General features: G+C 74.1%; 94 protein-coding genes, 5 pseudogenes and 1 riboswitch (1 of these 100 running past the window's edge). Of the genes and pseudogenes, 51 read left to right on the top strand and 48 right to left on the bottom strand.

The window, feature by feature from the left end; translation table 11 throughout:
* Positions 1–57, top strand: partial view of a hypothetical protein gene (locus AC067J_RS23170; RefSeq protein ID WP_478302049.1) — the end only. The gene continues 609 nt to the left of window position 1, outside the view; only the last 57 of its 666 coding nucleotides appear in the window; its start codon lies off the left edge, out of view; it ends in the stop codon at positions 55–57.
* Positions 58–685: 628 nt separating this feature from the next.
* Here AC067J_RS23170 and AC067J_RS23165 read toward each other — a convergent pair.
* Both AC067J_RS23165 and AC067J_RS23160 read right to left on the bottom strand, forming a co-directional pair.
* Entirely contained in the window at positions 686–1,960 is a 1,275-nt protein-coding gene (locus AC067J_RS23165) for an RICIN domain-containing protein (protein WP_478302047.1), read from the bottom strand.
* Positions 1,961–2,472: 512 nt separating this feature from the next.
* Complete coding sequence (locus AC067J_RS23160) at positions 2,473–2,844, bottom strand: hypothetical protein (protein ID WP_478302045.1); 372 nt, start codon at positions 2,842–2,844, stop codon at positions 2,473–2,475.
* 759 nt (positions 2,845–3,603) lie between these two features.
* On the opposite strand from AC067J_RS23160, the gene AC067J_RS23155 reads away from it, so the two are divergent.
* The 5 genes and pseudogenes from AC067J_RS23155 (at position 3,604) to AC067J_RS23135 (ending at position 16,525) form a co-directional block, all read left to right on the top strand.
* On the top strand, positions 3,604–6,843 hold the full coding sequence (locus AC067J_RS23155) for a fibronectin type III domain-containing protein (RefSeq protein ID WP_478302043.1): 3,240 nt from the start codon (positions 3,604–3,606) through the stop codon (positions 6,841–6,843).
* A 196-nt stretch (positions 6,844–7,039) separates the two neighbouring features.
* A pseudogene (locus AC067J_RS23150) lies at positions 7,040–8,311 on the top strand (methyltransferase family protein); the annotation flags it as partial.
* A 149-nt stretch (positions 8,312–8,460) separates the two neighbouring features.
* Positions 8,461–9,159 carry a methyltransferase gene (locus tag AC067J_RS23145; protein WP_478302041.1) on the top strand — a complete coding sequence of 233 codons (699 nt, stop codon included), beginning with the start codon at positions 8,461–8,463 and terminating at the stop codon, positions 9,157–9,159.
* The gene (locus AC067J_RS23140) at positions 9,156–14,840 is read left to right on the top strand and encodes a type I polyketide synthase (RefSeq protein WP_478302039.1); all 5,685 of its coding nucleotides are present in this window, start codon (positions 9,156–9,158) and stop codon (positions 14,838–14,840) included. The genes AC067J_RS23145 and AC067J_RS23140 overlap by 4 nt, the downstream gene beginning before the upstream one ends.
* Positions 14,837–16,525: an acyl-CoA dehydrogenase family protein gene (locus tag AC067J_RS23135; RefSeq protein WP_478302037.1), complete on the top strand. Its 1,689-nt coding sequence runs from the start codon at positions 14,837–14,839 to the stop codon at positions 16,523–16,525. The genes AC067J_RS23140 and AC067J_RS23135 overlap by 4 nt, the downstream gene beginning before the upstream one ends.
* Before the next feature lie 191 nt (positions 16,526–16,716).
* Here the strand turns inward: AC067J_RS23135 and AC067J_RS23130 are convergent, their stop codons facing one another.
* Together AC067J_RS23130 and AC067J_RS23125 are read right to left on the bottom strand one after the other, a co-directional pair.
* Positions 16,717–17,685 (bottom strand): alpha/beta hydrolase, encoded by a 969-nt coding sequence (locus tag AC067J_RS23130; protein WP_478302035.1) that lies wholly within the window; start codon positions 17,683–17,685, stop codon positions 16,717–16,719.
* Positions 17,686–17,791: 106 nt separating this feature from the next.
* On the bottom strand, positions 17,792–18,109 hold the full coding sequence (locus AC067J_RS23125) for a putative quinol monooxygenase (protein WP_478302033.1): 318 nt from the start codon (positions 18,107–18,109) through the stop codon (positions 17,792–17,794).
* 144 nt (positions 18,110–18,253) lie between these two features.
* On the opposite strand from AC067J_RS23125, the gene AC067J_RS23120 reads away from it, so the two are divergent.
* Positions 18,254–19,147 (top strand): AraC family transcriptional regulator, encoded by an 894-nt coding sequence (locus tag AC067J_RS23120; RefSeq protein WP_478302031.1) that lies wholly within the window; start codon positions 18,254–18,256, stop codon positions 19,145–19,147.
* Positions 19,148–19,302: 155 nt separating this feature from the next.
* Positions 19,303–20,052: an SDR family oxidoreductase gene (locus tag AC067J_RS23115; protein WP_478302029.1), complete on the top strand. Its 750-nt coding sequence runs from the start codon at positions 19,303–19,305 to the stop codon at positions 20,050–20,052.
* A 344-nt stretch (positions 20,053–20,396) separates the two neighbouring features.
* Here AC067J_RS23115 and AC067J_RS23110 read toward each other — a convergent pair whose 3' ends face one another.
* The 7 genes from AC067J_RS23110 to AC067J_RS23080 form a co-directional block, all read right to left on the bottom strand.
* The gene (locus AC067J_RS23110; RefSeq protein WP_478302191.1) at positions 20,397–21,296 is read right to left on the bottom strand and encodes a ribosome-inactivating family protein; all 900 of its coding nucleotides are present in this window, start codon (positions 21,294–21,296) and stop codon (positions 20,397–20,399) included.
* A gap of 110 nt (positions 21,297–21,406) precedes the next feature.
* Positions 21,407–21,631, bottom strand: a complete 225-nt coding sequence (locus tag AC067J_RS23105) for a hypothetical protein (protein WP_478302027.1) — start codon at positions 21,629–21,631, stop codon at positions 21,407–21,409.
* A gap of 20 nt (positions 21,632–21,651) precedes the next feature.
* Entirely contained in the window at positions 21,652–22,443 is a 792-nt protein-coding gene (locus AC067J_RS23100; RefSeq protein WP_478302025.1) for an MBL fold metallo-hydrolase, read from the bottom strand.
* A gap of 48 nt (positions 22,444–22,491) precedes the next feature.
* Entirely contained in the window at positions 22,492–23,301 is an 810-nt protein-coding gene (locus AC067J_RS23095; RefSeq protein WP_478302024.1) for an alpha/beta hydrolase, read from the bottom strand.
* Entirely contained in the window at positions 23,298–24,131 is an 834-nt protein-coding gene (locus tag AC067J_RS23090; RefSeq protein WP_478302022.1) for an alpha/beta fold hydrolase, read from the bottom strand. Before AC067J_RS23090 ends, AC067J_RS23095 begins: the two co-directional genes overlap by 4 nt.
* Before the next feature lie 52 nt (positions 24,132–24,183).
* On the bottom strand, positions 24,184–25,008 hold the full coding sequence (locus AC067J_RS23085; protein WP_478302020.1) for an alpha/beta fold hydrolase: 825 nt from the start codon (positions 25,006–25,008) through the stop codon (positions 24,184–24,186).
* 93 nt (positions 25,009–25,101) lie between these two features.
* Complete coding sequence (locus AC067J_RS23080) at positions 25,102–27,846, bottom strand: ATP-binding protein (RefSeq protein ID WP_478302018.1); 2,745 nt, start codon at positions 27,844–27,846, stop codon at positions 25,102–25,104.
* Between the two features lie 293 nt (positions 27,847–28,139).
* Here AC067J_RS23080 and AC067J_RS23075 point away from each other — a divergent pair, with 293 nt between their 5' ends.
* Positions 28,140–29,174 (top strand): helix-turn-helix domain-containing protein, encoded by a 1,035-nt coding sequence (locus AC067J_RS23075; protein ID WP_478302016.1) that lies wholly within the window; start codon positions 28,140–28,142, stop codon positions 29,172–29,174.
* A gap of 486 nt (positions 29,175–29,660) precedes the next feature.
* Positions 29,661–29,773: pseudogene (locus AC067J_RS23070) on the top strand (IS5/IS1182 family transposase); the annotation flags it as partial.
* 38 nt (positions 29,774–29,811) lie between these two features.
* On the opposite strand, the pseudogene AC067J_RS23065 reads toward AC067J_RS23070, so the two are convergent.
* Together AC067J_RS23065 and AC067J_RS23060 are read right to left on the bottom strand one after the other, a co-directional pair.
* A pseudogene (locus AC067J_RS23065) lies at positions 29,812–29,925 on the bottom strand (transposase); the annotation flags it as partial.
* Positions 29,926–30,027: 102 nt separating this feature from the next.
* Entirely contained in the window at positions 30,028–30,408 is a 381-nt protein-coding gene (locus tag AC067J_RS23060; RefSeq protein ID WP_478302014.1) for an AraC family transcriptional regulator, read from the bottom strand.
* Here AC067J_RS23060 and AC067J_RS23055 point away from each other — a divergent pair.
* Positions 30,400–30,564, top strand: a complete 165-nt coding sequence (locus AC067J_RS23055; protein WP_478302013.1) for a hypothetical protein — start codon at positions 30,400–30,402, stop codon at positions 30,562–30,564. The two genes, AC067J_RS23060 and AC067J_RS23055, sit on opposite strands and share 9 nt — an antisense overlap.
* Positions 30,565–30,576: 12 nt before the next feature.
* Here AC067J_RS23055 and AC067J_RS23050 read toward each other — a convergent pair whose 3' ends face one another.
* Positions 30,577–31,104, bottom strand: a complete 528-nt coding sequence (locus tag AC067J_RS23050; RefSeq protein WP_478302011.1) for a hypothetical protein — start codon at positions 31,102–31,104, stop codon at positions 30,577–30,579.
* A 209-nt stretch (positions 31,105–31,313) separates the two neighbouring features.
* Between AC067J_RS23050 and AC067J_RS23045 the strand changes: the two genes are divergently transcribed.
* Positions 31,314–31,454: a hypothetical protein gene (locus AC067J_RS23045; RefSeq protein WP_478302009.1), complete on the top strand. Its 141-nt coding sequence runs from the start codon at positions 31,314–31,316 to the stop codon at positions 31,452–31,454.
* Between the two features lie 485 nt (positions 31,455–31,939).
* Here the strand turns inward: AC067J_RS23045 and AC067J_RS23040 are convergent, their stop codons facing one another.
* The 4 genes and pseudogenes from AC067J_RS23040 to AC067J_RS23025 form a co-directional block, all read right to left on the bottom strand.
* Positions 31,940–32,455 carry a terpene synthase family protein gene (locus AC067J_RS23040; protein WP_478302007.1) on the bottom strand — a complete coding sequence of 172 codons (516 nt, stop codon included), beginning with the start codon at positions 32,453–32,455 and terminating at the stop codon, positions 31,940–31,942.
* A complete protein-coding gene (locus AC067J_RS23035) occupies positions 32,439–32,942 on the bottom strand; it encodes a hypothetical protein (RefSeq protein WP_478302005.1) in 504 nt (167 codons plus the stop codon). Before AC067J_RS23035 ends, AC067J_RS23040 begins: the two co-directional genes overlap by 17 nt.
* 672 nt (positions 32,943–33,614) lie before the next feature.
* Positions 33,615–33,947, bottom strand: a pseudogene (locus AC067J_RS23030) (transposase); the annotation flags it as partial.
* Between the two features lie 3 nt (positions 33,948–33,950).
* The gene (locus tag AC067J_RS23025; RefSeq protein ID WP_478302003.1) at positions 33,951–35,627 is read right to left on the bottom strand and encodes a hypothetical protein; all 1,677 of its coding nucleotides are present in this window, start codon (positions 35,625–35,627) and stop codon (positions 33,951–33,953) included.
* A gap of 706 nt (positions 35,628–36,333) precedes the next feature.
* Here AC067J_RS23025 and AC067J_RS23020 point away from each other — a divergent pair.
* Both AC067J_RS23020 and AC067J_RS23015 read left to right on the top strand, forming a co-directional pair.
* Entirely contained in the window at positions 36,334–37,566 is a 1,233-nt protein-coding gene (locus tag AC067J_RS23020) for a PucR family transcriptional regulator (RefSeq protein ID WP_478302001.1), read from the top strand.
* A gap of 50 nt (positions 37,567–37,616) precedes the next feature.
* Positions 37,617–38,126 (top strand): annotated as a pseudogene (locus AC067J_RS23015) (SDR family NAD(P)-dependent oxidoreductase); the annotation flags it as partial.
* A gap of 291 nt (positions 38,127–38,417) precedes the next feature.
* Here the strand turns inward: AC067J_RS23015 and AC067J_RS23010 are convergent.
* Both AC067J_RS23010 and AC067J_RS23005 read right to left on the bottom strand, forming a co-directional pair.
* Positions 38,418–41,216 (bottom strand): FtsX-like permease family protein, encoded by a 2,799-nt coding sequence (locus AC067J_RS23010; RefSeq protein WP_478301999.1) that lies wholly within the window; start codon positions 41,214–41,216, stop codon positions 38,418–38,420.
* On the bottom strand, positions 41,213–41,335 hold the full coding sequence (locus AC067J_RS23005; protein ID WP_478301997.1) for a hypothetical protein: 123 nt from the start codon (positions 41,333–41,335) through the stop codon (positions 41,213–41,215). The genes AC067J_RS23010 and AC067J_RS23005 overlap by 4 nt, the downstream gene beginning before the upstream one ends.
* Positions 41,336–41,984: 649 nt before the next feature.
* On the opposite strand from AC067J_RS23005, the gene AC067J_RS23000 reads away from it, so the two are divergent.
* The 3 genes from AC067J_RS23000 to AC067J_RS22990 all read left to right on the top strand — a co-directional run bounded on the left by AC067J_RS23000 (position 41,985) and on the right by AC067J_RS22990 (position 43,700).
* Positions 41,985–42,899: an AMP-binding protein gene (locus AC067J_RS23000; protein ID WP_478301995.1), complete on the top strand. Its 915-nt coding sequence runs from the start codon at positions 41,985–41,987 to the stop codon at positions 42,897–42,899.
* A 56-nt stretch (positions 42,900–42,955) separates the two neighbouring features.
* On the top strand, positions 42,956–43,357 hold the full coding sequence (locus tag AC067J_RS22995; protein ID WP_478301993.1) for an SsgA family sporulation/cell division regulator: 402 nt from the start codon (positions 42,956–42,958) through the stop codon (positions 43,355–43,357).
* A gap of 91 nt (positions 43,358–43,448) precedes the next feature.
* Entirely contained in the window at positions 43,449–43,700 is a 252-nt protein-coding gene (locus tag AC067J_RS22990; RefSeq protein ID WP_478301991.1) for a hypothetical protein, read from the top strand.
* A gap of 221 nt (positions 43,701–43,921) precedes the next feature.
* Here the strand turns inward: AC067J_RS22990 and AC067J_RS22985 are convergent, their stop codons facing one another.
* Positions 43,922–44,437, bottom strand: coding sequence for a GNAT family N-acetyltransferase (locus AC067J_RS22985; protein WP_478302189.1), 516 nt, complete (start codon positions 44,435–44,437; stop codon positions 43,922–43,924).
* Between the two features lie 683 nt (positions 44,438–45,120).
* Positions 45,121–45,828, bottom strand: a complete 708-nt coding sequence (locus AC067J_RS22980; protein ID WP_478301989.1) for a recombinase family protein — start codon at positions 45,826–45,828, stop codon at positions 45,121–45,123.
* Positions 45,829–46,141: 313 nt separating this feature from the next.
* Here AC067J_RS22980 and AC067J_RS22975 point away from each other — a divergent pair, with 313 nt between their 5' ends.
* Positions 46,142–46,798 carry an SIMPL domain-containing protein gene (locus tag AC067J_RS22975; protein ID WP_478301987.1) on the top strand — a complete coding sequence of 219 codons (657 nt, stop codon included), beginning with the start codon at positions 46,142–46,144 and terminating at the stop codon, positions 46,796–46,798.
* 108 nt (positions 46,799–46,906) lie between these two features.
* On the opposite strand, the gene AC067J_RS22970 is transcribed toward AC067J_RS22975, so the two are convergent.
* Together AC067J_RS22970 and AC067J_RS22965 are read right to left on the bottom strand one after the other, a co-directional pair.
* Entirely contained in the window at positions 46,907–47,512 is a 606-nt protein-coding gene (locus AC067J_RS22970; RefSeq protein WP_478301985.1) for a hypothetical protein, read from the bottom strand.
* A gap of 226 nt (positions 47,513–47,738) precedes the next feature.
* Entirely contained in the window at positions 47,739–48,809 is a 1,071-nt protein-coding gene (locus AC067J_RS22965; RefSeq protein ID WP_478301983.1) for a right-handed parallel beta-helix repeat-containing protein, read from the bottom strand.
* A 242-nt stretch (positions 48,810–49,051) separates the two neighbouring features.
* Between AC067J_RS22965 and AC067J_RS22960 the strand changes: the two genes are divergently transcribed.
* Positions 49,052–49,426, top strand: a complete 375-nt coding sequence (locus AC067J_RS22960; protein ID WP_478301981.1) for a hypothetical protein — start codon at positions 49,052–49,054, stop codon at positions 49,424–49,426.
* Positions 49,427–49,726: 300 nt separating this feature from the next.
* Here the strand turns inward: AC067J_RS22960 and AC067J_RS22955 are convergent, their stop codons facing one another.
* Together AC067J_RS22955 and AC067J_RS22950 are read right to left on the bottom strand one after the other, a co-directional pair.
* Positions 49,727–50,956 (bottom strand): ROK family protein, encoded by a 1,230-nt coding sequence (locus AC067J_RS22955; RefSeq protein WP_478301980.1) that lies wholly within the window; start codon positions 50,954–50,956, stop codon positions 49,727–49,729.
* 482 nt (positions 50,957–51,438) lie between these two features.
* On the bottom strand, positions 51,439–52,284 hold the full coding sequence (locus AC067J_RS22950; protein WP_478301978.1) for an SDR family NAD(P)-dependent oxidoreductase: 846 nt from the start codon (positions 52,282–52,284) through the stop codon (positions 51,439–51,441).
* 84 nt (positions 52,285–52,368) lie between these two features.
* Here AC067J_RS22950 and AC067J_RS22945 point away from each other — a divergent pair, with 84 nt between their 5' ends.
* Positions 52,369–52,830, top strand: a complete 462-nt coding sequence (locus tag AC067J_RS22945; RefSeq protein ID WP_478301976.1) for a MarR family winged helix-turn-helix transcriptional regulator — start codon at positions 52,369–52,371, stop codon at positions 52,828–52,830.
* A gap of 229 nt (positions 52,831–53,059) precedes the next feature.
* On the top strand, positions 53,060–54,985 hold the full coding sequence (locus AC067J_RS22940; protein WP_478301974.1) for a PP2C family protein-serine/threonine phosphatase: 1,926 nt from the start codon (positions 53,060–53,062) through the stop codon (positions 54,983–54,985).
* Between the two features lie 51 nt (positions 54,986–55,036).
* Here AC067J_RS22940 and AC067J_RS22935 read toward each other — a convergent pair whose 3' ends face one another.
* Both AC067J_RS22935 and AC067J_RS22930 read right to left on the bottom strand, forming a co-directional pair.
* Positions 55,037–56,245, bottom strand: coding sequence for a trans-sulfuration enzyme family protein (locus AC067J_RS22935; RefSeq protein ID WP_478301972.1), 1,209 nt, complete (start codon positions 56,243–56,245; stop codon positions 55,037–55,039).
* A 153-nt stretch (positions 56,246–56,398) separates the two neighbouring features.
* The gene (locus tag AC067J_RS22930) at positions 56,399–56,767 is read right to left on the bottom strand and encodes a hypothetical protein (protein WP_478301970.1); all 369 of its coding nucleotides are present in this window, start codon (positions 56,765–56,767) and stop codon (positions 56,399–56,401) included.
* A gap of 196 nt (positions 56,768–56,963) precedes the next feature.
* Between AC067J_RS22930 and AC067J_RS22925 the strand changes: the two genes are divergently transcribed.
* Positions 56,964–57,632 carry a hypothetical protein gene (locus tag AC067J_RS22925; RefSeq protein WP_478301968.1) on the top strand — a complete coding sequence of 223 codons (669 nt, stop codon included), beginning with the start codon at positions 56,964–56,966 and terminating at the stop codon, positions 57,630–57,632.
* A gap of 322 nt (positions 57,633–57,954) precedes the next feature.
* Positions 57,955–60,816, top strand: a complete 2,862-nt coding sequence (locus AC067J_RS22920; RefSeq protein ID WP_478301966.1) for a tetratricopeptide repeat protein — start codon at positions 57,955–57,957, stop codon at positions 60,814–60,816.
* Between the two features lie 149 nt (positions 60,817–60,965).
* Here AC067J_RS22920 and AC067J_RS22915 read toward each other — a convergent pair whose 3' ends face one another.
* A complete protein-coding gene (locus tag AC067J_RS22915) occupies positions 60,966–61,799 on the bottom strand; it encodes an MBL fold metallo-hydrolase (protein ID WP_478301964.1) in 834 nt (277 codons plus the stop codon).
* Between the two features lie 38 nt (positions 61,800–61,837).
* Positions 61,838–62,422, bottom strand: coding sequence for an NADPH-dependent FMN reductase (locus tag AC067J_RS22910; protein ID WP_478301962.1), 585 nt, complete (start codon positions 62,420–62,422; stop codon positions 61,838–61,840).
* A 137-nt stretch (positions 62,423–62,559) separates the two neighbouring features.
* Between AC067J_RS22910 and AC067J_RS22905 the strand changes: the two genes are divergently transcribed.
* The 3 genes from AC067J_RS22905 (at position 62,560) to AC067J_RS22895 (ending at position 65,915) form a co-directional block, all read left to right on the top strand.
* Positions 62,560–63,501 carry a pirin family protein gene (locus AC067J_RS22905; protein ID WP_478301960.1) on the top strand — a complete coding sequence of 314 codons (942 nt, stop codon included), beginning with the start codon at positions 62,560–62,562 and terminating at the stop codon, positions 63,499–63,501.
* Positions 63,498–65,057, top strand: coding sequence for an MFS transporter (locus AC067J_RS22900; protein WP_478301958.1), 1,560 nt, complete (start codon positions 63,498–63,500; stop codon positions 65,055–65,057). The genes AC067J_RS22905 and AC067J_RS22900 overlap by 4 nt, the downstream gene beginning before the upstream one ends.
* Before the next feature lie 180 nt (positions 65,058–65,237).
* A complete protein-coding gene (locus AC067J_RS22895; protein WP_478301956.1) occupies positions 65,238–65,915 on the top strand; it encodes a TetR/AcrR family transcriptional regulator in 678 nt (225 codons plus the stop codon).
* Positions 65,916–66,187: 272 nt separating this feature from the next.
* Here AC067J_RS22895 and lepB read toward each other — a convergent pair whose 3' ends face one another.
* Together lepB and AC067J_RS22885 are read right to left on the bottom strand one after the other, a co-directional pair.
* The gene (gene lepB, locus AC067J_RS22890) at positions 66,188–67,291 is read right to left on the bottom strand and encodes a signal peptidase I (RefSeq protein ID WP_478301954.1); all 1,104 of its coding nucleotides are present in this window, start codon (positions 67,289–67,291) and stop codon (positions 66,188–66,190) included.
* Positions 67,292–67,430: 139 nt separating this feature from the next.
* Complete coding sequence (locus tag AC067J_RS22885) at positions 67,431–68,528, bottom strand: helix-turn-helix transcriptional regulator (protein ID WP_478301952.1); 1,098 nt, start codon at positions 68,526–68,528, stop codon at positions 67,431–67,433.
* Between the two features lie 104 nt (positions 68,529–68,632).
* Here AC067J_RS22885 and AC067J_RS22880 point away from each other — a divergent pair, with 104 nt between their 5' ends.
* Positions 68,633–69,001, top strand: coding sequence for a hypothetical protein (locus AC067J_RS22880; RefSeq protein WP_478301950.1), 369 nt, complete (start codon positions 68,633–68,635; stop codon positions 68,999–69,001).
* A gap of 150 nt (positions 69,002–69,151) precedes the next feature.
* On the opposite strand, the gene AC067J_RS22875 is transcribed toward AC067J_RS22880, so the two are convergent.
* Positions 69,152–69,301: a hypothetical protein gene (locus AC067J_RS22875; RefSeq protein WP_478301948.1), complete on the bottom strand. Its 150-nt coding sequence runs from the start codon at positions 69,299–69,301 to the stop codon at positions 69,152–69,154.
* Between the two features lie 170 nt (positions 69,302–69,471).
* On the opposite strand from AC067J_RS22875, the gene AC067J_RS22870 reads away from it, so the two are divergent.
* Positions 69,472–70,227: a helix-turn-helix domain-containing protein gene (locus tag AC067J_RS22870; protein ID WP_478301946.1), complete on the top strand. Its 756-nt coding sequence runs from the start codon at positions 69,472–69,474 to the stop codon at positions 70,225–70,227.
* Positions 70,224–71,699, top strand: coding sequence for an MFS transporter (locus AC067J_RS22865; RefSeq protein ID WP_478301945.1), 1,476 nt, complete (start codon positions 70,224–70,226; stop codon positions 71,697–71,699). The genes AC067J_RS22870 and AC067J_RS22865 overlap by 4 nt, the downstream gene beginning before the upstream one ends.
* Here the strand turns inward: AC067J_RS22865 and AC067J_RS22860 are convergent.
* On the bottom strand, positions 71,666–72,835 hold the full coding sequence (locus AC067J_RS22860; RefSeq protein WP_478301944.1) for a magnesium and cobalt transport protein CorA: 1,170 nt from the start codon (positions 72,833–72,835) through the stop codon (positions 71,666–71,668). The genes AC067J_RS22865 and AC067J_RS22860 overlap by 34 nt on opposite strands.
* A gap of 358 nt (positions 72,836–73,193) precedes the next feature.
* Positions 73,194–73,367: riboswitch (M-box (ykoK) riboswitch) on the bottom strand.
* Positions 73,368–73,599: 232 nt separating this feature from the next.
* Here AC067J_RS22860 and AC067J_RS22855 point away from each other — a divergent pair.
* On the top strand, positions 73,600–74,940 hold the full coding sequence (locus AC067J_RS22855) for an NAD(P)/FAD-dependent oxidoreductase (protein WP_478301943.1): 1,341 nt from the start codon (positions 73,600–73,602) through the stop codon (positions 74,938–74,940).
* Between the two features lie 103 nt (positions 74,941–75,043).
* Here AC067J_RS22855 and AC067J_RS22850 read toward each other — a convergent pair whose 3' ends face one another.
* Positions 75,044–75,952 (bottom strand): ATP-grasp domain-containing protein, encoded by a 909-nt coding sequence (locus tag AC067J_RS22850; RefSeq protein WP_478301942.1) that lies wholly within the window; start codon positions 75,950–75,952, stop codon positions 75,044–75,046.
* Between the two features lie 232 nt (positions 75,953–76,184).
* On the opposite strand from AC067J_RS22850, the gene AC067J_RS22845 reads away from it, so the two are divergent.
* Positions 76,185–78,062 (top strand): ABC-F family ATP-binding cassette domain-containing protein, encoded by a 1,878-nt coding sequence (locus AC067J_RS22845; protein ID WP_478301941.1) that lies wholly within the window; start codon positions 76,185–76,187, stop codon positions 78,060–78,062.
* On the opposite strand, the gene AC067J_RS22840 is transcribed toward AC067J_RS22845, so the two are convergent.
* Together AC067J_RS22840 and AC067J_RS22835 are read right to left on the bottom strand one after the other, a co-directional pair.
* Entirely contained in the window at positions 78,035–78,871 is an 837-nt protein-coding gene (locus AC067J_RS22840; RefSeq protein WP_478301940.1) for a class I SAM-dependent methyltransferase, read from the bottom strand. The genes AC067J_RS22845 and AC067J_RS22840 overlap by 28 nt on opposite strands.
* Before the next feature lie 221 nt (positions 78,872–79,092).
* On the bottom strand, positions 79,093–79,503 hold the full coding sequence (locus AC067J_RS22835) for a VOC family protein (protein WP_478301939.1): 411 nt from the start codon (positions 79,501–79,503) through the stop codon (positions 79,093–79,095).
* 116 nt (positions 79,504–79,619) lie between these two features.
* On the opposite strand from AC067J_RS22835, the gene AC067J_RS22830 reads away from it, so the two are divergent.
* Positions 79,620–79,808 carry a hypothetical protein gene (locus AC067J_RS22830; RefSeq protein WP_478301938.1) on the top strand — a complete coding sequence of 63 codons (189 nt, stop codon included), beginning with the start codon at positions 79,620–79,622 and terminating at the stop codon, positions 79,806–79,808.
* Positions 79,809–80,114: 306 nt separating this feature from the next.
* Here AC067J_RS22830 and AC067J_RS22825 read toward each other — a convergent pair whose 3' ends face one another.
* Complete coding sequence (locus AC067J_RS22825; protein WP_478301937.1) at positions 80,115–80,855, bottom strand: hypothetical protein; 741 nt, start codon at positions 80,853–80,855, stop codon at positions 80,115–80,117.
* A 145-nt stretch (positions 80,856–81,000) separates the two neighbouring features.
* Between AC067J_RS22825 and AC067J_RS22820 the strand changes: the two genes are divergently transcribed.
* The gene (locus AC067J_RS22820; RefSeq protein WP_478301936.1) at positions 81,001–81,150 is read left to right on the top strand and encodes a hypothetical protein; all 150 of its coding nucleotides are present in this window, start codon (positions 81,001–81,003) and stop codon (positions 81,148–81,150) included.
* A gap of 22 nt (positions 81,151–81,172) precedes the next feature.
* Here the strand turns inward: AC067J_RS22820 and AC067J_RS22815 are convergent, their stop codons facing one another.
* On the bottom strand, positions 81,173–81,328 hold the full coding sequence (locus tag AC067J_RS22815; protein WP_478301935.1) for a hypothetical protein: 156 nt from the start codon (positions 81,326–81,328) through the stop codon (positions 81,173–81,175).
* Positions 81,329–81,474: 146 nt separating this feature from the next.
* Positions 81,475–82,122 carry a lysophospholipid acyltransferase family protein gene (locus AC067J_RS22810; protein WP_478301933.1) on the bottom strand — a complete coding sequence of 216 codons (648 nt, stop codon included), beginning with the start codon at positions 82,120–82,122 and terminating at the stop codon, positions 81,475–81,477.
* 177 nt (positions 82,123–82,299) lie between these two features.
* Here AC067J_RS22810 and AC067J_RS22805 point away from each other — a divergent pair, with 177 nt between their 5' ends.
* Both AC067J_RS22805 and AC067J_RS22800 read left to right on the top strand, forming a co-directional pair.
* Positions 82,300–83,793, top strand: a complete 1,494-nt coding sequence (locus tag AC067J_RS22805; protein ID WP_478301932.1) for a phosphatase PAP2 family protein — start codon at positions 82,300–82,302, stop codon at positions 83,791–83,793.
* A gap of 115 nt (positions 83,794–83,908) precedes the next feature.
* Complete coding sequence (locus AC067J_RS22800; RefSeq protein ID WP_329881113.1) at positions 83,909–84,118, top strand: hypothetical protein; 210 nt, start codon at positions 83,909–83,911, stop codon at positions 84,116–84,118.
* Between the two features lie 134 nt (positions 84,119–84,252).
* Here the strand turns inward: AC067J_RS22800 and AC067J_RS22795 are convergent, their stop codons facing one another.
* A complete protein-coding gene (locus tag AC067J_RS22795; RefSeq protein WP_478301930.1) occupies positions 84,253–84,549 on the bottom strand; it encodes a hypothetical protein in 297 nt (98 codons plus the stop codon).
* A gap of 692 nt (positions 84,550–85,241) precedes the next feature.
* Here AC067J_RS22795 and fabV point away from each other — a divergent pair.
* On the top strand, positions 85,242–86,453 hold the full coding sequence (gene fabV, locus AC067J_RS22790) for an enoyl-[acyl-carrier-protein] reductase FabV (protein WP_478301928.1): 1,212 nt from the start codon (positions 85,242–85,244) through the stop codon (positions 86,451–86,453).
* A gap of 193 nt (positions 86,454–86,646) precedes the next feature.
* Here the strand turns inward: fabV and AC067J_RS22785 are convergent, their stop codons facing one another.
* Both AC067J_RS22785 and AC067J_RS22780 read right to left on the bottom strand, forming a co-directional pair.
* Entirely contained in the window at positions 86,647–87,915 is a 1,269-nt protein-coding gene (locus AC067J_RS22785) for a DUF6745 domain-containing protein (RefSeq protein ID WP_478301926.1), read from the bottom strand.
* A 150-nt stretch (positions 87,916–88,065) separates the two neighbouring features.
* Entirely contained in the window at positions 88,066–88,392 is a 327-nt protein-coding gene (locus AC067J_RS22780; protein WP_478301924.1) for a hypothetical protein, read from the bottom strand.
* A 215-nt stretch (positions 88,393–88,607) separates the two neighbouring features.
* Here AC067J_RS22780 and AC067J_RS22775 point away from each other — a divergent pair, with 215 nt between their 5' ends.
* The 8 genes from AC067J_RS22775 to AC067J_RS22740 all read left to right on the top strand — a co-directional run bounded on the left by AC067J_RS22775 (position 88,608) and on the right by AC067J_RS22740 (position 99,609).
* The gene (locus AC067J_RS22775) at positions 88,608–89,561 is read left to right on the top strand and encodes an STM4015 family protein (RefSeq protein ID WP_478301923.1); all 954 of its coding nucleotides are present in this window, start codon (positions 88,608–88,610) and stop codon (positions 89,559–89,561) included.
* 106 nt (positions 89,562–89,667) lie between these two features.
* Positions 89,668–90,618, top strand: coding sequence for an STM4015 family protein (locus tag AC067J_RS22770; RefSeq protein WP_478301922.1), 951 nt, complete (start codon positions 89,668–89,670; stop codon positions 90,616–90,618).
* A gap of 139 nt (positions 90,619–90,757) precedes the next feature.
* Positions 90,758–91,912 carry an STM4014 family protein gene (locus AC067J_RS22765; RefSeq protein ID WP_478301921.1) on the top strand — a complete coding sequence of 385 codons (1,155 nt, stop codon included), beginning with the start codon at positions 90,758–90,760 and terminating at the stop codon, positions 91,910–91,912.
* A gap of 113 nt (positions 91,913–92,025) precedes the next feature.
* Positions 92,026–92,958, top strand: coding sequence for an STM4013/SEN3800 family hydrolase (locus AC067J_RS22760; protein ID WP_478302187.1), 933 nt, complete (start codon positions 92,026–92,028; stop codon positions 92,956–92,958).
* On the top strand, positions 92,955–94,349 hold the full coding sequence (locus AC067J_RS22755; protein WP_478301920.1) for an STM4012 family radical SAM protein: 1,395 nt from the start codon (positions 92,955–92,957) through the stop codon (positions 94,347–94,349). The genes AC067J_RS22760 and AC067J_RS22755 overlap by 4 nt, the downstream gene beginning before the upstream one ends.
* Before the next feature lie 164 nt (positions 94,350–94,513).
* The gene (locus tag AC067J_RS22750; RefSeq protein ID WP_478301918.1) at positions 94,514–95,419 is read left to right on the top strand and encodes an STM4011 family radical SAM protein; all 906 of its coding nucleotides are present in this window, start codon (positions 94,514–94,516) and stop codon (positions 95,417–95,419) included.
* Positions 95,420–96,439: 1,020 nt separating this feature from the next.
* Positions 96,440–97,735 carry a peptidoglycan-binding protein gene (locus AC067J_RS22745; RefSeq protein ID WP_478301917.1) on the top strand — a complete coding sequence of 432 codons (1,296 nt, stop codon included), beginning with the start codon at positions 96,440–96,442 and terminating at the stop codon, positions 97,733–97,735.
* A 164-nt stretch (positions 97,736–97,899) separates the two neighbouring features.
* On the top strand, positions 97,900–99,609 hold the full coding sequence (locus AC067J_RS22740; protein ID WP_478301915.1) for a serine protease: 1,710 nt from the start codon (positions 97,900–97,902) through the stop codon (positions 99,607–99,609).
* 58 nt (positions 99,610–99,667) lie between these two features.
* Here the strand turns inward: AC067J_RS22740 and pip are convergent, their stop codons facing one another.
* Positions 99,668–100,633 (bottom strand): prolyl aminopeptidase, encoded by a 966-nt coding sequence (gene pip / locus AC067J_RS22735; RefSeq protein ID WP_478301914.1) that lies wholly within the window; start codon positions 100,631–100,633, stop codon positions 99,668–99,670.
* A 163-nt stretch (positions 100,634–100,796) separates the two neighbouring features.
* A complete protein-coding gene (locus tag AC067J_RS22730; protein ID WP_478301912.1) occupies positions 100,797–101,816 on the bottom strand; it encodes an alpha/beta hydrolase in 1,020 nt (339 codons plus the stop codon).
* Between the two features lie 433 nt (positions 101,817–102,249).
* Here AC067J_RS22730 and AC067J_RS22725 point away from each other — a divergent pair, with 433 nt between their 5' ends.
* The 4 genes from AC067J_RS22725 (at position 102,250) to AC067J_RS22710 (ending at position 107,938) form a co-directional block, all read left to right on the top strand.
* Entirely contained in the window at positions 102,250–103,095 is an 846-nt protein-coding gene (locus tag AC067J_RS22725; RefSeq protein ID WP_478301910.1) for a hypothetical protein, read from the top strand.
* A 239-nt stretch (positions 103,096–103,334) separates the two neighbouring features.
* The gene (gene ligA, locus AC067J_RS22720; RefSeq protein WP_478301908.1) at positions 103,335–105,428 is read left to right on the top strand and encodes an NAD-dependent DNA ligase LigA; all 2,094 of its coding nucleotides are present in this window, start codon (positions 103,335–103,337) and stop codon (positions 105,426–105,428) included.
* A gap of 392 nt (positions 105,429–105,820) precedes the next feature.
* A complete protein-coding gene (locus AC067J_RS22715; RefSeq protein WP_478302185.1) occupies positions 105,821–107,128 on the top strand; it encodes a methyltransferase in 1,308 nt (435 codons plus the stop codon).
* 426 nt (positions 107,129–107,554) lie between these two features.
* The gene (locus tag AC067J_RS22710; protein WP_478301907.1) at positions 107,555–107,938 is read left to right on the top strand and encodes a VOC family protein; all 384 of its coding nucleotides are present in this window, start codon (positions 107,555–107,557) and stop codon (positions 107,936–107,938) included.
* 233 nt (positions 107,939–108,171) lie between these two features.
* Here the strand turns inward: AC067J_RS22710 and AC067J_RS22705 are convergent, their stop codons facing one another.
* Positions 108,172–109,155 (bottom strand): SDR family oxidoreductase, encoded by a 984-nt coding sequence (locus AC067J_RS22705; RefSeq protein ID WP_478301905.1) that lies wholly within the window; start codon positions 109,153–109,155, stop codon positions 108,172–108,174.
* Positions 109,152–109,769 (bottom strand): TetR/AcrR family transcriptional regulator, encoded by a 618-nt coding sequence (locus tag AC067J_RS22700; protein ID WP_478301903.1) that lies wholly within the window; start codon positions 109,767–109,769, stop codon positions 109,152–109,154. The genes AC067J_RS22705 and AC067J_RS22700 overlap by 4 nt, the downstream gene beginning before the upstream one ends.
* Before the next feature lie 191 nt (positions 109,770–109,960).
* On the opposite strand from AC067J_RS22700, the gene AC067J_RS22695 reads away from it, so the two are divergent.
* Complete coding sequence (locus tag AC067J_RS22695) at positions 109,961–111,928, top strand: molybdopterin-dependent oxidoreductase (RefSeq protein ID WP_478301901.1); 1,968 nt, start codon at positions 109,961–109,963, stop codon at positions 111,926–111,928.
* 114 nt (positions 111,929–112,042) lie between these two features.
* Positions 112,043–112,732, top strand: coding sequence for a fasciclin domain-containing protein (locus tag AC067J_RS22690; RefSeq protein WP_478301899.1), 690 nt, complete (start codon positions 112,043–112,045; stop codon positions 112,730–112,732).
* Between the two features lie 155 nt (positions 112,733–112,887).
* Here the strand turns inward: AC067J_RS22690 and AC067J_RS22685 are convergent, their stop codons facing one another.
* Positions 112,888–113,364, bottom strand: coding sequence for a MarR family winged helix-turn-helix transcriptional regulator (locus tag AC067J_RS22685; protein ID WP_478301897.1), 477 nt, complete (start codon positions 113,362–113,364; stop codon positions 112,888–112,890).
* 143 nt (positions 113,365–113,507) lie between these two features.
* Here AC067J_RS22685 and AC067J_RS22680 point away from each other — a divergent pair, with 143 nt between their 5' ends.
* The gene (locus AC067J_RS22680) at positions 113,508–113,918 is read left to right on the top strand and encodes an organic hydroperoxide resistance protein (RefSeq protein ID WP_478301895.1); all 411 of its coding nucleotides are present in this window, start codon (positions 113,508–113,510) and stop codon (positions 113,916–113,918) included.
* Positions 113,919–114,109 lie beyond the last annotated feature (191 nt).

Below are 114,109 nucleotides of genomic sequence, written 5' to 3'. Positions count from 1 at the left end.
GAGGAGATCTTCATCGTCAACGAGGAGTTCGTCAGGTTCAAGCTCGTCCACCCCTGACCTCTGGACCCGGATGGCGTCGGAGCCGATCGACAGCACCTCCGCCATCCGGTCGCCTCACCGCCGGGCCACTCGCAGGTGACGCGGTCGAGGGTGTCCAGCAGGACCAGGAGGTGGAAGCCTTCGGCGTGGGGGTCGGACTCCGGGGTCAGGGTGTGGAAGCCGATGCTGCGGGCGGCGGCGTTATGTGGTCTTTCAGTTCTGTCCGTTGTCCGCCCTGCAGGTACTCGGCCCTGTTCTCCCGAAGCTACGGCGACGGCCGAGCGGGTCGCGCTCCACGGGCTGCGCGGGCACTGCAACAGGCCCCATCACCGGGTACTGCACCACGGAGCCGGACGGGCGACTCGGCCTGCACGCCATGGTGCTCTCCCACGACGGCTCGAAATGCGTCCTACGCCCGACTGTGGAGCGAGAGGCGGAACGACCCGGGTGCTCTCGGGTCCCGGGTCGCCGCCGAGCTGCTGCGTCGGGGTGCCCGCGACATCATCGACGGCATCCCGCCCTGCCCCTCCCCGGCACACCACGGCGCCCCCGCCCTCATCAGGGCAGGGGCGCCGCCTATGCGTACGCGCACGGTTCAGGCGTCCACGACGCCGTCAGGCTTCGGCCACTCCGGGATCATCCGGGATCAGGGGTTGGCCTGCCGGACCCACTTCTGGCTGTTGCCGCCGTTGCAGGTCTGCTGGACGAGCAGGCTGCCGCTGCCGGTCGCGCCGCCCGCGACGTCGATGCACAGGCCCGAGTCCGCAGCGCGAAGGGTGCCGTCGGGGTAGAGCCGCCACTGCTGGTTGGTGTTGTGGGAGCCGCATCCCCAGACGGTCACCTTGCCGCCCGGAGTGCTCTCGCCGTTGTTGTCCAGGCACACGTCGTAGCCGAGGGGGTCCGTCGCTTCCAAGCGCAGGAAGCCCTGGATCACGCCCTGGGGGCTGAGGGGGGTGGTGGGCACCGGGGAGGTGGACACGCTCGGGGAATTGGGCAGGAACCTCCAGATCTGCTTTCCGGTTCCGTCACAGGCCACGATGTTCGTCTGCGTGCCCCAGGGGTCCTGGCCGGGCGAGTTCAGGCAGAGACCGGAGGCCGAGCCCTTGATGGGGCTGGCACTGGTGAAGCCGCGCACGACGTGCTGGCCCGACCCCGAGGGCGTGCTGGCGAAATTGGACTGTCCCGCGCAGCTGCCGTACTCGTGGACGTTGTTGACCACGCCGGACAGGCCGCCCGCGTCCGTGCTGCTGGGGCCGCCGAAGTAGGCGTCGGACACCGTGTTCTGAGCACAGGTGCCGGCGGCGTTGTAGTAGACGTACTCGACGAACCCGTCGCCCGAGGAGGTGAGCAGACCGCTCGGCACCGTCCAGCTGCCGATGTGGACCACGGGCTGCTGGGGGTTGGCGGAGTCGTACACGTCGCCGGTCCAGGTGTTGCTGGTGGACGTGTTCGCGGTCCGCTTCACCGTGAGGTTGTAGGTGTGGCCGTATACGGCGTCGAAGAGGACGGAGCACGACTGGCCGGCGTCGCCGTCGGCGCCCGGTCGGCAGTTGGGGTCGTTGCTGGAGGTGTCGCCGGGGGTGCCGGCGCCGCCGGAGGCGAACACCGAGAAGATGGCACGGAACTGCTGGGTGTTGCCGCTGGTCGGCTGGGGCTGCAGGCCCGTATAGCCGATCTTGCCGTTGGCGACGCCGAACTGCTGGGCGTAGTAGAGGCCGGTCTGCTCGCTCGCCGGGTTGATCGCCATCGGGAAGGTGATGTTGGTCAGACGCCCTGCGGGAGCGTTCGGGACCGACCAGCCGAGGGATACGTTGCCACCGAGGCCGAAGTCGACAGCCGACGCCGGCGTCGGGGCGAGCAGCAAGAGCGCCGCGGCCGCCACTGCGGCGCCGCAGCGCCGCAGTGTCGAGGGGAGGGACATGCGAGTTCCTTCCTGCCGCCCGTGCGCGAGAGGCCGTCAGCGGCATGACTGGAGGTGCTGGTGCGAACTGGCGGGAGAAGCGCTTCGCGCAGAGCGATGACGCGAACCGGAGCTTCCAAGGCCCGTACACACCACGATGCGATGCACACAGTACCCAAACAGTCACCACCAGTAATGGTTCGCTTCTTCAAATCAGCCACCTCCCAGCCTTAAATGACGGAAATGCCCACTATGACCGCCATCAAGGAGAGAGATGCGATAAGGCGGGCAACCGCGACACCCGTACAGCCTGACGGCCGGGTCCGGTTCGGGGCGGCCGGTGGTCGGCCGGTCGGGACTCGCCGCTTCCCTGAGATCGGTCGGCCGGGGCGAGCGTGCCGACGCTATGGTCTGACCGCGTCGAAAGATGAGTGGTCGGCAACGGGCGAGGAGACTGCGGTGCGGCGCCGCCCGGGTGGATGGCCGCACCGGGCCGGAGCACCAGGTGGCTACTTCGAGGTCGTGCGAGGTCTTCAGTTCTGTCCGGTGTCCGCGCTGTGGAGGCGGCGTTCGGTGAGGCTGGTCACCCCGCTCAGTGCCTGCAGCTCGTCCTCCGAGGCGGCCTTGTCCACGGTCAGCCGGCGGATCGCTTCGGCGTAAATACGGACCAGCTTGCGCAGGTCGCTGTTCTCCCGGCGAAGGCGGTCGACCTCATCGTCGGACCGGGCTCCGGTCTTCGGGGCCGTGGCCGGGCGGTGCCGCCCGGCGAGCTGGGATTTGAACCGCGCGATCGGTTGCGGGTAGTTCCGGTAGAAGGTCGTGTGAGGGACGCCAAGCCGCTTCTCGACGCCGGTGACAGTGGCGCGCCAGCCGCAAGCCTCGCTCTCGGCGAGTTCGGACTCCATCGCGGCCCGGACCTGCTCGTCGGTGGGCAGGTGGTGGCTCGCGGTGTCTCCGTCATGGTGTCCGGGCCGATGACGGCGGTCTCGGTGAGGCACTCGGCCAGCTCCTGCCGGCGGGTCTGGAGGCGGTGCCGGACGAACGGCGCCAGTTGGTCCGCGCGGGCGAGTTCCCGGTCGTGGGCTTCCAGGGCCGCTCGCAGGTGGTTGGTGTTCTCGGCGGACAAGGCGACGTAGCGGCACCGTAGGGGCCGGCAGTCCGGCAGTGACGGGCCGGCCCCGCCGTCGTCCCGGCGGCACAAGGCCCGGTCGGGATTGTGGACCCAGGTGACGTACCGGCCCGGGTGGATGTGGGGGTCGTGGCGGGTCATGTGACGCTGGAGCCGCTTGGCGTCGTTGATGACCTTGCCCTGGAACCGGACATGCCGCTCGACCTTCCACGAGAGCCTGACGAGTTGCCGTCCGGGCGGTGCCGATCGCAAGGGGCGCACCCGGGCGGCGCTTCTCATCCGCCCGCCTCCTCGGCACCGTCGTCCATTTCCGTACGGCTCCGACGGCCTTTCGTACGCAGATCGAGGGATGCTCACTGGACGCCAACTCGGTTGCGGTACGCACCTTGAGGACGGTTCGGCCGGTACCGGCAGGGAACATTCCGCCGGGGTCCCGCCGGGGCCCCGGCCCCGGACCCACGTGTACCGCGGGCAGAAAGGCATGAGCATGTGGCATCCCAGGAAGACCCGGACCGGGCGCTTACGCAGTCGCTCGGTGCTGGTCGTCGCGATCGTGCTGGCGCTGGGCGCCGGACCGGTGGGCGCGTCGGCGGCTCCGTCGCCGCAACGGCCCGGCGCGGCGGGCGGGACGGCCGGCCGGGCGGCGCAGGGGGTGCAGGCGCCCTTGATCGACTCCGTGCAGCCGTACGCCAGTGGCACGGTGAGGGTGACCGTCACTCCCGGGGACACCGCCCAGGAGGCCGTGGCCGCCGTCGAGGTGTCCGCCTACGCGCTGGACGGCGACGGCAACGCGACCGGCGCACCGGTGGCCACCGGCAGGGTGCAGAACCCGGACCGGGCCAACCCGCCGGTGGTCGAGGTCAGCGGTCTGACGAACGACGTCAGCTACGCGTTCAAGGCCGTCGAGACCACCGCCGGCGGTGTTCTCTCCCCCGCCTCCCCCGCCTTCATCGGCGGCCCGGATACCCCTCGGGCACCGCTGGCCCCCACCCTGGCCGCCATGCTGGGGCGGGACAGCGGGCTGCTCGTCGCCTGGAACCCCGCCCACCCCAACGGCTCGCCGGTGACCTCCTACACCCTCACCGCGACCCCGAACGGCCCGGGCGCCGCCGTGACCGCGACCGTGGCGGGCGACGTGCTGAGCACCACCGTCACCGGGCTGGTCAACGGCAAGTACTACTCGGTCGCCATCACCGCGACCAACGCCGCCGGGACCGGGGCAGCCGGTCTCTCGGACAGTCAGACCGTCGGCGCCGAGCCCAACGGCACCGTCAGCGCCAAGCCCGCCTACGCCTCCAGCGCCCCGCAGGACGTGTCCGCCGGACCGCCGCCGGCCGGCGCGGACGGCAGCCAGCCCGATCCGGCCTCGCTGAAGGTGAGCTGGGACGCGCCGCTGGACGACGGCGGCAGCGCGATCGCGAGCTACACCGTCAACGCGACCGCGCCCGGCCGGCCGGCTGTCGCCGTGACCGTGCCGGCCACGGCGACGCAGGCGACGCTGACCTCGCTGGCGCCGGGTGTCGACTACGCGGTCACCGTCACCGGCACCCAGCAGAACGGGAACGCCGGCGCCACCAGCAGCGCGGTCAAGGCCGCGTCCGCCCCGGCCCTGCGGGACGGCACGGTGTTCCTGTCCGCCGCCTCGGTCTCGGCCGTCACCAAGGTCACCGGCTCCACCGTGGTGTTCACCGACCCGCCCGCGCAGGTGACCGGCCTGAAGGTCAAGGACATCATCGTCGTCGGGGAGAGCGCCAACCCGCTGATCCACAGCGGCCTGCTGCGCGTCGTGGACAGGATCAGCACCGACGGCGGCACGGTGACCCTCACCACCAGCCAGGCCGCGCTGCAACAGGCCTTCCGCTCGCTGGACTTCACCGCCAACGGCAGCGGGCTGACCTCCGGGGGCGCCGAGGGCCTGCGGATCCAGATGCACAACCCCGCCTTCCAGGCTTCGGTGGCGCCCCAGGCCTCGTCCAAGTCCGCGTCCCAGTCGGCGATCCCGCTGGTGAACAAGACCTTCACCCTCGACCTGGCCGAGAAGCTCAACAACGATCCCAAGATGAAGGAGCGGCTGGGCGACAACACCTCGGTCACCGCGAAGCTGACCGCGGCGCTGAGCCTGACCACCAACTGGGAGGCCAGCGCCGACTTCAAGGACGACCCCAACGCCGCCTGGTACGACCCCATCGGCAAGACCTTCACCTACGACTTCTCCGCGACGGCCACCGCGAAGGTCTCGATCGAGGGCGAGCTGGGCATCGCCTACAAGCACGAGACGCAGCGCGAGCCGCTGCTGACCCTCGCGCCGGCGAGCTGCCTGATCGTGTACGCGATCGCGTTCTGCCCCTCGCTGACGGTGTACACCCAGACCTCGATCGACGGGTCGATCAAGTTCTCGTTCTCGGCCTCCTACGAGCGGACCATGGGCGGCAAGGTCAGCCGTGACGCCACCGGGAAGACCCACAAGACGGACCTGACCAAGGACCCCGTCACCAAGTTCGACTACTCGCTGAACGCGGCGGCCAAGGTCTCCTTCGCGTTCCCCGTGTCGCTCAAGATCCTCATCTACGGGGTGGCCGGCCCGGAGCTGGACATCGCGCCCTCCATCGAGATCAACGCCGACACCTCCGCCAACCCATGGCTGACGGTGACGGCGCCGTTGAAGGTGTCGGTGTTCTTCCTCCTCAACTTCAAACTGACCACGTTCTCGTTCGGCGGGGTCGTCTACAACACGACCTTCGACCTGTTCAAGGCCGCCGGGCCGTTCCCGGGGCCGTCGCTGTCCAGCGGGCAGGCGCTCGCCGCGGGTGCGCGGAGCGCGCCTGCGGGCACGGACGCCGTTGCCGCGGCGACGGCCGCGCGGCAGTACTCCGTGACCTGGCCGGCGGGATGCGACCCCGCCCAGGCGGTCACCTGGTCCATGGCGCCCGGGTCGCTGGGCACCGTCGACCAGAGCGGCCTCTACCACCCGCCGCACCCGCGCCCCAGCGGGAACTACGTCGACCTGGTCACCGCCACCACCGCCGGTTCGGCCGGCTGCCCGGCCGCCACCGTCCGGGCGGCGGTCCACCACGGGGCGAGCATCCCGGGCGCCCCCAAGCACCCCGCGATCAGCCCGGACGGCTCGACCGTCAGCTGGACCGCCCCCGGGGACGGCGGCAGCGCCATCCAGGAGTACGTGGTCACCGTGGTGAACGACCCCGGCGACCCGGCCGGCGCCGAGACGGTGCTGGGAACCGTACCCGGCACGGCGACGTCATTGGCCGTCCCCGCCGACCGCATCCCGCAGATCGAGGCGGACGGCGCCCGGGTGCAGGTCACCGCGGTGAACAGCCGCGGGCAGGGATCCGCCTCCGCCCTGTCACCGGCCGCGCCGGCCACCAACCCCCTGCCCGTCCTGAAGCCCTCGTCGGGAACCGCGGGCGGCGGCACGCTCAACGTGACGCCCGACGTCGTGAACCTGGGCACGAGCGACGCCACCGACGTCCGGTACCAGCTCAGCTACCCCGACACCTTCTCCAACCCGACCGCCCCGGCCGCGTGCACCGTCGACACGGCTCAGCGGCTGCTCACCTGCGACACGGGTGCCATCCCCGCCGGCAGCCACAAGGTCACGCCGCTGATCTCGTTCACCCTCGGCCAACTGACCCCGGGCACCGGCTACCCGCTGACCCTGACCCGCCTGTCCGCCAGCCCCTACCCGAGCGATCCCCACAACGGCACGGCGACCCTCGTCTGCACCGCCGACACCTCGGGCCAGGTCGCCTGCGTCTGACAGTCCCGAGCAGCCGGGTCCCCGGCGCCGGACCGGACCTCCCCCAGGACGGTCCGGTCCGCCGTCGGCCCCGGCTGCTTCTGTCCGTCTGCGGGCACCACGGCCGCGGCCGCTCGCAGGGGTGTCGGGCCGACCGGCGGGCTCCGGCGAAAGGGGCGACCGACACCATCCGTTGACCTGCAACAAGCGGTGAGTCATGCTGCACCGGTTCCCCCCTTGCTCGAAGGTCACTTCCCTCGCCGCTGGTCAGAGCGCTGCCCTTGGCGACTTCGATGCGCTCCTGCATCCGGGAGAGACAACCGGAAGGCTCGTGGGGCTGCCGCCTCAAGGGCGGTGGTGCCCTGTGGCCCACCGCGGGCGTCGCCCGCATTCGCACGTGCGTCCTCAGCGAAGGTTGATCACCTCGCCACGGGGTACCCCTTGCCCGGCCGAGATCGACTGCGCGTTCACGGCCCGCCTCGGGAAGCCCGTGCGGATCTCTTCTGATCTCGATGTGTTCGGGAACCGCGGTCGGGGAAGTTCCTGGCGGGGCTGCGTCACGCGGAGCAGGAGCGGTGCTGCTTGCCGAGAAGGGGAGACAACGATGACGGATCGTCCGGGGTCGGAGCCCGCGACCAGGCCGGTGAATCTCGCACCGCTCGACGAGGCGCTCGCGCTGATCCGCGAGGCCGGGATCAAGGAGGCGCTGGGCGCAGTGGCCCCCGCCCTCGCTCCCGGGGAGCGCGTCGATGTCGCCCGGCACTGCGAACTCGCCCATGCGGCCGTACTGCTGAGTGCTCCGTCGGAACCGGTGCTGCGCGCGGCAGTGCGCTCGCGTGGGCTGGAGGTGGGCTCCTCCCGTCCGAGTACGGTGGTGCGGCGGCGCCTGGCCGACCGCTACGGACTGGCTCCGCAGGAGCTGGAGGTCAGCATACTGAGCGCCCCGGTGCCGGGGCCCGGTGGCCGGGCGCGGGAGGTCGAGATCTTCGCCCTGGTCGCGCCGGACGGGTCGCCCGCCCGGCGGGTGGCCGAGCGGGAGGCGGTCGAGCGCGGCGAGGAGCATCTGGCGCTGCGGGTGGTCCGGCCGGACCGCGTTGTCCTGAACGGTCTACGAGTGCTGCTGACCGGCGCGGGAGGGATGCGGCCGGACGGGGGTGGCTACAACGCACACGAGGACGGCACGGTGCTCTACTTCCGGGCCGGATCCGGAGGCGGACCGGCGCTGCGCCGCCGCCTGGAGCTGTATGCACGCGGCGCGCACCCGCAGGTGCTGGCGGCCCACCTGGAGGAGCCCGCCGTCGAACCGGAGCGTCGGCTCCTGGAGCTGATGACGGGCGCCTGGACCACCCAGTCGATCGCCGTGGCCGCCCGGCTCGGTCTGGCCGACCTGTTGCCCGCGCCTGCCGAACCGCCATCGTCGGTCGGGGAGTTGGCGGACCGGGCGGGTGCCGATCCGGACGGGCTCGGACGACTGCTGCGCCACCTGTCGGCCCTCGGGATCACCGCCCGCGACGATGGCGGCTATCGCCTGGGGCCGTTGGGCGCGTCGCTGCGCAGCGACGTCCCGCACAGCCTGCGGCCGCTGGCGCTGCTGTACGGCGCCCGTTCTACGACTCCTTCGCCGACCTGGATTACGCCGTGCGGACGGGCCGCGAGGCCTTCGCGCACCATTTCGGGCGCGGGCACTTCGAGCACTTCTCCGCCGATCCCGAGCTGTCCGTCCTGTTCGACCGGGCGATGGCGGCCAGCGCCGCGATGTTCGCACCGGTGGCCGAGGCGGTGGCGGCCTCGCGGGCCCGGGTGGTGGTGGACGTGGCGGGCGGCGACGGTGAGCTGCTGCGCGGTGTGCTGACCCGTGCCCCGGCGACGCGGGGGGTGCTGCTGGAACGGGAGGCGGTCGCCCGGGCCGCCCGCGCCCGGATGGCTGCCGCCGGCCTCGCCGACCGCTGCGAGGTGGTGTCCGGCGACTTCACCCGGACCGTGCCGGGCGGTGGGGACGTGTACGTGCTCTCGCGGGTCCTGCACGACTGGGACGACGATTTCTGCGCCGACCTGCTGGAGCGTTGCGCGCGGGCCATGCCCGCACACGCCGAACTCCTCGTGGTGGAAAGGCTCCTGCCGGAGGACGAGCGGCCTTCGCTCGCCGTTCCCTGGGACCTGCACATGCTGTGCAACGTCGGGGGCCGCGAGCGGACCCTCGGCCACTACGAGCAACTGCTGGCCACGGCGGGCCTGCGGGTGACGGAGGTCCGTCCCCTGCCGCTGGACGGCTACCTGCTGCGGGCCCGTCGGCCCGAACCGGTCGGTGCCCCGGCCGAACGTGAGGTGCGGGCATGAGCGTCACCACGGCCGACTACCTGGTCACCCCCGGGCCGGACGCGGCCTACCGGCACACCCTGCCCGGGCTGCTGGACCGCCGGGCCGCCGCCCTCGGTGCGGCGGTCGCCGCCATTGACGGGCGGCGCAGCCACAGCTGGGCCGACTGGCGGGCCGAGGCCGGCGCCCTGGCAGCCGGCCTCCAGGACCTCGGCATCGGCCCCGGCGACGTCGTGGCCGTCCAACTGCCCAACTGCTGGGAGTACCTGGTCACCCACGCGGCCGTCGCCGAACTCGGTGCCGTCCTGCTACCGCTGCACCTCGCGCTCGGTGCGCGGGAGTCGGCCGCCCTGCTCGACCGGGCGCGGGCCGCACTCCTCGTGGCTCCGACCGGCCAGGAGAGCGCCGGGGTCCGCCGGCTCGCCGTTGGACCGGGCGCCGGTTCCGCGCCGCACTTCGCGCAGCTGGTGGAACGGTTCAGCGGGCGCGGTCCCGAGCCGGTGGAGGTCACCCCGGACCTTCCGCTCGTCCTCATGCCGTCCTCCGGCACCACCTCGCGGCGGCCCAAGATCTGCCTGCACAGCCACGCCGGACTGCTTTCCAACGCCGAGGCGGTCGCCCGGGACGGTCAGGCGCAGGCCGCCGACGTGCTGGTCAGCGCCAGCGCGTTCACGCACCTGTTCGGCCTGCTCTCCGTCCACCTGGCCCTGGTCACCGGCGCCCGGCAGGTGCTGCTGGAGCGTTGGGACGCGGACGCGTTCGCCGCACTGGCGCGGGAGAGCGGGGCGAGCGTGCTGTTCGCCGTGCCCGCGCAACTGCGTGACCTGGTCCGGCAGGTCGAGCCCGGCGACCTGACCCTGCGGGAGGTGCGCACCGGCGGCGCAGCCGTGCCCGGCGAACTGGTCGCGCAGGTGGGCGAGGTGCTGAGCGCGCGGACGGTCGTCCAGTGGGGGATGTCCGAACTGGGCGCCGGCGCCTTCACCAGGCCGGACGATCCGCCCGAGGCGGTGGCCGCCATCGGCCGTCCCGTCTCCGGGTCGCACGCCAGGGTCGTCGCCGAGGACGGCACACCGTGCCCCGACGACGTGACCGGCGAACTCCAGTTCCGCGGACCGCATCTGTTCCGCGGCTACCTGGACGATCCACAGGCGACTGCGGCGGCGTTCACCCCGGACGGCTGGCTCCGCACCGGGGACCGCGCCCTGCGCCGGGCCGACGGCAGCCTCGTCCACCGAGGCCGGAACGCCGAACTCGTCAATGTCGGCGGCCTGAAGTTCACCGCCTCCGAGGTCGAGACCGAACTCGCCGCCCTGCCGCAACCACGGACGCTGGCCGTCGCCGCGCGCACGGACGCCCGGCTCGGCGAGTACCCGGTGCTGCTGGTGGCCCTCCGGGACGGGACGGCACTGGACCTGGCCCAGGTGCACGACCTGCTGGCCGAGCGCGGCGTGGCCCGCTACAAGTGGCCCCTGGACCTGTTCACAGTCGACGCGATCCCGCTGACCCCGACCGGAAAGGTGGCCCGCGCGAGGCTCGCTGACCTGCTGGCCGACCTGGCGGCCCCCGGGTCGGCCGCCCCACGCGGCCCGGCGTCGTTCGAGGCCGTGCTGGCGCTGATCGAGGCGGAGCTGGCCGGCCTCACCGGCGCCCCGCCCACTCCCGGGGCTCGGTTCCGTGAGCTGGGGCTTGACTCGGCCGGGGCCGTACGCCTGGCTGTCCGCCTGTCCGGACGGCTCGGGCGGCCGGTGGCGAGCACCGCGGCCTACGACCACCCCTCGCCGCGTGAACTGGCCCGCTTCCTCACGGCCCCACCCTCGCCCGCCCCGGCAGCCGGCCGGCTCCGGGAGCACGATGACGATCCCGTGGTGATCACCGGCATCGGCTGCCGCTTCCCCGGCGCGGTGGACTCCCCGGAGACACTGTGGCGGCTGCTCACCGAGGGCCGCGACACGGTGACCGGCCTTCCCCGTGACCGGGGCTGGGACGTCGACCGGCTGTACCATCCCGAGCCGGGGCGCCCCGGGCGCACGTACGCCCGCGGCGGGAGCTTCCTGTCCGACGCCGCCGGCTTCGACGCGGCCTTCTTCGGCATCTCGCCCCGGGAGGCCCTGCGGATGGATCCGCAGCAGCGCCTGCTGCTGGAGACCGGCTGGGAGGCGCTGGAGCGCTCGGGCATCGACCCCACCACCCTGCGAGGCACTGCCGGAGGCGTCTACCTCGGGGTGATGCCCGGTGACTACGCGCCGCGCGTGGGCGAGGCCCCCGAACTGTACGACGGGCAACTGCTCATCGGGACCGCGCCGAGCGTCGCCTCCGGCCGGCTGGCCTACCAGCTCGGCCTGACCGGGCCCGCCCTGACCCTCGACACCGCCTGCTCGTCCTCCCTGGTGGCGATCCACCTGGCCGTACGGGCCCTGCGCGAGGGCGAGGTCGACCTGGCCCTGGCGGGTGGTGCCACCGTGATGGGCACGCCCGCCGCGTTCGTGGACTTCGCGCGGCAGCGGGCGCTGGCCCCCGACGGCCGCTGCAAGCCGTTCACCGCGCAGGCGGACGGCACGGGCTGGGGCGAGGGCGCCGCGGTGATCGTCCTGGAGCGGCTGTCCGACGCCCGCGCCAAGGGCCACCCGGTGCTCGCCGTGGTGGCGGGCAGCGCCGTCAACCAGGACGGGGCCGGCAACGGCCTGACCGCACCCAGCGGTCCCGCCCAGGAACGGGTGATCCGCCAGGCCCTCGCGGACGCCGACCTGACACCCGAACAGATCGACGCCATCGAGGCACACGGCAGCGGAACCCCGCTGGGCGACCGGATCGAAGCCGGGGCGCTGACCGCCGTCTTCACGCGCGCCGATCGCCCGGTGTGGCTCGGCTCGGTCAAGTCCCACCTCGGCCACACCCAGGCCGCGGCCGGCGTGGCCGGGGTGGTCACGACGGTACTGGCGCTGCGGCACGGCACGCTGCCTGCCACCCGCCACGTCACCGGGCCGGACCTGCCCCCAGGCCTCGCGGACGGCGCGCTCAAACTGCTGCACCGGGCGCGGCCCTGGCCCGCGACCGACCGGCCGCGTCGCGCCGGCGTCTCGGCGTTCGGCATCAGCGGCACCAACGCCCACGTGATCCTCGCCGAACCGCCGCCGGAGCCGCCCGCACCGGCGCGGCCACGGCCGGAGCTCCGTGCGGACACCCCGGTGCCCTGGCTGCTCTCCGCGCACGACCCCCAGGCGCTTCGCGAGGTGGCCGGGCGGCTGGCGGCGACCGTACGGGCGGCGCCGCAGCAGGTACCGGCAGCGGTCGGGCGGGCCCTGCTCGGGACCCGCCCGGCGCTGCGGCAGCGGGCGGTCGTCGTCGGTACCCGCCAGGAGACGCTGCTGACCGGGCTGGACGCCGTGGCGGCGGGCGCGTGGTCGCCGGACACCGTCCTCGGACGGGCCGACGGGCCGGGCCGCACGGTGTTCGTCTTCCCCGGGCAGGGATCCCAGTGGCCGGGTACGGCCGGCGACCTGGCCGAGGCCTTCCCGGCGTTCGCCCGATCGCTGGCCGCCTGCGAGAGCGCGCTCAGCCCGCACGTCGACTGGTCCCTGACGGCACTGCTGCGCGACGAGGCCGACTCGCCCCCGCTGGAACGCGCCGATGTCGCCCAACCCGCGCTGTTCGCGGTCATGGTGTCCCTGGCGGCGCTGTGGCGGTCGTTCGGTGTCCAGCCGGACGCCGTGGCCGGCCACAGCCAGGGCGAGATCGCTGCCGCGCACGTGTGCGGAGCCCTCTCCCTGGAGGACGCGGCCCGCCTGGTCGCCGTCCGCGCCCGCGAGGTCCGGCGGCTGGCGCCCGGCGCGATGGCGGCCGTTGCGCTGCCGGAGGACGGGCTGGCCGCCGAGTTGGCCGGGCGCCCCGCGATCACGGTGGCGGCCCGTAACTCGCCTCGCTCCGCAGTCGTCGCCGGGGAGACCGCGGCCGTCGAACGGCTGGTCGCCGATCTCACCGCCCAGGGCGTACCGGCCCGACTGCTGCCCGTCGGCTACGCCTCGCACTCCGCCCATGTGGCACCGCTCGCCGCCGGGTTGACCACCGCACTGGCCGGGGTCCGCGCCGCCCCCGCCACCGTGCCGTTCTACTCGACCGTCGAACCCGGCCACCTGGACACCGTCCGCCTGGACCCCGGGTACTGGTACCGCAACCTGCGCGAACCGGTGCGCTTCGCCGACACCGTCCGCACCCTCCTGGACGGCGGCCACCGGCGCTTCATCGAGATCAGCCCTCACCCCGTGCTCACCCAGGCCGTGGCGGAGACCGCCGACGCGGCCGACCTGCCCGCCACCGTCATCCCCACCCTGGTCCGCGGGGAGCCCGGCCCGCACCGCTTCCTGCTCTCGGCGGCCGAGGTCCACACGGCCGGCGGTCCGGTCGACTGGCGGCCCGTTCTGCATGACGTGCCGCCGGAGCGGGTGGAGCTGCCTACCTACCCGTTCCAGCGCCGGCACTTCTGGCTCACCAGCGCCCGCCCGGCCGAGCCAGGTGCGCCCGTCGAAGATGACGAGCCCCGTACCGGCGGCCCCGACCTGCTGACCCGTGTGGTGGCGCACACCACGGCCGTCCTCGGCCAGCCCTCGGACGCCGAAGTGCCGACCGACGCGACCTTCAGCGAGCTCGGCGCCGGCTCCCTGGCGGCCTTGGAGCTGCGGACCCGCCTTGCCCGGGAGCTCGGCCTCGCCCTGCGGGCAACAGTCGTCCTCGACCACCCGACCCCGCGACGGCTCGCCGACCACCTGTCACAACAGTTCCGACAGCAGCCCGCCACCCCTGGTGTCGCCAGGCCCCCGGAGCGGTCCGTTCTCGACGACGGCCCCGAACTCCCGGACGGCCTGGACGCGCTGTACCGCGAAGCCTGCCGCACGGGCAACGGCGCGGCAGCGCGCGACCTCCTCCAGGCCGCCGCGGCGCTCCGCCGGACCTTCGCCCGCGAGGCTGCGGGCGCGCAGGCGCCCCGGACGATCCCGCTGCCCGGCGGGGCCTCACACCCCGCCGCGGGCCTTCCCGTCCTGCTCTGCGTCCCCTCCGTGCTCCCCACCGGCGGCCCCCACGAGTACACCGAACTCGCCCGGCACTACCGCGGCCGAACCACCGTCCTGCCGCTGCCCGGCTTCGCCGCAACCGAGGCCCTGCCCGCCGACCTGACGGCACTCACCACCAGCCACGTCGAAAGCCTGCGCCGGCATGCACCGCGGTCGCCGGTACTGCTCTGCGGACATTCCTCCGGCGGTCTGCTGGCCCACGCCCTGGCCCAGCAACTGGAACGGCTGGGCCACCCGGCGCACGGCCTGGTCCTGCTCGACACCCCGTGGCCCGACGCCGCCTTCCACGCCACCACCCTCCCCGCCGTCCTCGCCCGCCTGGCCCGACGCCCCAGCCCGCTGGCCACCGAGCCGATCGGCACCCGCCGACTCAGCGCCGCCGGCGGCTACCTCCGCCTGCTGGAGCACCTCGTTCCCGGCCCCCTGCGCACCCCGACGCTGCTGGTTCGGGCAGCCGAACCACTGTCCAGCGTCGGTCCGTTGGCCCGCTGGGACCTGCCGCACACCACCGCGGACGTCCCGGGCGACCACCTCACCGTCATGACCGAGCACGCGCCCGCCCTGGCCCGGGTCATCGAATCCTGGATCGCCGACCGGTGCGGCGGACCACCCCACCCCGAGGAGCCACACCCGTGACCGGACGCCCCCACCACCAGGTGACCGAGGCGCTGCTGCGCGTGCGCGACGCGGACCGGACGGCCTCGCCCTACCCCGCGCTGCGCCGGCTCACCGCCGAGCTCGGCGCCGGCCAGCCCATGATCACCGACCAGCCGCGGCTGCGGAACCTGATCGAACTCACCGCCGCCGCCGACCCCCGGCTCTTCCACGTCATGTTCCTCCACCACTGCATGACGCTGGGCCCCGCACTCGACTACGGTGCCCACCCGGCCGACCTCGACGCGCTCGCCACCGGCAGCTTCGTCGGCGCCGCCCTGATGACCGAACTCGGACGGGGGAACAGCAGTGCCGCCATCCGCACCGAAGCGGTCCTCGACCGCGCCGGCGGCGAGTTCGTCCTGCACTCACCGGAGCCCGGCGCGGCCAAGTACCCGCCCAACGTGGGTGAACCCGGCGTGCCACGGCTCGCCGTCGTGAGCGCCCGGCTGCGGGTCGACGGCACTGACCGTGGTGTCTTCCTCTTCCTGGTCGAGCTCCGCGACGCGCACGCCACCGCGCCGGGTGTCACCATCCGCCGGCATCCCCCGACCGCCCTGCTGCCGCTGGACTACGCCACCGTCCGCTTCGACCGGGTCCGGATCCCCGGCCACCGCTGGCTCGCCGACGGCGCCACCCTCACCCCCGACGGCGGCTTCCACGACCCGGCCGGCGGTGCCGAGGAGCGCACCCGGCGCAGCCTGGGCATGAGCCGCTTCGCGTGGGGCGCCGTCACCGTCGGCCTGGCCGCCACCGCCCGTGCCGCCGTCTCCATCGCACTGCCGCACGCGCTGCGCCGCATCACCGCCGACCGTAACGGCGGCGAGCGAACCGCCCTGGACCACAGGGATCAGCAGCGCCTGCTGTTCGGTGCGGCGGCCGACGCCTACACCGCCACCGTCCTCGCCCGCCAGGTGACCGCCGCCTGCTGGGACATCCCCGCAGGCGGCGGCCGCGGCCGCGGACCATCTCCTGAGGTGATGCGCACCCTGGCGCTCACCAAGGCGGCCGTCGACCTGCTCGCCGACCGGGCGGTGGCACGGTGCCGCTCGGCGACCGGAGCACTCGGTTTCTTCTCCGAGAACCGACTCGTCGACTACCAGGCACTCACCGCGGCCTTCCACTCCGCCGGCGGGGACAACCGGCTGATCATGCTGGACGCCGCCCGCTCCCTCGCGGCACAACCCACGCCACCCGCGGGCCTCGCGCACCCCCGGGACGAGGACGGCCTCGGCACCCTCTTCCGCACGCACGAGCGCACGTTGCACGAAGATCTGACGGAACGACTCGCCAGAGCCGCCGCCGACGGAGCCGACCCGGCCGACGCCTGGGACGACCAGTCAGCCCTGGCGACAGCCCTGGCCCGCGCCCACGTCACCCGCACCGCCGCCGAGACCGCGCTGCCCCGGCAGGCCGACGACCCCGTGGCAGCCGACCTCCTGCGCGCCGCACGCCTGGACCGGGTGGCTTCGGACCCCGCCGGATACCTCATCTCCGGACTGGCGACTGCGGATCAGGTCACCAGCTGGTCCCTGGCCCTGGACGGAATCCACGACAGGCTTCGCCCGCTGGCCGCGCACGTGGTGGACCTGATGGCCGTCCCGCCCGCACTCCTCGACAGCCCCCTCACTCGCCCGGACTACATCGCGGCACTCAGCGGGGAGTGAGCCGGCACCCCACCGCCGGGGCACCCATTCGGCGGTCGTCCCGTCCCGGGCGGCAGTCCCCTCCCCGCGCTCGACGGCACCACACCTGGTGGCCGTGGCAGGCTCCGGCGCGGGCCGTGCCCCTCCCGAGACGGCAGACGCCGAGGTCTTGGCCAAGGCTGAAGCGTACGACCGAAACTCGGCGACTTCACCTATGCGGCGGGGTTCGTGGGCAGGAGTCGGGCGAGCCAGTCGGTGCGGGTTCGGCGGGCTGTGGCCGAGATGTGTGCCTGCGGGTACAGGGCGTCGAATCCGTGGAAGCCGCCTGCCCAGACGTGGAGTTCGGCCTGGCCTCCGGCCGCCCAGATGCGGGTGGCGTAGTCGGTGTCCTCGTCTCGGAAGACCTCGGCGGAGCCGGTATCGATGTAGGTGGCCGGCAGGCCCGCGAGGTCGTCGGCCAAGGCGGGTGAGACGTATGCGGGAACCTCGTCGTCGGTGAGGTCGCCGAGGAGGCAGCGCCATCCGAATCCGTTCATCTCGCGGGTCCAGACGCCGGGCCCGTTCGAGTACTGGAGGCTGGAGGTCGTGGTGTTGCGGTGGTCGAGCATGGGGCCGATCAGGACTTGGGCGGCGATCGTCGGGGTGCCGAGGTCGCGGGCCAGGAGGGTGACGCCAGCGGCGAGGCCGCCGCCCGCGCTCGCGCCTGCGACGATGATCCGGGCGGGGTCGATGCCCAGTTCTTCGGAGTGTTCGGCGATCCAGAGCAGTCCCTGGTAGCAGTCGTCGACCGGGATGATGCCGGTGGCCTCGGGAGCGAGCCGGTAGTCGACGGAGACCACGACGGCGCCGAACGCGTCGAGCCACTCCAGCGGGATGTCGATCTGTGAGAAGCGGTCGCCCATGACCATCCCGCCGCCGTGCATCCAGTAGACGCAGGGTGCGGCGGTGGCGCGATCGGTGTTCGCGGGGCTGAAGACGGACAAGGGGATCGTGGTGCCGTCCGGACTCGCAGCTGTGACCTCGCGCCGGTCGATCGCGCGACCTTCGAGGAGTGGTTCGACGGGCATCGAGGAGAAGGGGCGTACCTGCGCCAGCACTTCCGGACTGAGCTGGGACATCAGGGGCGTGTCGGCCAAGAGCTCCTGCAGTTCGGGGTCGAGGGCGGGTCGTGCCGTGGTCATGGTCGTCGCCTTTCGTGGGTGGTGACGGGACGGTTGGGCGAGGAGGGGGTCGCCAAGGCGGGCACCGCGGCGACATGGGGGGGTTGGGGTGTGGGTGTGCGGCGGGTCAGAAGGCGGCCTTGCCGCGGACCGGCACGTAGTCGGTGTACTCGGACTCCTTGGCCAGCAGTCCGCCGATCTGCGCCACGATGGCCTGGGCGGCCTCACCGGCGAAGATCCGGTGGTAGTCCTCCTCGCTGGTCCAGCCCTCGGTGACGTGAACGACGTCGGGGGCGGACGCGGAACGGGAGACGAGGTAGACCACGCAGTACTCGCTCGCGCCGGGGCTGCCCTCGCGCAGGCCGGTCAGCAGCAGGTCGACGAGCCGGTCGCCCATTCCGGGCCTGGCGGTCAGCGTGGCGTTGAAGCCGTACCTGGCAATCATGGAGGCCTTCTTCTGCGTTGACGGAGTGCGGTGATTCCATTCAATCGCCGTGACCTGCGTGAACGTTAGAACGATGCTCGCTGGTACTTGCACGATCCTCGCGAGCACAGGAACCGCAGCACAGAACAGTGCTGCAATGGACGCATGCACCTCGAAGAGCTCCGCACCCTGCTGGCCCGGCATGCCCGGCCCGACTGGACCACCGCCATCGACGGCGTCCTCATCTCCAAGGTCGACCGGCCGGATCCGCCGGCACCCTCGATGTCCGGCATGGTGCTCGCAGTCATCGCCCAGGGCGCCAAACGCCTCGCGCTGGGCGACCGGGTCTACGCGTACGGTGCCGGGCAGTATCTGGTCGCATCCGTCGACCTGCCCGTCACCGGACAGTTCACCCAGGCCGCCCCCGAGCAGCCGGCCCTCGGCTTCGGCCTCACACTGGAACCGTCCGCCGTCGCCGAACTGCTACTGCAAGCCGGTCCCGGCGACACCCCCCGCCCCGCCGCAGGCACTCCGTCGGGGATCGCCGTCAGCGACGCCCCACCCGCGTTGCTCGACGCGGTGGTTCGGCTGCTACGCCTGCTCGACGAGCCCAGCGACCGCGCCGTACTGGCCCCACTGGTCAAACGCGAGATCCTGTGGCGCCTGATCACCGGCGAGCAGGGCGCGACGGTGCGCCAGCTCGGCCTCGCCGACAGCGGCCTCAGCCACGTCGCCCGGGCCGTGCGCTGGATCCGCGAGCACTACGCCGAGCCCTTCCGGGTCGAGGACGTGGCACGGTTGTCCGGGATGAGCGTCTCAGCGTTCTACCGCAACTTCCAGGCGGTGACCGCGATGAGCCCCATCCAGTTCCAGAAACAGATCCGGCTCCAGGAGGCCCGGCTGCTGCTCGCCACCCACCCGGGCGACGTCACCGGAGTCGGCCACCGCGTCGGCTACGACAACCCGTCGCAGTTCAGCCGCGAGTACCGCCGCCAGTTCGGCGCACCCCCGAGCCGGGACGCGGCCCGCCTGCGAAGCACGGCCGGCGCCCTTCCATGAGAGGCCGGACCATGAGGGAGGATCGTGCAAGACGAAGCGACGATAGTTCTACTGTTCCGGCAGTTCAGAGCGATTCAATGGGATCACCCGTTCTTCCGCGGGGCAGGAAAATGCCTGTCAGTCCGCGGATCCCACTACATCGCAAGGATCACCCCATGAAGACCGTTCTGATCACTGGTGCCTCATCCGGCTACGGACGGGAGACCGCCCTGTACTTCCACTCGCAGGGGTGGAACGTCATCGCCACGATGCGGACGCCGCGTGCGGGCGTCCTGCCCGAGTCGGACCGGCTCCGCGTCGTCGAGCTCGACGTGACCGAGCCCCGGAGCATCACCGCCGCGTTCGAGGCGGCCGGGCCCATCGACGTCCTGGTCAACAACGCGGGCGTCCCGTTGATCAGCGTGTTCGAGGGCACCCCCATGGCCCGAGTGCGGGAAGTCTTCGAAACCAACACGTTCGGCGTGATGGCGACGACGCAGGCGGTGCTGCCCCAGTTCCGCGAGCGCGGCTCCGGCGTGGTGGTCAACGTGACTTCCAGCGTGGTGCTGGGCCACATGCCGCTCACGGCCGTCTACAAGGCAAGCAAGACGGCCATCGAGGGGTTCACCGCATCCCTCGCGCTCGAACTCGCGCCCTTCGGCGTGCAGGCCAAGACGGTCCAGCCGGGCGCCTGCCTGACGACGAACTTCGCGGCCAACGCCGCGAAGGGCGCCTCGCCGGACGAGCTGGTCCCGGCGCCCTACGGACCATGGGCGGAGAAGGCCATGGCCGACTTCACGGGCCAGGACCTGTTCACCAAGGAGAGCGACGTCGCCGAGACAGTGTGGCGAGCCGTGCACGACACGACCGGCCAGCTGCGATTCCCCGCCGGCCCCGACGCGGTCTCGCTCTCCCAGGCGAAGTGATCAGGCAGCAGGCAGGATTACGCCGCACTGACATCAGGAACCGGCCACCCCGAGCGGCTTCGCACAAGCACGACCAGGCTCGGCGAGCTCGCCGGCGACTGCACCGCGCCGCCTTCGGCGGCCCGGTGCAGTCGCTCGCGCCGTGACCCGGCTGTGCACCGTTCGCCGGCCGCAGCCGGCCCCGACCCGCGGTGTCGCGTGAGCCCCTGCTTGCCCGATGAGCGCTCCTGACCGAGAGGGCCCGGTTGTGACCAGCACCGACATCAACGCGAGGGCGGACTCACTCCAGGTGGCTCACGAGCCCTCCCGGGTCCGACGTGTGCCCGGACCCCGGCCGGCCGCTGTCAGCCGTTGCGCTTGTGGCCGTTGAGCTCGATGTACCCGAGGTTGGCGATCAGCGCCGCGACGGTGGGGTAGTACCGGCTGTATCCGGGTCCGCCGATGGTGAAGCCGGCTCCCGACGGGTCACGCAACCGGGCGTAGACCCAGGCCGAGAGCTGGCCCCAGCTGGTCTCCAGGTCGGCGCCGAAGGCCCCGATCGGGGTGGACGTCTGGCTCCTGATGTTCTGCCGCACCGTGTCGAAGACGTAGCCGAAGCGCGCGGCTTCGGCGGTTGCTCCGATGATGTCCACGAGGGTGGACCCGACGGTGGTGGTGCCGGCCGCTGATCCGAGCAGTTCCTGCGTCCTGCGCAGGGCCAGCAGTCCGTTCTGGAGGTTCTGCGGGGTCATCTGCCGGGTCGCGCGGTTGCCGCCGCCCGGAAGGTTGGCGTAGCTGCCGTTCCAGGGCAGCAGGTGGGCCTGAACGCCCAACACCTGGTTGAACGCGCCCGGGTAGCCGTCGGGGAAGACGTAGTGCCGGTTGCCGGTGCCGTCGGGCTGGCCGGGCTGGTAGATCCCGGCGAGGTAGAGGGTGTTGGCCCAGTAGTACAGCGAGACGACGTGTTGTCCGCCGTAGCTCACCCGGATCTGGATCAGCTGGTTGTAGGTCGTCGTGGACTCGTCCAGGATCTGGTAGAAGTCGTGACCGCTGATCCGGTGGACCTGGTCGATCAGGTTCCAGTACCGGTCGTGGTGGCCCTGGCCGCCGTGTTCGAGACCGCTGATGTCCCAGTCGACGACCGTGAGCGGCCTGTCGGGGTCGGCGTGTGCGGTCGGTGCGGTGGTGCCGATGACGGTGAGCGACAGGACGAGCGCCGCGAGGAGGCCGGCCAGACGCCGGGCGGCTCGCTGCCAATTGCTCATGGTGAACACACAGGTCTCCTTCTCCTTGCACTGGTGGGACTCACCGGGGAAGTGCGGTGGGCCGGGTACCGGGCCGGGACGTGCGCCGCCCGGCCCGACGTGGTGCGGGGTCAGGCCGGGGTGTGCGCGGCCCGTTCGATGCTCGCCGCGAACAGCGGGGTCTCGTGGCGGTTGTGCGCTTCACCTGCGGGCCGGCTGAGCTTCACCGCTTCGTCTAACGTCACGCCGTGCTCGGCGAGTGCGGCGAGGTAGCCGGTCGTCCGGTGGACGGTGACGGAGTTGGTGAACGCGCAGCGGTCGGCGTCGGAGCGGCGGACGCCGAGGTCCCGGATCACCTGGGCGTCGTAGCCGCGGCTCAGGCGCTGATCGGTGTCGGGACTCCGGGGGGCAGGAGCCGGAACCGGTCGCGGAGGTCCGCGGGTGCCGCGGCGAGCTGCTTCTCGATGGCCTCGCGGTCCTCCTGGAAGTGCTGCCAGCCCTCGTAGTGGACGGGGATGACGGTGTGCGGGCGCAGTCGCCGGCACAGCTCCAGCCCCTGGGCGGTGGTCATGGTGTAGCGGACGGGCCCGGTGACGGGGAAGCGCACGCCTCCCAGGTGGAGCACGGCGGTGCCCACGCGCAGGCTGTCGGTCACCTCCCGCAGGCCCCGGTACAGGACGGTGTCACCGCTGATCCACAGGGCGCCGTGACGCTGGCCCTCCCAGATGACGGCGAAGCCGGTGACCTGCCCGGTGAACGGCCGGGACAGCGGTGGGCCGTGCCGGGCGGGAGTGGCGGTGATCTGGACGGCGGGCCGTCCCGGTGCCCGGAGCACGGTGCTCTGCCAGGGGCGCAGCCCGTGGGCGGGAGGGCCCAGGCGGCGGGCGGCGGCCGGGGTGGTCAGGACGGTCGTCGCGGCTCGCAGGACCGTGAGCCCGGCCCGGTCGAGGTTGTCCGCGTGGTGGTCGTGGCTGAGCAGGACCGCGTCGATCGGGGGCAGTTCCTCGGCGGTGAGCGCGGGCCCGGTCCGCTTGGTGGAGGAGGTGCCCCAGCCGAAGGCGTAGTGCCGGCCCGGCGGGTCGAAGGTCGGGTCGGTCAGCAGCCGCCATCCGCCGATCCGGATCAGTGTGGTCGGGCCGCCGAGGTGGGTGATGTGCAGGGCACTCATGTGGCCGCTTCCGTGCGGGGGCCGGATGCGCGGCCCCCGCGGTGAGGGTCAGGCGTGGGCGAGGGCCCAGTCCAGGGCGCGGTCGGCGATCTCCTGCCAGCCGTCCTGGGCGGGCATCAGGTGGGAGCGGCCGGGGAAGACCTCGACCTCCGTGACGGTGCCGGGGGCCTTGTAGTGCCGTGCGTTGGACTGCTGCACCTTGGGCGGCATCAGGTGGTCGTGCTCGCCGGAGCAGAACAGAAGCGGGGCGCGACGCGGATTGTGGTAGTCGACGTGGGTGTCGCCGTGGCCGGGGTGGAGGTTGGCCAGGGCGCTTCCCCAGACGATGCTGCCGGGAGCCGGGACGTGGTACCGCTCGTAGGCGGCGCGGGCCCGGTCCTCGGGGAAGGTGTTGGTGAAGGCGTAGCGCCACTGGTCGAAGTCGAGGCCGACGGCCCGGTGGCGGTTGGCGGGGTTCTTCAGGACCGGGAACGTGGACCGGATCTGGGACAGCGGCAGCACCGCGACGCCTTCGGTGGGGGCGGAGTTGATCGCCACCCCGGCCGCGCCGTGGCCGCGGTCGAGCAGGATCTGGGTGAAGGCGCCGCCGGCCGAGTGCCCCATGATGACCGGCGGGCGGTCGAGGCCGGCGATGGCCTTCTCCAGGGCGGAGATGATGGCGGGTACGGTGAGCGCCTCGATCGGGGCGGGGTCGGCGTTCAGCGCTTCGACCTCCGGCTCGAAGCCGGGGTAGGCGGGGGCGATGACGCGCAGGCCCCGGTCCTGGTAGTGGGTGATCCAGTGCTCCCATGCCCGCGGGGTCACCCAGAAGCCGTGGACCAGCAGGACGGTGTCCGGCCGTGCCGGCGCGCCGGTCACCGGGTGGCCCTGTCGGCGGCGGTGATCTGGCGGACGACGGCGTCGGGGCGCGACATCATCACCACGTGGGAGGCGCCCTTGATCTCGACGGTGCTGCTGTGGGCGCGTTCGGCCATGAAGCGCTGGGCCGCGGCCGGGATGACGTTGTCGTTGGCGGGGATGACGTACCAGGACGGCAGGCTCTTCCAGGCCGGTGCGCCGCTCGCACCGGCCAGCCCGCCGACACTGCCGGGGCGTTGGGCGGCGGCCATCAGCCGGGTCTGGGAGGCGGGCAGGTCGGCTGCGAACACCTCGTGGAACTTGGCGGGGTCGATGTAGCCGTCCTGTCCGGTGGAGCCGTCGGGCAGCGGGTAGGCCCGGGGGACCAGGGCGGTGCCGAGCTTGCTGCCGGGGAACCGCTGCGCCAGCTGGAGGGCGCTCTCGCCCTGGTCGGGGGCGAAGGCGGCGACGTAGACGAGGGCCTTGACATTGGCGTGGCCGCGGGCGGCGTTGGTGATGACCTCGCCGCCGTAGGAGTGGCCGGCCAGGATGACCGGGCCCTCGATGGTGTCCAGGATGCTGGAGACGTAGGCGGAGTCCCCCGCCAGGTCGCGCAGCGGGTTGGCCGGGGCGATGACCGGATAGCCGGCCCGCTGCAGCCGCTCGATGGTGGGGTACCAGCCGGAGGCGTCGGCGAAGACGCCGTGCACCAGGACCACGGTCGGCTTCGGGCCGGTGCCGTGGGAGGGCGCGGCGGAGACCGGTGCGCCGGCCGTACCGACGGTGAGGGCGCCGGCGAGCAGGGCCGCGCCGAGCACGAGACGGCGGGGAAGGTCGCGGACGGAGTTCATGAAGGCTCCTGGAGGTGGGACTGCCGGGGACGTGAGGGGGAGGTGGTACCCGTCAGGAGTCGAGGAATTCCAGCAGATCGGTGCTGAGCTGGTCCTTGTGCGTGTCGGTGATTCCGTGCGGGGCGCCGGGGTAGACCTTGAGGGTCGCGCCCTTGATCCGGGCGGCCGAGGCGCGGCCCCCGACCTCGAACGGCACGACCTGGTCGTCGTCGCCGTGGATGACCAGGGCGGGGACGTCGACGGCATCCAGGTCCGCGCGGAAGTCCGTGGCGGAGAACGCGGCCACGCACTCGTAGGCGCCGCGGTGGCCGGCCTGCACGCCCTGCCGCCAGAACGCGTCCCGAATGCCCTGCGAGACATCGGCACCCGGGCGGTTGTGGCCGAAGAACGGACCGTCGGCCAGGGTCCGGTAGAGCTGGGCCCGGTCGGCGATCGAGCCGGCCCGCAGCGCGTCGAACACCTCCGCCGGGACGCCGCCCGGGTTGTCGTCGGTCCTCAGCATGAACGGCGGCACGGCGGAGACCAGGACGACCTGGGCCAGCCGGGCGGTGCCGTGGCGGCCGACGTAGCGGGCGACCTCGCCGCCGCCGGTGGAGAAGCCGACCAGGGTGACGTCACGGAGGTCGAGCGTCTCGATCAGCGTGGCGAGGTCGTCGGCGTAGGTGTTCATCTCGTTGCCGTTCCACGTCTGGTCGGAACGGCCGTGCCCACGCCGGTCGTGGGCGATGGCACGGTAGCCGTGGGTGGCCAGGTACAGCTGCTGGGCCTCCCAGCTGTCGGAGTTCAGCGGCCACCCGTGGCTCAGCACCACGGGACGGCCCGTCCCCCAGTCCTTGTAGTAGAGCTGCGCTCCGTCGGACGCGGTGACGAACGGCATGGCTGCCTCCTGCTCGGTGCGGACTGCGCGGTCGTTCGAGCATGCGTCGCAGTCCTGGCCGGCCGCACCACGTGAACCTCGTAGTGCCGACCGCTACCGATCCCTCATCGCCTGGGCGAGCTGCCGGCGCGAGGTCACGTTCAGCTTCCGGAAAACCTTGCGGAGGTGGTAGTCGACGGTGTTCGAGCTGATGAACAGCTGAGCGGCGATCTCGGCGTTGGTCGCCCCGGACGCTGCGAGCCGGGTGATGATCAGCTCCTGCGCGGTCAGGTCACTGCGGGGGCCGGCGGCCCGGCGGCGGACCTGCTCACCGGTGGCGGCCAGTTCCTGAACGGTCCGGACGGCGTATCCGGCCGCGCCCATCCCCTCGAACAGTGACAGCGCTTCCCGCAACGGCTCCCGGGCGTCCCTGCGGCGCTTGCACCGACGGAGCCACTCCCCGTACTGCAGGTGGGCGATCGCCAGATCGGAGCCGGCCCGGGTGCGGGAGAGTACGTCGATCGCCGAGCGGTGGAGCGCCTCCGCCCCGTCGACGGGGGCGAGCAGGGCCCGGGAGCGGTCCAGCAGCCCCAGGGCCCACGGCGTTCCCGCGGCGGTGGCCCGCTGTTCGAGGGTCCGTAAGCTCGCCGTGGCCAGTTCGAGGTCGCCGCAGCGCGACGCCGCCTCCACCAGCTGGGGCAGGAACCGGGAGCCCAGGTGGATCGCGTCCCGGTCGACGACGGTCCGGAGCACGGCGTACGCCGTCCGGTGGTCGCCCCGCCCGGCCGCCAGGACGGCCTCCGCCGCCCGCGCGAGGGTGTCGACGGCACCCGCGCCCATCGACGCGGACGCCGCCAGGCAGCCTTGCAGCACATCCCCGAGATCCTCGCCGCGCCAGGCCAGCAGTTCGGGGTAGCGGTAGATCGCCCTGACGTCCTCGGTGGCACCTATCGCGGCCCGGATCTGGTTGCCCTCCGCCCGCAAGTCGTCGGCGGCCGCCAGCCGGCCGAGGTTGGTCTCGCAGAGGGTGGCGCAGTACAGGGCGGTGTCCAGCTGCCACAGGGCACCCGTGCGACGGGCGGCCTCGACGGCCCGGTCCAGGACGGCGCGCCGCATCGGCTCGTCCCACAGCACCGTGCTCAACGAGACGCACGGCAGGTAGCTGCCGAGGACCGCCTCGTCGGGGGTCAGCGGGTCCAGCAGGAGGGCGCACGCCCGGCGGATCAGCGGAACGGCCTGCCGGTAGCCGTCCGCGACGAGGCCCGCGAACGCCTGCAGGACCGTCGTGGTCACCGTGTCGCCACCTCGCGTGTCGAGGAGGCGGGTGACCGTCCGGGCGATCTCGCCCATCGTCGTGCCCCGGATGCAGTGCTCCGCCCCGATAGCCCGCTCGACCGCCCGCATCAACGCCCCGGGAACGAGTTCCGGGGCGTGCCCGCTGAAGTCGGTGGCGGCGTCCAGGCACATCGCGGGAGCCTGGGCGAACGAGCCGGTTTCCCCCATGGCCAGCATCACGTGGGCCCGCACCAGCCGGGCCCTGCCCCGGGTGACGTCGTCGAGCGGGTCCTCGTCGAGAGCGCCGAGCAGGGTCCCCGCCTGGACGGGAGCTCCCGAGGTCAGCGCGGCCTCGGACGCCGCGAGCAGGCGCTCGGTGCGGCGTCCCTGCTCGGGCGTCAGCTCGGCGGCCCGGGTCAGGAACGCGGCCCGGGCCGCGTGGCCGCCACGCGCGCCCGCCCGGTCGGCCGCGTGCTCGACCAGGGCGGCCACCGCGTCGTCCGGTGCGTCGGCGGCGGACGCCAGGTGCCACACTCGGCGGTCGAGGTCCGCCGGCCGCGAGCTCGCCTCGGCCAGCGCCCGGTGGACCCGCCGCCGCTGGGCACTGCCGGCCCCGCTGTAGACGGCCGACCGCACCAGTGGGTGACGGAAGCGCGCCGTCGCGCCCATCACCACCAGCCGCGCGGTCTCCGCCGGGCCGCAGGCGTCGGGGCCCAGGCCGAGCGCGGCGGCGGCGTCCCGGATATAGGCGAGGTCACCATCGGGTTCGGAGGCCGCGACCAGGAGCCACGTCTGCGTCGCCTGCGGCAGCGCCCGCACCCGCCGCAGGTAGTGCTCCTCCAGCCGGCTCCCCACCGGCAGCGGCTCGGGAAGCACGGCCCCGCCGGCCAACTGCTCGGCGGACAGCTCCACGCCGAGGTCGGTGAGCGCCAACGGGTTCCCGCCGGTCGAGGCGACGATCCGTGCGGCCACCCGGGAGTCCAACGGCCCCGGCACCACCGACCCCAGCAGCTCCAGCGCCTCCGCTTCCCGCAGACCGGCCACCTCGACGACCGGCAGACCCGCGGGTACGTCGAATCCCGTCCGGGCGGCGAACAACAGGCCGATGCCCTCCGCGTACACCCGGCGGGCCACGAACGCCAGCACCTCGACGGACTCCCGGTCCAACCACTGGAGGTCGTCCACACAGCACAGCACGGGCCGCTCCTTGGCCGCCTCGGCCAGGAACGTGAGCGTCGCCAGCCCGACCAGGAACCGGTCCGCAGGGGGGCCGTCGGACAGTCCGCACGCCACCCGCAGAGCCCGGTGCTGCGCGTCGGGCAGGCCGTGCGGACCCTTGAGGTCACCCAGCAGGCGCACCAGCAGCCGGTGCAGCCCGGCGAACGCGAAGCCCGCCTCCGCCTCCACACCCGACACCCGCAACACCCGCAGGTCCGCACCCTCGGACACGGCGTGGTCGATGAGCACCGACTTGCCGATCCCGGCGTCACCGCGCAGGACCACCACTCCGCTCATGCCGTCGCGCAACAGCCCCACCAGGCGGGCGAGTTCCGCACGCTCCTCGGAGCGGCCCCTGAGACCCATCACCAGAATTCCCTCCGCCGCGCCCGCGGCATGGACCGAGGTCCACGGCGCACCGCGCACGGGCGGCCGGCCGGCGGACCGAGCGAGCAGAAGCATGGCAGCGGACCGGCCGCGCGCATTCTCCGTGGCGGCCACGGTGTTGTCCCTGCGTGCCGGTGGTGCGGCCGGGTCCGCGAGCGCCCTTCGTCAGCCGGGCGCCGCGTGACGGTACCGCCACCCGGGCTGTCCTGCTGACGAGTGGTCACCGGGCGGTGGATGATGGCGCGGGAAGAAGGCTCTACGGGGGAGGCAGTGTGCTGGTCCTGGACACGAGCGAGCTGCCACGCGGTGACCGGATCGCCGCGTACCGGGCGGCGTTCGTGGAGGAAGGCGGTGTCGACATCGCCGACGACGAGGAACCCGAGGACCGGGTCTGGCGGCGCATCGAGGTCTGGGACATCGGCGGCCTCGCCCTCTTCGACAACCAGGGCACGGGAATCAGCCTCGGCCGCTCCCTGCGGCAGGCGCGCCGGGACGCACTCGAAGCCGTCGCAGTGGTCCTCCACGTCTGCGGTGACGGCCGGTTCTCCGTCGACGACCACCAACGGCGGCTCGCTCCGGACAGCCTGTCACTCCTCCACCTGCCCGACGGGTACTCCTACTCGTGGTCCGGTACCGGGGGCACCCTTGCTTTCATGCTCGACGCCGAAGGACTGACCGTCCCGACGGACACCGTCCGCGCGGCGGTCCCCCTTCTCCAGCACAGCCCCGTCGGCCTGCTCCTGGCGAACCACCTGCGGGGTCTGCGCGCGGTCGCCGACCAGCTCACCGTCGGCCCCGGAACCGAAGCCCTGGTCAACGCCACCACCGAACTCACCCGTGCCTGGATCGCCTCCGTCGCCGGGAACGACCGCGTCCGCCGGCAGACCGCGCAGGAAACCCTCCTCACCCGCGTGCTGGCCTACGTCCGCCTCCACCTGCGTGAGCCCGACCTCACCGCGCAGCGGGTCGCCACGGCCCACAACATCTCGCTCCGCACTCTGTACCGGCTCTGCGGGGAGCAGGGGTTCAGCCTCGAACAGTGGATCATCGATCTCCGTCTGGAGGCCGCCCGCAACGAGCTGGCCTCACCGGCCTGCCGCCACCGGACCATCGACTCTGTCGCCCGCTCCTGGGGCTTCGCCAGCGCGGCGCACTTCTCCCGCCGCTTCACCCACGCCTTCGGCATGACGCCGAGCCGATGGCGTCGCATGTCGCCGGGCGGGCAGCCGAATCGCCCTCTCCGCACTTTCGCCCCCACGGGAAGAGGCCCGAGTCCGCACCGACCGACCGCACCCGGTGCCGAGTGACTACAGGCCCGTGCCCCTTATAGGGATCGTTGAACCTGACTCTGACCGGGATCCGTGAAGCCAGGTCATCGGCGTGAATGCAGGATCGTCTCCCTGCGGGATGACCTTCGCGTGGCTCTCCAGTCGATCGAGAATGTGATGTTCCCCGGAGTCGACGTTGAACTGGAGCGGGTAGCCGCCGACCCGGACCTGCTGTTGGTCGAGGTCGCCGCGTGCGGCCCAGCCGTTCGCTGCCCCGACTGCGGGATCCGGGCCGGCGAGTCCACTCCAGGTACTGGCGCACGGTGGCCGAACGTCCCCTGACTGGGCGGAAGTTTCTGATGCGGCTGCGAGTGCGCCGGTACTTCCGCGACCGCGTCCGCTGCGCGCGGCGGACATTCGTCGAGCAGGTGCGGGGGTTTAGCGAGCGTCACCTGCGCGCCGGCCCCGGGCTGAAGGACTGGCTGCAGCACCGCGCCGGCGAGCTGAACTGGTCGCGGGGCGGTGATCGACGGCTCCCACCGCCAGGCCCGTCGCGGCGACCCAAAACGGGACCGAGCCCGGTCGACCGCGCCCGACCGGGCTCGAAGCACCACGTGATCACGGACGGCCGGGGCCTGCGGCGGGGGCGTCCGCGCAGGCCCCGTATCGACGGGATGGTGTCGAGCAAGGGCACGAGCTGGGTGACGTCGTGGCGGTTGCCGCCGGTGAGCGTGACGGCGAGCGGGGTTCCATGCCGGTCGACGATCAGGTGGTGCAGCAGCGGGGCCACCCGCTCCCACAGGCCGTCAGGAACAAGACCAGCACGCACCGGAGACCTTGTCTACCAAGATCGGAAAGCACCGGGCACGCAGCCGAAGCCGCTCCGAAACGGTCATCGGTCGGTGGGGCGGGTTCGGTGGCGGCGCCACTCGCTCGGGGTGGTGCCGTAGGCGGCGCGGAAGCGCCGGGTGAAGTGGCTGGGGCTGGTGAAGCGGCACCGGGCCGCGACGGCAGAGACCGGCAGTGCGGCGTGGCGAGGTGAGGCGAGCCTGGTGAGGCCGGGTCTGCTGGCGGGCCCGGCCTGGTGGTCCGGTGGGCGCGCAGGATGGCGTCCAACGCCAGGTCCGCAGTGGGGTGGATCTTGGGGCGGGAGAGTGTCGACGAGCAGGCTGGCGCCGCCCGGCCGGTAGAGGAGGGCGATCCAGCCGGCCTGGCCCCATGGCCCGTCGGGCAGGGGCGCGGTCCATCCAACCGGGGTGCTGTCGTGGCGCATACGCTGCACCGCCGGCCGGCCCGCTTCCTGGAGGAGAGCGCCGCCGGCGATCCGGCTGCGGCGTTCGCGGAGCTGGCCCGGGTGCTGCCCGTCTACGGCCCCGCGCCTATATGGCCGCGCAGGACATCCGGGACAAGGCCCGCTGGCCGCACCTGAACGAGTGGGGGCTCACAGCAGGATATGCAGGCTGACCGCGGCGGTCAGGGAGGAGTAGCCGGTCGTCAAGCAGACTAGGGGGTTGGGCGAGGGGCCGGTGGCGACCTGGAGCACCGTGGATCCCATGAACCGGCCTGCGGTGACGGTTCCGGAGTTGGTGACCACCAGTGTGCCGGCGATGTTGGACACCGCCCTGGTGTAGGCGTACGTGGTGGTCGAGCCGTCCGCCCAGGTGATGGTCTGCGTGCCGGGGGCGGTCGACAGGAGGTCGATGCAGGAGTAGTCGGGCACGATGACCTGCAGATGGGCGCTGCCGGGCAGGATGTCCTCGTGGCCGGGTGCCACACAGCCGATGTTGTAGGAGGAGTCGACGGTGACCTCGGTGTCCCGCGGCGTGGCGGTCAGCGGCGGGTTGTAGGCGTTGTGCACCGTGCCTTCGCAGGACACCTGGACGACGTGGGCCTGTGCCGGCGCGGGCGCGGCAAGGCCGATCAGGGCGAGCAGGAGTGCGACGACGATCAGTTGCCGTTTTCTGGACACGTTCCCTCCGGAACCATGGATGATTCACATGCTATGCAAATCATGGTCCGCCCCGGCATTCTGCCGGGGCTGGGGAAAAGTATGAGTCGTGACCGTTTCACATTCCAGCGCTGACGTTTTCGGCTTGGCGTGGAGAGGTGCGCACGGAGCGTATTGTCGGTCCGCGCGCCTTCCGTACGGGCCGGGCGCTCCGCCCGCGAAGGCGGGGCATGTGCTGTTTGCGCCAGTCCTGGCGGATGGAACGGGTCTGGATCCCGGACGAGGAGAGCAGCGAGACGTACGAGGCCGCGCACGAGAAGGCGTCGGTGGCGATCGGCGGCCGCCAGCTGAGCAGCGGCTCGCAGTGCTGATCGCCGGGTACGGTGCCCTCGTGCCGGAGAACACTCTGCTGACCGTCACCGGTACCCGCGCTCTGCCCGCGGCGGAGCGACAGGAGGCCACCAGGTCGAACTCGCCGCCGGCTTCCTGCGCGACTGGGCCCGCAGCATTGGGTCTGATGCCCGGGCGGTCGGAGACCTCGCCCGTGCCGCCTTCGGGGCGCTGCTCTCCTTCACTGAGGAGGGCGACAGCGAGGCCGAGGTGCGGGCCGTGTTCGACTTCCTGCGGACCGGCGGCGAGCGGATGCGGCGACGGCGCGGGCGAGGCTGCGGCCGCGCCGTCGCCGTTCATCCGGCCGGCGCGGGCTGGCTACCACCGTCGGGGCAGCTCCTGGAGGGGTCGGTGTGGGCCCGCCGCTTCAGCGGACCGGCGGACCAGGCGCCCCGCGTCAACTTCGCTCCCGGGCTCGCCCAGGCCAGTCGCACGCGACACTCAACCGGAAATATCAGTAGCGCCCTTACCGGATCTGTCGTTTGGCGATCTCGGCGGCGGCGACTTGGTCGGTAGACGGCAGCGGTCGAATGACCACCTCACCCGAGATGAACCGGCCGCCCTTGTGCTCCCGGCCGTGATAGCGCCTGCTGATCGCGTGAAACTCCGCGTTGCCGGACGCCAGGTGCTCCAGTTCCGTCACGTACCGGCGGACGTCCTCGCGCTGCCCGAGCGGGCCGTCCATCACCCGCGCCCCGGCGGCAATCAGCTTGCGCTCGTTGTCGCGCACCATCTGCGCCAGCCGGTTGAGGGCCTGTTGGAGCGTGAGCCCTTCGAGATGCATCAGCAGCCACACGGAATTGACCGTCTCCGAGATGTAGATCTCCTTGCGGAAGGAGTAGGGGTCGTTGACCAGTGTGATCGAGTCGATCGCGGCTGTGCGCATCTCCCGCAGGGACTCGTCCGCGGCCAATTCGCCAGTCATGTCCACGTCGATGGCGTATTCGGTCATCATCGCCGCCCACTCACCGTAGTTGTCCACCCGGGAACCGCAGGTCGGGACCGATGTCGGCCCAGTCGGCGATCAGACCGGTCAGCATCATGTCGTCGCGGCCGGCCGCGCCGGTCAGGAACGACAGGTAGTAGGTGAAGTAGCCGCTGTCGGCCGCCTTCATGTCCCGCCAGCTGTCGCGGTCCCGGTAGACCCACGCGGTCAGGCCGTTGGAGTGCGCGGCGTGGGCGTCGGCCTCGTCGCGCCGCTTGACGTCGAAGAACGCGAGGTCCGCCGCCACGTGCGCCCGGCGCGCTTCGAGGTCCGCAGGGAGCTGCGGCATGTCCCACAACGAGAGGATCTCGTGTTTCAGGCCGTTGCCGCTGGTCTCCTCGTACGCTGTGTGGCGAAGCCGACACCCCCTGCCGCGGACTTCACGGACCCCGTCGAGCAGGGCCCGCCCGTTGTCGACCATGTCGGCGCACTCCGTCATCCAGGGCGCGAACTGCTGTCCCCAGGCAGCCGGGTCGCTCCTCATCGCAGCCAGGGTCGCGTCCGGGTCATACACCCAGCCGCCGGGACGGTGCGAACCGGGGCTGTCGGCCAGGCGGCGGCGCACCGCGGAGACATGGGCCTCCAGAGCGGAGCCGGCCGCCCGCTTGCGGGTTCACAGCACCTCCAGGCGGGGCGCCGCAGGCTCGGCGGCCACAGGCCGGAACATTCGCGCGGCGGACGTGCCCATCCCGGTCGGCCCCGTGCAAAGGCGTCCCGGAGCCGCCTGGTCCGCGGGCCGGGACGGGCCCCGGGTGTGGACCCGCTGCGCCAACGGGGCGAGGAGGCCCAACCCGCACGCCGTCCGGTCCAGCTGCCCACTCCCCGGCGCTCGAAGATCGGGCAGTCCGTCTGAACCGTTCCTTCGAGGAGGAGGAGCCGTCGCTGTTCGGACTGCAGTCCATGGCGCCCGGCGCCGTCCTGGATGTTCTGCGCCGCCACGACCGCCTGGTGCGCACCGCCGTGTGGTCGACCGGGCAGGCCGTGGAACGCCGGGGGGACGCCCAGCTCGCCGGGCCGGACGACTACCAGCGCGCCAGCGAGACCGCCCAGCAGCTTGAGGACGTGGCCCGGCGCGACCGCGAAGACGTGCTGAGCGAGGCGCGAGCTGGGCGCCTTCCCCCGCCGTTGCCCTCCGAAATCGCCGATTCCGGGTTCAGTAGGCCCGCAACTCGGGTTGAGACAGGGATGCGAACGCTCCGAGGTAGAAGGCCCGTTTGAGCCCTTTGCTGCCCCGACGGGAGGGGTGTTCGCCTCGGATCGAGGGGTGACAGGCGTCAGACCCGGGTATGCCGCGAGGTGGCCGGCGTTCGGGAAGGCGCTCGCGTCGCCGACATCGACAAGGATCCGGGGCGGTCCTGTTCCCGATGCCGGGCATCGGGAACAGGACCGGGGAAGTCGGGTGGGCCTCCAGCAGTTCCTCGATCCTCGCGGCGAGGAGTTTGCGCTGGTCGAGGACTGCTGTGAGGGAGGTGGCGAGGCTGGGGACAACGTGTCAATACACCTGATTGGAGACCGTGCGGGACACCGGCATTCGGCCGGGCCCTCCGATCACTGCCGCGGGTCGGTCGGTGTCGAGGGTGAGGGTGGTGTCGCCGCACAGGATCGAACCGAGCATGCACGCGAGAAGTTTGCGGCTGACCATGAACTCCCAGGTGAGCCGGATGTAGATCTCCCGCCGGATCTCGACCGGGCTGTCGCACAGGGTCAGATGGCAGACCTCGTCGGACAGCCATGCCTGCTGCTCCGCGCAACCTGCGGCGTCGGGGGCTATCGCCGTGATGCGTCTGGCCTCCACCTGCAGGCGCGCGCAGCGTGAGCACGGCGAGTCGACCCAACGGACCACATCGGTGGTCCCGAGCGGGAAATCGGTCTTCAGGAAAGTTCGTAGGCCCTCGCGCAGCGGCTCGTGCGCAAGGCTCAGCTCGCCGAGGGCGGCGATCTCCTCTCCGCAGGCGCGCCAGCCGTGCATGGCCCATTCCTCGAGCGGGTGCCGGTAGGTGGTCAACGCCCACAACAGGGAGCTGCAGGCGGCTCCGGCGCTGGCCTTGTGGGAGCGGTGGTGCAGCAACTCCCATCGAAGCCAGCCCGCGATGCTGCGTTGGACGTGGTGGCACGCACCGACCAGATCGCCGCCGTTGTGCCGGAACACCTCCATCATCAGCACCATCGCGCTTTGCATAAACTCGCCGGTGCGGATCTCCGCGCCGGCGTCCTCGATGCGGTGGACGTAGCACTGCACAAGGAACGCGTCGGTGGGATCGAACCCGGCGGCGCGCCCGTCGTGGTGGTACTGCGGGAAACCGTGTTCGGCGAGTTCGAAGATGATGGGCCGCAGTGGGTGGTGACGCGCCATGCGCAGGTACCGGCGGTCGCGGGCGAGGTCGTAGCGCCTCTCCTGTTCGAGGTGCCGGACGATGTAGCCGAGGTTCAGCAGGGAAACGACTGTGCGGCTCCGCCCGGAGCTCGTGATCCGGTCGAAGACGCGCTCGATGTACGAGTCGTCTATCCCGAGGCCCTCCATCAGGTGGAGCCCGGATTCCCAGTAGAAGGTGAAGTCGTCCTCACATTCGGACAGATCGTCATTTCCGCTGGGGAAGAGGAGATTCGACACTGCGGTGTACGGGTAGACAAGGTTGGCCCAGACCCAGCCTTTCCCCATGGCGTGCTCGCCGAGCCTCCCGGTTGCGTGGCGGCGGTGGTAGTCGGAGGTCTTGGACGGGTCCGGAAGCCTCCCGACGCGGGAGAGGTAGCCCGCCCGTGCGGCCTCGAACGCACGGATCGTCTCTTCGTCGTGATACACGACCAGTTCGGAGTGCTCATAGAGGGTCAATCCGCAGAACAGGTACACCACGTACTCGCGCCACCGTGGATGCCGGAGGCAGGTGAGCACGACCCGGTTGCTGATGCGGGCACGGGTGTTGCGGGCGATGACCCAGTCATACCGCTGCCAGACCTCAAGCATCCGGAACGCGCATGTCAGGCGGTCCCGCCCCAAGAGGCCGATGAACCAGTCAACCGGCTCCTGGGTGCCGTAACCGTCCATATCGGCGAGCACCGCAGCCAGCTCGGCGGCCACGAACGCGTCCGTCGCGTCGGCGTCGGACGCTAGCTCCACCCCGTGCGCCGCGATCGCCCTGCGCAGCAGCCCGTCAAGATCCAGTACAGCCACTGCGTCCCCTTGTCGTCTGGGTCTGCGAGCGATTGCCCCCGCTGCGAGTGTTTGTTGTTCTGCGGCCGGGCGGGGGAACGGAACCCTGCGATCGTCGCTCAGCGTATCTATTCAGTGGCACCCTGTCGACATCTGGTGTGCGATCCGCCGCGGAAGGGAACTCCTCCGGGCCGACGGCGATCGGCACCGTCCCCGGCGCCGTCGGCTCCCAGGGCCGGTGGAGAAGACCATCGCCGCCCCTCGGCAGCTGGGCGCTTCCTGCCGGGCCGGCAGCAGGACCGGCACCGCGCCGGTCCGCAGTACCCCGTACAGCAGGACGGCCAGCGCGGTGCCGGGCGCGAGGGCCAGCGCCACCCGGGCGCCCGCCCGGACGCCGTGGGCGCAGCCCACCGACCGTCCGGCCGGAGAGGTCGTCCAGATCGGCGTAGGACAGCAGTTCGCCGTCCGATCGGAACAGCGGGAGCAACGGGTGCTGCCCAGCGGTGTCGTGGAGGTTGGTGGCCAGGCTTCCCATGCGTTCCCCGAGTCCTGTCGCAGCAGCGGTCTCCGCAGGTGACGATCTTCGCCCGGCCCGGGGCGGCGGGGCCATGGCGGTGCGGACAGCGTTCCCTGTCGCCGGGGACAACGGTGCCCGCCGCCCGGGGCCGGGTGCCCGTTCCAAGGCGTTCCCGCCTGCCGTCCGACACCGGTGGCCTAGGCTCGGGCCGTGCAAGGTGCAACGGCAGCAGACACCCCACTCACGGCGGTCGTGAAGGCCCTCGAAGCACGGCTGGAGGACATCGTGTCGGCCATGGCCGACCTGACCGTCCGCGAGATCCCCTTCTACCGGGGGCCGGCGGTCGGCCGGGAGGCGCTCTGCGCCGGGCTGCGCGGCAGCGTCGTTTTCCTCCTCACCCACCTCGCGCCCCATGGCGCCGCGCCCGCCGACGTGTCGGCCCCCGCCGCGACCGGGCGCGTCCGCGCTCAGCAGGGCGCGCCACTCGCCGACGTCCTGCGCGTCTACCGGCTCGGCTTCGCCTTCTTCTGGGAGCAGCTCCTCGCCGAGGCCCGGCACCGGGGTGAGGGAACCACGCAGGCCCTGCTGGCCGCCGCCTCGCGGATCTGGGCCCTGGCCGACACCTACTCCACCGCGCTCACCGACGCCTACCGGGAAGCGGCCGCCGAACGGATGGTGGAGGCCGACCGCCGACGCTCCGCCTTGGTCGCCGCCCTGCTCGACGGTCCCGGTACGGACGGCGAGGAGGTGTGGGAGACCGCCCGTCTTCTGGGGTTCCCCCCGCAGGGACGCTTCCTCGTCGCGGTTGCCGAGGCCCCGAGCCCCGGCGAGGCGCCGCTCCCCGGCCTCCAGCACCGCCTGCGCGCCCTGGATGTGGGAGCCGCCTGGCGCGCCCAACCGGGCTGTGAGGTCGGCATCCTGTCGCTGCCCGCCCGCGGCGAGCAGCACGCCGTCCTCGACGCCCTGCGCGCCGCGGCGGCCGGCCGCGTCGGGATCAGCCCCCTCTACGTCCCCCTCGAGCACACACGGCGCTCCCTGCGCCACGCCCAGGTCGCGCTCGACTCCCTGCCGCCCGGGCGGGCGGGCCTGCGCCAGCTCGACGACACCCCGCTCACCGACCTGGTGCTGGCCAATCTGGACAGCACCAGGCGCGCCGTCAACCGCGTCCTCGGGGGTCTGCTGTGCCTGCCCGACAACGAGCGCACCACTCTGCTCGCCACCGCACGGGCGTGGCTGCATGCCCGCGGCTCCGCGGCCGACGCCGCCCGCTCCCTGTACTGCCACCCCAACACGGTCCGCTACCGCATGCGGCGCCTGGAGGAGCATCTGCGCGGCTCGCTCGACGACCCCCTGGTCGTCGGTGAACTCGCCGTGGCCATTGACGCCCTCGGCGCTTTCCCCGCCCTCCTTCACGACCACCACGGCGTCCCCCGCACCACCTGACCCCGCCCGCCCGCGACGGCGGCCCCGCCCGCGACGGCGGCCCCGCCCGCGTGATGCGCCTGGAAGACCTGCGCGACCCCGCACACGTCGACTCCGCGGTGACGACCATCGACACCAACCTGCTCGGAACCATCCGGGTCATCGACGCCTTCACCCCCCACCTGCTCCGACGCGGCGCCGGCACCTTCATCACCGTCACCTCGGGCATCGCCTTCCTCCCCTTCCCGCCGATGCCCAGCTACGCCGCCTCGAAGGCCGGCGTGCACGCCTACTCCGAGGCGCTGCGCGCACAGCTGGAAGGCACCGGCGTCGGCGTCGTCGAACTCGTCCCCCCGACCGTCGCCACGGCGGGCCAGGAAAAGGTGAACCCGCGCGCGCTGGCGCTCGACGCCTTCGCCACCGAGGCCGTGCAGCTGCTTTCCCAGGACCCCACGCCCCGCGAGATCCTCGTCGAGGGCGTCCTCATGCACCGCTGAGCCGAGCGCGACGGCACCTACGACCGCCTCGTCGCCGAGCTCTCCCGGGCCCTGTCCGTGCTGCTCCCGAGCCACCGCGGCTGACACCACCGCGCACGGACCGACCGGCGGGCAGGGCGTCGGCGGCACGCGCACCCCACACAGGCCGTCAGGCCGAACCACTCGCGGGCAGCGGCCGCGACCCGCCCGGAGCAGGGCCCGGAGCGCCGGCTCCGAGGCCTGCGACAAACGCCTCTGTTCCCGCGGGCGCCGCGCACGCCGCCCTCGACGGTTTCCTCGCACCGGCCCCGCAGGCACTTGACGTCGCGTGGCTGCCGACCGTCTGGGCGGGGGCGCGAGGACGCCCGGTACTGGCCCCGTAGGGGCGGCGGCCGGTCAGTCGTTCCGGCGGGCGAGCGGCACGCGGGAGCGGGTGAAGGCGGCGGCGATCAGCCCGGCGAACAGGGGCAGGCCGATGACCAAGGCGGCCAGTGCGGGCCATGGGACGACCAGAGGGCCGCTGCCGATCGTGAGCGATCCGGCGCCGCCGAAGCCGGCTTCGAGGCCGAGGGCGGGAAGCCGTTGGAGGGCTGCTGCGGGTACCAGCCCGGACAGGCCCCCGACAACGGCGCCCATCGCCGCGATCAGGGCGCACTGGAAGGCGGACAGCCGACGCCGGATCCGGGGGGCGGCGCCGACGGCGGCCAGGGTGGCCAGGTCCCCCTTGCCGTCGGTGACCGCCAGGCCGGTGGCTATGGCGGCGGCGGCGATCGCCACCGCCGAGGCAGCGGCGGCGAGCCCCAGTGCGAGCGTGTCCCCGGAGCCGGGCCGGTAGCCGCGTTCCACCGCGAGGCTGCCGGGACCTGTTTGGGCCACCGCTGCGGTGGCCTGCTGCTCCTGGGCCGGCGTCAGGGCGCGGGCGGGGCGCCAGAGCGACTCGTGGCCGACCGGGAACAGCTCGAGCGCCTCGGCGGCCGCCGGCGGCAGGACCACGCGGGCGGCCCGGACGGGGCCCGCAGCGGCGACGGCGGGCAGGCTGATGGTGCTGAGCTGGTTGCCCTCCGGGCCGCTGACACCGTACCGGGTGAGCTCCAGGACCACTTTGCCGTCCTGGAGGTAGCCGGGGTCCGACACGACGGCCTGCCCGCTCGCCAGGGCGCGGACTGCGGCGGGCGAGTCGACTCCGAGCATGTTGTGCAGAACGGCCGCATCGCCGCTGATCACATCCCGCATGCCCTGAGGCTCGGGGGTGGTACCGGCGCAGCGGCGGGGCTGCCCGTACAGTCCGGCCGGTCGAAGGCATTCATGGCCGGGGGCGGGGAGCGCCCTCACCCGGCCGCAGAACGAGCCGGGCGTGCCGTCGCACGCCCCGTAGGTGAGCGTGCTGAGGTCGGCGCGCGGTCCCAGCCCGGGCACCGCCCCTTCGACAGCCGCCCGCAGCTCGGCGGCGCTGTGCTCGGAGGCGGCCGTGGCGGCGTTGCCCCTGACAGCGACGGCCCGCAGGTGCACGGCGCCGGTGGGGGCCGAGGCCACGTACGCCGCGCGGGCGGCGGCGTCGCCGCTGGCCTGGACGGTCAGCACAGCGGCCGCTCCGGCGACGGCGGCCATCACGGCGGCGACCGCCGGAGCGGTGCGCCCGCGGTGGCGGGCGGCGTCGCGCAGCGCGAGGCGGGGGACGAGCGGAAGGAAGCGGCTGAACCGGCCGAACAGGCTGATCAGCAGCGGGGTGCAGGCGATCAGGCCGAGTTCGGCGAGCACCGAGCCGACCAGCACCGAGTACGCGCCGACCCCGACGAGTTCACCGGCCAGGGCGACGGCCGCGCCGGTCAGTGCGATCAGCGCGCCGACCGCGGCGAGCCACTTCGCGGGGGGTTGGGCGGTGATCCGGCCGGTGAGGGCGGCCGACACGGGCTGCCGGGAGGCCTGGACTGCCGGGACGACGGCGGCCAGCACGGCGGCACCCACCCCGATCGCCATGATGCTCAGCAGGTCGGCGCAGTTCAGCGCGAAGTGGCCGAACCGGGTCCCCGACCGGTCCTCCAACCAGGGACGGCCGGCCAGCGCGGCCGCCGTGCCCAGCACCACGCCGGCCCCCGCACCGGCGCCCCCGAGTACGACGGCGCCGCCGAGCACCACCCGGCGGATGTGGGCCCGATCGCCGCCCGCGGCGGCGACCAGGGCGAGCTGGCGTCGGGAGCGGCGGGCCCCGACCGCGAACGCCGGACCGGCGAGCAGCACGATCTCCAGCAGTGCCAGGCCGACCGCGGTGGCCGCGACGGTCCTGGTCCGGAACGCGGCCGCGGTGTCGGCCGGTCCGGCGGCGCCGCGGTCCGTGGTGGAAGGAGGCGGGTCGGCGAGGACGGTCCGCGAGGCCACGGTGAAGCCGAACGCGTTCGCGTGCTGTACCGCCTCCCAGGTGAAGGCGGCTCGCCCCGGCAGGGCGACCAGGAAGTCACGGGCGCCGGGCGTGTCCGCCGGATCTTGCGCATCGGGCAGGGCGCGGAGCAGCCCGCTCAGCTCGCCGGGCCGGCCGATCAGCCGCTTCGCCGCCAAGTCCCCCGGGTACTCGACGGCGGCGGTGATCCGCAGCGCCACGGTGGTGCCCTTGAGGGTGGTCTCCTGGCCGACCGCCAGGCCTGAGTCGGCCAGGAAGCCGGTGGTCGCCGCGACCTCGAAGGGCTCGGCCGGCCAGGCGCCCCGGCGCAGCGCGGCGATGCCGGCCGCCAGCGGGTCGCGTAGATCCGCCCCCCAGACCTGTACCCGGTCCTGACCGTAGGCGGTGCTGGCCAGGTGGTACCCGGTCGGCGCCTCGATGGGCAGCACCCTCGCCCCGGTGGGCAGCGCCTGGGCGAGCAGCCGCTCCAGCGGCTGGACGCTACGGGCCTGCTCCTCGGTGGTCGGCGTGGGCTTCGGTCCGTTCTGGGACAGGATCGAGACGGTGCCGGCCGACGGGTCCGGCCCCTGCTCCAGCTGCCATCCCGGCCGCGCGCTGGTGCTGACGTACGCGTCGGCGGCGCCCATCAGGCGCGAGCTGCGCTCCTGCGCAGTGAGCTGGGTGCTGCGGGCCACGATGTCCGCGCCGGTGACCGCCATCACGGGCAACGCGATCATGGCGATGATCAGGGCGCTACGGCCCTTCGCACGCAGCGCGTCACGGCGTGCGATGCGCAGGGCAGCCCGCCATGCCGCGCTCATCGGCGCTCCCCGGTGGCCTCGGCGACGGGTGCGCAGCAGTCCTGCCCGGCGCCCTGCGGCCGGGCCGCCCCGTCCACAGGCAGGACGGCCTTCTCCCGGGCCGAGTGTGCGGCTGTCACGGTCTGCTCCCTCTCCCCGGCTGCCACCCGGGGAACCGGGCACAACGAAGCTGTCGTCCCAGGTGCGAACCGGGTACCAGGACCCGGGGCGACACCTTTCTGCTCCGCCCGGTCGGATCCGACCGGGCGGACCGCCCCTGGCGGAATGCATACCAGGTATGTATATCCGGGTGTGCGCGAGGCTTCAAGCGGCGGCCGGGCTTCCGGCCGGCCGTACCCGGAAGACAGCCCCTCCGGGCAGCAGCCCGACCCCAGGGTGCCCCTGCGACGGCTCCTCGGCCCCTGCTCGCCCTGGCACCCGAGGGGCTGCGGACGCCCTCCGGCACTGGCGCCTGCCCTGAAACCGCGACAGCAGCGCTCCCGGCGCCGAACCGGTGGCCACCATCGCGGGCGCGGACCGCGCGGCCGCGTCGGCCGGCCCCAGCAGATGATGCCGATTTCCGCAGGGCGGCGGCCTCGTCCCCACGGCTGAACCACCCTCTCCCGTCCGGGGTGTTGTTGCGGCCCACAGGAAACGTTGTCGGTGTCCACAGGGGGCCGGTCGGTGCCTCGCCATCAGGATGGACCCGTCGGTCCGGCGTCCCTTGCAGCGGCCCGGGCCGCTGCAAGGGACGCCGGACCCTGCGGGATCCGTATCAGGGAAGAAGAGATGAGCAACCTCGCCACCAACTTGAAGGACTCGGCCGGGCAGTACCTCGGGCGGCCGGCGGTCCGCGCCGGCGACATGGTCCTCACCTATGCCGATCTGGACGAACTCAGCGCCCGTGTGGCCGGCGGGCTGCTCGCGCACGGCGTGCGGCCCGGCGACCGGGTGGGCATCGTGCTGCCGGACGTCGCCGCGTTCCCGGTGCTCTACTACGGGGCCCTGAGGATCGGTGCGGCCGTCGCCGTCGCGGATCCCGGCCCCTGCCCGCGCCCGGTACGGCGCCGGACCTGGTACCGCCGTGCGCGGATCGTGTTCGCCGCCGGCAGGGCATGCGGTGCCGCGCAGACAGGCCGGGACCGGGACGGGTGGCAGGTGAACGTCGGCTCCGACTTCCTGGACCAGGTCGCCCAATGGCCCCAGCACGCGTCCCTGGTGTACCGGGACGACGACGACACGGCCGTCGTCCTGGAACACTCCGACGGCACGCGGGCGGAGGAGGAGCAGGATCACGAGGTCGAGCTGACGCACGGCCTGATGCGGGAGGCGGCGTTCGTCGCCGCCACCGTGCTGCTCGACCTGGTGCCCGGCGACACCGTCCAGGGCTGCCTGCCACTGTTCCACCCGCTCGGTCAGTCGTGCGGCCTCAACGCGGCGGTCCTCGCCGGCGCCTGCCTGTCCCTGCGCCCACCCGGCCCGCCGGGCCGACGAGTCGTCTGCGGCCGGGCCGCACGGCGGACGTTCTCCACCGCCGCCGCGCCCCTGTGCCCGGACACCCCCGACGTGGCCGGCGTCCGCCCGCGGGCCCGCGGCAGGACCGCGACGGCACCCGGTGCGCCCTGCACGAGTACCCGACCCCTTGCCGGGACCGGCAGGGACGGACGCCGCCGCTCCGGTGCCCCCGCGGAGTGCAGGCCGTGACCCACCACGAGCCCGCCCAGGTGCCCTCCCAGGGGTCCGGCAGGACCTCATGCTCCATGGACGCCGTCATGGAGCTGATCGGCGATTCGGCCTTCTGCGTTCCCGTGCCGGTCTCCCTGCGCTACGAGGTCGGTGAGCCGTACGCCGTCTTCCTCGACATCCACACCGGTGCGCAGGGACCGGTCACCTGGTTCTTCGCCCGCGACCTCCTGTTCACCGGACTCCACCGGCAGAGCGGCCACGGGGACGTCGCCGTCGGCCCGGACACGGGAGGCGACGCCGGGAACCTCCTCATCTCGCTCACGGGCGAGGACGCGGCGGCCGTCCTCCGGGTGCCGACGGCCGACATCCGCCGCTTCCTGCAGCAGACCGAGCTGATCGTCCCGGCCGGGACCGAGGACGAGCACGTCGACATCGACGCACTCGTCCACCGACTCCTCGGCCACCCGGCCTCGTGATCCCCCAACCGGGCCCCGCCGCCGGCCCGGCCCCCGGTGGTGACGGAACCGCATACTCCATACCAGTCACCCGATCCCCGAAGGCCTGACGATGAGCCCCGACAGCAAGCGACGCCACGAACCCCACCCGCTGGTCGGCACCTTGGTCACCGACACGCTATCCGGCCGCCGCGGCATCGTGACCGCGGCGGTCAAGGAGTACTCCCGCTGGACGGAGCACCTCCTGCGCTGCGAGCTCTACCTCCGACCGGAACGCGGCGGACTCGAATGGTCCGTCCCCGATCACTACGTGGAGAAGGCGGTACCGCCGGCCGACCCGCACCTCCCGTCCGCCGACCGCTGACCCCACCGGATGCACGACCACTCAACCGCAGGGCTCAGCAACCGGGCGAGGAGGCCGTGGCCAGGGTGGTTGCGGACGCGACAGCCAGGATTCTCCGCGAGTTCAACCACAAGTGCGTCACCAAGAGTGCCATCACGTCACCCGCCGTGATGGCGGGATTTGGGCGCCACGGCACATCGCTCCCTGGGCTGGACCGACGGGCTGCTTCCGCTGGCACGGACCTAGCCATCGCGGGGGAAGGAGGGCGGTGCCGCGGGCAGGAGGGTGTCGAAGTCGTAGCGGCTCTTCTGTGCAACCCGGCACGATGCCAGGTTGTCCACCTGGTGCAGGAGTTCGAGACGCTCCAGCCCGTCGGCTTCGAAGGTGTCGAAGGCCCAGTTGGTGAGTGCCTCCAGAGCGCGGGAGGCCACTCCCCGCCCGCGGGCGTGCGCCGCGGTCCAGTAGCCCACTTCGGCTGCCGGTTTGCCGGAGGTGACTTTCTTGAGGACCACGTTGCCCGCCAACTGTTCGCGATCTGAACCGGGTTGTACCTCAAGGACAGTGAAGCCGAACCGGTCCTCCGCTGCCCAGCCCTGCTGCTGAGCCTGCACCCAGCGTGTCCCGTCGGAATCGTTGTCCACGACAGAGCTCGCCCACCGGCGCAGTGCCCGGTCCCGGCTCACCTCGACCAATGCGGCAACGTCCTCCATGCGCCAGGGACGAAGAACGAGAGCGGGAGAGACCGGCGACGCGGCCACCTGAAGTACGACCGGGGAACTCGTCAACCGATGATGTGCGGCGGCGTTTTCACTTTGCGCAATCTTCTCCCACGCTTCCTGAGCCGTGGTCACATCAGACACAGCCGCCTTTCGGAGCTTCAGAAATGTCTCTTCCCCCGCGTGTCCGGGATAAGCACCCCCTGCGTTCAAACGGTCAAGCCGAGCCACCGCCTGCTCGGCGATTTTGATTTGTGCTCTCGCGGCAGCTTCCGCCTCGCTCTCCGAGGGTTGCTGCAAGACGACCCAGCGCTCGGCAACAGCGAGCATCGTCGGGTCGGTCGGGTCGTTCTGGGTCAACCGCTTCTTCCACTGGTCCAGGACGACTCGCAGTACCCCTAGACGGTGGATGGCGACAGGTTCCGGGCATTCGATGCCTGAAAGTTTGTGGGCGCAGCGGAAGGAATGGGAGGTCGAGTTGGCCCGGTGTCCCCTCTCCATGTCGATACCGCCGCCCGCCCACCAGGTCATGCCGGCAACGGGAGACGGCTCAGGCGGAACGTAGTCGGCGTGTCTCGCGCCGAAGTTCTCCACCAACCCGTGACCTGCGGCGACGCGGCGCTGCTTGTCCCACGTCGCCTGCGGAATCCCATCAAACCCCTTGGCGAAGACGCGCACCGGCTTCCCCTTGCTGTTGAGGTAGATCTGCGGCCTTCCCCTCACGCTCACGATCTGCCATCCGAGATAGACCGGGTTCCTGAGGATCTTGCCGACGGTGCTGACTCGCACGGGGCCCCACGTGCGCCCGTCCATCCGTCAGCCGTCAGTCCCAGTGTGATCCGCCGCTGCGATTTCCCCTGCGCCGCCTCGTCGTGGATACGCTCGATCATGGGCCAGCGGTTGCTGCCCTTCAGCTTGCCCTTCTTCGTGACCTTCAGTCCATCGGGCGGCGTGCCGAGCCACTTTCCGGCGTCCCGATCAACCGCTTTGGCGTCTCTGACCTTCTCCGACAGCAGTCGGCTGTACTCACGAGCCTGCTCCGCCTCGGCGACAATGCGCATGCGGTCAGCGGGGACCTCGGTATCCAGCCGGTCGAGGTAGAAGTACAGCCTCTTCCCCGGCCTGTCGAGGACCTTCAACACGTCCCCCGCACCCTTACGGCTGTACCGCGAGGAGTCGTAGACCCACAAGCAGTCCGACTCGCCGTCGAGAAGCGCCTGTACCGCCTCGTCGAAATCCGGACGCTTGACCCCGGCCTTGTAAGCAGACAGGTTCTCGCGGAAGACGCGGCGGATCGTGTAACCGTTCCGCTTGCCCCAGGCCCGCCCCTGGCTCTCCTCCGACTTCAACGACAGGATGTCTCGCGTGGTGGTCCCCCGGACCACCTGAGACTTCCGAAGGAGAAGATCCAGGTACTTCACCTCGCCCGCCACGGCCCCACACTCCGATCAGCAGAGCGCGTCGGCACCCAGAGGTGGACACCTGACTACGCGCTCTGGGGCGGCTACTGCGCCGCCCTGGCCGGGGCGCTCCGCCGCCACCACGGGTTCGGGGACGAGGCCTGCGCGTTCTTCGACTTCTTCGCCCGGCCGACCACCGAACTGGAGCTGGCCGCCGCCGAGGCGATCGGCCCGGCGGGTCTGTCGGGACCGGAGACCGAGGCGGCGCGCGAGTACGGCCGACTCCTGCAGGCATACGAACAGCTCTTCTGGAATACGCTCGCGGAGCTACCCGGGGGTTGGTTGGATGAGCGGCGTGTTTAGCAACCAGTCCATAGAAACCCCTTGGGGCGTATCGGTGTTCGGCACCGCCGACGTGTCGGCGGCACCGGACCTGGCCCGGCTCAGGCCAAGGGTCCGGGAGACCAGGCCGAAGCCGGCCGAGGCGTTCGCGGAGACGCGCGCCGCCGTCAACCGCGTGCGCGAGGTGCTGCGCGGCCACGGCGTGCCGAACGCGGCGGTCGCGGCCTCGCGCCTGGCCCTGGAGACCGACCAGTTCCACGCCAACGGCGAGCGCAAGTTCCTCGGCTACCTGTGCACCGCCTCCTTCTCCGTCGAGCTGCGCGAACTCGACCTCCTGGAACAGCTGCTGGTCGACGTCGTCGACGCGGGGGCGAACCAGGTCGACGGGGTCGAGTTCGACACCACCGCCAAACGCGAGCTGCACACCGACGCCCGCCGGGCCGCCGTCGCATCAGCCCGGAAGAAGGCGGAGCTGTACGCGGAGGCCGCCGGGGCGCGGCTCGGACCGGTCATCCACATCGAGGACGCCGACGCGGACGAGCCGAGCTCCTACCGGGGCCACGCCGGCGGCGGATCCGGGGGCGGCGAGGCCGATCTCGCGCCGGGCCTGATCCGTGTCTCGGCGGGGGTGCGGCTCGGGTTCTCGCTGATCCACGGCTGACCCGGGCCTTCCCGCCCCGCACCGCGGGGACACCGACCGACTCGGCCGCACGAACCCGTGCGGCCCGCACCCACTGCTCGGGTGCGGGCCGTGCGAGCAGCTCTCTTGTCAGGCCTGCCAGTGCGGCTTGCCGCTGACCATCCGGCAGGTGATCACGCGGCCGCCGGCCTCGTGGGTGCTCTTGCCGAGGTCGTCGTTGCGGCAGAACTGCCCGGCCTTGTAGCAGTTCCCGGCGTTGGAGCGGATCTCGCACTCCCCGGCCGCGGCCGGCTTGGTCTCGGGGGCCTTCGGCTCGACGACCGGCGGCTCCGGCTCGGCCGGCGGCTGGGCCGTGGTCACCTTGGGCTGCGGCGCCGCCTTGGTGGGCGCCGGCTGCGACTTGGGCGCCACGGGGGTCGCCGGAGCCGCGGGCTTGGTCGGCTGGACCGGCGGCACGACCGGCGGCACGACCGCGGCCGGCGGCACCGGGGCGTCCGTGGACGGCGCGGCGGCCGGGGCCGGTGGGGTGGTCGGCTGGACGGGCACGGCCGCGGGCGTGGTCGGCGGGACCACCGGGTCCGGCGCGGCTGCGGGGGTGGAGGCTGCCGGGGCGGCGGGCGCGGAGACCGCCGAGGTGGCGGCGCCCTCCGTCGTGGGGTCACAACCGGTCAGCGCGAGGCCGACGGTGAGGACGAGTCCGGCGACGGCGGCCAGGCCGCGACGACTGCCGCGCATCCGTGAAGGCATGGATGTGAACACTCCGTTCCGCTTGAAAGAGGATCGTGAGTCAATCAGATCTGTGACACGACATGTCCATCGTTCAAGCACTTGTGAGCAGATCGAGATCTGCCGATCACAGAGTGTCGATCATCCGACAAATGCGATCACACACCGCCTATTTCCGGCCATGCCCCGCCTTCCGCCCCTCACCCTGCTTGCCCCTCACCCTGCTTGCCCCGGATCACGGAGTGACCGGGACGTTGGTCACGCCGGCGGTCGCCCGCGTGACGGTGTTGGAGGCGTGGACCACGTTGGGGCGCCCCGCGCAGGCGGACACGGAGGTGATCCGGATCGCGTAGGCGCCGACACCGCCGAGGTCGGAGGTGTTGGAGCGCCAGACGTTGCCGCAGCCGTTCGGAAAGGACGGCGTGGTGGCCGGATTGTGCGTCTCGTAGCCGTTGGCGAAGGTCCCGGGTGCGGTGAACGTCCCCCGGTTCCCCTCGATCAGGTAGCCGCTGCCCTTGACGTCCACCCAGGAGTCGGCGGAGTTCTCGCCGCTGATGCCGCGCCCGTCGAAGGTGTTTCCCCGGATCGTGCCGCCGGTCGTACCCTCCTTCACGTCGATGCCCTCGGCCGTGACGTACGGCCCGATCCGGTTGCCCTCCACCAGCACCCGGTCCGAGCGGTCGGCGCCGCCACTGTTGCCGTGGCAGCCCCAGTTCGAGTTCGCCGAGCCGAGGTAGACGCCCTCGCCGTACGCGGGCTGGACCCGGCCGGTGTACTCGACGACCGAGTTGCGCAGCACGCCGTCCGCGGAGGAGCGGCGGAAGTGCACGCCCTCGTCCTCGACGTGGTGCACGTACAGCCCGTCGATCACCACGTGCGGCGAGGCGTCCAGCACCACACCCTTCTTGGAGTCCTTCACGGTGAAGCCGGTGAGGTTCCAGTAGGGCGCGCCGTACAGCCAGAGGCCGTACCCGGAGTCCCACCCGGAGGCGGGCGCCGGGCAGGAGGGGGCGGAGCCCGACGGGCCGTCGTTGACCAGCACGGCGGTCCGCGGGCCGGTCAGCGTGACGGGCTTCGCGGCGGTCCCCGGGCGCTGGGCGACGAAGGCGCCCCGGTACTCGCCGGGCGCGAGCCTGATGGTCTGCCCGGGCGCGGCGCCGGCGAGCGCGGTCCTCAACTCGGCGGCGGTGGAGACGTCCACGGTCGACGCGGCGGGGCCGGCGGGCACGGCGAGGGCCGCCACCGGCACGGCGGGCACGAGCAGCAGCGCCGCAGCAGTGGCGAGGAGAGCGGAGCGGGGGAACACGCTACCTCCGGCGGGGTCATCGGCGATGGATCAAGTAAAGTTCCCTAACTTTCTTCCCCGCCCCGCCCGCACCCACGCATGCCGCCCCACCGGGAGTCACTTCCGGCGCGAAGCCACCTCCTTGCGCACAGCCCGGACGGCGGCGGCGGCGTCCAGGACGACGGCGGCGACGGCCCGCCCCGCCCCCGGCACGCGGGGGCACCGGTGGAACCGCGCACCGCGCCACCGCGTCCGTCGCGGGCATGAGCGACGACAGCCCCGCAGAACCGACCGCGCAGGTGGACCCGAGGACCGGGGTCGGCGCCGGATGCCTCCTCGCCGCCCTCGGCGCCACGACCGGGGCGCTCGTGTGGGCGCCACGGGCCGCCTCCGGAATAGACGGCGGATTCGAGGGCCATGCCCGCGATCCGAGCGTGCTCTACATCGACCTGCCGCTCATCGTGCTCGGCGGCGCCCTGGTTCCGCTCCTCGCCTGGACGCTCACCACGAGGTGGGTACGCCGCCCCTGGCTCGCGGCACTCATGGCCGTGGCCGCGCTGGCACTCGCGATGTGGGGACTCGGCGAGTGGTGGACCCCCCGCCGACAGCCGGACCCCGGCTACGGCCCCGGAATCTGACCACGGCACCACGACGTCCGGACACGCCGCCCGACCGGCAGCGCTCGGCCCTGATCAGCCGGGATGCGCGCCACGGGGGGATCTGCCGCCGCCCCGACGCCGGCCGGAGTCGTTCCGGCCGGCGGTCGTACCCGGCTGCGGGTGGAGGTACCGCACCTGCCGCCACCGCCACACGCCGGCCGCCGTGTCTCGGCCGGCCGAACCCGCTCGACGCCGCTACCGGCACGGACACCTACGCGGACACCGGCGCGGACACCGGCGCGGACACCGGCGCCGGTGCCGTACCCGGCCGCCCACCGGTCAGTAGACCGGGGCCGTTCGGCGTTCGAAGACCTCGGGGCGGGCGATGTCGAGCGCCGTGGCGACGGCGCCCAGCAGGACGGCCTCCTCGCCGAGCAGGCTCGGGGCGAGCGCGGGGCGCATCACCGTGAGCCCGTGGAGGGTGCGCTCCAGCGGTTCGAGCAGGAGGTCCGCGCTGGCGCCGACGCCGCCGCCGAGGACGACCAGGTCGGGGTCGAGGACCGCCGACAGTACGGCCGTCGCGTAGGCGAGCTGCCCCGCGGCGCGCCGGACGGCGGCGGCCGCCGCCGGGTCGCCGGCCCGGGCGGCGTCGAACACCTGCCGGGCCGTCAGCGGCCCGGACATGCCCAGCTCCCGTGCCGTGCGCACGATCGCCTCGGCCGCCGCCGCCTGCTCGATCGTGCCGCCCGGCTCGCCGTCCGGCCCCGGCGGCAGGGGGACGAGGCCGACCTCCCCGAGGGCGCCGTGCGCGCCCGTGAGCAGTTCCCCGTCCCTGACCACGCCCACCCCGAGCCCGGTGCCGACCAGCAGGTAGGCGAACATCCGGCTGCCGCTCCCCCGGCCGGCCCCCAGGGTGTACTCGCCGAGGGCGGCGAGGTTGGCGTCGTTCCCGACGGTGATCGCGGTCCCCAGGCCGGCGGCTATCCGGTCGAAGAGCCCGGGTCTGCCCCAGTCGGGCAGGCTGGTGGCGTACCGCACGCCGCGCCGCTCCTCGTCCCAGACACCGGGCGTGCCGATCACCGCGTGGACGATCTCCCCGGCCGTCAGGCCCGCCTCGGCCGTGGTCTCCCGGGCGGCCGCCACGACGGCGTCGGCCACCGCGTCGGCGGTGCGGCCCTTGTTGGGCACGTCGCGGCGGGCCGTGATCCCCCCGGCGAGGTCGGCCACGGCCACCCGCAGCCGGGCCCGGCCGATGTCGACCCCGAGCACGTGCCCGGCCGTCGGGTCGGGTTCGTACAGCACGGCGGTGCGGCCGCGCTCGGGGATGTAGCGGCCGGCCTCCCGGGCCAGCCCGGCCGATGCCAGCGCCGCGAGCGCGGTCGAGACGGTGGGCTTGGAGAGGCCGGTGTCGCGGGCGAGCTGTGCCCGCGAGGACGGGCCGCCGGTGCGCAGCAGTTCCAGCAGCAGCCACTCGTTGTTGCTGCGCAGCCGCTGCCGGTTCCACGGCTGCGGCGGCGTCCCGGCCGCCGGAACGGCGGTCGGGACGGCGGTCGGCAGGTGGCTGCTCATCGGATCATCCTCCGGTCCGGACGCTGCACGGAGCGCCCGCTCGGCGCCCCGGCCTGGGCACCGCCCAGTATGACCGGTCGTCAAACCCCTCACCGGCGGGTATTCGCCCCGCCCCGTCGACGGACGGTCACCGGCCGGCTCGTCGCGCCCGCCGACCCCGCGGGTGCGACGGTCTCCTGTCGAACCGGTCCCTCCCACCGGCGCGGGCCCGGACCCGCCTGCGCGCCATTCCCGCCGGTTGACGGGCGGGAATCGGCTCTTGGTCCCGCCGGGAGGGCACGTGATCATTCCTGGCTGTGCGATTCCTTGCCCGCCGGTGCCGACGCCGTCCCGCCTTCGCATCGCCGGGCCCGCGTCGACGGCCCCGCATCGCCGGGCCCCACATGGACGGCCCCCGCGTCGACGACGTCCCGTCGGCGGTCCGGCGCCGGAACGGCGTAGGCCGCGCAGCCGCGCACGGCAGCGCACGGCAGTATCCGGGTTCAGCCGACCCAGCTGCCGGTGAGGCGCTGGACGGCCGAGCCGTCGAGGTCGGCGAGCTTGGTGCCGACGAAGGCGCGGGCCTGCTCGGAGGTCTGCACGCGGAACGGGGGCCGCTCGGCGGTGAGCGCCTCGACGACGGTCGCGGCGGCGTCCTCCGAGGTCTGCGCCTGGCCGAAGGCGGCGAGGGTGCGCGCCGCGTAGACCTCCAGGGCCGGGGCGTAGGGGCCGGCGGCGGTCAGCAGGGCGGGCAGGTCGAGGGCCTGGCTGGCGATGAACTCGCTGGCCACCGCACCCGGCTCGACCACGGTGACGTGGACGCCGACGGTCGCGGCGGCCGGGGCGAGCGACTCCATGAAGCCCTCGACGGCGAACTTCGCCGCGCAGTAGGCCTCGTTGAAGGGCTGGCCGATCACGCCGCCGACACTGGTGACGGTGACCACCCGGCCGCCGCTCGCCCGCAGGTGCGGCAGGGCGGCGCGGGTGACCTCGACGACGCCGAAGAAGTTGACCTCCATCGCCTCCCGGACGGGGTCGAGGCCGTCCTGCTCGATGGTGCCCACCCGGCCGGCCCCCGCGTTGTTGACCACGGCGTCGAGCCTGCCGTGCCGGGCGAGCAGTGCGTCCAGGCACTCGGCGACGGAGGCCGGCTCGGTGACGTCCAGCCGGGCGACCTCGACCCGGTCGGCGACGCCGGCCTCTGCTGCGGCGGCCACCAGCGCGGCGGAGCGGCCGGTGTCGCGCATGGTCGCGACGACTCGGTAGCCGGCGCGGGCGGCGGCCACCGCGGCGGCGAGGCCGATACCGGAGGACGTGCCGGTGATCAGGACGATGCGGTCGGTGGCCATGGGAGCTCCCTGAGGGTTTGTGTGCGTGCACACACACCCTAGCAGGATGTGTGCACGCACACGCAAACCGGTAGAGTGGCCGGCATGGCGCGCACCGACCTCACCCTGGGAGACCTCACCGCCCGCGACCACGCCTTCTACGGCCTGGTCTGGGCCGGCACCACCCTGACCACCCTGGTCGACCAGGCCCTCACCAGGGCCCACGACCTGCCGCTCTCCTGGTTCGAGGTGATGCTCTGGCTGCACGGGCAGGAGTCCCCGGTCGCCGCCTCCGACCTCGGCGCCAAGACCCTGCTCAGTCGCAGCCAGGTCTCCCGGGTCGCCGACTCCCTCCAGGCCCGGGGGCTGGTCGAGCGCGCACCCTCCCCCACCGACGCCCGTTCGGTGCGGATCGCCCTCACGCCGGAGGGCCGCGCGCTCTTCGCCGCCGCCGACGCGACCCGCCGCGCCGCGCTCGCCGAGGCCTTCGACGACCGACTGGACGACGCGGACATCGCCGCACTCGAAGCCGTCTGGGCCAAGCTCAAGCAGCCCCGGACCGGCTGACGACGCGGCGTCGACCGGCACCGTGGCCCGCACCGGCACCGGCACCGGCACCGGCACCGGCAGTCGGCGTCGCAGCCGGCACCGCCACGCGTACGGCGACCGGCACCACGGCCGCCGTCGTGGCCGCCGCCAGGGCCGGCACCGCGCCCGCCTACAGCATCCGCTGCGGATCAGTCAAGAATCGACCAGCCTGTGGGCGTGCCGCACCCGGGCGGGCGATCATGGGAGCATGCGGTTCCGGAACGGCGGAGGAGGAGAGGGCGCCACACCCGCGAGCACGGACGTCACGGCGTTCGCGGCAGCGGCGGCGGCCTTCGCCGGAAGCGACAGCGACCTCACCGAAGGTGACAGCCGGGATCTGCTCCGTGACCTCCTCGCCGTCCTGCCCGCCGGCGTGGCACTGCTCGACGACCGGCTGCGCTGGCAGTACCTCAACGCGGCCTTCACCACCGCCACCGGCCTGCGTCGGGCCGACCTGCTGGGCCGGCCCGCCGAGGCGACGCCGTTCGCGGGCGCGGCCGACACGCTGCGCCGGGTCCTCGCCGACGGCCGGGACCGCGAGCAGGCCACCGGCGGCCCGGCGAGCCCGGGCGCACCCGTGCCGCCCGGCCTGCGGGTCCGGTACCGCCCCCTGTCGGCGGGCGGACGTGTCACGGGCGTGGTCGTCGTCGTGCTGGACGACCCCGATCCCGCGCAGGAACTGCGACGCGAGCTGGCCCAGGCCCGGACCAGGCTGGCGCTCCTGGACGCCGCCGCCGAGCGGATCGGCACCACCCTCGACGTCGGCACCACCTGCGCGGAACTGGCCGCCTTCGCCGTTCCCCGGCTGGCCGACCTGGTCACCGTCGACCTCCTGCCCGTGGACGCCGAGGTGCGCCCCGGCGGCGCACCGGGCCTGCGGCTCCGCCGCGCCGCCGTCGACTGTGCGGACCGGCTGCGCCCGGCCGTCGCCGACCTGGCCCGCCCGGGCGAGTCGGTCCGCCACCGCGACGGCTCGGCCGCGGCGCGCGCCCTCGCCTCGGGGGTCGCCGTCCTGGTCGGGCCGCGTTCCGCCGAGGATCCGGCCGACGCCGCGCCCGACCCGGCGAGCCTGGCCGCGTACCGGGCCGCCGGCGTCACCTCGGTCCTGGTCGTTCCGCTGACCGCGCGCGGCAGGCTGATCGGGCTGCTGACGCTGGCCCGCGCCGGAGGCGGAGGCGGAGGCGGAGGTGACGGTGGCGGTGGCGGCCCGGGCTCGGGTGCCGGCTCGGGCTCCGGAGGCGGCTCGCCCGCAGGGACCACCCCAGCCGCTTCTCCCTTCTCACCCGCCACCACCCCACCTGCCGTGCCCCCGACCGCCCCCGTCTTCACGACCGACGAGGCCGTGCTGGTCGGCGACCTCGCCGCCAGGGCCGCCACCAGCATCGACAACGCCCGCCGGTACAGCCGCTCGCAGGGCATCGCCCTCGACCTCCAGCGCGCCCTGCTGAGCGAGCCGGGCAGCCCGCACCAGAACCTCGAACTCGCCTCCCGCTACCTCCCGTCCGGCAGCAGCTCGGTGGTCGGCGGCGACTGGTACGAGACCGTCCGCCTGCCGTTCGGGCGGACGCTGCTGGTGATGGGCGACGTGATGGGCCACGGCGTCGAGGCGGCCGTCGACATGAGCACCTACCGCTCCACGCTGCGCGACGTGGCGGGCATGGACCTGCCGCCGCACCGCATCCTGCGCCAGCTCGACACGGTCATCGCCGCCAACGAGTCCGCCCGTCCGGCCACCTGCCTGCTCGCCCTGGCCGACCCGGGCCGCCGCCGCTGGACCTTCTCCAGCGCGGGCCACCTGCCGCCGGCGCTGATCGCCCCCGACCGGCCGACCGAACTCCTGCAGATCCCGACCGGCCCGCCGCTCGGCACCGGCCTCGGCGGCTACGAACAGGTCAGCCGCGAGCTGCTGCCCGACGAAACCCTCCTGCTCTACACGGACGGCCTGGTGGAGCGGCGCGGCGAGGACATCGACGCCTCGCTCGCCCGGCTCGCCGCGCTGCGGCTCCCCGCAGCCGGGGAGCTGGACGACCTGCTGGACGCGGTGCTGCACGCGCTCGGCCCCGCCGCCCCCGGCACCGGCCCGGCCGAGGACGACATCGCCGTACTGGCCGCGAGGCCCCGGCGCCGGCCCTGACCCCGCTCCGGTCCGGGGCGCCCACTCCGCACTCCGCACTCCGCACTCCGCTCAGAGCTTGGCCAGCGCCTGCTCCAGGTCGGCCCAGAGGTCCTCGGGGTGCTCGATGCCGACGGCCACCCGGACGGTGCCCGGGCTGATCCCGGCCGCGGCCAGCTCCGCGTCGTCGAGCTGCCGGTGCGAGGTGCTCGCCGGATGCAGGACGAGCGTGTGCACACCGCCGAGCGAGGGCGCGAGCGAGGCCAGCCGCACCGACTCGGTGAAGGTGCGGGCGGCGTCCCGTCCACCGGCCAGGTCGAAGGCGAGCACCCCGCCGCCGAGCACCCCGCCCTGCCCGTCGGGCAGCAGACGGCGGGCGAGTTCGTGGTCCGGGTGGCCGGTCAGGCCCGGGTAGTGGACGGCGGTGACGGCCGGGTGCGCGGCGAGCCGGCCGGCCAGGTCGAGCGCGGTCTCGCAGTGCCGGCGCATCCGCAGCCCGAGGGTCTGCATCCCGCGCAGGGTCAGCCAGGCGGCGAACGGGTCGAGGGAGGCACCCAGTTCGATCGCGTACTCCCAGACGCGGTGGTGCAGCTCGGCCTCGGCGAAGACGGCGACACCGGCCAGCACGTCGGAGTGTCCGCCCAGGTACTTGGTGGCCGAGTGCACCACGATGTCGGCGCCGTACTCGATCGGGCGGCAGAGCAGCGGGGTCGCGAAGGTGTTGTCCACGACGCTCAGCACACCCGCGTCCCGGGCCACGCCGATCAGCCCGGGCAGGTCGGTGACCCGCGTGGTCGGGTTGGAGACGGTCTCCAGGTGCAGCAGGCGGGTGGTGGGCCGCAGGGCGGCGCGCACCTCCTCCGGGTCGTCGCCCCCGACGTGCGTGACCTCCACGCCCCAGCGCGCCGCCAGGTCGGCGAGGGTGGCGAACGTGCCGCCGTACAGGCTCCGCTGGGCGATCACGTGGTCCCCGGAGCGGAGCAGGGCGAGCAGCACGGTGTTGATCACGCCCATCCCGGACGCGGTGGCGAGCGCACCGGCGCCGCCCTCCAGGTCGGCGACCGCGCTCTCCAGCGAGCGGACCGTCGGGTTGCCGTAACGGTTGTAGAAGAAGGCCTGGTCGGGGCCGGTGAAGGCGTGCGCCAGCGCGTCGCTGTCGGGGAAGGCGAACACGTGGCCCTGGTGCAGCGGCACCCCCAGCGGCCGGCTGCCGGCCACCTCCTCGACGGGCGGGTGGACGATCCGGCTCTCGGGGCGCAGCCCGTGGTGGAAGTCGCTCATGCCGACCATCCTCACCGGCGGACAGCGGGCCGGACCAGGGCCAATCCGGTTCCGGTGGCCCGGAAACGGTGGCCGCCCGCCACCGCTCCGGTGCCACCGGGTGCCACCGGGTGCCATCCGGCGCCACCCGGTGGCACCGGGAGCCACGGTCCGTCAGCGGCGGCGACTGAAGACTCGCTTGGCGGCGTAGACGATCGCGACGACCAGCAGGACGAAGAAGACGATCACCAGGATGACCACGATCAGCAGGAACTTGCCCAGCTTGGCGAAGAAACCTTTCTTCTTCTCCTTCTCGGCCGCCATCGGCACCACCGCCGCCCCAGGTGCAGGCGCAGATGCCTGCACCTGCGCCTGCGCGCCGACCTGGGCGACCGAGCCCGCCCGATCCACCGCCGAGGACGCCGCGACGGCACTCCGGGGCGCGGCCGCCGCGGCGCCCGCGGTCAGGGCGGTCGGGACGGCGGCGGCGAACAGCGCCACCAGGAATCCGGCGGCCCAACGGGCGATACGGTGCGTCATCATGCTCCTCTTTCCGGGTGCGGGAGCATCACGTCGCCTACCTGCGGCCGCGCCGCCCCCGCCAAACTTCTACAGCAGTGTAGAAATATAATCGACCCAGCCCGCCCCGCCGCACGCTTCTCGACAGGGGCCGGGAGGCGGGATCCACCGTGCACCGGAGCCGCCGACGATGTCGGTGCCAGGGCGGAGGATGGTCGGTATGGCAACCGTCTCTCCCGCATCGCGCCTGATCACGGCCGCAGCCCGCGAAACGCTCCGCCCGCTCGGCCTCCGGCAGCGCGGGCGGTCGCGGACGTGGATCGACGACCGGGGCTGGTGGCTCGGTGTGGTCGAGTTCCAGCCGTCGCGCTGGAGTCAGGGCTCGTTCCTGAACGTCGGTGTGATGTGGCTGTGGCACGACCTGGACGATCTCGCGTTCCACCTGGGCGGCAGGGAGGAGGGGCACCTGGAGTTCGAGGACGAGGCCCGGTTCGCGCCCCTCGCGACGGACCTCGCCCGGTCGGCCGCCCACCGGGCCGTGGAGTACCGGGGGCTGCTCGACAGCCCGGCGAGCGCCGCCCGGTATCTGGCGGCGCGTCCCGCCCGGCGCGGCAACCCCTGGGACAACCTCGGCACCGCGATCGCCACCGGGCTCGTCGGCGACGCCGGCACGGCCCACGACCGACTCGCCCGGGCGGCACAGCAGTTGCACGGCTGGGACGTCCCCTGGATGGTCGAGGCCCGTCGAACCGCCCTGCAACTCCGCGATCTGGTGGACGACACCGCTGCTTTCCGCGGTTGGGCGGCCGAGCGGATCACGTCCTCCCGGCAGAAGCTGAAACTGGGGCCGCCGCCGGCCGAGCTCCCCGAGGAGCTCCGACTGCCCTGAACCGGCCTCCCGTTCGGGATCACGCCCGCGGCCGGCCGGCCGGACATGACGCCCTCGCCCGCAGCACCCCTCGCCCGCAGCACCCGGACACACACCGCCAGGACACGCACCGCCACCGAAGTCCGCGGCGAGAACGCGCCGCAAGCGCGCCCCGGAGCCGATCCGATCCCCTGCACAGGGCCGCACGCCGGTTCTACCGTATCCGCAGAGGGGCGAGCCACAGGTCGAGCGGACGGGGGCGATCAGGGTGGAGCGGGAGCGTCTCGCCGGGGTGACCGGGCGGGGTGGGCCGGGGTCGGGGTACGCGGTGGGCGGCCGGCTCGTGCTGACGTCCGCGCACGTCACCGGCCCTGCCGGTGCCCGGGTCGAGGTGTTCCACCCGGGCGGCAGCGGCGCGGCGGGCGGGACGGTGGTGTGGTCCGGACGACCGGACGGGCGGGACGACGCCGCGCTCGTCCTCGTCGACGAGTCCCCGCACTGGCGGGCGCCGACGGGCCCGGTCGGGTGGGGGCGGCTGGTGACCGATCGGCCCGGCGCCGCGTGCGAGACCTGGGGTGTGCCGGCCGAGGCACAGCGCCCCGGGCTCCCCGTCGAGGTCTCGCAGCCACGCGGGGAGGTGAATCCGGGCAGCGGGTTCGTGAACAACCAGTACGTCATGGACCTCAGCCGGCCGGCCTCGGGGTGGCCGGCGGACGGCACTTCGCCGTGGGCGGGCCTGTCGGGGGCTGCGATGTTCTGCGGCCGGCTCCTGACCGGGGTCGTCGCCTCCGACCGCGCGCGCTCCGGGCACGGCCGGCTGAACGTCGTTCCGGTCTACGTCCTCCACCACGACCCGGCTTTCCGTACGGCCCTCGCCCGGCACGGTGGCGGGGCGGACGGCGGGCTGGAGGCGGTGGAGTTCCAGCACCTCGCCGAGCGCGCGGTCGGCGCCGGGCGCCGGAGGTGGCCCACACCGACGGCGCTCCTGCAGGCCCGGCACCAGGTCGTTCCGTTCCACGGCCGTGACGAGCTCCTCGGTGAGCTGCGGGCGTGGTGCGCTCCGGGCGGGTTCGGTGCCCGGCTGCTGCACGGCCCGGGCGGGCAGGGGAAGACCCGCCTCGCGCACCACCTCGGCCGGCTGCTGGCGGCCGAGGGCTGGGCGGTGCTCTGGCCGCGCCCGGACGCCGCCGCCGCGGACCTGCGGCAGGTCCGGGACGCGGCGAAGCCGCTGCTGATCGTCCTCGACTACGCCGAGACCCGCACCGACCAGCTCACCGCGCTCGTCGAGGCCGCCGACGAGCACCCCGGCACCACCCCGCTCAAGCTCCTGCTGCCGGCCCGGACGGCCGGCGACTGGTGGCGCCAGGCGCGCACCGCCACCCGCCTCGCCGAGGACCACCTCGCCCACGCACCGGTCCACCACCTCGCGCCGCTGCAGGACGAGACCGGTGACCGTCCGGGTGCCTACCGCGCCGCCGTCCGGGCGTTCGCCGCCGCCCTTCCGGGCGTCGACGGGCTCGCCGGCCACGACTGGGCGGGGGCCGCCGCCCGCCTGGCCCCGCCGCAGCTCGACCAGGACGCCTACGGCAACGCCCTCACCCTCCACATGACCGCCCTCGCCGACCTCCTCGACACCGCCCGGCCCGAACCGGCCGAACATGTCGACCCGGCCGATCATGTCGATCCGGCCGAGCATGTCGATCCGCCCGAACCGGCCGAACCGGTACGCGGCCGGGCGGAGGACGTCGAGGACCGGCTGCTGGACCGCGAGAGCCGGTACTGGCGTCGGACCGCCGCCGCCCGCGGCCTCACCCCCCGCCTCAGCCACACGACCCTGGAGACGGCGCTCGCCGCCGCCCACCTCACCGGCGCCGCCGACCGCGAGGACGCCGACCGGCTCTGGCGACGGCTCCCCGAACTCGCCGACCAGACCCGCGACCACCGCAACCGGGTCACCGCCTGGCTCGCCACCCTCTACCCCACCGGCCCCGGCCCCGGCGCGGCGCCCTGGGGATCACTGCAACCCGACCGCCTGGCCGAGCGCCACATCGGCCGGGCCCTGGAAGCCGACCCCCACCTCGCCGACCACCTCCTCGACGGCGCCGACCACGCCCAGGCCGCACGGCTCCTCACCGTCTACAGCCGGGCGGCCGCCCACCCCGTCTTCCGGCACCGCCTCGACATCCGGCTCACCGCCCTGTGCGTACGCCACCACCGGCAACTGGCCCGGCACACCGTCGGCACCGCCACCCGCACCGACCACCCGGGGCCCCTCATCGCCGCCCTCGACACCGTCACCGGCGACCCCGCCACTCCCCCCGACGACCTGGACCTGCTGCACGAGCTGTTCCCCCAGTCCAGCCAACGCCTCGCCGCCACAGCCGTCCGGCTCACCCGGGCTCTCGTCGGCCGGTACCGCGCCCTGGCCGAGGCCGACTCCGGCTCCGGCGCCCATCTCCCCTACCTCGCCAGCGCCTTGAACAACCTCTCGATCCGTCTGAGCGACGCAGGACAGCGGTCCGAGAGCCTGACCGCCGTCCAGGAAGCAGCCAGTCACTACCGCACCCTCGCCGAGGCCCACCCCGACACCTACCTGCCCGACCTCGCCAGCGCCCTGAACAACCTCTCCATCGGCCTGGGCGAGGCAGGACAGCAGGCGGAGAGCCTGGCCACCATCCAGGAGGCCGTCGCCATCCGCCGCACCCTGGCCCGGGCCGACCCCGAGGCCCACGTCCCCGACCTCGCCATGGCCCTCAACAACCTGTCCAACCGCCTGGGCGAGGCAGGGCGACCGGAGGAAAGCCTGGCCGCCGTCCAGGAAGCCGTCGCCATCCGCCGCACCCTGGCCCGGGCCCACCCGGACCTCCATCTCCCCGAACTCGCCAACGCCCTCAACAACCTCTCCATCCACCTGAGTGCGCCGGAACAGCAAGCGGCCGCCCTGGCTGCCATCCGGGAAGCCACCACCCACTACCGCGCGCTCGCCCGGGCCAACCCCGACGCCTACCTCCCCGACCTCGCCATGGCACTCACCAACCTCTCCATCCACCTGGAGGGGGCGGGACGACGGGCCGAGGCCCTGTCCGCCGTCCGGGAAGCCGTCGCCATCCGCCGCACCCTGGCCGCGAGCGACCCGCTGCTCTTCGCGGCCCTCCTCCGGCAGTCGCTGGAGGTGGCCGACTGGCTCGAAGGGACCGAGCCGTAGCCCGGCGGTCCGGGAAGCCCTTGTCAGGGCGGCGGACTGCACCGGGGGACGGGCCGTGCGGCGCCGCAGCGTCGGAGCCGTGCGGCGCCCGCCGCACAGGCCGGCCGGGGTGATCAGGACGGCCGCGACGGCCGGGACGGCCGGGCCCGTCAGAGCTGTTCGGGGACCCCGGGGGTCAGCCGGCGGAGGCGGCCGGCCAGGTCGGGGGCGGCGAACGCCTCCGCGATCCGGGCCGGGTCCTCGCCGAGGTGCTCCCAGGAGTCGTAGTGGACCGGGACCACGGTGCGGGCGCCGAGCGTACGGGCGAGTTCGGCGCCCTCGTGGGCGCTCATCGAGAAGGCGCGGTCCCCGGTGGAGGGGAAGTGGGCGTCCCCCAGGTGCAGGAAGGCCGTGTCGATGGCGAACCGTTCGGCGATCCCGGCCAGGGCCTCGTGACGGACGGTGTCGCCGGACAGGTACAGGGTGCCGCCGTCGTACTCGACGACGAAGCCGGTGACCGGCCCGGTGACTTCCTCCGTCCCGGCGGGCCCGTGCCGGGCGGGGGTCGCGGTGACGGTGACCGTGGTCGTGCCGGCGGTGACCCGCCGCTGCTCCCAGGTGGCCAGCCCCTCGGCCGCTCCCCCGAGCCGACCGGCGGCCTCCGGCGTGGTGAGCACGGTGGTCGCACGGGCGAGGACGGTCCGGCCGGTCGGGTCGAGGTTGTCGGCGTGCTGGTCGTGCGAGAGCAGGACGAGGTCGACGGGCGGCAGACGGTCCGCGCTGAGGGCCGGGCCGGCGGTGCGGCGCAGCGGGCGGGCCGCGGGGTAGTCGGCCGGGCCGGGGTCGAGCGCGGGGTCGGTGAGGACGGTGAGGTCGCCGATCCGCAGCAGGACCGTCGCGGTGCCGATGTGGGTGGCGGTGACGGTGGTGGTGCCGGGGTGAGGGGAGGGGGTGGTGTGAGCGGGGTCGACGATGTGCGGGGAGGTGGCGTCGGTGGTGGTCATGGCGGGTTCCTGTCCGGTGCCTGGGTCGTCGCCGGTGGTCAGCGGGCCGCGCGGGCCGCGCCGGCGTCGATCTTCTCCTGGAGCGCGGTGAGCAGGCCGCGGAGCAGTCCGATGGTGGTCTCGTCGGTGAGGTTGCCCTCCTCGTCGAAGCGCTCGTGCGCCCGGAAGACGATGACCTCGGGCTTCACGACGACGTCGGTCTCGGTCCAGACGAACACCTGACGGAGGGCCAGCTGGGCCCGGACGGTGCCGAAGTTGGTCGGTGCGGCGCCGAGGATCGCGGTCGGCTTGCGGTGCAGGGGCAGGCCCTCGGTGCGGGTCCAGTCGGTGCTCAGCCAGTCGATCGCGTTCTTGAGCACGCCGGGGATGGAGTAGTTGAACTCCGGGGTGGCGATCAGCAGGCCGTCGGCCTCCTGGACGCGGCGGCGCAGGTCCTCGACGACGGCGGGCCGCAGCTCGGGGGTGTCGAGGTCCAGGTCGTACGGGGGGATGTCGCGCAGGCCTTCGTAGATCTCGATCTCCTGGCCGCCCGGGTTGAACTTCTGCGCGGCGCGCAGCAGTCGGGTGTTGTGCGAGTCGGCGCGCAGCGAGCCGGAGATGGCGAAGATCTTGGACGCGGTCATGGCGGGCTCCTTCGGTGGAGGCGGTTTCCTCGTGGTCGTCGTTGCCGACACCGAGAAAACTAAACGGACCAGTTCACTTCTGTCAACTGTACAGTTCAGTCTTGACAGTGAACTGAATCGTGTAGTTCATTCGAGTCATGACCACCACCGCCGCAGAGGCCACCGGGACCGCAGCAACCGCGCAGACCGTCCGGAACACCCGGGCCGCCCGCCCCGTTCGGGCCGAGCGCTCCGTCACCCGCGTCGTCCGCCCGTTCCACACCTTCGAGGGCGCCGGCTTCCCCGTACGCCGCCCCTTCCCCACCACCGAACTCCCGCTCCTCGACCCCTTCCTGATGGTCGACCAGGTCGGACCGGTGGACCTCGCGCCCGGCCGGGCCAAGGGCGCTCCCCCGCACCCGCACCGCGGCTTCGAGACGATCCAGTACGTCATCGACGGCGACATCGCCAACGCCGACTCCCGCGGCCACCGCGCCGTCGTCCGCGCCGGCGGCGTGCAGTGGCTGACCGCGGGCTCCGGGATCGTCCACGAAGCCCTGCCCACACCGGAGTTCCTCGCCGCGGGCGGCCGCCAGCACATGCTGCAGATCTGGGTGAACCTGCCCGCGCGGCACAAGGGGGTGCCGCCGCACAGCCAGAACGCCGAGGCCGCGGACCTCCCCGTGGTCACCACCCCGGACGGCGCGGAACTGACCGTCATCGCCGGAAGCACCCACGGCGTGACCGGCCCCTTCGAGACCCGCACGCCCGTCCTGGTGGTGCACGCCCGGCTCGCGGCCGGCGGCCACGCCGAGTTCACCGCGCCGGACTGGCACACCGCGGCCCTCTACACGATGACCGGCGGAGCCGAGAGCGGCGGCGTCCCCCTGCCCGACGGCCACCTCGCCGTCCTCGGACGGGACGCCGAGCGGTTCACCGTCCGGGCCGTCGACGGGCCCGCCGAGATCCTGGTCCTGACCGGCGAGCCGATCGGCGAACCGGTGGCCCGCAGCGGGCCGTTCGTGATGAACACGGCCGCCGAACTCCGGCAGGCCGAGCGGGACTTCGCGGCGGGCCGGATGGGACGGATGCCGGTATGACCCCGAGCGCCGGCCGCGCGGGCGGCGGGGCCGTCCGCCGCGGCGTCGGTGGCGGCGGTGTCGTCGGTGGCGGTGTCGTCGGCGGCAGTGCCATCGGCAGTGGTGCCGACGGCCGCGGTGTCGTCAGCCGCAGTGCCATCGGCAGTGGTGCCGACGGCAACGGCACCGGAGGTAGCGGCGCCGGCGGCAGCAGCCGCACGGGCCGTCGCGGTGTCGGCGCCGGGCCCGTAGCCCCTTCCGGCGTGAACCCGGCCACCGGGGCGGACCCGGCCGGGGTGGGGGTCACCGCCGTGCGCCCGCCCGGCGCGAACGCACCCGCCGCCCTCGTCCGGCACCCCGCCGGGATCCGCTCCCGGCGTGCCGCATCCGCCCCGCCCCGGTCGGCCGCCGCCGTCCCCACCCGTCGGCGCCTCCCGCGCGCCCTGCCGGCCGCCCTGCCGGCCGCCGCGCTGATCGCCGCGGCCGCGAGCGGCGTGTCGGGCCCGAGCCTGGCCCTGCCCGCCGCCGCGCGCGAGCTGCACGTCCCGGCCGGCTCGGCGGCCTGGCTGATGACCGCGTACGGCCTCGGCCTGCTGGTCGGCACCCCGTTGCTGGCCGGCACCGCCGGACGACGCGGGCCGCGCGCCCTGATCCGGGCCGGCGGGGTCCTGGTCGCCCTCGGCGCCGCGCTGGTCCTGGCCTCGTCGGCGCTCCCGATACTGGCCACCGGACGGGCCCTGGAGGCCGTCGGCGCGGCGGGGCTGACGGTGGCCGCGTTCCGGATCGCCGGCCGGGACCGGTCCGGGCGGTCCACCGGGGTGGTCGCGATCGGCAACGCCGCCGGCGGCACCCTCGGGCTCGTCGCCGGGGCGGGCGCGGCCCAGGCGCTCGGCTGGCAGGCCGCGCTGGTCCTGCCCGTACTGAGCCTGGCGGTGCTGCCCTCGGCGCTGCGCTCGGCCGGCCCACCGGAGCCCCCCAGCCGGCCCGGTGGCAGCAACAGCAACCGCGATGGCAACAGCCCGGCCGCCGGCACCCATGCCCGCAGCCGCGAGGGGGTCGGCGGCACGATCGGCGCGCTGCTCCCCCTGGGCCTGCTGCGCGAGCGGCGCTTCCGCCGCGCCGCCACCCTGATGCTCGCCCTGGCCACGGTCAACTTCGCCCTCGTGTACGGCGCTCCGCGCCGGATCTCCGCCCTCGCCGGGTGGGGCGCCGTCCCCACCGGAGCGGCCGTCTCGGCGGCCGCGTTCACCGGCGCGCTGCTGTCCTGGCAGCTGGTCCGGGCCGCGCCCACGCTGGGGACCGGCCGGGTCCGGGCCCTGCTGGCGGCGGGCTCCCTGACGGCGGCCGGAGCGGCAGCGTTCGCACCCTGGCCCGCGGTCGTCCTGCTCGGCTCGGCGCTCAGCTCGCTGGTCACCGCGGGCGGCCAGGGCCTGCTCACCGGTGCCGCCGTCGGCCACCTCGCCCCGGAGCGGCACGGTGCGGCGATCGGCCTGTTCAACCTGGCCTTCCCGGCCGGTGTGGCTGCCGGTCCGGTGGCGGCCTCCTTTGCCGACCAAACGGTTCAGTTCATATACTGAGCGCCCGCAACGGGCGCCCGGTTCCTCCCGGTTCCGACCCCGGTGCCCGGCACCGAGGACCCGTCACCGGTCCTCCGCCACGACACCCCGTCACAACAACGGCCGCCACAGGCAGCCACCGACACCCCCGGCGCCCTCGCCACCCCGCCCGCACCCCACCCCCGCGCGAAGGACAGAACCATGGGAGCCGACCCACAGGACGCGACCGACCAGTACGGCATCCCGATCATCCCGGCCCCGGCCGACGCCGCCTCGCGCAAGCGCCAGGCGATCATCGACGCCGCCCTCGCCGAGTTCCTCGCCGAGGGCTACTCGGCGGCCTCGATGGACACCATCACCAGCCGCTCCGGCGTCTCCAAAGCCACCATCTACAAGCACTTCGGCAGCAAGGAACGCCTGTTCCTGGCCGTCGTCGGCGGCGTCCTGCCCAAGACCTACGCCGACCTGACACCGGCCGGCCGCGCCGTCACCGACGCCCCCGACCTGCGCGCCGCACTGGTCCGGCACGCCACCGAGCTGGCCCGGATCCTGCTGCGCCCCGAGATCATGTCGCTGCGCCGCCTGGTGATCGGCGAGATCGACCGCTTCCCGCAGCTCGGCCAGCTCTGGTACCGGGTCACCTACGACATGAACAACGGACCGCTGGTCGACGTGCTCACCGACCTGACCGCCAAGGGCGAGCTGGACGTGCCCGACCCGAAGCTCGCCGTCCAGCAGCTGGTGGCGACCACCGTCGGCATCCCGCAACTGGTGCACACCTTCGCGCCCGGCACTCCGGTCGACGAAGCGGAGCTCGCGGCCGTGATCGACGCCGGGGTCGACCTCTTCCTCGCCCGGTACGGCACCGGGCGCGCCTGAGCCGCGCTACGCGGGACGGCCCCGACCGGCCGACGGCGGTCCCCGCCGCCGGCCCGGGTGCCGCTCGCCCGCCACGGCCCCGCACGGGTCGTCCCGGTTCGTCAGGGTTCGTCAGGGTTCGTCCCCGTGAACGCACTCGCCGCCGCCCCCGGTACGACCGGGGTGACGGCGACGAGCGGAGCAAGCGGAACATCCGGGGCGCGCAGGCGCACAGGCGCGCGGACGGACGCGCGGGCGTACAGCTGCTTCGGACGGACGGAGCGGCGGCCGGATCAGCGCCCGTGCCGGGCGGCGCGCCGGCGCTGCCACACGGCGAAGGGAACGGCGGCGGCCATCGCGGCGGCCTCCGGAGCCGGCGGCCCGCCGACCGGGTCACCGGCCGAGCCCCCGAACGCGTTGCCGGCGGCGAGGCCCTTCTGCTCGAAGGTGTCCGGCACCGGCAGGGTGTCCCAGCGCGTCAGCGGCCAGGCGACCACGAAGGCCCGGCCGACCACGTTCTCCACCGGGACGAAGCCGCCGCCCGGCTCGTTGACGTGGAAGCGCGAGTCACGCGAGTCGTTCCGGTGGTCCCCCATCACCCACAGGTGGCCCTTGGGCACCGTGACGGTGCCGACGGGCGCGTCCCCGCAGGGCGTCGCGCCCGGGAAGAGGTACGGCTCGTCCAGTGCCACGCCGTTGACCTTGAGCGGGCTGCCCGCCTCGCACTCGACGGTGTCGCCACCGACCGCGATGACCCGCTTGATCAGGTCCTTCTCGTCGTCCGAGGGCAGCAGGCCGACGGTGCTGAGCGCCTTGCGGATGCCCTCGACGAAGCCGTTGCCCTCGACCCTGGGCACGGTGTCCAGCCAGCCGCCCGGGTCCTTGAAGACCACCACCTCGCCGCGTTCCGGCTCGGCGCCGAACCACGGGGTGAGCTTGTCGACGAGGACGCGGTCGCCCTTCTCCAGGGTGTGCTGCATCGAGCCCGAGGGGATGGAGAAGGCCTGGACGAAGAAGGTCTTGATGCCCAGGGAGAGCAGGATCGCGATGCCGATCAGGATCGGCAGTTCCTGCCAGAGCGGGCGTTTCCGCCGCTCCTTCCGCTCCCGGCGGCCACCCGCTCCCTCGTCGTCCGGTCCGCCGTCCTCCCCCGGTGCGTCCGGTCCGCCGGGCGTGGCGGACCCGTCGGCCCCGCCGGCCCCCGCTACCCCGTCGGCCCCGGTCACCGTGCCGGTCGAGGTCGACGCCGCGGTCGATGCGCCAGGAGCGGTGCCGCCGCCGAAGTCTCCGGCGCCCCCGCCGACACCCCCGCCGACGCCCGCACCACCGGTACTGCCCGCACCACCGGCACTGCTCGCGCCGGCACCGCTGCCCGCCGGACCTGCGGTCTCGTCCATGCTCATTCCTGGCCCCCTCCGGACGGCCTGGCGGGCCCCGGTGCGGAACCCCCCGTTGTCAGCTAACGAACAGTGGTTCCCGCAGCGGGCACCGGCCCGGCGCCTGCCGACCCGTCAGAACGTACACCCACCGGAGCCCCTACGGTGCCCCGCCGCCGAGCATGATCCGCGCGACGAGCTCGCGCCGGCTGGCCACACCCGCCTTGGCGAACACCGACTTCAGATGGTCCTGCACCGTGTACGGCTTCATCGCCAGCAGCCGCGAGACGTCCCGGGTGTCGCAGCCGCGCACCAGCAGCAGCGCCACCTCCTGCTCCCGCGCGGTCAGCCCGTACGCGGAGAGGTAGAGGGGCATCGCGTCGGCGGGCGTCGCCGGGGCCGCCACCACGGTCACCTCGCCCGCCGCCCCGCCCTGCAGGGCCGAGCCGTGCAGCACGAACCACCGGCCGTCCCGGTCCTGCACCCGGATCTTCGTCTGCGGCACCGGCAGCCCGCAGGCGGTCCGGCGCGCCTGCTCGGCGGCCATCGCGAAGGCGGTCGGCACCCCGAGCGACGTCCGGCTCGGGTCGGCGAGCCGGGCGAGCAGTTCCTCGGCCGGCCCGGAGAGCGCCAGCGGCCGGTTGGCCGGGCCGAGCACGACCACCGCCGGGCCTCCCCCCGCCTCCCCCCGGCCGCCGTCCGAACCGCCCTCGGCGGCCGCCGGGACGTGGCACGCCCGCAGCGCGTTACCCAGGTGCCGCGCGGCGAGTTCGGCCAGCTCCCGGTGCTGGCCGAGGTACGGCCCCCGGTCGGCCCCCCGCATGAACGCCGCGCAGCCCCACATCCCACCGTGCGCGTCGAAGACCGCGCGCATCTCATCGCCGAATCCGGCCGGGCCGATCAGCTCGCGGAACCGGATGCTGTCCGTCAGCACCCCCCGGGTCGCCCGGCTGAGCGTCTCGGCCCGGAGCCCGCCGAGCCGTATCTCGGGGAAGGTCGCGAAGTCCTCCTCCCACACCTCCAGACGGACGGCGTCCTCGAACGTCTCCAGGCTGAGGTCGTCGCTCAGCACCGACGTCACCAGCCCGGTCGCCGGGTCCGCCGAGTGCCAGCAGACGGCGTCGTACTCCAGGACGCCGCGCAGCAGTCCGTCCGCTCTGCGGAACAGCTCGTCGGCCGCCAGACCCGCCCCGACCAGCTCCTTCAGCCCTTCGATCGCCTGCTGTGCCGCCGCTCCACGTGCCCCACGTGATCCCATGCGCCGGAAGCTAACACGCATACCCACCACCCTCCCATGCGCCGGACGGAGGGTTCGGCCTCCGCCTCAGGGCGGGGTCGGAGCAGCGTAGTCTCATCCTCGTGATGGTCCGACTCACCCGGGACAGCGTCGCCATGGGCGACGACACCGACGCGCCGCACGACGCCGAACTCGGCCTCCGCGAGGGCGTCACGGTGCACGAGGCGGCCGCCGCGCTGCTCGCCGCCCGTTACCCCGCGACCATCGCGGGCGGCCGCGCCACCTGGGTGCTGACCGCCGACGGCGCGCCCCTGGCCGTCCTCGCCCAGCAGTGGGCCGAGCCGCGCCCGCTGCCCGGCGCCGAGGGGCCACTCGCCCGCTTCGCCTCTCCCGACGGCGCGGTCCGACTGCACCTCGTCTACCGCGCCCAGCGCGACCCGGAGGCGGAATGGACCCGCCTTGCCGCGGGCGCCCCGCTGTTCGACCGTCACTGACCGGCCGTTACCGACCGGCCGTCGCCGACCCGTGGCCGACCCGTCGCCCAGGGCCCACAGCCGGTGACCCACCACCGACCGACCACCACCGACCGACCCCGACTCACCGCCGCCCGCACGCCACCGACGCCCCGCTGCGCCGGGGGCTCGTCAGCAGTGCCCCCAGATCATGAAGCAGTCCTCGCCCAGGTACTCCCGGAGCCCGTCGAGCGAGCCCGTCAGCGCGATCACCACCAGCGCTGCCGCGAGCCCCGCCAGCACCCCGAACAGCACTACCGCCACGACCAGTCGCAGCAGCAAGCGCCCCCGCCCGCCGTCCACGGCCCGTCCCCCTCACGCCGGATTCCCCCTGTCCATTCCCATCGGACCGTCAGGACACCTGTGGAGCAACCGAGTTGTGACAACGCCGGAAGGGCGCCGACTTTGCAGAACTTCTTTTGCAGAGTTCCCGGGACGGCTACCCTCCTCGCATGACCGAGGACGAACGGCGCCGCCTGCTCGACCCCGAGCGGGACACCGCCGCGCTCAAAGCACTGACCCACCCCCTGCGGATCCGGCTCCTCGGCCTGCTCCGCCAGTACGGGCCGGCGACCGCGAGCGAACTCGCCACCCGGACCGGGGAGTCCTCCGGCTCCACCAGCTACCACCTGCGGGTCCTGGCGAAGTACGCCTTCGTCGCGGAGGCCGAACACCGGGACTCACGGGAGCGCCGCTGGCGCCCGGTGCACGCGATCACCTCCTGGGACAACCGCGCCATGGCCGCCACGCCGGAGAGCCGGGCCTTCGTCGAGTTCTCCCGGCGCCACCAGATCGGCCACCTCGCCCGGTCGCTCGCCCAGCACGAGGCGGACGTCGCCGCCGGGCGGCTCGGCGAGGACTGGTCGGCGGCCTCCACCATCGACGACCTGCTGCTGCGCCTTACCCCCGAGTCACTGGCCGAGCTGCGCGCGCTGATCCACCGGCGGGCCCTCGAACTCGCCGCACAGGACGAAGGCGACCCGCGCACCGAACAGGTGGCACTGATCACCGCCGCCATCCCGCTCGCCCCGGACCCGACGCACGCCACCGGGGCCACGCCCGGGCCCGGGCCCGCCGCCGCCACCGCCGGGGCCGCCGACACCACGGCGACCGTCACCACGGCCGCCACCACAACCACCGTCACCACGGCCGCCGTCACCACGGCCGCCACCACGAAAACCGCCGCCAGTCAGGACGAGTCCGCATGACCATCCCGCTCGACGAGAACACCGCCCGCAGACGCTATCTGACGATATGCGTGCTCTTCTGGCTGCCCCTCGGCCTGGCCACCGCACCCCTGGTACTCCTGCTCACCTCGCGCGGCCTCCAACTCGGCAGCGTAGCGGGACTCTTCGCCGCCCACTCACTCACCACCGCAGCCCTGGAGCTGCCCACCGGCGGACTCTCCGACGTCCTCGGCCGCCGCCCCGTCCTCGCCGCCGCCGGCCTGGTCGGCATCGGCGCCTTCACCCTGCTCGCCCTGGGCGACTCCCCCGCGCTGCTCCTCCCCGGCATGGTGCTGCTCGGCACCGCGCGGGCCCTGGCGAGCGGCCCGGCCGAGGCCTGGTACGTCGACGCCGTGCAGGCCCGGGCGGGCGCGGACGGCGACCTGCGCACCGGACTGGCGCGGGGCAGCGCCGCCGGATCCGTCGCACTGGCCGCCGGCACCCTGCTCGGCGGGGCCGTGCCGTGGCTGCTCTCCGGCGACCTCGGCGACCGCCTCACCCGCGCGACCGGCGGCCTCGTCCTGCCGCTCTCGGTGCCGGTACTCCTGGGCGCCGTCGTCGAGACCGCCTTCGCCGGGTACGTCATGGCAGCACTCGTCGATCCGCCGCGGCCGCCGGCGACGCTGCGGACCGTGCTCGCCGACGTCCCCACCACCGTCCTGACCGGCCTGCGGCTGGGCGGACGGAACGCCGTCGTCCGGCGGGTGCTGCTCACCGCCGCCGCCCTCGGGGCCGGCCTGGCGGTGACCGAACTGCTCACCCCCGGACGGGCGGCCGAGCTGACCGGCACCGCGGAGTCCGGCGCGGTCCTGGTCGGCGGGCTGGCCTGCGCCGGGTTCCTCTGCTCCGCACTCGGCGCCCGGCTCGCCCCGCGCGCGGCCCGGCGGTTCGGCGGCGCCCGCGCGGTACCGGTCGGGCTCGCCCTCTCCACCGGCGGCCTGCTGCTGCTCACCGTCACCGCGCAGGCCGCCGGCCCGGCCGCCGCCGTGTCGGCCGCGGTCGGCTACGGCCTGGCCTACCTGGGGCTGGGCACGGCCGGGCCGAACCAGAACGAGCTGCTGCACCGGTCCGTCCCGGCGGACGCCCGGGCCACCGCGCTCTCCGTCCAGTCGCTCGCGCTGCAACTGACCGGTGCCCTGACGGGCCTCGCCCTCGGCCTGTTCCCGGCCGGCGCTCCCCGCTGGATCCTCGGCGCCGCCGCCCTCGCCGCGGCCACCCTCCTCTGGACCCGAACCCCGGCCGACGGACCGACGGACGGCGGAGACGCCGACGGACCGACGGACGGCGAACCGGCGGAGAGCGAGCGGACGAAGGACGGACGGACAGCGGACGAACGGGCAGCGGACGAACGGACCGAGGGCGGCGGCGCCGACGGCGGAGACGCCGACGGGCGACGGACGAAGACCCGGCGGCTCGGCCGTCAGAGCCAGTTGCGGCGCTTGAAGACCAGGTAGAGGCTCGTGCAGACCAACGCCATCAGGGCGATCGCGAACGGATAGCCGAAGGCCCACTTGAGCTCCGGCATCTTGTCGAAGTTCATGCCGTAGACGGTGCCGATCAGCGTCGGCGCGAAGAGGATGGCCGCCCAGGAGGAGATCTTCTTGATCTCGTCGTTCTGGGCGTGCCCGGCCTCGGCGAGCTGCTTCATCTCCTCGTTCTGCCGCTGCGACACCAGCGTCGCGTTGACGGTGAGGATGTTCTGCAGCATCTGCCGGAAGCCGTCGACCCGCTCGGCCGCGTAGGTGGCGTGGTCGGCGACGTCGCGCAGGTAGCGCTGCAGCTCGTCGTCGGTGCCGTACTTGCCGAAGCCGGCCTCCAGGCTCTTCATGATCTCCAACAGCGGCCGGGTGGCCCGCTGGAACTCGATGACCTCGCGCGAGAGTTCGTAGATGCGCCGGGACACCTGCGGGTCGCCGCCGAACACCTCGGTCTCGATCTCGTCGATGTCGTGCTGGAGGCCCGCGATGACCGGCGCGTAGCCGTCGACCACCGCGTCCAGCACCGCGTAGAGCACCGCTTCCGGGCCCAGCGCGAGCAGTTCCGGGTCGGCCTCCAGGCGCCGCCGCACCGCGGAGAGGTCGGGCGCCTGCGAGTGCCGGACCGTGAACACGAAGTCGGGGCCGACGAAGAGGTGGATCTCACCGAAGTCGACCTCCTCCACGTCGTCCAGGTAGCGGGCGGCGCGCAGTACGACGAAGAGCGTGTCGCCGTACCGCTCCAGCTTCGGCCGCTGGTGGGCGACGATGGCGTCCTCGACGGCCAGTTCGTGCAGGTTGAACCGCTCGGCGACCTCCAGCAGCTGGGCCTCGGCGGGGCGGTAGAGCCCGATCCAGGCCATCGTGCCGGGCTTGCCGGGCAGTTCGCGGTAGACGTCGGCCAGGCTGGCAGGCGTCGGCATCCGCCGGCCCTCGCGGTAGACGGCGGCGTCGACGACCGAGCGCTCCAGGCTGACGGCCTCGGCCGGCTGGTCCGGACGCGGGTCCATCGAGTGCTCGGGGGCGGGCTGGGTGTCGGTGGAGCGGGTCGGGGCGACGGAACGGGAGAACGGACGCTTGCTCGCGCGCACGGCGCGCACACGCCAGTCGGACATGGCGGGGTACCTCCGCTGTTCGGGGGCCGCCGCACCCGGCCGGAGGGGTCGGTGCGGGGCAGGCAGGAGACGCCCGGCCGTCCTCCACCGCGCACGGCGCCCGGCCGCGCGGAGCCGCCTGCCGGGATCAGCGGCGGGCGGTGCGGCGACGGGGGTCGGGAGCGGTACGGGAGGAGGGGTGCCGGGTGCCAGGAGATGTGGGGGACGTCCTGGGGCAGGGCCGACTTCGACCCGGGCTACTGCTCTCCACCGATCTCACCTCCTCGCCGCCGGGGCGCCCACGCGGGGTCACCGTTACCGGGCCATCAGGAGGCTCCACACCGTCCGACCGCACGCACAGGTGCCCGCGACGACGGGTGGGGCACCCCTGATCTCGTCAGAGCTTTGGCACGCCACGGCGTAGCACCCGGGGGTGCAGCCACTTGGGGTCACCCCTTAGGCCGGGGAGACCTGTCCTGACCCTGGGCGTCTCTCGACGTCGTGGGGTCAGTGGCCTGTGTCCGTGGCGACGCCTCACCGAACGAGGTGCCTTCACAACCTCACCGAGTCTAGTACCCACCGGGGACACTCCTCGACCAGGGGTGCCGGCCCCGATCCGCGGGACGCTCCGGCCGGGGTCCGCGGCGGCTCCGGAGGCCCGGTCCGCACCCCATGATGTCGGGACTTTTCGGACGTCAGCTCCCCTTCGCCGCAAGGGCTTTGAGCGCCCCCGGAGGCGCCCGGAGCGACGACGGGAGCGTGCGTGATCCACTACGCTACGTAGCATGGCTTCCTTGGGTACGTCCTCCGGGCGGGGTACGGCGGTGGTGATCGGCGGCGGGCTGGCGGGGACGCTGGCGGCGTGGGCCCTGCGCGGGTTCGCCGAGCGGATCGTGGTGGTGGAGCGGGACCGGTACCCGGAGGAGGTGACGTTCCGCGCCGGGCTCCCGCAGGGGCGGCACGCCCACCTGCTGCTGGAGGCCGGGCACCGGGTGCTGGAGGAGCTGATGCCGGGCGCCCAGGAGGAACTCCGGGCGGCCGGGGCCGTACGGGTCGCCCTGTCGGGCGACCTGCGCTGGCTGAGCGCGGCAGGCTGGATGGCCGACTACCCCGCCGCGCTCGGCTTCCTCTCCTGCACCCGCCCGGTCCTGGACGCGGTCGTGCTGAACCGGGTCCGGGCGGAGCCCTCGGTGGAGTTCGTTGAGGGCACCGAGGTGGTGGGCCTGCTCGGCTCGGCGCGGGCGGTGACCGGCGTGCGGGTCCGCGCCCGCGGCGCCGACCGGGGCGAGGCCAGGGACATCCCCGCCGAGCTGGTGGTCGAGGCGTCCGGGCGGTCCACGGCCATGGCCGACTGGCTGCGGGAGCTGGGCTGCCCGCCGGCGCCCGAGGAGCGGGTGGACCCGGGGGTGGCGTACGCGACCCGGCTCTTCCACCGCCCGTCCGGCGCGCCCGCCCACTGGACCGCGCTGTACCTGCAGGGCAAGGCGCCGGACAACGCACGCATGGGCGTGCTGCTGCCGGTCGAGGGTGACCGCTGGATCGTCAGCGTCGGCGGTATGCGCGGCGCCGAACCGGAGCCGGGCGAGGCCGGTTTCAACCGCCAGCTGGGACTCCTGCGCGACCCGGAGATGCGGGAGGTGCTCGCGGACGCCGAACCGGCCGGCGAGGTCCGCGGATTCGTGCCCGGCCCCAGCGTCCGGCGGCACTACGAACGGCGCTCGCCCGACGGGCTGATCGTGGTCGGCGACGCCGCCTGCACCTTCAACCCGGTCTACGGGCAGGGCATCACGGTGGCCGCGCTCGGCGCCAGGGAACTGCGCCGGGTCGCGGCGCGGCACGGCGGCGTCGGGCACGCCACGGCGCGGGCGGCCCGGCGGGCGGTGGCGGGGGTGTCGAGGAACGCGTGGGCGATGTCCACCGGCGAGGACGTCCGGTTCCCCGCCACCACGGGCGGGCCGTCCGGCGCACTGGTCCGGGCCCAGCACCGCTTCCTGGACAAGGTGCTGGCGAGCGCCACCACCGACCCCCGGGTCACCTCGGCGTTCCACGAGGTGATGTCGCTGGTCGCGCCGCCGACCGCGCTGTTCAACCCGTCGCTCCTGGCGGCGGTACTGCGCAGCGGGTGACGGCGCGGGGCTGGGGCGGCGCCCCAGCCCCGGAGGGACTACAGCGGGTCAGTGTGGCGGGTCAGTGCGGCGGGTCGGCGGGTCGGCGGGTCGGCGCAGCCGCTCAGCGTGGCGGATCGAGGTGGGCCGCCACGTACGGAACGGCGACCGCCTCCAGCGCACCCGGCGAGCCGAACGCCGGGTGGACGTTGACCTCGAAGACCACGCCGCCGCTCTGGGCCGCCAGGTCGACCGCGGCGAACGGCAGGCCCACCGCCCCGGTCGCCTCGACCGCCAGCTCCGCCAGCCCGGCGGGCAGCCCGTCCACCGGGAGCGGGGTGGAGACGGCGCCCCGGGCGAGGTTGCACGGCGCGTCCGGGTCGGACTGCACGTGCTCGACCGCGCGGATCGCCCGCCCGCCCAGCACCGTCACCCGGTACTGGTGGCGCCGTCCGTCGGCGGTGAAGTTGCCGGCGTCGCGCGCCAGCAGCCAGTCGGTACCGGCCTCGGCGTAGCACCGTGCGGCGTCGGCGAGTTGGGCGCGGGTGGTGACGTGGAAGACGTCCTGACCGCTCATCCCGACGGCCGGCCGCGCCCAGACGTCGCCGCCGAGCCGGTCGAAGGCCTCGGCCGCCTCGTCGGGGGTGGGCCGGGAGAGGGTGACGGTGGCCATCTGCCGCACGCCGTCACGGGCGAACCGCTCGACGGCGAGGCGCTTGTCGGTGGCCACCCGCCAGCCGTCCGCGTCGGTGCCGAGCGAGCGCACGCCGTGCTCGCGCAGTGCGCGCTGGCAGTCGGCGAGCTCCTGGCGCCGGTGCGGCGGTATCTCGTAGAGGAGGACGGCCGCGGCGGTCACGGCCAGGCCTTCGCCGGGCACCTCCAGGCTCACCCCGCCCTCGGCGCCGCGCACCAGGCCGGGACCGCCGGCCATGAAGTGCCGTGCGTCGAGCAGGATCGGTGCCCGGCCCGTGAGCCTGTGCACGGCGGCGGCCAGCACCTCCCGACTGCCCTCGGCCGAACTGTGATCGGTCATCAGAACGAGCTCGCTGCGCCCCATGAGCCCATGGAACATGTCGCGGACATGGTCAGGCAAGACCGTCTCCCGCGCCCGCGCCCGCGGCCGCACGGGCCGGACGGAAATCCGGGTGCGAAGCACCGCCCGGCCGCGCTACCCTCGGCCCCATGTCGACGCCCCGCATCTCCTAGCTGACGGACCCGCCTCCACGCCACCCGTGTGTCCGTCCGCTGTTCCGGAGCGTCATCCCATGATCACCACCCGTGGTGTCGACGTGCGCGTCGCCGCCCGCCTGCTGCTGTCCGACGTCACCCTTCACATCGCGCCCGGCGACCGTATCGGCCTGGTCGGCCGCAACGGCGCCGGCAAGACCACCCTGCTCTCCACCCTGGCCGGCCGGCTCCGGCCCGCCGCCGGGACCGTCACCCGTACCGGCCCGGTCGGCTACCTGGCGCAGGACTCCCGAGCCGCCGACCCGGCCGTCACCGTCACGGACCGGATCCTCTCCGCACGCGGCCTGGACTCCGCCGTCCGCGCGCTGCGCGCCGCCGAGACGGCACTCGCCGAGGCCGCCTCGGCCGTGGCCGCCGGGGCCGCCGGGGCCGCCGGGACCGCTGGGACCGAGCCGCCGACGGCCGGTACGCCGGAGGACTACGCATCGGCGACCGGTGTGCAGTCCACCGGTACGACGAGAACCGGTACGACCGGGACCGGTAAGCCGAAGGGCCGTGCCAGGAAGCGCGGTCGGAAGCAAGCCGGTGCCGGTGCCCGTGCCGAGGCCGGGGCCGGGGCTGCGACTGCCGCTGCGGGTGCGGGTGCGGCCACGGCTGCGGCCGCGGCTCTGGAGGAGCCCGAACGGGCCCAGCGCCGCGCGATGGCCGCCTACACCCGGGCGGAGGCCGAGTTCCAGGCCCGCGGCGGATACGCCGCCGAGGCCGAGGCCGCCCGGGTCGCGGCCGGCCTGGGCCTGCCGGGCCGGGTCCTGGACGGACCGCTCGGCGCGCTCTCCGGCGGCCAGCGGCGCCGGGTCGAACTGGCCCGGATCCTCTTCGCCGGGCACGACACCCTGCTGCTCGACGAACCCACCAACCACCTGGACGCCGACGCCGTCGCCTGGCTGCGCGACTTCCTGGCCGGCTACCCGGGCGGCGTGGTGCTGATCAGCCACGACGTGCCGCTGCTGTCCGCCACCGTCAACCGGGTCTTCCACCTCGACCCGCAGCGCGCCGCCGTCGACGTGCACAACACGGGCTGGGCCGCCTACCTCGCCCAGCGCGACGCCGACGAACGGCGCCGGGTCCGCGAACGCGCCAACGCCGAACGGAAGGCCGCCGCCCTGCACGCCCAGGCCGGCCGGATGCGGGCCAACGTCGCGACCGCCGTCACAGCCCGCTCCATGGCCCGCCGGGCCGACCGGATGCTCGCCGCCCTCGAACCGGCCCGACAGACCGAGCGCACGGCCCGGATCAGGCTGCCCGAACCCGCGCCCTGCGGCCGGATGCCGCTCGGCGCCGTCAGCCTCGCCAAGTCCTACGGCGGCCGCCCCGTGCTGACCGGCCTCGACCTCGCCGTCGACCGGGGCACCCGCCTGGTCGTACTCGGCCACAACGGCGCCGGAAAGACCACCCTGCTGAGGATCCTGGCCGGCCGCGAGCGCCCCGACACGGGCCGCGTCGTCGCCGGCCCGGGGCTGCGGCTCGGCTACTTCGCCCAGGAGCACGACACCCTCGACCCGGCCCGCAGCGTCCACGAGAACCTCTCCCGGGCCGCGCCCGACCTCACCGACGGCGAGCTGCGGCACGTCCTCGGCGCGTTCCTGTTCCGGGGCGACGACGCCGACAAGCCCGCCGGGGTGCTGTCCGGTGGCGAGAAGACCAGGCTCGCCCTGGCCGGGCTGGTCCACTCCGGCGCCAACGTCCTGCTGCTCGACGAGCCCACCAACAACCTCGACCCGGCCTCCCGCGCCGAGGTCCTGGCGGCGGTCGGCACGTACCCCGGCGCGATCGTGCTGGTCACCCACGACCCCGGAGCGGTCGAGGCACTGCGCCCGGACCGGGTGCTGCTGCTGCCGGACGGCGACGAGGACCTGTGGAGCGACGGCTACCTGGGCCTGGTCACGGCAGGCTGACCGGGGCGTCGGGGCCGCTCGGGCTGCCCTGGCGGCCCGGCCCCCGGCCCCCCGGGCCTCCGCGCCTCGATCAGGAACCGGGCGGAGTGGGCGACGAACGGCCCCTCCGCCCGGATCCGGGCGTCCAGCTCGCGCAGCCGTTCGCGGTACACGCCCACCGTGAAGCCCGGCACCATCCAGACCACCTTGCGCAGGAAGTAGACCACCGCCCCGATGTCCCGGAACTCCATCCGCAGCCGCTCCGGGCGGAGGTCCACCACCTCCAGGCCGGCGGTCCGGGCGGCCGCCGCGTCGTCCTCGGGGCGCCGGGCCCGGCGCGCCTCCGGCTGCGGCCCGAGGAAGTACTCGACCAGCTCGAACACCGAGGCCGGCCCGACGTGCTGGGCCAGGTAGCTGCCGCCCGGCCGCAGCACCCGGGCGATCTCCTCCCACCAGACCGTCACCGGATGGCGGCTGGTCACCAGGTCGAACGCCCCGTCGGCGAACGGCAGCGGCGGCTCGTCCGGGTCGGCGACCACGACCGCGCCGAGCGGGTGCAGCAGCCCGGTCGCCCGGGCCACGTTCGGCGGCCAGGACTCGGTGGCCACCATCGCCGCCGGGAAGCTCCCGGCCACGCCCGCCAGCACCTCACCGCCCCCGGTCTGCACGTCCAGGGCCGCGGACACCCGGGACAGCCGCTCCCCCAGCAGCCGCTGGTACCCCCACGACGGGCGTTCCTCGGTCGCCCGGCCGTCCAGCCAGGAGAAGTCCCACCCGTCGACCGACACCGCCTCGGCCTCGGCCACCAGTTCCTCGAACGTGCGCTCCATGCGCCCCATCCTGCCCCGGTTCGTTCCGGCCTGCTCCGTCCCGACCGGCCCGGCACCACCGGCCCGGCGCGCCCCAGTCCGTCCCGAGCCGCTCCGTCCCGGCCTGGTCCGGCCCGACCTACTTCGGCCCAACCTGCTTCGGCTCGACCTGCTTCGGCGCCACCGACGCGACGCGCCCGGCCCGGCGGTGTCAGCCGGCCGTCGGGCCGGGCGGCCCCGCCTCAGGCGAGCTGGGCGGCGACCAGTTCATTGCCGTAGAGGTCCCGGAAGTGCAGCGAGCGGCCTGGCCCACCGTCCGGCACCCCGGGCCTGGTGGCCACCCCGAGCCCGGCGAGCCGGGCCGCGACCCGGTCGAGGTCGTCGGTGTGGAGGACCAGCAGCGGCAGACCGCCGGTCTGCCTGCCCACCGCGGCCCGTGCCTCGGGGGAATCCGCCGGCATCAGCCAGAGCCCCGCCCCGCCCGGCAGCCCCACGTGCAGCAGACGGTAGCCGTCGGTCTCCCCGTCGAAGAGCACCGTGAAGCCGAGCCCGTCCCGGTAGAAGGCCAACGCCGCCTCCGCGTCCTCGACCACCACCACTGCCCGGGCCACCGCCGAGAACAGCCCTGTCACCTCATCGCGAACCTCACCCATGCCGCGACCGTAGACCACGGCACCGACATCGCTCCCCGCAACCACAACCGGCCGTTGGGCTCATGCCTCAACATGACCGGCATGGTGCCGCTTGAAGCTGTCAGGCACTTTGCAAAGTGACCTCTTTGCAAAGTCACCAGCGCCAGGGAGCCGGCCGACGGCGCACCCACGAACCCCGGCCCAGGGCCGGGCACGAGCCCTGGGCCGGGGCCGGGGCCGGCATCGGCATCGGCATCGGCATCGGCATCGGCATCGGCATCGGCGCCAGGGTGCTCGCGACCTGGCACTCCGTCTGGATCGGGTGACGGCGCCGCACCCGGGTTGTGGCGCACTCAGCCCGACATCACAGGCCCGGGAGCGTGGCGCCGCTTGAAGCTTTCAACCACTTTGCAAAGTTCCCTCTTTGCAAAGTGCCGAACACCGGGGAGCCGGCCGGCTGCGCGCGCTCCCCCGAACCCCGCGCCCGGGCACCGCGGGACTCGCGACCTGGCGCTACGTCAGGACAGGCTGGAGACCGGCCCCGGGTGGCAGCACCACGAGCGCCACGCCCACGCCCTGGCGCGCTCCGACTGGTTCGCGCCGCACCGGGCCCGGCGAGCGGGACGGGGGCGTCAGGCGAAGTCCGGGCACTCCGCGACGAAGCCTTGCGAGACGGGGTGCCACACGCCCTGGTCCTGCCTTCCGCTCAGCCGGTCGGCTTCCCGTCCGGCCTCGATGAGCTGGCCGGTGGTCAAGTGGACGGCGGCCGTGAACACCCGCCCGACGTGGCGGCAGAGCACCACCGGGCGGAGGTCCTCCGAGTACGGCTCGTCGACGACCGCGAACAGGTCGGGCAGGCGCCAGCCCAGCGGACCGGCCACGGCACAGAGCTGGAACTGCCGGTGCCGGCTCGGCTCCCAGCTCGACACCATCGAGAGCAGCGTGCTGCGGGACAGCCCCATGAACGGCAGTTCGCCGATCCCGAAGCCTCGATTGTGGATCAACCCGTGGAGCACGGCGGCGAGGCCGGTTTCGGCGGGCCGGTGGTGCGGCGACGACGTCGACCGCACGACGGGCCCCGGGGCGTCGATGCGCGGCAGCGCGCGGACGAACCGCTCCAGCTCGGCCAGTTGCCCGTGGTCGCAGAGGCTGGCGCTGTAGGCGAACTGCTTCAGGACCTTGGCGTCGCGCTCCGGGGGCAGGAGGTCCGCCGGCACCGGGTGGCCCGCGACGACGAGCAGGTCGGCGACCGGTATGTCGAACTCGGCGGCGAGCCCGGCGAACTCGGCGAACTCGGCGAGTCCGGCCAGTCGCTGCGGGGCGGAGTCGGCCCCGCGCGCGGCGAGGTTGCTGAGGATGTCGGCCCGTTCCATACGAGGAAGGTAGCGGGCACTCCACCGCCGCACCGCTCCCGCCGCTGGCGCTCGGCAGAAGGACCCTGTCCGCCTCCGCGGCCCCTCGCGCAGGAACAGCGTCTTCCGGCAGGGCGTCGGACAACGCCATGGTCACCATGGCCAGTTGCTCCAGGACCGCTCCCGAGGCGACCATCTGCGCCTCCGCGAGCGCCGCGCGGTGCGCCCCTGGCGCGCCTGCTCCAGCGCGCCCCTCTCCCACCCGGTCACGGCGCCCTGGCGCGAGAGCCGGACGATGTCCGTGATCGCGACGTAGCACGCACGGCGCTGGGCCGGGTTCACCCGCGCCTGCTCGCGGTCCACTGCGTCCGCTCGGCCAGTTGCCGGCGTTCGAATTCGTCCTCCGCCACCCGGGCCTGGACCCGCTGGACGAGCCACGGCGCCGACCGGGTGCCCACGGCAGCGAGAACGGCCACCACTGGCGTGACCACCACGCTCGTCATCCTGTCCCCCGGTCCGTCGCCCCGGGGACTGGCGCCGCCCCGCAGCAGGCGCTCGAAGCCACGGGGCGGCTGACACCGACCGGAGTCCGAGAGGTCGGCTCGGACTCACGCCGGGGCAGGCGTCCGGGGCCACCGGCTCAGGCGGCCCCGGCGCGGCGGGCGGCCACGGACCAGGCGGCCGTGACGGCACGGTGGGCGGCGGCCGTCGCCTCTGCGGAGTCGCCCACCAGCCGGACCGGCGCGCCGAGGTGGACGTGGAGGGACGGGCGGCGGGCCGGCGCGGTGGCGAGTCCCGCGAGCTGCTTGACCGGGCCGCCGGAGGTGAGCCGCCGGGAGCCCGCCTGACCCAGCGGTACCACCGGCGCGTCGGCGGCGTGCGCGAGCCGGGCCAGACCGCTGCGGAACGGGCCGGGCGGCAGTTCGCCGGAGTCCCGACGGCGGGGCAGCCCGCCCTCGCCGTAGATCAGTACGACACGCCCGGCGGCCAGGGCCTCGGCGGCCGTGTCGAGGGCGTCGGCCGCCCGCGCGGTCCCCCGGTGGACGGCGATGTGCCCCTCGCGGCGCAGCAGCGACCCGAGCGCCGGGATCCGCCAGAGACCGGCCGTCGCCATGACGACCGGCCGGGCGCCGAGCCGGTGCAGGGCGGCGAGCACGACCGCCGGGTCGGCGAGCGAGGTGTGGTTGGCCGCGACGATGCTGCCCGGGGCGAGGACGTCGGGACCGTCGGCGGTGACGTGCAGACGGCCGAGGGCGGGGACGAGGAATGCTGCGGTGCGACTGATCATGGCGGTGGCGGGATCCCTGTGATGGTTGCGCGGTGCTGTCGGCCAGTCTGCGCGCGCCCGCCGGGGCGCGCCTGAGTACCCGTACTCAGCTTCGGCCGGGTGTCGCCGGCGCGGGCGGCCGCGCCGGGGAGTGGGGCCCGTCTCGCAATCGGCGCCGTGCCTGTCTAGGCTCACGGGATGAGGCGATTGGACGTACTCGACCAGGCCCTGTTCGCGCGGATCGCCGCGACCCGTCCGCGCGGTGCCGGGCTGCGGACCGCGCCGTGGATGCGCGGATTGAGCCGGGCCGCCGACCACGGCGTGCTCTGGTTCGGCACCGCCGCCGTGCTGGGCGCCGTCGGCGGCCGGGCCGGCCGGCGGGCGGCCCTGCGCGGGGTGGGGTCGCTGGCGCTCGCCTCCACGGTGGCCAACGTCGCCGCCAAGCGGCTGACCCGGCGTCCGCGTCCCCGGCTGGACCCGGTACCGGCGGCCCGGCGGCTGATCCGCCAGCCGATCACCACCTCGTTCCCGTCCGGGCATTCGGCCTCGGCCGCCGCCTTCGCCACGGCGGTCGCGATCGAGTCCCCGACGGCCGCGGCCGTGGTGGTGCCGCTGGCGGCGGCGGTCGGCGCCTCCCGCGTCTACACCGGCGCGCACTACCCGGGTGACGTGCTGGCGGGGTTCGCGCTCGGCTCCGCGGCCGCCGCGCTCACCCTGCGCTGGTGGCCGCGCTCGTCCGACCTGCCGCCGCCCGCGGGCCCGCCGCGCCGCCCGGCGCCCGCGCTGCCCGAGGGAACCGGGCTGTCGGTGGTGGTCAACAGCGGATCCGGTAGCGGCGCCCTGGTCTCCGACGGTCCGGAGGAGACGGCGGCCGCGCTGCTGGCCCTCCTGCCGCGGGCCGACGTGCGGGTCTGCGGGCCCGACGACGACCTTCCCGCGCTGCTCACCGAGGCCGCCGACCGCGCGGCGGCGGCCGGCGGGGCGCTCGGGGTCTGCGGCGGCGACGGCAGCGTCAACCTGGCCGCGGGGCTGGCGGTCGAACGGAACCTTCCGCTGGCGGTGTTCCCCGGCGGCACGCTCAACCACTTCGCGCTCGACCTCGGCATCGACGGGCTGGAGGCGACGGCGGCGGCCGTGGCCGCCGGCACCGCCTGCGGGGTGGACCTCGGCCTGGCCGCCGACGACACCGAGCGGCGGCATTTCCTGAACACCTTCAGCCTCGGCGTCTACCCCGAACTGGTCCGGCTGCGGGAGTCGTTGGAGGGGCGGTTGGGCAAGTGGCCGGCGCTCGCGGTGGCGGTGGTCCGGGTGCTGGCCGTCGCCGAACCGGTCACCGTCCGGGCGGGTGGCCGCAATCGCCGGCTCTGGCTGCTCTTCGCGGGCAACGGCGCGTACGACCCGCCGGGGTTCGCCCCGACCCACCGGACCGGCCTTGCCGACGGGCTGCTGGACATCCGGGTCGTGGACGGCGGCAGCCCGTTCGCCAGGACCAGGCTCGCCGCCGCCTTCCTCTCCGGGACGCTCTCCCGCTCCCGGGTCTACCACTCGGCCCGGCTCACCGCCCTCGACCTCGACGCGCTGGGGGACGCCGACCGGATCGCGGTCGACGGCGAGTCCGTCCCCGCCGCCGGTGCCCTGCGGTTGGCCAAGGCCCGCCAGGCGCTCACCGTGTACCGGCCGGCCGTGGACTGAGGCGGGCCCGCCCCCGACGACACGCAGTTGACCCCATTCGAGTGACATTGCCCCTGGTGCCCGGACCCGAGTCCCTAGTGTTCACAGCACAGTTGGTCTACGAAGGGATACCTCCATGTACCGCACCGTCCGTACCTTCGCCGTGCTCCTCGCCGCCGTCGGCGCCGTCGCCGTTCCCACCCAGGCCTTCGCCGACGGCGGCGACACGGTCACCGTCACCACCATCACCGTCATCGGCACCGGCAACCAGCTGGCCGGCGGCGACATCTACAACACCGGCGGTGACGCCATCATCGGCGCCTTCAACGCCAACAACGTTTCCTGACGCCCCTCACTCCGAAACCCCCGCACCGCCCGTGCCCCCCTTCCGGCGCGGGCGGTGCCGCGTTCGCCGCCACCTCACCCGGCGGGCACGACAGCTCGCGCCGCTGGCCCCGGCCCCCCGGGACCGTCAGCCGCTCAGGCTGCGGGAACCGATTCGCGGAGCCTGCGAAGCGTCCGCAGGGCCTCGCCCCGGTGCTTGGCCGACTTCAGCCACGCGGGCAGGCGCTCCACCAGGCTCATCGTCCCGGGGATCTCGCCCCGCTCCCGCAGGTCCGCGCCGACGTATGCCTCCAGCAGGGCGAGGTGTTCGAGGTTGTACGCCCAGAGCCGCCGGCCCCCGCAGCAGTCCGCGGCGAGCCACAGCGGGAGCCCGAAGTCGGGATCGACCGCCTCGTCGGCCCCGGCGGCGGCCGGCCCCCGCGCCGGCACCACGTCCCTGAACAGTCCGCACGCGCGGCACCGCAGGCGCCGGGCGGCGGCGGGCCCGCGGAGCGAGAGGGCGCAGCCGCCGCAGCCCGGGCAGCGGACGAGCACCTTCGACCCGAACTCGTGGATCCTGGTGCCGGGGTCACGGAAGCGGACGTGATCCTGGTGGGGTGGGGGTGCGGACGGGGATGGGGATGCGGGTGCGGGTGGGGATGGGGGCGGGGGTGCGGTACTCACGGCCCGATGATCCCCGGTCCCGGCGCACCGTGTCACTCCTCGGGGCCGTGGGGCCGCGGCTCGGCACCGGTGGTCGAGCGTGGGGCCTCCCCGGCCTTGCACCGTTCGGCACGCCGGCCCCGGTGGCGAGCCGGCTGCCCCGCCGGGGCGCTGCTCCCCGGCGTCGGCACCCGGCAGGCGATGTGACCGACCGGTTGGAACACCGACAAGAATCCGCGGCGCCTTCTGGCGAAGATCACCATCACCGGCCGGGCCGTGCTCACGGAGGATGTGAGCACGGCCCGTCCGGAACGGGCCACGGGGCATGGACTGCCCTGCCCGGTCACCGCCCCGGAGGGCGCCTCCGGAACCGTCGCCCCGGCGGGGCCGCGGGCCGACGGAACCCGTCGACGTCGTCCGCCGTTGCGTGGCACCACCCACTGCCGCGGCGACCACGATCCCCGCACCCGAAGGACCCCCGAGTGAGCCTCCGCGAGATCAAGCCCGGCAACCGCGGCTACCTCTACGTCAACAGCCATCCGACCGGCTGCAAGGCGGTGGTCGACCTCATGTGGCAGGGGATTCCGGATCCTGCCGACGAGCGGCCCGGCCCGGTCGCCCTCGTCATCGGCTCCAGCGCCGGCTACGGGCTGGCCGCGACCCTGGTCGGCCTGCGCGCCCACCGGATGCGCGGACTCGGCATCGCCTTCGAGGCAGCCGCGACCGAGCGCCGGACCGCCAGTGCGGGCTGGTACCGCACCGCGCGGACCGCCGAACTGGCCGCCGAGGCCGGCGCCGACTTCACCTTCCTCAACGGCGACGCCTTCTCCGACAGCGTCAAGGACGAGGCCGCCGACCAGCTCGCCGCCCGCTTCGGCAAGATCGATCTGCTCGTCTACAGCGTCGCGGCCCCTCGCCGCACGGACCCGCTGACCGGTGAGGTCCACCACTCCGTCATCAAGCCGCTCGGCACCGACTACCGGGCCAAGACGCTCGTGTTCGAGGACGGCGTCCCGCGGACCGGCGAGTTGCACCTCCAGGCCGCGGAGGAGGCCGAGCGCGAAGCGACCGTGCAGGTCATGGGCGGCGCCGACTGGCAGCTGTGGATCGACGCCCTGCAGTCCCGAGGCCTCCTCGCCGACGGCTTCCGGACCGTCGCCCTGTCGTACGTCGGCTCCGACATCACCGCCCCCATCTACCGGGCCGGGACCATCGGGGCCGCCAAGCAGCACCTGGAGGACACCGCCCGCGCCATCAACACCCGGCTCAAGGGCACGGGCCGCGCCCACACCGTCGTCGCCGGGGCGGCCGTCACCCAGGCCTCCACCGCCATCCCGAGCATCGCGCTCTACACCAGCATCCTTCACCGCGTCGCCGGTGACGGCTGGCAGACCACCGTCGACCAGGCAGCGGAGCTGTGGAACCGGCTCGACGGTGACGCCGAACTCGACCTGGACGGCCAGGACCGCATCCGGCTGGACGACTGGGAGATGGACCCCGGGGTCCAGACCGCCGTCCGCGCCACGTGGGACCGGGTCGACGCCGACACCATCGCCACCAGCGCGGACACCGGCTGGTTCCGCGACCAGGTGGGCCGGCTCTACGGCTGGAACGTTCCCGGCGTCGACTACGAGGCGGCAGCCGAGACCGCCGTCCCGTGGCCCGCCTCCCCGTCGTCCGGTGTCCGACGCTGACGCCTGACGCCCGGTGTGGCCTCCGACGTCCGGCATCCGGCATCCGGCCGCTGGTGCCGGACGCCCGGCCTGAGGACACCGGCGAGCGGTTCGCGCCCGAGCCGCCCTGCCGGGGCCGACGACGGGAGCGGCCCGGGCCGGCCCGCCCGGGCCCGGGGCCGACCTCGGTCCGGCCCGGGCGGATCGCCGCCGGTCAGGTCTCCCGCTGCGGGTGGTACTCCGCCTCGGGTATGCCGAAGGTCCAGGCCACCCCGGCCCGGGCGGTTCGGGTGCCGGGCGGGACGCGCAACCAGTACGTCCGGAAGGTGCCGTCGGGCTCGGCGGTCGAGTTGACCACCTCCACCATCACCACCGGCTCGTCGTCCGGCAGCTGGATCCGCCAGAGCACCCCGGTCTCGTCACGGTGCAGCGGCTCGGCACCGGAGTCCGCGAGGTACCGCTCGTACCCGTAGTGCTCCAGCAGGACGCGGCGCAGCTCGGCGTTCTCCTCGGTGCGGATCCGCTCGACGGTGACGGAGCCGAGGCCGTCCAGGAACTCCGCCGGGACGGGCATTCCGCGCCAGGCGTGCAGGGCGAAGCCGTCGGCGTACTCGACGGCGGGCCCGTCGGCCCGGTCCAGCCGGCCGGCCTCGTCGCGGTGCAGCGCGATCGGCCGTTCGCTGATCAGCGCCACGCCCTCGTACGGCCACCACCAGCCGGCGCCGCGCGCGACCTCCGCCAGCGCGGCGATCGCACCGCCGGCGCCGCCCTGCTCCGGCCCGGTGTGCCGGTCCGTCTCGCCGTGCTGGTCCGGAGCGGCCTCCTGCGTTCCGTCACGGTCCTCCGCGCCGGCCCCCTCCGGCGCAGCGGCGGGAGCGACCTGAGCGGTCGGGCCCGCTCCCAGGACTCCGGCTGCCTCGAAGGCCGCGAACCACGGCGCGTCGTGCTGGCCCCGCACGGCCTCCAGCAGCGTGAGCCGGACGGCGGTGCGACGCACCAGCGCCGCATCGACCACCTCGTCCGGGTCCTCCTCGACGTCGGGCTCGGGGGCGAGCCGGTCGAGCACGGCATTGCGGATCCGGTCGGCCAGCGCGTTGGTCACCGGGCCGAGTTCACCGCCGGTCAGCGCCCAGAGCGGCGCCCAGCCGGTCGCGCCGACCCGTTCGACCGCCTGGCCCCGGACGGCTTCCCACGGCCTGGTCCGCACCGTCTCGCGGACGGCGACCGCACCGGCCTCGTGCAGCTCCAGCGCCGCCTCCGCCGCCGCCAGCGGCGAGCCGAACCACCGGATGTCGACCGGCTCCGTGAGCCCCACCGCCCGGTAGGCGGCACGCACGGCGTGCTCGACCGCGCCCCGGTCGGCCGGTTCCGTGGCGGCTGCGGCCGCCGCGGCCGCCCGCCAGCGGGCCGTCACCTCGGCAGGCCCCGCCGTCCGACGGGCCGCTGCCGCCTGCTCCGACTCCACCGCTTCTGCCGTCGTCATCACACACTCCGATCCCGGCCGGGCGCCCCACCCGGCCGCCCCGCATCCGTTCCGTACTGTCTTCAAGTTCCGTTCGGCACCGTGTGCCCCGGGCACCGGCGGCCCGGCCGGTCACCGGTACCGGCTCGCCCGGCACCCGCCCGGCCGGCGTCAGTCCGCGACGACGCGGACCGCTCCCGGCACGTACTCGCGCTGGCGGACCACCCGGTACCAGCCCTTGGGCAGGGGTATCGCCGCGTGCTCCTCGTGCACCACCCGCCCGCCCTCGGCGAGGTGCAGCCAGGCCGCGCCGAACGGCCCCGACTCACGCCGCAGCTCGCCCGGGCCGACCACGGCGTGGGCGTGGCCGGTCACCTCGCCCAGCGCGAGGACCAGCCGGCCCCGCGCGTCCCGGGGCTGCGCCGCCAGCGAGCCCACCCGGGCCGGCACCGCGGACTCCTCCACCGGCACCATCAACACGTCACCCTGGCGGTACATCAGTCCTCCCGACCGATTCGACGGACCATCGGAATCCCACGTCCCGGACCATAGGGCAGGGGTCTGACAACGGCCCGGACGGGCGGGGGCACCGGGTTCCGGCGGGCCGGACGGCACCGCCGGGTGACGCGCCCGGCATCCGACCCGGCCGCCGGATTGTCGGACCCGGCTGGTAGACACTTGTTCGGCCCGCACCGACGCACCAGGAGCAGCGCATGACGGTCAACAAGCACATCGAGGAGTTCCACGGCCTGCCGGTCTTCGACTTCGTCGCGGCCGCGGGCGAGGGCGTCGAGCTGCCGGAGCCGGCCGCGGTGGCCTGGAAGATCGCCGTCGAGTACGACTCCCCCCTGGGCTGGCCCGCGCGCTGGCAGGAGTTCCTCGACGCCGTCGACACCGCCCGGGTCACCGCCGTGGTGGTCGGCGAGTGGTCGCAGGACGGGCCGGAGAGCTTCGCCGGGCCGCTGGCCGCGATCACCGGCGCCGCCGACCGGCTGCCGGCGCTGCGCGGTCTGTTCATCGGGGACATCACGTACGAGGAGAACGAGATCTCCTGGATCGACATGGTCGACGTCACGCCGGTCCTGACGACGTTCCCGCTGCTCACCGAGCTGGTGGTGCGCGGCGCGTCCGCGGAGTCCGTCGACGGCGACGGCGTGTCCCTGCAGCCCGTGCGCCACGACCGGCTGCGGGCGCTGCGCTTCGAGTCGGGCGGGCTCCCGGTCGCCGTGCCGCGGGCGGTGGCGGCGAGCGAGCTGCCCGCGCTGGAGCGGCTGGAGTTCTGGCTCGGCGTCGCGGGTTACGGCGGCGACACCACGCTCGACGACCTGACGCCGTTCCTCGACGGCGCCCGGTTCCCGGCGCTGCGCCACCTCGGCCTCCAGAACAGCGAGATCCAGGACGAGATCGCCGCCGCCGTCGCCCACGCCCCCGTGGTGGCCCGGCTGGAGTCGCTCGACCTCTCCATGGGCGTGCTCACCGACCAGGGCGCGTCGGCGCTGCTGGAGGGCCAGCCGCTCACCCACCTCAAGTCGCTCGACCTGCACCACCACTACCTGACGGACGCGATGCAGCAGCGGCTGCGCGAGGCCCTGTCCGGGGTGGCGGTCGACCTCTCCGAGGCCGGCAAGCCCGACGACCGGTGGCGCTACGTCGCGGTCTCCGAGTAGCCCTCCCCGACCGGTGCGGCGGCCGGAGCCCCGGCCCGGGAGCCCGGAGGCCCGCCGCCCACCTCCTGTCGTCACCATCCGTCAGCCACGCACCCCAGGGGGCACCATGTTCATCACGAGGACCGAAGAGCGCTTCCACGGTCTGCCCGTGGTCCGCTTCTCCACCGGCCAGGACGGCACGGACTCCCCGACGGAGCCGGCGGACCTGCCGGAGCCCGGCACCGTCGCGTGGCGGCTGTCCGTGGAGTACGGCTCGGCGGCCGACTTCGACGCGCTCTGGGCGAACTTCCTGGCCACCGTCGACCCGGGCACCGTCCGGGCACTGCTCATCGGCGCGTGGTGGGCGGACGACTACACCCCGGTGGAGAGCACGCTCGCGACGATCGTCGGCGACGCCGCGCGGCTCACCGCGCTGGAGGCGCTGTTCATCGCCGACGTCACGTACGAGGACTGCGAGATCTCCTGGTTGCAGATGTCGGACATCACCCCGGTGGTGACGGCGTTCCCGCGGCTGACCGAGCTGGTGGTGCGCGGCGGCGGCGGTCTGCGGCTCAGCCCCGTCCGGCACGACCGGCTGGCGGACCTGCGGTTCGAGGCCGGCGGCCTGCCGGCCGAGCTGGTGCGGGGCGTCGCGGCGAGCGAGCTGCCCGCCCTGGAGAGCCTGGAACTGTGGCTCGGTGTCGACGAGTACGGCGGCAGTTCCGACCTCGACGACCTGGCACCGTTCCTCGACGGCGCCCGGTTCCCGGCACTGCGCCACCTCGGCCTCCAGAACAGCGAGATCCAGGACGAGATCGCCGCCGCCGTCGCCCACGCCCCCGTGGTGGCCCAGTTGAGGACGCTCGGCCTCTCCATGGGCACACTGACCGACGAGGGTGCCACCGCGCTGCTGGAGGGTCAGCCGCTCACCCACCTCAAGTCGCTCGACCTGCACCACCACTACCTCACCGAGGCGATGCAGCAGCGGCTGCGCGACTCCTTGCCCGGGGTCGCGGTCGACCTCTCCGATCCGGAGGACCCGGACGAGGAGTGGCGCTACGTCGCGGTGGCCGAGTAGGCGCGTGACGATGCGGACGACTCCCCACGGCGGGATCCCGGTTCCGGTTCCGACCCCGGCTCCGGTTCCGGTTCTGATGCCGCCCCCACCCTCGGCTCAGGCAGCGGCCACGGACGCCGCGGCGCCGGGTGCCCGGCGGGTGCCCGCGCGGGCAGCTCACCGGCTCCCGCCGTCCGGGCGGCTGACCGTGCTCGGCAACCCGGGCCACCGCCGGGTGACGCTGTTCGCGGCCGCCGCTCGGGCCGCCGGGCTGCCGGAACCCGCCGTACTGCCCTGGCTCGACGTGCTGCGCGGCGCGTACCGGCTGCCCGAGGGCAGCCTGCTGCGGATCGAGTCGCCGGGCGAGGACGAGGCGGTGGACGCGCTGCTGCGCGGCCCGGCTCTCGGCGACGGCTACGCGCCGACCCGGGTCGAGGGCGGGGCGGCCTGGTACGCGGGGGTGACGGCCGCGCTGCGCGCGCTGGCGCGGACGCCGGGCGTCCGTCTGCTCGGAGACCCCGAGGAGATCGCCGTGATGTTCGACAAACGGCAGGCGCACGCGCGGCTGGCCGCGGCCGGCGTTCCGGTGCCCCGTGCCCTCGACGGGGCCGCCGTCACCGGCTGGGAGGACCTGCGCGAGCGGCTGGGCGGAGCCGGACTGCGCCGGGTCTTCGTCAAGTCGGCCCACGGCTCCTCCGCCTCGGGAGTGGTGGCGCTGGAGTTCGGGCCGCGCGGGCAGCTGCAGGCCACCACCTCGGTGGAAGTCGCCGACGGGCAGCTGCACAACTCGCTACGGGTCCGCCGGTACCGGGACGAGCGGCAGGTGGCCGACCTGATCGACCGGCTCGCGCCGGACGGGCTGCACGTCGAGCAGTGGGTCCCGAAGGCCGCGCAGTCGGGCCGCTCCGCCGACCTGCGGGTCGTCGTGGTCGCCGGGCGGGCCACCCATGCGGTGGTCCGCACCAGCCCCCAGCCGATGACCAATCTGCACCTCGGCGGCGCCCGCGGCAGCCTGGCACTGGCCGCGGAGGCCGCCGGTCCGGCCTGGCCCGCCCTCCTGGAGACGGCGGAACGGGCGGCCGGGTGCTTCCCGAACTCGCCGACGGTCGGTGTCGACGTGCTCCCGGTCAGCGGCTGGCGGCGGGCCCTGGTCGGCGAGGTGAACGCCTTCGGTGACCTGCTGCCCAACCTCACCGGTCTGCCCGGCGGTCCGGCCGAGGGCCTGGACACCTACGCCGCCCAGCTCACCGCCCTCCTCCCGCCCGGCCCCGGGCCGGAGCCGACGAACCACCCAGGTACGGAACAGCACCGATGAACCACCCGACCAGCCCGACCAGTCCGACCAGCCCCGCCGACCCGCCCCGCACCCCCGCCTCCTCCGCGCCCACTCCCCCGCCCGCTCCGGAGGGCGCCCTCGCCGGTCCCGACATGAACGCCGTCGTCGGCAGCCACGACCTGCTCCTCGTCACCCTGGACACCCTGCGGTTCGACGTCGCCGAGGAGTTGGCCGCCGCCGGCCGGCTCCCGAACCTGGCCGCCCACCTCCCCGGCGGGCGCTGGGAGCGGCGGCACTCCCCCGGCAGCTTCACCTACGCCGCCCACCAGGCGATCCTGGCCGGGTTCCTGCCGACCCCGGCCTCGCCGGGCGGGCCGCACCCGCGCCTGTTCGCCGCCCGGTTCGCCGGCTCGGAGAGCACCGCGCCGCGCACCTGGGTGTTCGACGCCGCCGATCTTCCCGGCGCTCTGGGCGCCGCCGGGTACCGGACGGTCTGCATCGGCGGTGTCGGCTTCTTCAACAAGCAGGGGCCGCTGGGGTCGGTGCTGCCCGGCCTCTTCCAGGAGAGCCACTGGGCCCCGGAGATGGGCGTGCCCTCCCCCACCTCCTTCGAGGCGCAGGTCGCCCGCGCCGAACAGGTGACCTCCGAACAGCCCGCCGACCGGCCGCTCTTCCTCTTCGTCAACGTCGCGGCGCTGCACCAGCCGAACTGGTTCCACCTGCCCGGAGCGACCCGCGAGCACGGCGACAGCCGCGAGAGCCACGCCGCCGCCCTGGAGTACGTGGACGCCCACATCGGCCGACTCTTCGCCGCGATGAGCGCACGCCGGCCCTGCTTCGCGATCGTCTGTTCCGACCACGGCACGGCCTACGGCGAGGACGGCTACACCGGGCACCGGATCGGCCACGAGGTGGTCTGGACGGTCCCGTACGCCCACTTCACGCTCCCCACGACCGCCACGGCACCCGCACCCGCACCCGCACCCGCACCCGCCGGAAACGCCGCTGCCGGGAGCACCAGCGCCGGGAGCAGCGCCGCCGGGAACGCCACCATCGACGACGCCGCCGCCGAGGAGACCGCATGACCACCGCCCCCGCCCGGCCGGCCGGACCGTCGACCCCGGCACACCCCGCGGAGCCGGCGAGTCCGCCGGCACCCGGCTCCCCCTACCAGTCCTACGTCTACGCCTACCCGCACAAGACCGCGTACCGCCCGCTGCCGGACCGCCCCACCCTGCGCGACCTGTGGACCGGCGAGCGGCAGCACGCGCTCTCGCTCTACCTCCACATCCCGTTCTGCGAGGTGCGGTGCGGCTTCTGCAACCTCTTCACCCGGATCGGCAGCCCGGACGGCCTGACCACCGCCTACCTGGACGCCCTCGACCGCCAGGCCACCGCCGTCCGCGCGGCACTCGACGACGGCGCCCGCTTCGCACTGGCCGCGTTCGGCGGCGGCACCCCCACCTACCTGAGCGCGGCCGAACTGGAGCGGCTCTGCGACATCGCCGAGCACCGGATGGGCGCCGACCTGCGGGCGATACCGCTCTCGGTGGAGGCCTCCCCCGCGACGGCCACCGCCGACCGCCTGGAGGTACTCGCCGCCCGGGGCACCACCCGGCTGAGCCTGGGCGTGCAGTCCTTCGTCGACGCCGAGGCCCGCTCCGCGGTCCGCCCGCAGAAGCGCGCGGACGTCGAAGCCGCCCTCGGGCGGATCCGCGCCGCCGGATTCCCGGTCCTCAACATCGACCTCATCTACGGCATCGACGGCCAGACCGAGGCCGGCTGGCTCCATTCGCTGGACGCCGCGCTCGCCTGGCAACCCGAGGAGCTGTACCTCTACCCGCTCTACGTCCGCCCGCTGACCGGCCTGGCCCGGCGGGCGGAGCCGGAGAGCACGGCCGCGTGGGACTCCCGGCGGCTCGCGCTCTACCGGGCCGGCCGCGACCACCTGCTGGACCACGGCTACGAGCAGGTGTCGATGCGGATGTTCCGCCGCGCCGCGTCCCCCCAGGCCGGCAGCGGCGAGTACGCCTGCCAGACCGACGGCATGGTCGGTCTCGGCTGCGGAGCGCGCTCCTACACCTCCCGGCTGCACTACTCCTTCGACTACGCGGTCGACGCCACCGAGGTCCGCCGCATCATCGACGACTACGTGGCCACCGAGGAGTTCCGGCACGCCGTGGTCGGCCGGGCGATGACGCCGGACGAGGCACGACGACGGCACCTCGTGCAGTCGCTGCTCCAGGCCGACGGCCTGCCGGTGGCCGAGTACCGGGCCCGGTTCGGCAGCACGCCCGCCGAGGACTTCCCGGCCGAGCTGGCCGCGTTCGAGACCCACGGCTGGCTCGCGCCCGGCACGGACGCCCTCGGCCGGCTGGCGCTCTCCCCCGAGGGCCTGGCGCACTCGGACGCGGTCGGGCCGATGCTGTTCTCGCCCGAGGTCCGCACGCTGATGGCCGAGTACGAGGCGAAATGACCTTCCTCGGCATGCCCTCCGCCCGGCCCGCCCCCGAGGGCCCCACGGCCCCGGCGGCCAGCCCTGCCCCGCCTGTCCACACCAACCAGCCTGTCCCCACGGCCCTGGTTGTCCCCACGGCTCCGGCTGTGCGCACGGCCCCGGCTGTCCCCACGGCCCCGGTTGTGCGCACGGCCCCGGCGGCTTCCGCCGAACCGGACAGCGGGCCGGGCACCGGGCTCGACCTCAGCCTCCTCTACCGCGGCCCGCTGTCCTCCTGCGACTACGACTGCCCCTACTGCCCGTTCGCGAAGCGGCGCGACACGCCCGAGCAACTACGAGCCGACCGGGCCGCGTTGGAGCGTTTCAGCACCTGGGCGACCGACCGGGCCGGTACCGGCGACACGCTCTCGGTGCTGTTCACCCCCTGGGGCGAGGGCCTCGTCCGGTCCTGGTACCGCCGGACGCTGGTCGAGCTGAGCCGGCTGCCGCACGTCCGCCGGGTCGCGATCCAGACCAACCTCAGCTGCCGCACCGGCTGGCTGGCCGAGGCCGACCTCGCCACCCTGGCGCTCTGGGTCACCTACCACCCCGGGCAGATCACCCACGACCGATTCCTCTCCAAGTGCCGCGAACTGGACGCCCTGGGAGTGCGCTACAGCGTCGGCGTCGTCGGGCAGCCCGAACACCTGGAGGCGGCCCGGCGGCTGCGCGCCAAGCTGTCGCCCTCCGTCTACCTCTGGATCAACGCCGCCGAGGGCCTGACCTACAGCGACGCCGAAGCCTCCCGCTGGGCCGCCCTCGACCCGCACTTCGGCTACAGCCGGCACGCCCACCCCAGCGCCGGCCGCCCCTGCCGCACCGGCGAGTCCGTCCTCTCGGTGGACGGCGACGGGACCGTCCGCCGCTGCCACTTCGTCCGCGAGGAGCTCGGCAACCTCTACGACGGCTCCTACCGGGCCCGGCTCGCGCCGCGCGCCTGCCCCCTCCCGGTCTGCGACTGCCACATCGGCTACGTGCACCTGGAGACCCTTCCGCTGTACGACGTGTTCGCGGGCGGCGTCCTGGAACGCGTGCCGCACGGCTGGTGACCACGGACCGGCACCCGGGGTTCGAGCCGGTCCGGACCGGCGCCCCGCAGCGCGCCGGGGCCGTCGGTCACGGCGCCATCGGTCACGGCGCCATCGGACCCGGACCGCGCCGGCGGCTCCGGTCCAACGAGGGCGTGCCCTTCGCATCACGCCGGACGGTCACCGGCGGCACGCGCACGCCCTCAGCCTCCGGCCGGAAGGCACCTCCGCCACCTGGACTCCGCCCTCGACACCGCCGATGAGGCACACACCCACGGGACACCTCCGGCCGGAGGCCGGGGAGGACGCCCGCTGATCCGACGCGCTCCGGAAGAGACGCCCTGACCTCCGCGTCCCGGTCGGGGCCGCTGGAGTCGAGTGATCGTCGGTTCCGTGGCGACGGGGTTCCGCGGCACCAGGGTTGTTGTCGCAGGGGGCACGGCCGTCAGGCTGCGGTCGACGGGGCGCGGTCGACGGGGCGTGGTCGACGGGGCGTGGTCGATGACTTCGCAGGCGGCCGAGAGCAAACGAGTCGATTCGGACAGCACGGGCTGACGCACCGTCAATTCAGCGCCCGGCAAGCGCGTTCAATCGTCTCAAGACCGATCTGACGATGTCTCACCGAGCAGGTCTGCGGCCTGAGACGCGCCGCGCAGTCTCAAAGATCCGAACACCTCTCGACCCGTGGTTCACCGCCGGGTCAGAGTTGTCGCCGTCGGGCGGCGAAGCGGCCGGACGGAAGCCACCGGCACCCGTCCGTACGGACGACGAGTACGGACGGACCCGCGCGGCGAACCGACCGGCACCGCACGCGACCGCACCGCGCCCCGTCCGGCGCGCCCTCGGACCGTACCGCCGGAGCGCCGTAGCGCCGTACCGCCGGCCCGAGAGCCTCCGCCGCCCGGCGGCCGGTGGCCCCTCGGTGCCGCCCCGAACCACCCCAGGCCGTGGCGCCGCCGACCGGTGCACACGTCACGTCCACGTCCACGCCCACCGTCCCGGGCTTCCCGGGAGAACCAGCACGAGAACGAGAGGTATCCCATGTCCGCAGCGACCCTCCGCCCACCCACCCGTGCTCCCGGTGCCCGCCTCACATCGCCGGCGCTGGCGCTGGCAGTGCTCCTCTTCGGTCTGCTGCTCGGCCCCACCGCGGGGCAGGCCCACGCGGTGGACGTCCGGCTGCTCCAGCGCGACCTCGCGGGGCTCAGCTACGCCCCGCTCAGCGGCGTCGACGGCGTCTACGGTCCGCAGACCAGGGACTCGGTGCGGCACTTCCAGCGCGACAACGGCCTGGCCGTGGACGGCGACGCCGGGACGAACACGATGACCGCGCTGATCGCGAAGGTGAAGCAGGTCCAGGCCAAGGCGGGCGTCTCCGCCGACGGCGACTACGGACCCGCCACCATCGGCGCGGTGCGCAGCTACCAGAGCGCCCGCCACCTGGACGTGGACGGCATCGCCGGCCCGCAGACCATGGGCGCGATGAACATCGACCGCATCACCTCCAGCGGCACCGGCAGCAACAGCGACACCCGGCTGCTCCAGCGCAACCTGGCCGGCCTCGGCTATCTGGGCGAGGGCGGTGTGGACGGCGTCTACGGCCCGGCCAGCAAGAACGCGGTGCTCTCGTTCCAGAGCGACAACGGCCTGGAGGTCGACGGCATCGCCGGGCCGCTGACCGACGCGGCGCTGACCGCGAAGGTGAAGCAGGTGCAGGGCAAGGCGAACACGCCGGCCGACGGCGACTACGGACCCGCCACCATCAGCGCGGTGCGCGGCTACCAGAGCTCCCACAACCTGGAGGTCGACGGCATCGCCGGCCCGCGGACCATGGCGTCGATGGGCATCGCCCGCGAGCTCGGCGGCGGCAGCCCGGGCGGAGAGAGCGGCGGCACCCCCACCGTTCCCCCGCTGGACGGCAGTGTTCGCGACAAGATCGTCCAGGCGGCCCGTTCCCAGCTCGGCGTGCACGAGTGGGGCAACAACTGCAACCCGTACGGCCCGTGCGAGGCCTGGTGCGCCCTGTTCGCCAGCTGGGCGTGGCGGCAGGCCGGCGTCAACTTCAGCACCGCCTTCAGCGGGGACTTCTACTACTACGGCCGCAACCACGGCACCCTGCACAGCGGTCTGAGCAACCCGCAGCCCGGTGACGCCATCGTCTTCGGCTCCGGTCCGCAGAACACCAGCACGAGCGTCCACGTCGGCCTCATCGAGAAGGCCTACGCGGACGGCACCGTCGACACCATCGAGGGCAACTCCAGCGACCAGGTGATCCGCCGCCACTTCTCCCCGGCGGCCCGCGGCGCGTACGCCATCGTCTCCCCCGCCGGGGGCTGACCGGCGCGGTTCGCCGCCCTGCCCCCGGACGCCGCCGACGCCCGGGGGCAGGGCGCCGTCCACGGCGGCGCCGTGCCGCCGCTTCGTCGCACCCGACCCCGCGTACCGGGCGGGCAGTGGTCCGGATCACAGGAACTCCGGTGTCCGTGCGGCCAGGTCAGGGCATGAACACTGCTCCCACACCCCGCCGCACCGTCCTCCGGACCCTGACCGTCGCGGTCGCCCTGGTGGGCGGCGTGACACCCGTCTCCGGCTCCGCGGCCTTCGCCGCCGGGCCGGAGACGTACACGCTGACGATCAGGCACCTCGACCGCGCGGGCGACGTGCCGGCGAAGTACCGGACCTCCGTCACCGGCATCTCCGGCCCCGGCGCCGACCGGGCGGAGCGGCCGTACGACCCCTCCGGCGTCACCACCGTGCGGCTGCCCAAGGGCCGGTACCTGCTGGAGAGCACCCTCTACACCGACCGGGCGGCGGACGGCAGCGACTGGATCGTCCAGCCCCGGCTCGACCTCGACCGCGACACCACCGTCACCGTCGACGCGCGGACCACCGCCCCCGTCGACCTCACGCCCCCCGACGGCTCCGCGACGTTCCTGAACAGCGGGATGTTCATCGAGGTCACGCACGGGGGCGCCACCAGGATGACGAGCATCGTCAAGGCGACGCCGACCCTGCGCACCGCCCACCTGGGGCCCGAGGCCGAGGCCGGGTCGGTGAAGCAGTGGTACGACTCCTACTGGAAGACCGGCACCGGCGGCTACGCCCTCGGCCGGACCTTCTCCGGCTCCCGGGTGCTGACCGGGCTCACCCACCACTACACCGCGCAGGAGCTGGCCACCCTGGAACTCCGCGGCGGCACCCGCCCGGGGGCGGGCGGAGGCGAGGCGGGTGGAGGCGAGGCAGGCGCAGGCGAGGCAGGCGCAGGCGAGGCAGGCGCAGGCGAGGCGGGCGGAGGCGAGGCAGGCGCAGGCGAGGCGGCGGCGACCGGGCCGGGGCGCGGGGGCGCGACCGTCGACCTGTCACCGACCCTCGGGGCGGCCGCCGGGCCGAGCGTCGGTGCCTCCTGGTCACTGCCGCCGTCGGGGACCGCCACCCTGTTCGTCACGCCCCAGCGCGGCACCTGGGACGTCGTCTACAAGGCCCCCGAGACCCCCGGGGCGCGCCCGAACCGCTACTTCGACGACGGCATCGCCGTCCGGGCCGGGGCCACGACCACCCGCACCTTCGACAGCCCGGTGTTCGGGCCCGCGCTCACCGGCCGCGCCGGGGTCGAACGCGACGGAGACACCCTCACCGCGCACCTCCCGCTGCTCGCCGACGGCGACGGCCACGTGCCGACGACACCGTCCTTCGACACGGCCCACACCGCGCTGTACCGCGACGGCGTGCTGATCGGCGCCCGGTCCGGCGCGGACGGGGCGGCCGGGCGCGCGGCGTTCACCGTGCCCGCGGCCCCGGGCTCGTACCGGCTGGCCGCCACGGTGACCCGCAGGGGCGCGACCGGCGCGACCACCAGGGTGAACGCGTCGTGGACCTTCCAGTCGGCCAAGTCGGCCGAGCCGGCCCCCGTGCCGGTGAGCGTCGTCCGGTTCGCTCCCGGGCTGGGCGCGGCCGGCACCGCGGCGGCCGGGAGCCGGATCCGGGTGCCGGTGACCGTGCAGGGCGCCGCCGCGGACGGCCGCGTCCGCTCGCTGACGGTCTCGATGTCCGCCGACGGCGGCCGCTCGTGGACCGCGCTCCCGGTCGACGCGGGCGCCGTCACGGTGCAGAACCCGGCGGCGGGCACCGCGGTCTCGCTGCGCGCCGAGCTGACCGACACCGACGGCAACACCCTCGACCAGACCCTCGTCGACGCCTACCGCACCGAGTGACCCGGGGAGCGGCCGGCGCTGTCCCCGTCGCGGCGCCGGACCGCGCCGGCGCCCCGGCCTAGCGGCCCCGGCCCGCGAACCGGCTGACGGCCTCGCGCACGTACCGGACCTTGGTCTCGCTGTCGAGGTGCCCGGCGTCCTCGGCGACCAGCAGTTCGGCGTCCGGCCAGGCCCGGGCCAGCTCCCAGACCGTCCCGAGCGGGCCGTTCATGTCCATCCGGCCGTGCACCAGCACCCCGGGGATGCCCGCCAGCCGGCCGGCGTCGCGGACGAGGTCGCGGTCCTCCAGGAACAGGCCCTGGGAGAAGTAGTGCGCGCAGATCCGGACCACGGCCAGCCGGGTCTCCGCGGGGAGGGTGGTGAACACCCCGGACTTCCCCTGGGGCTCGCCGGACAGCAGCGCGTCCTCCCAGGCGGACCAGTCCATGGCCGCCTTCTCCCTGACCGCGGGGTCGGGGTCCTCCATGAGCCGGGCGTAGGCCCCGAGGACGTCGCCGTCGTGCGGGGTGCCCGGCGCCCCGGCCAGGAACCGCTCCCACGCCTCCGGGTAGAACCGTCCGGCTCCCCGGTACAGCCAGTCGATGTCGCTGCGGCGGCCGCCGAAGACGGAGACCAGGATGAGCTCGGACACCCGCTCCGGGTGCTGCTCGGCATAGGCCAGGCTGAGGGCGGAGCCCCAGGAGTAGCCGTACAGCAGCCAGCGCTCGATGCCCAGGTGCTCGCGCAGCCGCTCCATGTCGGCGATCAGGTGCCGAGTCGTGTTGTGCCGCATGTCGGTGGCGGGGTCGGCTGCGTGCGGGGTGCTGCTGCCGCAGCCGCGCTGGTCGAACAGGACCAACTGGTAGCCCGCCCGGTCGAATCCCCGGTACCCGCCGCGGTGGAATCCCCCGCCCGGGCCGCCGTGCACGACGACCGCGGGCTTGCCGCCGGGGGTGCCACGGACCTGCCAGTACACCTGGTTGCCGTCGCCTACGTCGAGCATGCCCTCGTCGTAGGGCTGGGGTGCCGTATCCGGCTGGACCACGTCCACTCCTTCGGTGGGGTCGGTGTTGCACGCGGGGGTGGCGGGCCCACGCCCGGCGCCGGGGCCTGGTGACGGGCCCGGCGCCGGGGCCTGATGACGGGGCGTGGTGACGGGGCCTGACGGGCCCGAGGACTCAGCGGAGCGGGCCGCTGCCCGCTTCGGACTACGTGAGGATGCGCTGGAGCCAGCGGAAACGGGCGTTGCGGGCGTCCCCGCTGAGGGCCGCCTGCGGTGCGAGGGTGTCGAAACCGTGGAACGCCCCTGGCCACACGTGGAGTTCGGCCTGGCCACCGGCCCGCCAGATCGCATCGGCGTAGGCGACGCCCTCGTCCCTGAAGGTCTCGGCCGACCCGACGTCGATGTACGCCGGGGGCAGTCCGGACAGGTCGGTGGCACGCGCGGGAGCCGCGTAGGGCGGCAGGTCGGCGGCGGCGCACCGGTCGCCCAGGAGCGCCTGCCACCCGGTGGCGTTGGAGGTCCGGTCCCAGGTGTCGACGCCGGCCAGCTGGTGACTGGAGAAGGTGCTGTTGCGGTCGTCGAGCATCGGGCAGAGGAGCAGTTGCCCGATCGGTGCGGGACCGCCCCGGTCGCGGGTGAGCAGGGCGAGCGCTGCGGCGAGGCCGCCGCCTGCGCTCTTCCCCCCGATGACGATGCGGTCGGCGTCGATGCGCAGTTCGGCCGCGTGGGCGGCTACCCGGACGAGCCCGGCGTAGCAGTCCTCCACCGGTCCTGGGTAAGGCGTGTGCGGCGCCAACCGGTACTCGACGGAGACGACGGCCAGTTCCAGTGCGAGAGCCCATTCACGCAGCAACTGCGGAAGGACCGACCACGCATTGCCCATGATCATTCCGCCGCCGTGCATGTAGTACAGCAGCGGCAACGGCCCGGCGACCCCGGCGGGCCGCGCACTCACGAGCGTGACGTCCGGCCCGCCCGGCGGTCCCGGGACCCGCAGCTCCTCCACCTCGAAGCGGCCCTCGGCGCCGAGCTCCCGGACCGTCGGCCTCGGCCGGTTCGCCGTGTCCCACGCCTGCCGGTCGGCGAGGTTCTCCGGCGTGACCGGATCCCTGGCGGCATCTCCCAAAGCGGCCAGTGCCACGCTCAGTTCGGGGTCGAAGGGGGGCGCACCGCCCGCCGTCGCGACGACCGGGCCCGGCTCCGCCGCCATGTCACCGCTGCTCATGACAGGCACTCCCGTCGAGCGGGAACGTCCCTGCCGGCGTCCCGGCCGCAACGACTCGTCGGTATGTCCGTGGATCCGGGCAAAGCTCGCGCGGGGTACATGCAGTGCAGTCAACCACCTGCCGGGCAGCCGCCGCAGCGCCTCGGCCGAGCCGCGCTATCGCATCCGGTGCAACACCCGTGCTTGGTGCGCTGCGGGTCCTGGCGCTGTCCGGATGGGTTGCTTCGCAGCCGGAATGGCGTGCCGAGCATGTGCGGCGCAGTCGGTCGGTCGGCTGCCGGGGAGCGGACGCTGCCGGTCGGCCGACGGCCTTCGCGGCAGGCGGAGTTGGGGCCCGAGCCGGGGCGCCGCCCGTGGCGGGCGACTGTCGTACCCATGCGGTTCACTCTCCTCCGACAGACCGTTCTTCGGCATTCCCCCTGGAGACCCGACCATGACGCAGGACACCCCGGCCACCGCCTCCGGAAGTTGGGAGGACGTACTCGCCCAGGCCTTCGGCGAGGTACTCGGCCGCCCGCTCTCCTCGTTCGACCCCACGGCCCGCTACGGCGCCTTCTACAGCGGCAACTTCCTCCTGGAGAGCGAGCTGGACCGGGACCGGGCGTGGGTGGCGCCGGCCGCGCTGGCGGGGGTGGAGCCGGTCGTCACGGAGCACCTGCTGCTCACCCCGCCCGGTGACCTCGACCTCCCGGCGCTGGCCTTCGACGCGAGCCGGTCGCTCTTCCTGGTCGAGGCGTCGGCGTTCCCCGACGCCTTCGCCGAGGACCTCGCCGCGCTGCCGTCGGCACGGACCGGCCTCGTCCTGGGCGCCGAGCTGGGCCGGCTGGCCGACCGTCACGGCCTCGACCTGACGTCGGCCGAACTCGCGGGCGACGCGTGGAGGCTGTGGAAGGGGCGGATGGTCTCCGCCGACACCCTCCTCGACGCGCTGCGCGCCGCCACCGGCCTCCTCGGCGCCACCGGTCCGGACGAGGTGCCCGCCGGCCTCGGCGAATCCGCCGACGCGGTGGAGGAGGAGGCCCACGAGCGGGTCGCGGCCGTGGAGGACGCCCGCCTGCGCGACTACCTGGCGGCCTTCTGCGACCCGGAGTCCCACGAACTCGCGCTCTGGCTCTACGAACTGGACGAGGACGACGACGAGGACAACAACGAGGACGAGGACGACGAGGAAGCGGACGAGGACGGCGGCGGAGACGGCGAGGACGACGGCCGGCTGGTGATCCGCTGGGACGGGGCGGTGGACCAGTACGAGGTCATCGTCCAGCGGGTCGACGCCTGACCGCGCACGCCGACCGGTAGGCCCTCCGCGGGGAGGGTGGTCCGGGCCGGCCGCCGCCGACGGGGAGGGGCGTGGACCGGTCGGCCCCGCTCCTGTCGGGCCCACCCGGCACCACGGTCCGCGGGATCGTGGTGCCCGCGGTGGCGCGCCGGTGCCCGCTGGCGCGCCCCGGCGGCAGCGGCGGAGACGGCCGTCGACGCGGGCCCGGCGATGTCAGTGCCACAGGTCAGGATGGGCCCATGACAGACGCCGTGCTCTCCCCCGCCGCCTACGCCACCGCCGTCCGGACGGCCCTCCACGCCGCCGCCGCGTACTACACGGACGGCTCCACGCCGCTCGGTGACGACGAGTACGACGCCCTGCTCCGCGCCGTCGCCGCCTTCGACGAGACGCACCCCGACCAGGTTCTGCCGGACTCCCCCACCGGGAAGGTCGCCGGTGGCGCGGTCGGCGGCGACGTCCCGCACAGCGTGCCGATGCTGTCCCTGGACAACGTCTTCACCGCCGAGGAGCTCGCGGACTGGGCGGCCGGGCTGGAGCGCCGACTCGACCGCCCGGTCGACGGCTGGTGCGTGGAGCCCAAGCTGGACGGGCTCGCGATCGCCGCCCGCTACCGCGCCGGCCGGCTGCACCGGATCCTCACCCGCGGCGACGGCCTCGCCGGGGAGGACATCTCCCACGCCGCCGACGCGATCCTGGGCCTGCCCGCCGAACTCACCGCACCGGTCGACGTCGAACTGCGCGGCGAGGTGCTCCTCACCGCGGACCAGTTCGAACACGCCAACGCCGTCCGGACGGCGCACGGCGCCACCCCGTTCGCCAACCCCCGCAACGGTGCCGCCGGAACCCTGCGCGCCAAGGACCGCCCCTACCGCATCGAGCTCAGCTTCTTCGCCTACGACGCCCTCGGCCTCGGCGAGGACCTCACCCACAGCGCCCTGCTCGAACGCCTGGCGGCCCTCGGCGCCGAAACGGCGGCCTCGACCGCCGCCGGCCCCCGGCGCTGCGCCACGGTCGAGGAGGTCCAGCAGCGCGTCGAGGAGATCGCCGCCCTGCGCGCCGACCTGCCGTTCGGCATCGACGGCATCGTCGTCAAGGCCGACTCCCCCGCGGACCGTTCCCGGGCCGGTTCGGGCTCGCGCGCGCCGCGCTGGGCGATCGCCCGCAAGCTCCCCGCCCGGCACACCGTCACCCGGCTGCTGGGGGTCGAGTGGAACGTCGGCCGCACCGGCATCATCGCCCCGCGCGCCGTTCTCGAACCGGTCGTCGTCGACGGCGTCACCGTCACCTACGCCACCCTCCACAACCCCGCCGACATCACCCGCCGCGACCTGATGATCGGCGACCGCGTCTTCGTCTACCGCGCCGGCGACGTCATCCCGCGCGTCGAGGCCCCGCTCGTCGAGGAGCGCACCGGCGGCGAGACGCCGATCGTCTTCCCCGAGAGCTGCCCGCGCTGCGGCGACGCGATCGACACCACCGAGCAGCGCTGGCGCTGCACGCGCGGCCGCAACTGCCAGGCCGTCGCCTCGATCCGCTACGCCGCCGGCCGCGACCAGCTGGACGTCGAGGGCCTCGGCGGCACCCGCGCCGTCCAGCTCGTCGAAGCCGGGCTCGTCGCCGACGTGGCCGACCTGTTCGCCCTCACCCGCGAGCAGCTCCTCGGCCTGGAGCGCATGGGCGACACCAGCGCCGACAACCTCGTCGCCGCCATCGGGGCCGCCCGTACCCGACCGCTCAACCGCGTCTTCTGCGCCCTCGGGGTGCGGGGCACCGGCCGCACCATGTCGCGGCGGATCGCGGCCCACTTCGGGTCGATGGCCGCCGTCCGCGCCGCCGACGCCGAGACCCTGGCCGCCGTGGACGGCATAGGTCCGGAGAAGGCCCGCGTCATCGTCGCCGAACTCGTCGAGCTGGCACCCGTCCTGGACAAGCTCGCCGCCCACGGCGTCGGCACCGCGACGACCGAGCCGGTGCGGGCGGCCTCCGCCACGGCCACCGTCCCGGCCGCCGCAGCGGTGGAGGCGGGGGCGGAGGCGGGCGCAGCAGCGGAGGCGGGGGCGGCGGCGAAGGACGGCCCGCTGGCGGGCGGTGCCGTCGTCGTGACCGGCAGCATGACCGGGCCGCTCGCCGCGCTGTCCCGGAACGAGGTGAACGAGCTGATCGAGCGCGCCGGGGGCAAGGCCTCGTCCTCGGTGTCGAAGCGGACCACGCTGCTCGTCGCCGGTGAGAAGGCCGGCTCCAAGCTGACCAAGGCCGAGGAGCTCGGCATCCGGGTCCTGACGCCCGAGGACTTCGCCGCCCTGGTCGCGGACTTCCTCACCGAGGAGTGACGGGCCCTGGGCCGTGTCGGGCCGGTGACCACCGGTCCGGCGCGGTCGCAGCGGTGTGAACCTCCTCCCGCGCCGGGCGGGGGAGGCCGGTCGGACACGGCTCCCCGTGCCGGGCGGGGCCGGTGACAATTCGTTTGCGGAGCGGCCGTACGGCGTGGCACTGTCGGGGCGTTCCGCCCGGACGCGGCGGGACCCTCCTGCTCCAGGAAAGGGCTGCCCATGACAGGCTGCGCGGCGCTCGGCGCGGTACCCGGCATGGTCCTCGGCGACTCCGTGGTCCGCACTTCGGCCGGGGAGCCGCGTCCGTCCTGACCTTCCGCCGCTCCCCTCCTCGTCGAAGTGCGTTTCGTGCCCCTCCGCAGGCTCGACCACGAGGAGTACCGGTGCCCGAGATCCACCGGACCGACGCACACACCGCCATCGCCACCACCGTCACCGCCCTGCCCGGCCGTTGGCACGCCGAGAACGGCGCGCCGCCGCCCCGTCGGCTGGTCGTCGCCGACGACCGGATGCGGGCCGACGCCGCCTTCCGGCTGGTCGCCGGCGGTACGGCTCTGCTCTGGCAGGGCGACTACCACGGTGCCCGCCAGCTGCTGTCCGCGCTGACACGCCGGGCCGAAGCCGGCGGGCCCGGTCAACAGGGGTCGGGTCGCCAGGGGCCCGGTCGCCAGGGGGCCCGTCTCCAGGACTCCCGTCTGCAGGGGGCCGGCGTTGCGGCTCCGGCCGGCCCGGCCGAGGCCTTCCACCGCCACCGGAGCGAGCGTGCCCGGACCGCCCGGTCGGTCGGCTCGCTCCTCGTGCTGCTGGACTCCGAGCACTCGCTCCGCCTGCGGCGCGCTCCCGATGTGCGCAGGGCCTGCCGGGAGGCCTACGGCCCGCCGGACGGGCCCCGGGTCGTCGCACTGCGCGAGCTGCTCGGCGTCATCGGCGCGCAGCAGTGGCGCGAGCGGGGCGTGGAGGTGCCCGCGCTCGGCGCGCGCATCCACCCGCACTACGGCGTCTTCTCCCCCGTTCGCGGCGAGTACGTCGACCTGGTCGCCCGTGCGCCGCTGCCTGCGGCCGTCCGGGCCGAGGGGCCCGGCCATGCCGCGGCGTTCGACCTCGGTACCGGCACCGGGGTCCTGGCCGCCGTCCTGGCCCGCCGCGGCATCGGCCGGGTCCTCGTCACGGACGCCAACCCACGTGCGCTCGTCTGCGCCCTCGACAACGCGGATCGGCTCGGACTGGCCGACCGTGTCCAGGCGGCCGGCACCGGCCTCTACCCGCCCGGCGGCGAACGCGCCGGTCTGGTGGTCTGCAACCCGCCCTGGCTGCCCGCCCGACCGACGTCGCACCTCGAACTGGGCGTCTACGACGCCGACGGCCGGATGCTGCACGACTTCCTCGACGGTCTGCCGGACCGGCTCGCCCCCGGCGGCGAGGGCTGGCTGGTCCTCTCCGACCTCGCCGAGCACCTCGGCCTGCGCTCCCGCGACGATCTGCGCGCCGCCTTCGCCACGGCGGGCCTGCGCGTCCTCGGCCGTCTCGACACCCGCCCGCGTCACCGCCGGGCCGTCGAGACCGCGAGGGAAGGCCTGGTCGGTGGGGCGGGTGGGGCGGGCAGGGCGGGCGGGGGCACCGGCGGCCGGGCGGCCGTCGACCCGCTCCGCGCCGCCCGCGCAGCCGAGGTGACCTCGCTCTGGCGCCTCGCCCCGTCGTGACCACCGGTCGCCGCCCGCTCACAGCCTGGGGCGGGACCGGGCGAGAGGGTCGAGCAGGGCGGGAGGGTCGGGCCGGAGGGGCAGGTGCCTGACGGTCGCGGCCGGAGAGCCCGGGCCGGAGTGAGGCCGGGGTGGGAGCCGGGTGAGGTCCGGGGCCGGGGTGGCCGGCCGCCCTCCGGCCTGCGGTGATCCCCGTCCCCGGCGGCGGGGTTCGCGAGGAGGCGAGGAGGAACGGCGGGGCACGGCCGGATCGGCGGGACCGGGCGCCTCGCGCCGTCGGGCGTGCGGCCGGACGGGCGGACGGGTGCGGGGGTGTTCCCGGAACCGCCTCGACCCTCCCGGCCGGCGGGTCCGGAGCACCGCACGGCGCCCCGGTGGACGTGGGGGGTCGGCGAACTAGCCTGGTGGTAGTAGGAGGCGATGGACATGCTTGGAAACGCACCGCTGATAGCCATCATCCCGGCTGCCGACATGGCCCGGGCGAAGAGCTTCTACACCGACACCCTCGGCCTGAAGCTCACCGAGGAAAGCCCGCAGGACGTCACGTTCGAGTGCGGTGGCACGGAGTTCGGCCTCTACGAGACCCCGAGCGCCGGGCAGGCCGCGCACACGCTGGCCAGCTTCAAGGTCGCGGACCTCGACGCCGAGATGGCGACGCTGCGCGGCCGCGGGGTCACGTTCGAGGACTACGACTTCCCGGGCCTGAAGACGGTCGACGGCGTGGCGGAGGCCGACGGCATGCGCGCGGCCTGGTTCAAGGACAGCGAAGGAAACATCCTCTGCGTGAACGAGCGGACCGCCACTCGGTGACCTGAGCCGGACGGCCGGGCCGACCCGCGATTCGGCCGGCTGGAACAGGAGACGGGCAGAACAACAGGCAGGCGGAGCAGCGGGCGGGCGGAGCAGCGAGCGGGCGGAGCAGCGAGCGGGCGGAGCAGCGGGTTTCCCACCCCCGCCGGCAGGGCGCCGGAGGTCCGGGGCGCCGGGGCCGAGTCCCCGGGCGCCCTGCGCTCCGGCGCTCCGGCCCCGGGCGTACTCGTCCGCTAGAGGGGCTCGCCGAGCGGGCCGTGCTCCGCCTCCAGCGCGACGGCCCAGTGGGCGGCGAAGTCCGGCTGGGTCCCGTCGGCGTCGGTGAACCCGTACTCCTGGTAGAGCCCCCAAGTGGCCAGCGCGCGGCCGGTCTTGGCCATGACGTCCGGGTCGGCGGCCAGTGCGGCGACGGCGCGGCCCAGGTAGGCGGGGGTCTCGGAGTGGGCGAAGTTCGGGTCCGTGGCCGCCCCGTCGCGCCAGTTCCCCTCGGTGACGCCGAAGAGGTCCAGCATCGCCTCGGAGCGCAGGAAGCCGGGGGTGAGGGCGACTGCGGCGACCCCGTGCGGCTTCAGTTCGGCGGCCTGGGCGACGGCGAGCCGGATCACGGACGACTTGGCGAGGTCGTAGAAGAACGAGCCGCGATAGCGGGCGGTGTTGCCGTCGGTGACCTCCACGACGAGGCCGCTGCCGCGCGCGACCATCAGCGGGAGCGCGTACCGGCTGGTGATGACGTGGGTCTCCACCGCCTGCCGGACCAGCCGCAGCCCGGTGTCCAGGTCCTGCTCCCACAGCGGGTGCTGCCAGTCGGTCAGCGGGTCGCCGCCCCAGACGGAGTTGACGAGCAGGTCGAGCCGGCCGTCCTGCTCGGCGGCGATCCGGTCGACCAGGGCCCGGACCTCCTCGGGGCGGCTGTGGTCGACGCGGACCGGGACCCCGAGGCCGCCCGCCTCGGTGACCCTGCGGGCGGTCTCCTCGATCGTCTCCGGGCGGTCCAGCTCGGACCGCCCCGCCGAGCTGCTGCGCCCCGTGACGTAGACCGTGGCGCCGGCGGCTCCCAGTTCGACGGCGATCCCCCGCCCGCCGCCCCGGGTGCCGCCCGCGACCAGCGCGACCCTTCCCGTGAGGGGCCGCTCGTCCCGGCCGTCCTGCCCGCCCCGCCGGTCCCGGCCGTCCGAGCCGTCCTGCCTGTCCTGCCTGTCCTGCCTGTCCTGCGTCATGCTTCCTCCGTCTCGGTGCCGCTCCACGACGGTGTGCGGGGCGACAGCAGGGTGTCGATCTCTCGTTCGATCCGCTGGGGCAGGGTGCCCTCACGATCCAGGGCCCAGGCCAGTCCGGCGCCGGCCACGATCGCCTGGACGGACCGGGCCAGCCCCGCCGGGTCCGCCCCGGGGCCGAGTTCGCCCGCGGCCACGGCCTCCGCCAGGAGCTTCTCCAGCGCCTCCCGCTGCTTGCGGTGGACGGCCAGGGCGTGCTCGCGGAGCGTCGGGTCGGTCAGGTCCGCGCAGAGGAACGCCAGGTGGTTGGCGAAGCCGTCCGGCGTCACCATGTCGGCCGTCGAGTCCACGACCAGTGCCGTCAGGGCCGCCAGCGGCGAGGCGTGCTCCGCCCGGACCTCGCCGTAGCGCGCCTCCGCCTCCCGGACGGACAGCTCGGCCAACGCGACCAGCAGACCGCGCTTGGACCCGAACCGCTGGACGAGGGTGGCGGGCACCAGCCCGACCTCGCCCGCGACGGCCGCCAGGGTCAGCCCGGCCGGACCGACCCGCCCCATCACCTCCACCGCCGCACGCAGGATCACCGCGTCCTCGACGCCTCTCGGACGACCGGCCATCGACCACCACCTCCATTAATAAATGAACGTGCGTTTATTATGCCCGAGCCGAAGCCGCAGCGGAAGCGGAATCCCGGTCGACACCCCGGCCGAGGCGGACGAATCACGGCGGCCGAAGCCCTCGACTCACCCGATCGAGTGACTGTGACGACCTCACCCATCCGCCGGAGCCACTGGGCCGAATGCGCCGTGTGAGCAACAGGACGAGCACCCGCCGGACCCGCCGGACGGATCCGGACCGCGCAGCGAGCGGCGAGGCGCACCGCGACGACACCCGGGCCGACCGGGCCGACCGGGCCGACCGGGCAGGTCGGGTCGGCCCGACCGACCGGGCGGGCCGAAGCACGGCCGGCGCCCTCCGGGTGTTGGCTCCGGTGCTCTGCGGCCTCGCGGCTGCGGCGGCCGCCGTCGGGGCCGGGGAGGCCGTGGCCGCGTTCGGCCGGCCTGCAGCGGCACCGGTGCCGGCGATCGGCTCCACCGCCATCGACCTCGCTCCCACGGTGGTCAAGGAGTGGGCGGTGCGGTCCTTCGGCACGGCCGACAAGACCGTTCTGCTGGCCGGGATCCTCACCGCGTTGGGCGTTCTCGCCGCCGCACTCGGTCCGGTCGCGGCCCGCCGCCGCGCCGTCGGCATCCTCCTGCCGGCCGTCGTCGGCGCCCTGGGGGTGTGGGCGGCACTCGCCCGGCCGGACGCCGGGCCCGCCGACGCGTGGCCGTCGGCGGCCGCCGCGCTCGTCGGCGCCGCCGTGCTCACCGCACTCCTGCGGCGCCACCACGCCCGCCGAGCCCCCCACCCGCGGACCGAGGCGGACCGGGCCGACGCGGACCGGGTCGACGCGGGCCGGGCCGACAGAGGGCGGACCAGCAGAGGCCGGACCGACGCAGACCGGACCAGCGCGGGGCGGATCGACGAACGGACCGGCGAAGGGAGCAGCGGAGGAGCCGGAGGAAGGTCCGGCAACCCGGACGAGGGGCCCGACCAGGCACACGAAGCGCAACGCAACACGCCGGACGACGCAGCACCCGGCACGCGGTCCGAGCCGGCACACCGCGTCGGCGCAGCCCCGGCCGCCGGACACGGCACGGTGCCTCCCGCACGCCGCACCGTGATCGCCGCCGGTGCCGTGATCGCCGCCTCCGCCGGCCTGGCGGCCGGGGCCCGGGTGCTGTCCGACCGCCGCAACGACGTCACCACCGCCCGCCGCGCGGTCCGGCTCCCGGCCCCGGCCCGACCCGCGCCGCCGCTCCCGGCCGGCGCCGACCTCCGGCTGCCCGGACTGCCGGCCTTCCGGACGGGGCCCGCCGACTTCTACCGCGTCGACACCGCGCTGGTGCTGCCCCGCATCGACCCGCGCGACTGGGCGCTGCGCATCCACGGGCTCGTCGACCGCCCGCTGGTGCTCGGCTTCGACGACCTCCTCGCACTGCCCCTGGAGGAGTTCGACCACACCCTCTCCTGCGTCTCCAACGAGGTGGGCGGCCCGTACGTCGGCACCACCCGCTGGCTCGGCGCCTCACTGCCCGCCCTGCTCCGCCGGGCCGGCGTGCGCGCGGGGGCGGACCAGCTGCTCGGCAGCTCGAAGGACGGCATGACCATCGGCACCCCGCTGGAGTCGGTGCTGGACGGCCGAACCGCACTGCTCGCGGTCGCGATGGACGGCGGGCCGCTGCCCGTCGAGCACGGCTTCCCCTGCCGGACGGTGGTCCCGGGCTTCTACGGCTACACCTCGGCCACCAAGTGGCTGGTCGACCTGGAGGTCACCACCTTCGCCGCCCGCGACCCGTACTGGGTGCGGCGCGGCTGGGACCGCACGGGCGAGGTGCGCACCGCCTCCCGGATCGACGCGCCCGCCGCGTTCGCCCGGGTCCCGGCCGGGGACGTCACGGTCGCCGGCACCGCCTGGGCCACCCACCGGGGCGTGGCCGCCGTCGAGGTCCGCGTCGACGGCGGGCCGTGGCGCCGGGCCGCTCTCGCCGCCGACGCCGGTCCGGACGTGTGGCGGCAGTGGAGCCTGCGCTGGACGGGTGCCGTGCCCGGCACGCACCGCCTGGAGGTGCGCGCCACCGACGCCGCCGGCGCCGTCCAGGACGAGGCCCGCCGACCGCCCCACCCCTCGGGGGCGACCGGCTGGCACAGCACGGTCGTCACCGTCCTCTGAACCCCGGCCCCACCCGTCCCCCCACCGTCCGAACCGTCCCGCCCCGGTCCCCTGCGGGACCACCTCACCGTCGCCGGCAACCGGCCGGCACGCACCTCACAGGAAGTCCGCCCGATGAACCCGATCCTGCGCCGCAAGCCCGTCACCGCCCTGCTCGCCACCGGCCTCCTCGCCGCGGCCCTGTCCGCGTGCGGCAGCGGCGGCGGCACCGAGGCCTCCGACGCGGCAGGCTCCGCCGCACCCGCGACGGCCGCACCCGCTACGGCCGCCGCCGGGTCTGCCACCGGCCCGGCCCCGGCGAACGGCTCCCCGGCCGTGCAGACGGCGGCCGGGCAGCCGTTCGGTGCCGCGTGCTCCGCCGTGCCGAAGGACGGCGCCGGCTCCTTCGACGGGATGGCGCAGGACCCGGTCGCGACCGCTGCGTCCAACAACCCGCTGCTGTCCACGCTGGTCACGGCGGTGAAGCAGGCCGGCCTGGTCGACACGCTCAACTCGGCCAAGAACATCACCGTGTTCGCGCCGACCAACGACGCCTTCGCCAAGCTTCCGAAGAAGGACCTCGACGCCGTCCTCGCCGACAAGGAGAAGCTCACCAGGATCCTGACCTACCACGTCGTCCCGCAGCGCCTGTCGCCCACCGCGCTGACCGGCGGCCACAAGACCCTGGAGACCCACGACGTCACGGTGACCGGCGCCGCCCCGGACTTCACCGTCAACGGCGCGGCCAAGGTGCTCTGCGGTGACGTGCAGACCGCCAACGCGACGGTCTACATCGTGGACACCGTCCTCATGCCGGCCTCCTGACGGGCCCCCACCGACCGCGGTCCCCGGCCGACCCCCCTCCGGCCGGGGACCGCACCCGTCTGCCCGCGAGCGGACGGCCGGCCCTGCCCCCACCCCCGGAGCCGACCCCGCCCCCGGAGCCGGTCAGCCTCGGCGCCGGTCAGCCTCGGCACCGGTCAGGCCTCGGCGAGGTCGGGGACGGCCGCGTCGAGCGCGGTGGTGACCCGGTCGAGGAGGGCGCGGAGCGCGGCGAGGTCCTCGACCGGGAGGCCCGTCGAGGCGAGGAGGCGGCGCGGTACCTGGCCGGCCTGCTCGCGCAGGGCCGCGCCGTCCCCGGTGAGGCTGACGGTGACCGAGCGCTCGTCCTCCGGGCTGCGCTCGCGCCGCACCAGGCCGGCCGCCTCCAGCCGCTTGAGGAGCGGGGAGAGGGTGCCGGAGTCCAGGCGGAGGTGCTCGCCGATCCGCTTGACCGGCAGCTCGCCGTGCTCCCAGAGGACGAGCATGACCAGGTACTGCGGATAGGTGAGCCCGAGGTCCTTGAGCAGCACCCGGTAGACGCCGCCGAAGGCGCGGGAGGCCGCGTTCAGCGAGAAGCAGATCTGCTGGTCGAGGCGGAGCAGGTCGGCGTCCGGACGGTCGGGAAGCGTGGTCATGCGTCCATGGTAGCGATGCCTCCTGCGCCATTGAGTTGTGCGCAACTTAATTGCGTGCTCTACTTGTCTCCGGCAGGCGGCCCGGAACGGCCGCCGACACGACGCCGAGACACCGACCACAGCAGGACGGAAGGGAACGCACCATGGACGCGCTCTACACCGCAGCCGCCACCGCGAACGGCCGGGAGGGCCGCGCCGTCAGCTCCGACGGCCGGCTGGACCTCGCCCTGGCGATGCCGCCCGCGCTCGGCGGCAGCGGCCAGGGCACCAACCCGGAGCAGCTGTTCGCCGCCGGTTACGCGGCCTGCTTCGCCAGCGCACTGGGCCTGGTCGGCCGGCAGGCGCGGGTCGACACCAGCGAGGTCTCGGTGACCGCCGAGGTCTCCATCGGCAAGGACGGCGCCGGGTTCGGCCTCTCCGTGGTGCTCCGGGTCGAGCTGCCCGAGTCGCTGGCGGGCGAGACCGGCGAGCTGCTGGTGAAGCAGGCGCACGAGGTCTGCCCCTACTCCCGCGCCACCCGGGGCAACATCCCGGTCGAGCTCGTCGTCGAGTAGTCGGGCGGTCCCGCCGGCGGACAGGCGCGGCGGGAGCACCGAGACCGGGAGTGCCGGGAGTGCCGAGACCGGAAGCACCGAGGCCAGGAGTACCGAGGCCGGGGGCACCCGGAGCACGAGGCACCCCCGGCACGGGGACGCAGGACCACGGAGACCGGGACGGGCTCGCCGCACGGGGACGCGGCGGGCCC

It is taken from the genome of Kitasatospora sp. NPDC042419 (assembly GCF_056437345.1).
Note: the sequence above shows the minus strand (reverse complement) of the source record. Positions and strands in the feature narration are given on the sequence as shown.

Excerpts from the sequence above, each read along its gene's own strand:
- AC067J_RS22940 (WP_478301974.1), top strand. The coding sequence starts at position 53,060 with ATGCGGTTCCGGAACGGCGGAGGAGGAGAGGGCGCCACACCCGCGAGC.
- AC067J_RS22785 (WP_478301926.1), bottom strand. The coding sequence starts at position 87,915 with ATGACGACGGCAGAAGCGGTGGAGTCGGAGCAGGCGGCAGCGGCCCGT.
- AC067J_RS22835 (WP_478301939.1), bottom strand. The coding sequence starts at position 79,503 with ATGGGTGAGGTTCGCGATGAGGTGACAGGGCTGTTCTCGGCGGTGGCC.
- AC067J_RS22955 (WP_478301980.1), bottom strand. The coding sequence starts at position 50,956 with ATGAGCAGCCACCTGCCGACCGCCGTCCCGACCGCCGTTCCGGCGGCC.
- AC067J_RS22825 (WP_478301937.1), bottom strand. The coding sequence starts at position 80,855 with ATGGAACGGGCCGACATCCTCAGCAACCTCGCCGCGCGCGGGGCCGAC.
- lepB (WP_478301954.1), bottom strand. The coding sequence starts at position 67,291 with ATGGACGAGACCGCAGGTCCGGCGGGCAGCGGTGCCGGCGCGAGCAGT.
- AC067J_RS22970 (WP_478301985.1), bottom strand. The coding sequence starts at position 47,512 with ATGCGCGGCAGTCGTCGCGGCCTGGCCGCCGTCGCCGGACTCGTCCTC.
- AC067J_RS23115 (WP_478302029.1), top strand. The coding sequence starts at position 19,303 with ATGAAGACCGTTCTGATCACTGGTGCCTCATCCGGCTACGGACGGGAG.
- AC067J_RS22685 (WP_478301897.1), bottom strand. The coding sequence starts at position 113,364 with ATGACCACGCTTCCCGACCGTCCGGACGCCGACCTGCTCCGCCTCGAC.
- AC067J_RS22725 (WP_478301910.1), top strand. The coding sequence starts at position 102,250 with ATGACGCAGGACACCCCGGCCACCGCCTCCGGAAGTTGGGAGGACGTA.
- AC067J_RS23100 (WP_478302025.1), bottom strand. The coding sequence starts at position 22,443 with ATGAGTGCCCTGCACATCACCCACCTCGGCGGCCCGACCACACTGATC.
- AC067J_RS22770 (WP_478301922.1), top strand. The coding sequence starts at position 89,668 with ATGTTCATCACGAGGACCGAAGAGCGCTTCCACGGTCTGCCCGTGGTC.
- AC067J_RS22915 (WP_478301964.1), bottom strand. The coding sequence starts at position 61,799 with ATGACCACCACCGACGCCACCTCCCCGCACATCGTCGACCCCGCTCAC.
- AC067J_RS22895 (WP_478301956.1), top strand. The coding sequence starts at position 65,238 with ATGGGAGCCGACCCACAGGACGCGACCGACCAGTACGGCATCCCGATC.
- AC067J_RS23060 (WP_478302014.1), bottom strand. The coding sequence starts at position 30,408 with ATGCGCCACGACAGCACCCCGGTTGGATGGACCGCGCCCCTGCCCGAC.
- AC067J_RS23110 (WP_478302191.1), bottom strand. The coding sequence starts at position 21,296 with ATGAGCAATTGGCAGCGAGCCGCCCGGCGTCTGGCCGGCCTCCTCGCG.
- AC067J_RS23010 (WP_478301999.1), bottom strand. The coding sequence starts at position 41,216 with ATGAGCGCGGCATGGCGGGCTGCCCTGCGCATCGCACGCCGTGACGCG.
- AC067J_RS23120 (WP_478302031.1), top strand. The coding sequence starts at position 18,254 with ATGCACCTCGAAGAGCTCCGCACCCTGCTGGCCCGGCATGCCCGGCCC.
- AC067J_RS22690 (WP_478301899.1), top strand. The coding sequence starts at position 112,043 with ATGAACCCGATCCTGCGCCGCAAGCCCGTCACCGCCCTGCTCGCCACC.
- AC067J_RS22780 (WP_478301924.1), bottom strand. The coding sequence starts at position 88,392 with ATGTACCGCCAGGGTGACGTGTTGATGGTGCCGGTGGAGGAGTCCGCG.
- AC067J_RS22850 (WP_478301942.1), bottom strand. The coding sequence starts at position 75,952 with ATGACCGATCACAGTTCGGCCGAGGGCAGTCGGGAGGTGCTGGCCGCC.
- AC067J_RS23160 (WP_478302045.1), bottom strand. The coding sequence starts at position 2,844 with ATGGAGTCCGAACTCGCCGAGAGCGAGGCTTGCGGCTGGCGCGCCACT.
- AC067J_RS22945 (WP_478301976.1), top strand. The coding sequence starts at position 52,369 with ATGGCGCGCACCGACCTCACCCTGGGAGACCTCACCGCCCGCGACCAC.
- AC067J_RS22710 (WP_478301907.1), top strand. The coding sequence starts at position 107,555 with ATGCTTGGAAACGCACCGCTGATAGCCATCATCCCGGCTGCCGACATG.
- AC067J_RS22935 (WP_478301972.1), bottom strand. The coding sequence starts at position 56,245 with ATGAGCGACTTCCACCACGGGCTGCGCCCCGAGAGCCGGATCGTCCAC.
- AC067J_RS22990 (WP_478301991.1), top strand. The coding sequence starts at position 43,449 with ATGAGCCCCGACAGCAAGCGACGCCACGAACCCCACCCGCTGGTCGGC.
- AC067J_RS22950 (WP_478301978.1), bottom strand. The coding sequence starts at position 52,284 with ATGGCCACCGACCGCATCGTCCTGATCACCGGCACGTCCTCCGGTATC.
- AC067J_RS22755 (WP_478301920.1), top strand. The coding sequence starts at position 92,955 with ATGACCACCGCCCCCGCCCGGCCGGCCGGACCGTCGACCCCGGCACAC.
- AC067J_RS22900 (WP_478301958.1), top strand. The coding sequence starts at position 63,498 with ATGACCCCGAGCGCCGGCCGCGCGGGCGGCGGGGCCGTCCGCCGCGGC.
- AC067J_RS23045 (WP_478302009.1), top strand. The coding sequence starts at position 31,314 with ATGTGCTGTTTGCGCCAGTCCTGGCGGATGGAACGGGTCTGGATCCCG.
- AC067J_RS22855 (WP_478301943.1), top strand. The coding sequence starts at position 73,600 with ATGGCTTCCTTGGGTACGTCCTCCGGGCGGGGTACGGCGGTGGTGATC.
- AC067J_RS23085 (WP_478302020.1), bottom strand. The coding sequence starts at position 25,008 with ATGCCGTTCGTCACCGCGTCCGACGGAGCGCAGCTCTACTACAAGGAC.
- AC067J_RS22805 (WP_478301932.1), top strand. The coding sequence starts at position 82,300 with ATGAGGCGATTGGACGTACTCGACCAGGCCCTGTTCGCGCGGATCGCC.
- AC067J_RS22865 (WP_478301945.1), top strand. The coding sequence starts at position 70,224 with ATGACCATCCCGCTCGACGAGAACACCGCCCGCAGACGCTATCTGACG.
- AC067J_RS23000 (WP_478301995.1), top strand. The coding sequence starts at position 41,985 with ATGAGCAACCTCGCCACCAACTTGAAGGACTCGGCCGGGCAGTACCTC.
- AC067J_RS22760 (WP_478302187.1), top strand. The coding sequence starts at position 92,026 with ATGAACGCCGTCGTCGGCAGCCACGACCTGCTCCTCGTCACCCTGGAC.
- AC067J_RS23130 (WP_478302035.1), bottom strand. The coding sequence starts at position 17,685 with ATGACCACGGCACGACCCGCCCTCGACCCCGAACTGCAGGAGCTCTTG.
- AC067J_RS22800 (WP_329881113.1), top strand. The coding sequence starts at position 83,909 with ATGTACCGCACCGTCCGTACCTTCGCCGTGCTCCTCGCCGCCGTCGGC.
- AC067J_RS22680 (WP_478301895.1), top strand. The coding sequence starts at position 113,508 with ATGGACGCGCTCTACACCGCAGCCGCCACCGCGAACGGCCGGGAGGGC.
- AC067J_RS22905 (WP_478301960.1), top strand. The coding sequence starts at position 62,560 with ATGACCACCACCGCCGCAGAGGCCACCGGGACCGCAGCAACCGCGCAG.
- AC067J_RS22960 (WP_478301981.1), top strand. The coding sequence starts at position 49,052 with ATGAGCGACGACAGCCCCGCAGAACCGACCGCGCAGGTGGACCCGAGG.
- AC067J_RS23140 (WP_478302039.1), top strand. The coding sequence starts at position 9,156 with ATGAGCGTCACCACGGCCGACTACCTGGTCACCCCCGGGCCGGACGCG.
- AC067J_RS22775 (WP_478301923.1), top strand. The coding sequence starts at position 88,608 with ATGACGGTCAACAAGCACATCGAGGAGTTCCACGGCCTGCCGGTCTTC.
- AC067J_RS22700 (WP_478301903.1), bottom strand. The coding sequence starts at position 109,769 with ATGGCCGGTCGTCCGAGAGGCGTCGAGGACGCGGTGATCCTGCGTGCG.
- AC067J_RS22925 (WP_478301968.1), top strand. The coding sequence starts at position 56,964 with ATGGCAACCGTCTCTCCCGCATCGCGCCTGATCACGGCCGCAGCCCGC.
- AC067J_RS22705 (WP_478301905.1), bottom strand. The coding sequence starts at position 109,155 with ATGACGCAGGACAGGCAGGACAGGCAGGACAGGCAGGACGGCTCGGAC.
- AC067J_RS22745 (WP_478301917.1), top strand. The coding sequence starts at position 96,440 with ATGTCCGCAGCGACCCTCCGCCCACCCACCCGTGCTCCCGGTGCCCGC.
- AC067J_RS22740 (WP_478301915.1), top strand. The coding sequence starts at position 97,900 with ATGAACACTGCTCCCACACCCCGCCGCACCGTCCTCCGGACCCTGACC.
- AC067J_RS22880 (WP_478301950.1), top strand. The coding sequence starts at position 68,633 with ATGGTCCGACTCACCCGGGACAGCGTCGCCATGGGCGACGACACCGAC.
- AC067J_RS22860 (WP_478301944.1), bottom strand. The coding sequence starts at position 72,835 with ATGTCCGACTGGCGTGTGCGCGCCGTGCGCGCGAGCAAGCGTCCGTTC.
- AC067J_RS22930 (WP_478301970.1), bottom strand. The coding sequence starts at position 56,767 with ATGATGACGCACCGTATCGCCCGTTGGGCCGCCGGATTCCTGGTGGCG.
- AC067J_RS22845 (WP_478301941.1), top strand. The coding sequence starts at position 76,185 with ATGATCACCACCCGTGGTGTCGACGTGCGCGTCGCCGCCCGCCTGCTG.
- AC067J_RS23165 (WP_478302047.1), bottom strand. The coding sequence starts at position 1,960 with ATGTCCCTCCCCTCGACACTGCGGCGCTGCGGCGCCGCAGTGGCGGCC.
- AC067J_RS23035 (WP_478302005.1), bottom strand. The coding sequence starts at position 32,942 with ATGAGGAGCGACCCGGCTGCCTGGGGACAGCAGTTCGCGCCCTGGATG.
- AC067J_RS23080 (WP_478302018.1), bottom strand. The coding sequence starts at position 27,846 with ATGGGTCTCAGGGGCCGCTCCGAGGAGCGTGCGGAACTCGCCCGCCTG.
- AC067J_RS22910 (WP_478301962.1), bottom strand. The coding sequence starts at position 62,422 with ATGACCGCGTCCAAGATCTTCGCCATCTCCGGCTCGCTGCGCGCCGAC.
- AC067J_RS22975 (WP_478301987.1), top strand. The coding sequence starts at position 46,142 with ATGAGCGGCGTGTTTAGCAACCAGTCCATAGAAACCCCTTGGGGCGTA.
- AC067J_RS22995 (WP_478301993.1), top strand. The coding sequence starts at position 42,956 with ATGGACGCCGTCATGGAGCTGATCGGCGATTCGGCCTTCTGCGTTCCC.
- AC067J_RS22730 (WP_478301912.1), bottom strand. The coding sequence starts at position 101,816 with ATGAGCAGCGGTGACATGGCGGCGGAGCCGGGCCCGGTCGTCGCGACG.
- AC067J_RS22885 (WP_478301952.1), bottom strand. The coding sequence starts at position 68,528 with ATGGGATCACGTGGGGCACGTGGAGCGGCGGCACAGCAGGCGATCGAA.
- AC067J_RS22840 (WP_478301940.1), bottom strand. The coding sequence starts at position 78,871 with ATGGAGCGCACGTTCGAGGAACTGGTGGCCGAGGCCGAGGCGGTGTCG.
- AC067J_RS23090 (WP_478302022.1), bottom strand. The coding sequence starts at position 24,131 with ATGAACTCCGTCCGCGACCTTCCCCGCCGTCTCGTGCTCGGCGCGGCC.
- AC067J_RS22870 (WP_478301946.1), top strand. The coding sequence starts at position 69,472 with ATGACCGAGGACGAACGGCGCCGCCTGCTCGACCCCGAGCGGGACACC.
- ligA (WP_478301908.1), top strand. The coding sequence starts at position 103,335 with ATGACAGACGCCGTGCTCTCCCCCGCCGCCTACGCCACCGCCGTCCGG.
- AC067J_RS22810 (WP_478301933.1), bottom strand. The coding sequence starts at position 82,122 with ATGATCAGTCGCACCGCAGCATTCCTCGTCCCCGCCCTCGGCCGTCTG.
- AC067J_RS23125 (WP_478302033.1), bottom strand. The coding sequence starts at position 18,109 with ATGATTGCCAGGTACGGCTTCAACGCCACGCTGACCGCCAGGCCCGGA.